Below are 112,474 nucleotides of genomic sequence, written 5' to 3'. Positions count from 1 at the left end.
GAAGTTCACATTTCCAACATCCACGCCCGCGAAGAATTCCGCCACAAATCGATGATAGCGCCCGCTGCAAAAGGCATGGTCTGCGGCTTCGGGCCATATGGCTACATCATGGCGCTCAACGCCTTGAAGAACATCACGGCATAAAAAGAAACAATCAGAATAGGGTTTGTCATGTCTGAAAAGAAAAACGGTATCGACAAGGAACTGATCCGCGACCTCGCGAACATTCTCAACGACACCGATCTTTCCGAGATCGAAGTCGAGCAGGACGACCTGCGTATCCGCGTTTCGCGCTCCGCACCGCCTGCAACCGTTTATGCCGCGGCTCCGCAGTATGCCCCCGCGCCAGCCGCAGCGCCTGCAGCACCCGCAGCAGCGCCTGCCGCTTCCGCTGCACCGGCTGCACCGGCTGCTCCGGCGCGCAACCCTGCAAATACCGTAACCTCCCCGATGGTCGGCACGGTCTATCTGTCTCCAGCACCGGGCGCGCGCGCGTTCGTCGAAGTCGGCGCCACCGTCAAGGAAGGCCAGACCATCCTTATCGTCGAAGCCATGAAGACCATGAACCAGATCCCGGCGCCCAAGTCCGGAAAGGTGACGGAAATCATCGTCAATGACGCGCAGCCCGTGGAGTATGGTGAAGCCCTCGTGGTCATCGAATAAGGCGGCTCCCATGGTATCCAAGATCCTCATTGCCAATCGCGGCGAAATCGCCCTTCGCGTGCTTCGCGCCGCCAAGGAACTCGGTATTCCGACGGTTGCCGTTCACTCCACGGCTGACGCGGATGCCATGCATGTGCGCCTCGCCGACGAGAGCGTGTGCATCGGCCCACCGCCGTCGCGTGACAGCTACCTCAACATTCATCAGATTGTTGCAGCCTGCGAAATCACCGGCGCGGACGCGGTTCACCCCGGCTACGGCTTTCTTTCGGAAAATGCCAAGTTTGCCGATATTCTCGACGCCCACGGAATCACCTTCATCGGACCGACTGCCGATCATATCCGCATCATGGGTGACAAAATCACCGCCAAGCAGACGGCGCAGGAACTCGGCATCCCCGTCGTTCCTGGCTCCGATGGCGAAGTAAAGCCTGAAAACGCGATGGAAATCGCGCGTTCAATCGGCTTTCCTGTCCTGATCAAGGCCACGGCAGGTGGTGGCGGCCGCGGTATGAAGGTTGCCAAGACCGAAGCCGATCTGGACGAAGCTGTTTCCACAGCCCGTTCCGAAGCGCTTGCCGCTTTCGGTAACGACGCCGTCTACATGGAAAAATATCTTGGAAAACCGCGCCATATCGAGGTTCAGGTTTTCGGTGATGGCGAAGGCAATGCCGTCCATCTTGGCGAGCGCGATTGCTCGCTGCAGCGTCGCCACCAGAAGGTTCTTGAAGAAGCCAACTCCCCTGCTCTCACCGTTGAGCAGCGCATGGAGATCGGCGAAATTTGTGCAAGCGCCATGCGCAAGCTCAAATATCGTGGTGCCGGCACCATCGAGTTCCTCTATGAAAACGGAGAGTTCTATTTCATCGAAATGAACACCCGTCTTCAGGTGGAGCATCCGGTCACGGAAGCGATCACGGGAATGGACCTCGTGCAGGAACAGATCAGAGTCGCCTCCGGCCGAGGTCTTTCGGTTACGCAGGCCGATATCGAATTCCATGGTCACGCCATCGAATGCCGCATCAATGCCGAAGATCCACGGACTTTCGTGCCTTCGCCCGGGACGCTCACTTACTTCCACACACCCGGCGGTCTGGGGGTGCGCGTGGATTCGGGTGCCTATCAAGGCTACAAGATCCCGCCTTACTACGACAGCATGATCGGCAAGCTGATCGTCCATGGTCGCGACCGTGACGAATGCATTCGCCGCCTGCGCCGTGCGCTCGACGAATTCGTCGTCGATGGCATCAAAACGACGCTTCCGCTGTTCCAGGACCTGCTTCAGAACGAAGATATCCTGAACGGTAATTATGACATCCACTGGCTGGAAAAATATCTGGCCGGCGACGCGCACTAAGGAATGGGTCGGCGCAGCAGAGATCGCGATATCACCGTCGATATGCTGCTGCGCGCCTATTCCATCGGCCTGTTCCCGATGGCCGAAGCGGCTGACGACCCGGAGTTATTCTGGGTCGAGCCGGACCTCAGGGGCATCATCCCGCTGAACGATTTTCACGTCTCAAAAAGTCTCGCAAAAGCCATTCGAAAGAAACCCTTCGATATTCGCTTCGACACTGCTTTCACCGCCGTCATGGCCGGATGTGCCGCAGAAGCGCCGGACCGCCCGAACACCTGGATCAACGAGACGATCCGCAAGCTCTATACCGAGTTGCATGAGATCGGCCACGCTCATAGCGTGGAGGCGTGGCAGGGTGATGAACTGGTCGGTGGTCTTTATGGCGTGTCGCTCGGCGCTGCCTTCTTCGGCGAGAGCATGTTCTCCCGTCGCACCAACGCTTCAAAAATCTGCCTGGTTCATCTGGTGGAGCGATTGCGCAACAGTGGCTTCATCCTGCTCGACACGCAGTTCACAACGGACCACCTCAAAACCTTCGGCGCGATCGACGTTCCAAAGGATGAATACTCAAAGATGCTGGACCGGGCAGTGAACCAGCCGGATTTGACATTTTAGGTTTTTGCGGATGAGTGACTTCTGACAAGTCTGTCGGTTACTTGCTCGCTGTCGATGGCGGCGGAACGTCCGAATCCTGTTTGCAACCGGTGAGCCAGACATCGTAGATCGGGTGTTCGACAGCGTTCAGGCCGGGGCTATCGGCAAACATCCAGCCGGTAAAGATGCGGCGGATTTTTCTGTCGAGGGTGATTTCATCCACTTCGACGAAAGAATCGATTTTCTGCGCTTCGGTATCGTCGCGCGAGTAGCAGACCTTCGGCGTGACCTGCAGCGCGCCGAACTGAACCGTTTCGTTGATGTAGACGTCGAAAGAGGTAATGCGACCGGTGATCTTGTCGATGCCGGAAAAGACCGCAACCTTATTTTCAAGGCGGGCGGCAGACACCGGTGACACGAGACCCACTGCCGGAAGAAGCGCCAGAAGCGAAACCGCCAGTGCACGCAAAGATAGATCCCGCGTGAATGTTCTCATATCAAACCGTCTCCAGAAAACTGCCCGCTCATCAAAGCGCCCATCACGCCTAAAGATCGAATGTGGCAAAAGCGGGTGGCGGCCATGATGAATGCCCGCCCTTTTTGCTCCTACATGCAAGGAGCACGAAGCGTAGTGAATCAGCCGCCAGGCGTCCAGGCGTCGTAGTCGCCGGTGACGCGGGGGCGCTCACCTGGAACGGCCAGCGAGCCTTGAGGACGGTACGCCTGGGCAGAACCCGTCAGGTTCGGCTGATGCTGCTTCTGCCAGTCGCGTGCGACATAGCTTTCCTTGCTCGGCGGCGTGTCAGTGCGATAATGCATCCAGCCGTGCCAGCCGGGCGGAATTGCAGACGCTTCAGCGTAACCGTTGTAAATCACCCAACGACGCGGCATGCCCCAGGAGGTGGTGCCACCTTCGTAGTAGGTGTTGCCAAACTCATCCTGCCCCACCTTCTTTCCGAAGCGCCACGTATGGAAGCGCGTTCCGATCGTCTGGCCGTTCCACCAGGTGAAGATTTGCAGCAGAAGAGTCTTCATTTTCCGTTCCTCGGGCTTTTCACATGCGTCGCTTTCGCACTCGCACGGCCACAAGCTTATGACGTTCTCACCAACGATTGTCCAGCTTTTCCAACGTGCGGGCGATTATTTAAGCTTCAGCCGGAAGCCGAAATGGCGCTTCTCGAAACCCAGCCTCTCGTAGAAGCGATGAGCATCGGTGCGCGCCATGTTGGAGGTGAGCTGGACCCCGGCGAGGCCACGCTTTTCAGCCTCAGCGATGCAGTACCGGATCATCGTCGCACCGATACCGCGGCCACGCATATCCTCCCTGGTCTGCACACCTTCGACGACCATCCATACGGCGCCGCGCCCGGCAAGCTTGGTGAGAATCACGGTCTGGAACGTACCGATCACTCGGCCTTCAAACTCAGCGACGTACAACGTCTCAAGCGGTGACCTGGCGATCGCCCTGAAAGCCCTGAGATATTCGGGCACGGCCACGTCATCGGTCGTATCACCGTGCCCACCCACATCGTCAGCGGCGAACATCGCAGCAATTGCTGCAACATCCTCTTCGCGCGCTTCACGAATGATCAGACCGTCCATTGTGTTTTACCGCCTCAGGCTCTTCTCCATTACAATTCCGGGCATCCCCTCGACGCCAGCCATGCGCTCGATTCGATCTACCTCGGAAAAGCCGACGCCTTCATAGAAGGCAATTGCGACAGTATTTTTAGGTTCGACCTCAAGGCGCATGATTTCCGCGTCGGGAAAACAGGTTTCCAGTTCGGCGAAGAGATCACGCCCCACCCCCTGACGCTGGAACTGCGGATCGACATAAAGCTGATAGAGCAACGCGGTTTTAGCCATGCTGGTGGACATGACGGCATAGGCCATGCCGCCTATACGCTTTCCATCGTCTGCCACCAAAAACTCGCCGCCCTTTTTCTCCACGCGCTCTTTCAAGGCCGCTGGCGTGTGCCACAGAGCAATCATGTCGTTGACCTTGTCCGTGCCGTAGATTGGATCGTAGGTCGCGTGCCAGGTCTTCATCAACAAAGACCGGACTGGCTCAATATCGCGCTCGCTTGCGGTGCGAATGAAGAACACCATTGTGACTCCCATCAAAAAAGAAAAGCCGGGAGCGATCCCGGCGTTGCTCATGTTATCTCGACGTCAACCTCGATTGAGATCGGAGTGACGGAGGAGACTGTCTTCCGCCTCTTTCATTGAAAAGCGATGACACTTTATTCCTCGATGCCGAGCTTGGCCTTGACCAATTCCTGTACGGCCTGCGGGTTGGCCTTGCCGCCGGTTGCCTTCATCACCTGGCCAACGAACCAGCCAGCAAGCGTTGGCTTTGCCTTGACCTTTTCCACCTGATCCGGGTTTGCAGCGATGATCTCGTCCACCGCCTTTTCGATGGCGCCCGTATCGGTCACCTGCTTCATACCGCGGCTTTCGACGATGTCTGCCGGGTTGCCGCCTTCGTTCCAGACGATTTCGAACAGATCCTTGGCAATCTTGCCAGAGATGGTGTTCGCCTTGATGAGGTCGATGATCCCGCCGAGCTGGTCCGGCGTAACGGGCGTTTCCTCGATGGACTTGCTGGACTTGTTTAGCGCACCAAGGAGATCGTTGATGACCCAGTTGGCGGCAGCCTTCGGGTCGCGGCCCGCCGCGACGGCCTCATAATAATCCGCAATGGCCTTCTCCGAAACGAGGATGGAGGCGTCGTAGACGGAGAGGCCGAGTTCAGCCACGAAACGTGCCTTCTTGTCGTCGGGCAGTTCCGGCAGACCGACCTTCAGGCTTTCCACGAAGGCATCGTCGAATTCCAGCGGCAGCAGATCGGGATCAGGGAAGTAGCGATAGTCGTGCGCATCTTCCTTGGAGCGCATGGAGCGCGTCTCGCCCTTGCCAGGATCGAAGAGACGGGTTTCCTGATCAATGGCGCCACCATCTTCCAGAATGGCGATCTGGCGGCGGGCTTCATATTCGATGGCTTGGCCGACGAAGCGGATGGAGTTGACGTTCTTGATTTCGCAACGCGTGCCGAAACCTTCGCCGGGGCGGCGCACCGACACGTTAACGTCAGCGCGCATGGAGCCTTCATCCATGTTGCCATCACAGGTACCGAGATAGCGAACGATGGAGCGCAGCTTGGTCAGATAGGCTTTCGCCTCATCGGAAGAGCGCATGTCCGGCTTCGAGACGATTTCCATCAGGGCAACGCCTGAACGGTTCAGATCGACGAAGGACATCGTCGGATGCTGGTCATGCATCGACTTGCCGGCGTCCTGTTCCAGATGCAGACGCTCAATGCCGATCTCGATATCCTCGAAATTGCCCTGACGGTCAGGCCCGAGCGAAATTGTAATCGTACCCTCGCCGACGATCGGATCCTTGAACTGCGAGATCTGATAACCCTGAGGCAGGTCGGGATAGAAGTAGTTCTTGCGATCGAAGATGGAGCGGTTGTTGATCTTGGCTTTCAGCCCGAGACCGGTACGTACCGCCTGCGCCACGCACTCTTCATTGATGACGGGCAACATGCCCGGCATGGCCGCGTCGACCAGAGACACGTTGGAATTGGGCGCATTGCCGAAGGTCGTGGAAGCTCCCGAGAACAACTTCGAATTGGACAGAACCTGTGCGTGAACCTCCATGCCGATGACGATTTCCCAGTCGCCAGTGGCGCCGGGGATAAAACGCTTCGGGTCGGGTGTGCGAACGTCTACAAGGGTCATATCAAGCTCATACGATACGGAATTTCTATTCGTGGTGAGGTAGAGCAAATGGCCCGGAGGTGCAAGACTTCTGAGGCGCTTCGTGTCTGTTTGGATCAGACAGGCGATCATGACATTCATCGTTATCGCGCTAATCGCCTATCTCGCGCTCAACCTCATTGTCTTCATCGGCTTCTGGCAGGACAAGCGAGCTGCCAGAAAAGGCGATCGGCGCATTCGTGAACGCACGTTGCTCCTACTGGCCTTGCTGGGTGGAAGTCTCGGAGCGGTGACAGCGCAACATCTCCTGCGGCACAAGACACGCAAAGAGCCGTTTCGCAGCCTGCTTTTAGGCATTGTCATCGCTCAAGTCGGACTCGTCGCTTCGCTTATGTTTCTGACGCAACGGTTCTGAGAGCGGCGCACCATTAGAATGAGGGGCCATATGTCATCAGCTTGACATCCTTCAGTTGCTTGCGAAGGCCGATGGTCTGCACTTCGCGATCGAGCTTGCGCGCATATTTCATCGACAGCCAGCTGACGCCGTAGGCATGCTTGCGAAAGAAGGAAATTGCTCTCTCATTATCAGCATGGCTTTCGAGCTTTATGGAGGGAAAGCCAGCCGCTAACACCTGCTCCTCGACCGCTTCGAGTAGAGCGCCGCCAATCCCTTGTCCATGAAGGCGCGGATCAACCCAAAAATCCGAGATCATGTCACCAGAATTTTCCCTTGCCGACCAGCCGACAGCAATACCGTGTTTCTCCGCCACCAGGATACGGTGCCAAGAGGACTCGGTAAAACCCGCAAAGGCTTCCTGGGCATTGGATTCCAGAACTGCTGTCAGACCCAGCGCAGAGCTTGCCACCCGCCATGCCTCCAGACCGATGGCTGCGAGATGGGAGGCCTCCTGCTCTTGCGCATTGCGAATGACGACCAAGTTCAATCTCCATAATGGCGAAAGTGGAAAGCTTTTGCCGGTCCTTCCGGCCAGTCCGTCCGCAGTAACAAGGCTCTGCCTCTTCTTGACCGTAACGCGTCCAGCTTTTAAGCAAAAGATGTGATCTTTGGAGTTTTTATGTTCTCTCAATCGGAGTCCCGGTAAAGGCCCTGCCCGCAAGTGTTTTGCGCGCCGGGCCATACTGAAACCGAACCGGATGCCACTGGCAACCGGATTGTTTTCACGCGTCCATCTGGATGCAAGCTGGATTCCAAATCATGGACATTTCCCGCGCGGAACAGCGCATTCTACATCTGCTCGCCCAGGGCGGCAGAATCGAACTTATCCGAGACCAAAACCGCAGAATCGAAACCCTCGTGCTGTATACGCGCGACGGCTGGGTGTTCAGCGGCCTCGACCTCATCACGTTTCGCAAGCTGAAGCGCAAAAGGGCTATCTCCTCGTCCAGAAGCCAGCCCTACCGCATCACCACACGCGGGCTGGAGCTGGTGAGAGGCGAACTCGACAATCGCTGACAATTAGATGCGGCGGTCAGACTTGGCCGCCGCACCTTATATCTCGGCTAGCAATGCAACCAACTGATCTGTCGCGGCGCCCCAGCCCTCGTGAAAGCCCATCGCTTCATGGGTCTTTTTGTCTTCCTCAGTCCAATGTCGTGCGATCGCCGTATATTTGGTCCGGCCGTCGCCCAATGGCTCCAGTACGACGATGCCCGTCATGAAGGGTTTTTCCGACGGTACCCAGGCCGTTGTGAAAGCGTCAGTAAAGACGAGCTTCTCATTTGACACGACTTCGAGATAAACGCCGCGGTTTTCAACCTCTTCGCCATTTGGTCCTTTCATGACGATGAAGCTTGAACCGCCTGTACGAACGTCAAGTTCAGCGTGACACACGCCCCAGGGCTTTGGACAGAACCATTGTTTCAACAATTCAGGATCAGTCCAGGCGCGGTAGATTTTCGTTGTTGGCGCATCGATTTCGCGCATCAGGAACAGTTCATGTCGTGCATTATCCGCTGCCATGTTTGCCTCCCCTTATCGAGCCGGGCTGCAGCATAGCAGAGCGTCACCGCTTTGCGAGAGATGCTTCAGATGGCTTTTTCCAGGCGGACCTTTTGAAGCTCAACCTTCATAGTTTCGGACCACTGCTTGCCCTGCCAAATCACGCGAAAACCGCAACGTTCATAGGCGCGAATAGCGTAGACGTTTCTAGCATGGGTCGAGATTTTGGCTGTCGAGATATGCGAGCGGCGCATCTCTCAAAGGAAATGCTCGACTAGAATTCGACCAATGCCTCTGCCCTGATAATCAGGATCAATCCAGATGTCGGAAATATAGTCAGGCTCTCCAGCGCGGGCGCCCCAGCCAACCGTCACGCCATCGACCTCAGCCACGACGACATCACAGGTGGTCTCTTTTGCGAAAACCTCAAATTCACCGCGCACCCGTTCGATCACGACCGGGTCGAGATAGGTATCTTCGAACGCGCTGCTCGATTGCCAGGCGCGAAAACCGATGAGGCCTACCGCATCGCGATCGGCCTCGGCCATGGCTCGAATGATAAGACCCGTTACCACCACTTGGCGGGCGTGAACTTGCCCGCTGCCTGTTCGATGGCGTGCGCCGTCTTGAACAGCGTTTCTTCCTCGAACGGCTTGCCGATCAGCTGAAGGCCGAGCGGCAGGCCCTTGCCGTCCAGACCGGCAGGAACGGAAAGACCCGGCAGACCCGCCATGTTGACCGTGATGGTGAACACGTCCTGCAGATACATCTTGACCGGATCTGAGGCCAGTTCTTTGTCACCAATTTCGAAGGCCGAAGATGGCGTGATAGGAGCGAGAACGGCATCGACGCCGTCATGAAAGACGTTTTCGAAGTCGCGCTTGATCAGCGTGCGAACCTTCTGCGCCTTCAGGTAATAGGCGTCGTAATAGCCGGCAGAAAGAACATAGGTGCCGACCATGATGCGGCGCTTCACTTCCGAGCCGAAACCGGCAGCGCGGCTCTTCTCGTACATGTCGGCAATGTCCTTGCCATCGACGCGGAGACCATAGCGAACGCCGTCATAGCGGGCGAGGTTTGACGAAGCCTCGGCAGGCGCCACAATGTAATAGGCCGGCAGCGCGTATTTGGTGTGCGGCAGAGTGATATCGACGACCTCGGCGCCGGCATCCCTCAGCCAGGCAATTCCCTGTGCCCAAAGCTTTTCGATTTCTTCCGGCATGCCCTCGACGCGATACTCTTTCGGAATACCAATCTTCAGGCCCTTCAACGACTGGCCGATGGCCTTTTCATAATCCGGCACAGGCAAATCGACGGAGGTGGTGTCCTTTGCATCGACGCTTGCCATGGACTTCAACAAGATCGCGGCATCGCGAACGTCGCGGGCAATCGGACCAGCCTGGTCGAGCGAGGAGGCGTAGGCAACGATGCCCCAGCGCGAGCAGCGTCCATAGGTAGGCTTAATACCGACCGTGCCGGTGAAGGCTGCTGGCTGGCGGATGGAGCCGCCGGTATCGGTTGCGGTAGCGCCAGCGCAGAGATGCGCCGCAACCGCGGCAGCAGAACCGCCGGAGGAACCGCCGGGAACGAGGCTCTTTTCGGAGCCTTCAGCGCGCCAGGGGTTCACGACGGGACCGTAATAGGAGCTCTCATTAGACGAGCCCATGGCGAATTCGTCCATGTTGAGCTTGCCAAGAAGCACCGCACCGTCATCCCACAGGTTCTGGGTCACGGTGGACTCGTATTTCGGCTTGAAACCGTCCAGCACATGCGAGCAGGCCTGGGTATGGATGTCGCGGGTCGCGAACAAGTCTTTCACGCCAAGCGGAATGCCTTCAAGCGCACCGCCATTACCGGCTGCCAGCTTCTGATCGGAGGCCTTCGCCATGTCACGCGCCTTGTCATGCGTCGTCACGACATAGGCGTTGAGCTTCTCGTTGGCGGCATCGATGGCAGTCAGATAGGCATCCGTCAATTCGACGGCGGAGAATTCCCTTGATTTCAGTCTGTCACGCGCTTCGGCAATGGTGAGGCTTGTCAGTTCGGTCATATCGGCAACGGCTTTCGAAACTTTTGAATTTTCAATGTGGGAGCAAACGGCGAGCGCTTACTCGACCACCTTCGGAACCATGAAGAAGTTGCGCTCGGTAGCTGGCGCATTGGCAACGATGTCATCGGCCTTGTTGCCGTCGTTCACCGCATCGGCGCGCTTTTTCATGGCAACCGGCGTTACCGATGTCATCGGCTCTACGCCATCCACATTCACTTCCGACAGTTGCTCCACGAAACCGAGAATGCCATTCAGTTGGCCAAGCATGGTGTTGGCCTCTTCTTCGCTGACGGCAATGCGGGAAAGGCGTGCGACGCGCTTCACGGTGGCAAGATCGACGGACATGGTTCTACTCCAGTCAAGAATTTTCTACCCGCTATAATGACCATGTACGCCCTTCGCAACGGTAGAAAGCGTGTCGCGGCCCTCTGCGGCGCAGTTTTGGGCCGTGACACGCTGATGCCGGGTCATCAGAACGACAGGACTTGTCCAACCTTGGGGACATCCACCCGCGTCTGCGAACCGTCCATGCCGGACACGAACTTGTCGGCAGTCTGGTCGACGATCGGGAACGAACCGTAGTGGCAGGGAATTGCATGGCGGAGCTTAAAGAAGCGCTGGCAGGCAAGAGCGGCCACCGCACCGCCCATAGTAAAGCGATCGCCGACGGGAACAAGGCCGACTTCCGGCTCGTGCAACTCGTTTATCAGGGCCATGTCGGAGAAGATATCCGTGTCGCCCATATGATAAACCGATGGGCCGTCTTCGAAATGCAGCATCAGGCCATTGGCGTTACCAAGCGAATGGGACACGCCATCTTCGGTAATTTGCGCGGAGGAGTGCAGCGCATTGGTGAAGGTGACGGAAAATCCTTCAAAACCCACCGTGCCGCCGGTATTGCCCATCTCAAGCTTCTGAACGCCCTTGGAGCCGAGCCATGCGGCAAGATCGGCATTGGCCAGCACTGTTGCGCCGGTCTCTGCCGCAAGTCGCACCGTGTCACCGACGTGGTCCCCGTGACCGTGTGTGAGGAGAATATGGGTGATGCCGCTTGCAGCATCCTTGGCGTCCTGTCCGGCAAAGCCCGGATTTCCGGTGAAGAAAGGATCGATCAGGATCTTTGCGTGGCCTGTTTCAAGACGGAAAGCGGAATGGCCTAGCCAGGTGATTTTCATCGAAGTTCTCCTTTGTGTTCCTGCGATCTTATGAGATAGGACCACCCATAAAACCCAAAACCTTACTTTGGAGTGATAGGATGGCCGCAGATAATGACGACTATGTGTATGACGAGGCAACCGGCGAATGGCGCCCTGCCTCGGAAGTCGCAGCTGCAGCAACCAAGGCCAATGAGGTTCGCGATGCCGCAGGCAACCTGCTTGCAGATGGCGATTCTGTCACGCTGATCAAGGACCTGAAGGTTAAGGGTACCAGTACTACGTTGAAGCAGGGCACCGTGATCAAGTCGATCCGGCTGACCGAAAACCCTGAAGAAATCGACTGCAAGAGCGATGCGGTCAAGGGCTTGGTGCTGCGCACGGAATTCGTCCGCAAAAGATAAAGGTCACCGAATGGCGACGTTGACGATAGAAGAACTCGCTGAGACCTTGAGGCCCGGACAGGCGATCGCCGGTCTCGATCTCGGGACCAAGACGATCGGTCTTGCCATGTCGGATCTGTCCCGGCGGTTTGCCACCCCTCGCCCGGTTCTCAAGCGCATCAAGTTTACCCAGGATGCTGCACTTCTCCTGGATTTCGCCGCGAAAGAAAAGGTTGCGGCGCTCGTCATTGGCCTGCCGATGAACATGGACGGCTCCGCCGGTCCACGTGTTCAGGCCACCCGCGCCTTCGTGCGCTCCATGAGCGAGAAGACAGATATTCCTTTTATCTTCTGGGACGAAAGGCTGTCCACGGTCGCTGCCGAGCGAGCTTTGTTGGAAATGGACGTCTCTCGAGCCAAGCGCGCCGAGCGGATCGATTCCGCCGCCGCGAGCTTCATCCTTCAGGGCGCCTTGGACCGGCTCTCCATGCTCGCAAGAGAGGCGTCTACGGACGGCTGACGCAACCGCCACCACGCTGCAATCACTTTTCTTTTACGAAACCCGATAAGCGCAAAGACGAGCAGGCTATCGACCATGATGGCGCGCGCGACAAGCGGCGGTATCGTTTCGGGCGGGATGCCGAGCACGTTGCCGTAAATCTGGAAAACCAGATCATGGCTCTGCCGCGTCAGCATGAAGAAGCCAAAGCTCATGTCGTAATAGGACAGACCATACCAGGTTCCGAGAAAAAGCACGGGACCCGCCCACAAGATCAGAAACCACTTCATGCCATCCGCTCCCCTGCCAGGTTGGCTCCGGCGAACTCGCCATCAGGAAGAACCGAAATGACACTCCACCGGACCAACGCCATGATGCAAAGGTTTAGCGTCGGGGCGTTCAGATCGAGTGGTAGCAGGGCGAAAAACGTCATCATGACGCTCAAAGGTATCCAGCGGCTCACAGCGCTTCCTTCTCATCCAGCTCGGAGTTCGTGGTTAACAAATCATTAACAGAATGATCCTGTCGTTAACGCCTTGCAAACGAAACCTGCATCTATGGTTAACGAGAGAGAAACGTTGTGGATAATGAAATGCCCACCACGCGCAGCGCACAGGTAAAGCCGGAACCGGTTTGATGCAGAAAATGGTTTCAGGAAACCTGGATCAGCCGTAAAGCGCTCGAACCACGCGCTTTACCGCAGTTGCGATCTTGTCCCAGTCCTTGTCACTCTTCAGCGACACACCGGAAAACTGGCCATTCGTGCCACCTGCTATTACGAGATGCTGGATCGCGGCGAAGAGCATGGCATTCATTACCGAAGCGTCGACGCCCTTCGGCGGCTGGAGCGAACCGCGCATGCGGTCTATCCATTTTGCAAGAGCCTTGGAACGCGCTTCTGCCAGTTGTTTGACCTGCGGCGTCTGCTCGGAGACTTCCCAGGCGATTATCTTGCAAACCAGCGGATCGGCGCGCAGCGCATCGAGATAGGAGAGCATCAGTCTCTCCATCAGATCGCCATAGGTCAGCAGGAACATGCCGCCCGTATCTTGCGGAATGCGCTCCTGCACCCAGGATGCCAAATCTTCGCCAATGGCCGAGACCAGCCCTTCGAGACCGCCGAAATACCGATAGATCAGTTGCTTGTCGCAACCTGCGCGACGCGCTACGGCATTGATACCGAAACCCTGAAAGCCTTCATCCGCCAGCAGGGACTTCGCCGCAGCAAAGATCGCCTTTTCCGTCGCTGCGCGATCCTTGATACGCTTTTCCGGCGCGGGCGACATAAGGGCGGCAGTGCCATCGATGGCGAGCATGGCTTTTCCGAATCTCCGATTGATGACTATCTTGCGCGGTTAGCAAAGAGTTAACAACGCGACAATCGAGATGAAACCTAGCAGCCGTGGCTTTCCTGTGGATGGCGGAAAAGACGGCTGTCTCTTGGGCTCATCCCCCCAGGGACATGCCAAACCATGAGGTGCCGGCTGGCATCCCGACAAGCGGTGCGAAGCCACGCGATTGCCAGAAAGCGATGCCAGTGTGATTTTCAGGATTGGCGCCGAGGTGAATGCCGGGAGTACCCCTGCCCCGCGCCATCTCTACCCACATCGACAAAAGACGAGAACCGCCACCGGTACCGCGAGCCCTCTCCAACAGGTTCATGTGGATATGAGCGGGATAATTCTGAAGCACCGCAGCCGGCATTTGCGACGGCTGGTGAATGAAGGCAACGCGCTTGCTGTGTTCTTCGGGCAAAAGATTACCTTCTTCTTCCGCGATTGGATAACGCTCGCGCAGCTTCGGCCACCAAGCCTGCTCCAGCAGTTTTTCGTAGGCTGCGGTGTCAGTAGCGCCGACGATGTAGCCGCAGACGCCCTCTCCGTCTTCGGCAACGAAAGCGCTGTCTGGACAAAGATGGAGATAGGGAACGGCATAGATATTACCGACGATCTTGTCGTCGGCGTAGAGATGCGTTGCATCCTTCCCCGAATCGCCCGTTGCAAGGCAGATGGCGTAAAGCGCATCTTCGTCTTGTGGAACGGCTTTGCGGAAGGTCAGCATCACGACACCGGCGGATAAAGCAGATCGATGATGTAAGTCGGGTCGAAGCGGCTGTCGAGCATGCCGTAGGTGTGTCGCCATCCGCCAGCCAGGCGCGTCTCGAGGAAGGCGTCTGCTATGCGCCCTGCCCCGATGCGGCAGAGTTCGGCGGCGGCAGCAGCAAGTGCAAACTGCTCCACCAGAAGGCGGGCGGCACCTTCGTCGCGCTCGCAAAGCGCAATCGCTGCACGCAGAACGTCGGTGGTCTTTTTGCCGGACGGTCCGAGGTCGCGCTCCAGCGTTTCGAAAACGAGATCGAAGAGATCCTTGCCGCGTTGAAGCACGCGCAGCACGTCGAGCGCCATCACATTGCCGGAGCCTTCCCAGATGGCGTTGACCGGAGCTTCGCGGTAGTGGCGCGCAATCGGACGCTCTTCGACGTACCCATTGCCGCCCAGGCTTTCCATCGCTTCGTAGATGAGTGCCGGCGCGATCTTGCAGCACCAGTACTTGACGATGGGTGTCATGACGCGGGCATAGGCCGCTTCCGCCGGATTGCTGCGGGCGCTGTCGAAGGCGCTGGCGAGGCGGAAGGACAATGCGGTTGCAGCAGCAACATCCAGCGCCATATCCGCCAGCACGCGGGTCATCACCGGCTGGTTGACGAGCGGCTTGCCGAAGACCGAGCGCCCTCGGGCAAAGTGAACCGCTTCGGCGAGCGAAGCGCGCATCATGCCGGAAGATGCCAGGGCGCAATCGAGCCGCGTCAATGTCACCATGTCGAGAATGGTGCGGACGCCGGCACCGGGATCACCCAGCAAATAGCCGAAGGCGTCGGTGAATTCGACCTCGGCAGACGCATTCGAGCGGTTGCCAAGCTTGTCCTTCAAGCGCTGGAAATGCAAACCGTTCGCCGAGCCGTCTTCAAGGAAGCGCGGCACGAGGAAGCAGCCCATGCCATCGCCCATCTGCGCCAGCATGACGAAGCCGTCGCTCATCGGGGCCGACAGGAACCACTTGTGGCCGGAGAGGCGATAGATACCTTCGCCCACCCGCTCTGCCGTGCTGCGGTTGGCGCGCACATCCGTGCCGCCCTGCTTCTCCGTCATGCCCATGCCGACCGTGACGGCCGTCTTCTGCATAGCGGGTTTCTGCGACGAATCATATTTGCGCGAGAGGATCTTCGGCGCCCATTCATTCTGCACGCGGGGTGATGCCATCAGTGCTGCGACCGACGCGTGGGTCATGGTCAGCGGGCAGAGATGACCGGCTTCCAGCTGCGCCGTAAGATAAAATTTCGTGGCGCGCGCCTTGTGTTCGTTGCCGCGCGTATCGGCGGAGTTTTCCCAGGCGGAACTGTGCAGGCCGGACGACATGGAACGGCGCATCAGCGCATGCCAGGCGGGATGAAACTCGACCTGATCGAGACGTTCGCCGCGAGGACCGTGGGTGTGAAGCTGCGGCGTGCTGCGATTTGCCATGCGAGCCAGTTCCTGGGCTTCCGCCGAGGTAACATAGCGACCGATCTGATCCAGTTCGTCGCGAAGCGGGCGCGAGAGATTTGAGGTCAGATCGACGATGAGCGGGTCGGACCGATAGGCGTTGATCCCGGACCAGAGGCTAGGCTGGTTTAATTCGGCAAGCTGTTCTTCAGTCCGGTTCATATCTGTCATCGTGTACTTTTGTCGGGATTTGCAATTAATTGCCTATATAGGCTCGTTCCCGGCTTATCCCATGCTTGCCGACAAAGCCACCTGTCTTTATAGACCGAGACTGACTATTCCGGCCCGGAGGACAGTTCCATGGTCTATTTTCCCCATCGCCATCTGCTTGGCATCAAGGGGCTTTCCCATCAGGATATCACGCTTCTTCTCGACAAGGCCGATGAGGCCGTAAAGATCAGCCGCCAGCGTGAAAAGAAGACGTCCACGCTTCGTGGGCTGACACAGATCAATCTGTTCTTCGAAGCCTCGACCCGCACGCAATCCTCCTTCGAACTGGCCGGAAAACGCCTGGGCGCGGACGTGATGAACATGTCCGTCGGTAACTCTTCGGTGAAGAAGGGCGAGACGCTGATCGACACGGCAATGACGCTGAATGCGATGCGCCCAGATGTTCTTATCGTGCGTCACTCGTCCGCCGGTGCGGCAGCGCTTCTGGCACAAAAGGTCGCCTGCTCGGTGGTCAATGCCGGCGACGGACAGCATGAGCACCCGACGCAGGCGCTGCTTGACGCGCTGACGATCCGCCGCGCCAAGGGCACCATTTCCGGAATGACCGTTGCTATTTGCGGCGATGTGCTGCATTCGCGCGTTGCTCGCTCCAACATTATTCTTCTGAACCAGATGGGGGCGCGTGTGCGTGTCGTCGCGCCACCAACGCTTCTACCCTCCGGCATCGCCGATATGAGCGTGGAAGTCTACCACGACATGAAGGAGGGCCTGAAAGGTGCCGATGTGGTGATGATGCTGCGCCTTCAGCGGGAGCGCATGGCAGGTTCTTTCGTGCCTTCGGTGCGCGAATATTTCCACTATTACGGTCTTGATGCGGAAAAGTTGAAGGCTGCCAAGGAGGACGCGCTTGTCATGCATCCCGGCCCGATGAATCGCGGCGTGGAAATCGCCTCAGAAGTGGCAGATGGTCCACAGAGCGTCATCGAAGCCCAAGTGGAAATGGGCGTCGCCGTGCGCATGGCGGTGATGGAAACCCTTCTTCTCTCGCAGAATATGGGAGAGCGCGTATGAGTGCCGCGACCGTCCTCAACAATGTCCGCATCATCGACCCGTCGCGCAATCTTGACGAGACCGGAACGATCATCATCGGTGCCGATGGCACCATTCTGGCTGCGGGCAAGAATGCGCAGAACCAGGGGACGCCGGATGGCGCAACGGTCCGTGACGCCAAAGGCCTCGTTGCCGTTCCCGGGCTGGTGGATGCCCGCGTCTTCGTCGGAGAACCCGGCGCCGAACACCGCGAAACGATCGAGTCGGCCTCGCGTGCCGCCGCCGCAGGTGGGGTGACCAGCTTCATCATGATGCCGGATACCGACCCAGTCATCGATGACATCGCGCTGGTGGAGTATGTCAAGAAGACTGCGCGCGATAAGGCAGTCGTCAACGTGCACCCGGCCGCGGCTCTGACGAAAGGTCTGCTCGGCGAAGAGATGACCGAGTTCGGCATGCTGAAGGAAGCGGGTGCGGTGGCCTTTACCAATGGCCGCAAGGCGCTGTCCGATACACTGGTGCTACGCCGCGCCATGACCTACGCCCGCGAACTTGGTGCGGTCATCTCGCTTGAAACCCGCGACAAATATATCGGCAATGGCGATATGAATGAAGGGCTGCTCGCAAGCTGGCTCGGCCTACCCGGCATCCCCAAGGAAGCCGAGGTCATTCCGCTGGAGCGAGACCTGCGCATCGCGGCGCTGACGCGCGCCAACTACCACGCCGCCAAGATTTCCGTGCCGGAATCGGCGGAAGCCATCAAGCTTGCCAAGGCCCGTGGCGCGAAGGCAACCTGCGGGATTTCGATCAATCATCTGACGCTCAACGAAAACGACATCGGCGAGTATCGCACTTTCTTCAAGCTTTCGCCGCCACTTCGCGCCGAAGACGATCGCGTCGCCATGGTCGAGGCGTTGAAAAACGGCACGATCGACATCATCGTCTCCTCGCATGATCCGCAGGACGTCGATACCAAGCGGCTGCCATTCTCGGATGCGGCGAGTGGCGCAATCGGACTGGAAACGATGCTGGCTGCAGCGCTTCGCCTGTATCACAGCGATCAGGTGCCGCTGATGCGGTTGATCGATGCGCTTTCGACGCGACCGGCGCAGATCTTCGGACTGGAGGCCGGAACGCTGAAGCCTGGCGCCAAAGCCGATATTACCCTGATCGATCTTGATGAGCCGTGGCTGGTTTCGGAAAAGGGTCTGGTCTCGCGTTCGAAGAACACGCCATTCGAGGATGCGCGTTTCAGCGGGCGAGCCGTTGCGACCTATGTTGCGGGCAAGCTCGTTCATTCACTGCAGTAGAAATGTTAGTGCGCAAAGACGCACATAGAGAGGGGACCTGAGACATGACTGCATTGACCGTTTGGGACACAGCGCCCGCATTTCTCGCTCTTGCGGCGATCATCGGCTACCTCCTCGGTTCCATTCCTTTCGGCCTGCTTCTGACGCGGGCCGCGGGGCTGGGCGACGTTCGCCAGATCGGCTCCGGCAATATCGGCGCAACCAACGTGCTTCGAACAGGCAACAAGAAGCTGGCCGCCGCCACGCTTCTCTGCGACGCGCTGAAAGGCACGGCTGCGGTGCTGATCGCCAATACACTCTGGGGATATGAAGCATCGCTGGTGGCAGGTTTCTTCGCCTTCCTCGGTCATCTTTTCCCGGTCTGGCTCGGCTTCAAGGGCGGCAAGGGTGTCGCGACCTATATCGGCGTGCTGCTCGGTGCAGCGCCTCTCATGATGCTGGCCTTCGCCGCCATCTGGCTCATCACTGCCTTCGTCACCAAATATTCCTCTCTCTCGGCACTGGTTGCGATGCTTGTCATCCCTATCGTCCTGTGGATCTTGGGACCGGAGAAGACCGCCCTTCTGGTCACGGTACTGAGCATCATTTCGTGGTACATGCACCGCGAAAACATCAAGCGGTTGTTGGCCGGCACGGAAAGCAAGATCGGCAAGAAGGGCTGAGACAGGATCGTCCGGCAAGTTTGGAGGAAGCGATGTCGCGTGATGAAGAAACGAAACGCGGCATTGTCCTGTCGGAGAAGCAAAAGCTTTCCTGGCTGCGGCTGATCCGCAGCGACAATATCGGCCCCGTTACCTTCCGCGACCTGATCAATCACTTCGGTAGTGCTGAAGCGGCACTGGAGGCCCTCCCCGACCTCTCCCGCCGCGGTGGAGCGGCGCGCAGTCCACGCATCACCACGCTCGATCAAGCCGAACGCGAGATGGAGATTGCGGCACGGTTTGGCGCACGCTTTGTCGGCATTGGAGAACCGGACTATCCGCCCGCCTTGAGAGAGATCGATGGTGCTCCGCCGCTGATCGCTATGAAAGGCAACAGTGCCACGGTTATCCGTCCTTCGCTCGGAGTAGTCGGCTCTCGCAATGCCTCGATCAACGGGACGAAATTCGCCGCGATGCTTTCACGCCAGTGCGGACAGGCTGGCTATACAATTGCCTCGGGTCTTGCTCGCGGCATCGACGCAGCCGCTCACGCCGCCAGTCTTTCGACCGGCACCGTTGCCATGCTGGCAGGTGGTCTGGATAAGCCTTACCCATCTGAGAATTTCCGCCTTCTCGATGACATCTATGCCAATGGCGGCGCGACCATCAGCGAGATGCCTTTTGGCTGGGAGCCGCGTGCGCGCGATTTTCCGAGGCGAAACCGGCTGATTGCCGGCGTCTCGCTTGGCGTGCTGATCGTGGAGGCTGCCGAGCGCTCCGGCTCTCTCATCACTGCCAGACTTGCAGGCGAGTTCGGTCGCATCGTATTTTCAGTCCCAGGTTCACCGCTCGATTCTCGCTGCCATGGCACCAACCGCCTCATCAAGGACGGCGCGACACTGGTTACTGAAGCCGCCGATATTCTGGATTCACTTTCACCGATGATTGAGCCGAGGCTCAATCTTCAGCAGGTGGCGAGAGAAGACAGTAGCGGTCCCCCCACCCACTCGATGTCCGGAGCCGGAGACAATGAGCGCGCCATCCTCGCACAAGCGCTTGGCCCCTCACCGGTAGAAACCGACGACATCATTCGCCACACCGGCCTGCCGGCGGCAACCGTCTATCTTCTGCTACTCGAACTCGATATCGCTGGTAAATTGAACCGGCATTCGGGCGGGCGCATTTCCATGATCATGGCAGAGTGACGCATCGAAGCACCGCTAAAGCGGAGGACTTGCGGAGCTGCAACCGACGGCATCATGCCTATCTGAAATTGTCTCATTTTGATGAAAATTGCAGAAGTTGCATGCATCTGCGAAGACAGAAAAAGGGGCTCTCCCCCTTGACCGGAGCGCATTACCTGTCCATGTCGAAATAAAAGGATGGCGTCGTTGCATGCGCAATAAGCGACGATGCCGGTTAACGGACATGTTCCCAGAGAAAAAAATATGAATGTCGTCGTCGTAGAGTCTCCGGCAAAAGCCAAGACGATCAACAAGTATCTTGGCCCCGGCTATCAGGTCCTTGCATCGTTCGGCCACGTGCGGGACCTTCCCGCCAAGGATGGTTCTGTTCTTCCAGACCAGGATTTTGAAATGTCCTGGGAAGTCGATCCTGCGTCGCAGAAACGCATGAAGGATATCGCCGATGCCGTGAAGGCATCCGATGGCCTGTTTCTGGCGACCGACCCTGATCGCGAGGGGGAAGCGATTTCCTGGCACGTTCTGGACCTTCTGAAAAAGAAGAAGGTTCTAGGCGACAAGCCGGTCAAGCGCGTGGTGTTCAACGCGATCACCAAGAAGGCCGTTCTGGATGCTATGGCAGAACCCCGCGATATCGATGTTCCGCTCGTCGATGCCTATCTCGCTCGCCGCGCTCTGGATTATCTCGTTGGCTTCAACCTGTCGCCGGTTCTCTGGCGCAAGCTGCCGGGCGCTCGTTCCGCCGGGCGCGTGCAGTCTGTGGCGCTCCGGCTGGTCTGCGACCGCGAATCGGAGATCGAGCGCTTCGTCTCGGAAGAATATTGGAACATCTCCGCACTCTTGAAGACACCACGCGGCGACGAGTTCGAAGCGAAGCTCGTTTCGGCCGATGGCAAGCGCCTTCAGGGCAAGTCGATCAAGACCGGTGACGATGCAACGCGGCTGAAGACATTGCTGGAAGGCGCAAGCTACGTCGTCGATACGGTCGAAGCAAAGCCAGTCAAGCGTAATCCGGGCCCTCCCTTCACGACATCGACGCTTCAGCAGGCAGCCTCTTCACGCCTTGGCTTTTCGGCATCGCGCACGATGCAGGTAGCGCAGAGACTTTATGAAGGTATCGACATCGGCGGTGAGACAGTCGGTCTCATTACCTATATGCGTACCGATGGCGTGCAGATGGCGCCCGAAGCGATCGACGCCGCACGGCGCGCGATCGGCGAGCAGTTCGGCGAGCGCTATGTGCCGGAAAAGGCGCGCTTCTATTCCACCAAGGCCAAAAACGCTCAGGAAGCCCACGAGGCTATCCGTCCGACGGACTTCAATCGCTCTCCGGACAAGGTAAAGCGTTATCTCGATTCAGATCAGCTTCGTCTCTACGATCTGGTCTGGAAACGTGGCATTGCGAGCCAGATGGCCTCCGCAGAGATCGAACGCACGACAGTTGAAATTCTTGCCGACAACAAGGGCGACAAGGCAGGTCTGCGCGCTGTCGGCTCCGTCATCCGTTTCGATGGCTTCATTGCCGCCTATACGGATCAGAAGGAAGATGGCGAGCAGAGCGACGATAGCGAAGACGGTGGACGCCTGCCGCAGATCAATGCCCGCGAAAATCTTGCCAGGCAGAAGATCAATGCAAGCCAGCATTTCACCGAGCCGCCACCGCGTTACTCGGAAGCATCGCTGATCAAGAAGATGGAAGAGCTCGGTATCGGCCGACCCTCCACCTATGCGGCGACGCTGAAGACACTGAGCGACCGCGAGTATATCGTCGTCGACAAGCGCAAACTGATCCCGCATTCGCGCGGCCGGCTGGTGACGGCCTTCCTGGAAAGCTTCTTCACCCGCTATGTGGAATATGATTTCACTGCCGATCTGGAAGAGAAGCTCGACCGGATCTCGGCAGGTGAACTCGATTGGAAAGAGGTTCTTCGAGACTTCTGGAAGGACTTCTTCGCCCAGATCGAAGACACCAAGGAACTGCGCGTCACCAACGTTCTGGACGCTCTGAACGAGGTGCTGGCACCGCTGGTCTTCCCCAAGCGCGAAGATGGTTCCGATCCGCGCATCTGCCAGGTGTGCGGCACCGGCAACCTATCGCTGAAGCTCGGAAAATACGGCGCTTTCGTCGGCTGCTCCAACTATCCGGACTGCAACTACACCCGTCAGTTGACCTCCGATGGCGCGGAAGCCGAAGCCGCAGCGCTGAATGAGCCGAAGGCGCTTGGCGCCGATCCAATGACCGGCGAAGAACTGACGCTTCGTTCTGGCCGTTTCGGACCCTATATTCAACGTGGCGATGGCAAGGAAGCCAAGCGCGCCTCCCTGCCAAAGGGTTGGAAGCCGGAAGAGATCGACCATGAGAAGGCATTGGCACTGATCAATTTGCCACGCGATATCGGCAAGCATCCAGAAACCGGCAAGATGATTTCTGCCGGCATCGGTCGCTATGGTCCGTTCCTGATGCATGATGGTGGTTATGCCAATCTGGAGAGCGTCGAAGACGTGTTTTCCATCGGCCTAAACCGCGCCGTGACCGTGATTGCCGAGAAGAAGGCAGCGCCCGGTCGTGGCCGCGCCGCGACGCCTGCCGCGCTGAAGTCGTTGGGGGATCACCCGGATGGTGGCGCGATTACCGTTCGCGATGGTCGCTTTGGTCCTTACGTGAACTGGGGCAAGGTCAATGCGACGATCCCCAAGGCACAGTCTCCGGATACGGTGACGCTGGATGAGGCGCTGGTACTGATTGCCGAGCGCATTGCCAAGACCGGCGGCAAGCCGGTCAAGGCCAAGAAGGCTCCGGCAAAAAAGAAGACCGAAGGCGAGGCAGACGCCAAGCCCGCAAAGGCGAAAGCGGCAAGCAAGACGAAGGCGGCCGCCAAGCCTAAGGCTGCGGCGAAGCCCAAGACAGCAGCGAAAACCAAAAAGGCAGAATCGTGAGCAAAGCACCGCGTCAGAAACAGAATTCCGCCAATGAAGGTTTCGGACGCACCGCCCGCTCAAAGCGCGTGAATGAAAGCGAAGGCATCGTCCATGGGGAAGTGCCTTCGCGCGAAGTGTTGCTGAAGTTCATTGCCGAACATCCGCAACAGGCGTCCAAGCGCGAAATCGCCAAGGCGTTCGGCCTGAAGGGCGACACCCGTGTGGTGCTGAAAGCTCTACTAAAGGAATTGGAAGTTGACGGCATGGTGCAGAAGAACCGCAAGTCGCTGATGCGACCCGGTGGCCTGCCTCCCGTGACCGTTCTGGATATTACAACCCGCGACAAGGATGGCGAACTGATCGGCCGTCCCGCCGAATGGCCGGAAGATCAAGGCGCAGCACCCGCCGTGCTGATCCGCCAGTCGTCGCAGGACCGTGGCAAAAAGGGACCGGCAGCTGGCTTGAATGACCGCGTGCTGGCCAAGATTTTTCCCTCCAAGGACCGTAGCGGCCCTGCTTATACCGCTCGCGTCATCAAGCTGATCGATCGCCGCCAGAGCGCGCTGATCGGCGTTTTCAAGGAGCAGCCCGGCGCTGGTGGCCGCTTGATGCCGGTCGATCGGCGCGGCGAAGAGCTGGTGATCGATCCCGATGGCGTTGGCGACGCCAAGGATGGCGATCTGATCGAGGTGGAAGTTTCGCGCAATAGTGGGCGCTACGGCCTCAAGCGTGCCAAGGTCCTTTCCGTCATTGGCTCGGTGGCGTCTGAAAAAGCCATATCCATGATCGCGATTTATGGACATGGTATTCCGCACATCTTCCCGCAGAATGTTCTGGCGGAAGCGGATGCAGCAAAGCCCGCTACTATGGCGCACCGTGAAGACTGGCGCGATCTGCCGCTGATCACAATCGACCCGGCGGATGCCAAGGACCATGACGATGCCGTCTATGCCGAGCCCGATACATCGCCTGACAATCCCGACGGCGTGATCGTCACCGTGGCGATTGCAGATGTGTCTTATTATGTCCGCTCCGGCGCGCCGCTCGACCGCGAAGCGCTGAAGCGCGGCAATTCCGTCTATTTTCCAGACCGCGTCGTGCCGATGCTGCCGGAGAGGATTTCCAATGATCTCTGCTCGCTCAAGGAGGGCGTCGACCGCCCTGCTCTTGCGGTGAGGATGGTGTTTTCCAAGGAAGGCCGCAAGGCGTCGCATACTTTCCATCGCATCATGATGAAGAGTGCGGCCAAGCTCTCCTACCAACAGGCGCAGGCGGCCATCGACGGCAAGCCCGATGACAAGACCGGCCCCATGCTGGAGCCGATCCTGAAGCCACTCTGGCATGCCTATGAGGTGATGAAGCGCGGGCGCGATCGTCGCCAGCCACTTGAACTCGACATGCCGGAGCGCAAGATCGTTCTGCGCGACGATGGCACTGTCGACAAGGTCATCATTCCAGAACGCCTCGATGCTCATAAGCTGATCGAGGAAATGATGATCCAGGCGAACGTTTCCGCGGCCGAGACGCTGGAAAAGAAGAAGCAGCCGCTTGTCTATCGCGTTCACGATGCCCCCACACTTGCAAAGCAGGAGACGTTGCGCGAATTCCTCGCAACGCTCGGCATCACTATGGCCAAGGGCGGTCAGGTGCGCGCCAACTCCTTCAACGGCATCCTGGCGCGGGCGGAAGATACGCCGCATCAGATCATGGTCAACGAGATGGTGTTGCGCTCGCAGAGCCAGGCGATCTACAGCCCAGAGAATATCGGCCATTTCGGTCTTAATCTCATGAAGTATGCACACTTCACCTCGCCCATTCGCCGCTATGCGGACCTGATCGTGCATCGTGCGCTGGTTGGCTCTTTGGGACTTGGTGAAGGTGGTATCACGCCACAGGAAGAAGCCACACTCGACGATATCGCCGCTGAGATTTCGACCTTCGAGCGCCGGGCGATGGCCGCCGAGCGCGATACCATCAACCGGCTGATAGCGCACCATCTTTCCGAGCGCGTCGGCGAGGAATTCGAAGGCCGGGTTGGCGGTGTCACCAAGGCGGGACTATTTGTCGCGCTTCCACAGTTTGGCGCAGACGGTTTCGTTCCTATATCTACGATCGGAACCGATTATTTCATCTATGACGAAGCGCATCAGGCACTAACGGGTGAGAAGACCGGTCTCGGCTTCCAGCTTGGCGATACCGTTCAGGTTCGTCTGGCCGAAGCCGTGCCGCTGGCGGGCGCGCTTCGCTTCGAGATGTTGAGCGAAGGGCGCAAGATGCCGGCAGGCACACGATCCTTCCACAAGACGGCGCGCCGGAGTGGAGGGCGTACGGCGGCACCGGGAACAAGGCCGCCGCGCAGGAAACGCTGAAGCATTTTCGAATAGCAATATCGGCAACGATATCGCGGTTGAATGGTTCGGTTAGAACGTCTTGGAGGGATTGGTATGAGCGATATACAGACAGTGCAATATGGCGGCGAAAAGCAGGAGCGTCCGCTGGGTCGCTCGATCATGCGCGGAATCTCCTGCCGATGCCCGGCCTGCGGCAGCGGTCGTCTGTTCAAAGCCTGGCTGAAGCCGGTGGACCAGTGCGCCGCCTGCGGCGAGGATCTGCATCATCAACGCTCGGACGACCTGCCACCCTATATTTCGATCATGATCCTCGGCCACGTCGCCGTCGGTGGCTTCATGATGACCGATCTCGTCTTGATGGTACCGATGTGGGTACATTTCGCCATATGGGTGCCGATCACCATCCTGGTAGCGCTTCTGACGATCCAGCCAATCAAGGGCGGCGTAATCGGGTTGCAATGGGCGCTCAGGATGCACGGGTTTGGTAGCGAGCCGGACAAGCCGCAGATCGACGGCTCGTCCCACTGACGGGCGGGTCGCTGCTCTCTTGTGTGCTCACGTGGACGCCGAAAAGATATCCTATCTGCGCCCGAACGATGCAGCGTGCCTGATCATCGTGGACCGCTCGAACAGCAGTCCGCGCGTTCTGATGGGCCAGCGCAGCAGCCAGCACGTCTTTATGCCGGATGTTTATGTCTTTCCCGGTGGACGTCGAGATCCTGGCGATTACGCATTGCCATTTGGTGACGATCTCAATCCGGTCGTCCTTGAAAAACTCAGACAATCGGCGTCACGCCCCATAACCAATACGAGAGCGCGCGCGCTGGCGCTGGCGGCAGTGCGCGAGCTGCGAGAAGAAACCGGCTTGACCTTCGGAACTGAAGGGCATCAGCGGCCGGACCTGGCTGCACTGCGCTATGTGGCACGGGCAATCACGCCGCCCGGGCGCGTGAGACGCTTCGATACGCGCTTCTTCTTCTGTTTCGCCGATGAAGTTGGCATAGATCCCGTGGCAGTCAAGGATTCCGAGGAGTTGCAAAATCTCCAATGGCTTGACATTCGCGACTATTCCGGTGTGAACATGGCTGCGATTACACGGATGGTTCTCGAAGATGTCACAAACTTCATGATAGGTGATCAGCCAATAAAATTTGAAAGCCCGGTGCGACTATATTTCGAGCGTCGCGGCACATTCATACGCGGCTTTCTTTAAAAGGTCTTCATGTCACATCCCAATTGCGACGCCGACAATATCCACTGGCCTTCACTTGTCGCTGCCATATCCGCCATCAGCGCCGTTGGTATCGCCATCGGTCTCGGATTGCCGCTGTTGAGCCTCATTCTGGAGCGACGCGGTATTTCGTCGAGCATGATCGGCCTCAACTCGGCCATGGCCGGCGTGGCTGCCATGATCGCAGCGCCCATCACCAGCAAGCTTGCGCATGATTTCGGTGTTGCTCGCACCATGATGACGGCGGTGCTCATCTCCTCGGTCAGCGCTATGGGTTTTTACTACGCAGCCGACTTCTGGATGTGGTTTCCGCTCAGAATCGTCTTTCACGGGGCAACCACCACGCTCTTCATCCTTTCGGAATTCTGGATCAATGCGGCGGCGCCACCGCGCAAGCGCGGGCTTGTACTCGGGGTTTACGCGACCGGCCTTGCGGTCGGCTTCGCCGTTGGGCCTCTCCTCTTCTCCACGGTTGGAAGCGAGGGAATTACACCCTTCCTTGTCGGCTGCGGCATTATCCTTCTTGCTGCCATTCCCATCTTTCTGGCGCGCAAGGAAAGTCCCGCGCTCGATGAAAAGCCGGCCCATCACTTCGTGCGCTACATCTGGCTTGTTCCTATGGCTTCTGCCGCAGCTTTCGTCTTCGGCTCCGTGCAGGCGGGCGGGCTCTCGCTCTTCCCAATCTATGCCACGCGTGAAGGCTTCAATGAATCGCAGGCGGCTCTCCTGCTGACAGTGATGGCGATCGGCAACATGGCGTTCCAGATCCCTATCGGACTGCTGTCGGACAGGATGACCAACAGACGCCTTCTTCTTGGGCTGATGGCGTTCGTTGGTCTGTGCGGCACGCTTGCGCTGCCGCTCCTCGTTAGCAACTGGATGCTGGTGGCGATTCTGCTGCTCCTCTGGGGCGGGCTCGTGTCAGGCATGTATACGGTAGGCTTGACCCATCTTGGCTCGCGACTCACCGGCTCCGACCTCGTTGCCGCCAATGCAGCCTTTATATTCTGCTACGCGACGGGTACGATCGCGGGGCCGCAGACGGTGGGTATCGCCATGGATATCTCAGGAAGCCATGGCTTTGCCTGGGCATTAGCGCTGTTTTTCGGCTTCTATGTCGTTCTTTCCATTGGGCGTTCGGTTTTCGGCTCAAAACATGCTTGACTTTTCGGGCGCGATCCGTAGTTTCGCGCCAGATTTAGCCGGGATCGAACAGGTCCGCGGCTCACTTACTTGTTAAAGGCAGGACGACCATGGCGAAAGCTACAACAATCAAGATCAAGCTGCTGTCGACGGCCGACACAGGTACTTTCTACGTCACCACGAAGAACAGCCGTACCTTCACGGACAAGATGACGAAGACCAAGTACGACCCGGTCGTTCGCAAGCACGTTGAATTCAAGGAAACCAAGATCAAGTAATCGGCTAGATCTTGACCTTAAAGAACGCGCCCTCGAGGCGCGTTTTTTTTGTTTTGAGCGGTACGCTGAATAGAGTTTGCCAAAGCGGTTCGGTGCGTCACATACCCACCTCAGCGTGCGCGCCAAAAGTGCTGCGCACCATGGCGCATCAGATCAAAACATATGAGACTAAAAGATCGGAAGGATGGGGTCGGCCGGGATTTCCACGACGGCACGAGGAACCGTCTATTGGTATCGCCGGCCGACCGACCCCAAGACCCAGGAGATGCGGCGGACCTGAGCATCAAGGGGTATCCATACACGGCCTACCGTAAGACTGACCGCGTCATGACTAATTTTCGCGCTCTGCATTCCCATTGAATGCATTGGCGTAAAATTATCTGTCTGAACAAATACTCGCTCAAGCGACCTAAAAGTTCAACACTTTATTAATGCGAGACAATTTCCGCTTTGAAATATGGTTAAATGTAGCGTGCTGATACAAACTGCGATTGGCGCAGTGCGAGGTACAGCGCGCCGCGCTTACTGTTGACGCACTACCAATGCTCTATCGGCTTTGATCTATACATCATGCCTTCCGCTCAGGCGGCGGCAGCAACGACGCGATTGCGACCGCTTCTTTTCGCTTCATAGAGCGCACGATCCGCCTGACGCATCAATTGCTCGGGACTGTCGACACCGGCAAGGTTTGAGGCAATGCCCATGGATGCGGTAATCTGCAAGTGCTGTCCCGAACGCAGAACGAAGGGGCGATCCTCAATAATCGAACGCAAACGCTCTGCGACCACGGCAGCGGTCTCCAGCGACGTATCCGGCATCACCACGACGAATTCCTCGCCGCCATAGCGGCAGGCAAGATCGGCACCGCGCACTGTTGAGCGCAATCGGCTGGCAAATTCCTTCAACACTTCGTCGCCTGCCTCGTGGCCGTAGAGATCGTTCACCTGCTTGAAGCAATCAATATCCGTCATGCAAACGGATATGTCTCGTCCACGAAGCGCTGCGCGGTTGAAAAGCGTCTTTAGATGAAGATCGAGATAGCGGCGATTGTTGAGACCCGTCAGTCCATCGATGACCGCAAGCTCCATGGTCTGTGCCAGATCTTCACGCAACCTGTCATTGAAGCGCTTTCGCTTGATCTGCGAGAGTGTGCGTGCGACGAGTTCGTTTGGATCGATGGGGCGAATGATATAGTCGTTGACACCGAGATCAAGCGCGCGGACCACCATGGCATCGTCGTTCTGTTCGGTGACGATCAGAAGCGGCAGAAAGCGCGTTCTGTCGAGCGAGCGCAGTTGAGAACAAAGCCTCAACGGGTCGAAGTCGTCGAAATTGGAGTTGATGATCACGAGATCGTAGGGATTTTCGGTCGCCTCGAAAATCGCGTTTGAAGGATCGCTCCAAGCGCAAACCTCGGCAACCGGCTTCAATGCCTTGACGATCCGCTCTTGCGAACTGGCTCGTTCATCGATCAACAAGATGCGGCCAGGCTTTTCTATGTGACCGTCTGCGCCGATGGATTCCTGAATATCGATCGATCCTGCTGTCTTCAACCTGTCACGCAACTCGTCGCTCATGGTCTTGAGACGTGCCAAGCTTTTGACGCGGGAAATCAGCTGCAGGTCATTGACGGGCTTCGTCAGAAAATCGTCTGCTCCCGCCTTCAGTCCTCGCACGCGGTCCGCTGGCTGATCCAGCGCTGTCACCATCACCACAGGGATATGCGCTGTCGCCGGATCGGCTTTCAGCCGCTCACATACCTCGAAGCCGTCCATTTCCGGCATCATGACGTCGAGAAGAATGACGTCGACTTGGCCGCCCGCGCAGATTGCCAAAGCATCGCGACCATTATCGGTGCAGACCACATCGAAATAGTCCGCCAGAAGGCGGGCCTCAAGAAACTTCAGATTAGCTTCTATGTCGTCGACGACCAGTATTCTAGCAGTCATTCGGTCGCCCCTGTTGCCTTATGCATCGCCGAGATAGGTCTTGATCGTCTCTATGAACTTCGGAACGGATATTGGCTTGGAAACATAGGCCTCGCAACCGCCCTGGCGAATGCGCTCCTCGTCTCCCTTCATGGCGAAAGCCGTGACGGCAATCACGGGAATCACATGCAGTTCGTCATCTTCCTTGAGCCATTTGGTGACTTCAAGTCCCGAGACTTCGGGCAATTGAATATCCATAAGAATGAGATCAGGACGGTGCTTGCGGGCAAGCTCGAGAGCTTCCATGCCGTTACGCGTCTGTATGGTCGTGTAACCGGATGCCTCGATCAGATCACGAAAGAGCTTCATATTGAGCTCGTTGTCTTCAACTATCATGACCTGCTTGGGCATGGCGGCAGTCCTTGTTACGCTTTGAAACCTTCCCCTGGGCATATAAGTTGCCACAGAACCGATTCCATTATCCCCTGCCGAGGGAGGCTAATGCGATTTGGTTGAAAAATAGGTAACTTCCGGAAAGAAATGCAGCGCTCGATGAAAAACGGAAAGTCACTGGTCAAGGACCCCGAGGAAACAGTCGCGGCCATACTGGGATGGCTGGCGAACGAACCGGATATTCTTGCCCGGTTTCTGGCATTGAGCGGCCTGCAGCCCAACATGCTGCGCGCCGCCATACAAGATCCAGGATTTCTGGCTGGCCTGACCGACTTCGTCATGAATCACGAGCCTGATCTGATGGCGTTCTGCGAAGCGTCCGGGTTCAACCCGGAAGATGTTCAGGCTGCCTGGCACAGATACTCCGGTCCCGGTCTCGATTCCGGCGTTTATTGACATCCAAAGCGACAGACCGCGCTCTTGAGATTCAAGAGATCCACGACTAAAGTCAGAGCCGTTCTCTTTTTGTTTCGTGGCCATGCCTTTGATTTCGAGCGACCATCCCGGTTTTTGTCGTGACTGCCTGGCTGGTCAGCCGGAGAGAATAAGGCGTTGCCTCGCATGTGGCAGCCCGAGGCTGCTCTATCATGACGAACTCTACGATCTCACAATAGCCCATATCGATTGCGACGCTTTTTATGCTTCTGTGGAAAAGCGCGATAATCCGGAGCTCATCGACAAGCCAGTGATTATCGGCGGCGGCAAACGCGGCGTTGTATCGACCGCATGCTATATTGCCCGTATCCATGGCGTGCGCTCCGCTATGCCTATGTTCAAGGCGCTGGAAGCCTGTCCTGACGCCGTGGTCGTCAAGCCGAACATGGAGAAGTACAGCCAGGTCGGTCGCCAGATCCGCGCCATGATGCAGGATCTGACGCCGCTGGTCCAACCGCTGTCGATCGATGAGGCCTTTCTCGATCTCTCCGGCACAGAGCGGCTCCATCACGATCCACCCGCACGCGTATTGGCGCATTTCGCTCGTAGGGTCGAAAAAGAAATCGGCATCACGGTTTCGGTCGGCCTTTCTTACTGCAAGTTCCTGGCGAAGGTGGCATCCGATCTTCAAAAGCCACGCGGCTTTTCTGTAGTGGGCGAGAAGGAAGCAACGCGCTTTCTCGCCACACGTCCAGTCACCACAATATGGGGCGTCGGCAAGGCCTTCGCCGCCACGCTGGAGGCAGATGGCATACGAATGATCTCCCAGCTGCAGGACATGGAAGAAACGGAGCTGATGCGCCGCTACGGCAGCATGGGGCAACGCCTGTACCGGCTTGCCCGCGGGATCGATGATCGTGACGTCCACACCAACGACCCGGCAAAGAGCGTTTCGGCAGAGACGACCTTCTTCAATGACATATCGCGGTACGACGATCTTGTGCCTATCTTGCGGGCGCTTTCGGAGAAAGTCGCCTGGCGATTGAAGAAGAACGCCACTGCCGGACAGACGGTCGTGCTGAAGATGAAGGCGGCGGACTTCAAGTCCCGCAGCCGCAACAAGCGGCTGGAAGATCCGACGCAACTGGCCGACAAAATTTTCAGAACAGGGCTTTCCCTTCTCGAAAAGGAAACTGACGGGACGAAATTTCGTCTCATCGGTATCGGCGTGACCGATCTTCGTGATCCGGCTCAGGCAGACCCTCCAGACCTCGTGGACAAATCGGCTGGCAGACGGGCAGCAGCGGAGGCGGCGATGGACAAGCTGAGAGAGAAGTTCGGAAAGGGCACGGTGGAAACCGGCTATACCTTCGGCGCCAAAAAATGACTCCGCTACACGGCTTCGTGATCGCAGTTAAAAGCTTCCTTAAATGAGCTGCCTTAAATGTAGCGATCTGACTGGCGCGGATCGTGCGCTTCAAGTCTCCCTTGCACGCTGTCAATCGGCGGCATGTTGTGTATCGCGTTGGAGCAAACATGATGTTGCGTAGCCTTGTAGGAGCCTGCCTCCTCTCCTCCTCCGTCCTCGTGCAAGCGGCGATTGCCGGTGATGCGCGTAGCTTACAGGTCGTCGTTTCGAAGAACGAGCAGACGCTGTCTCTTTACGAGGATGGCAACGTCATCGCTACATCGCGCGTGTCTACCGGCAAGTCCGGACACGAAACGCCGAGCGGCATCTTCTCTATCCTGGACAAGCGCAAGTATCACGAGTCCAATATTTACTCGGCAGCTCCCATGCCGTTCATGCAGCGGCTGACTTGGTCGGGAATTGCGTTGCATGAAGGCCACGTCCCCAACTACCCGGCCTCTCACGGCTGCATTCGCCTGCCGGCCAAATTCGCAAAGTCGCTCTATGGCATGACCGGCAGGGGCGTCCACGTGATTGTCTCCAGTAAGGATGTTGCCCTGCGTCGGATCGACCACCCTGCCCTTCTCCAGCCAAAGTCTGCCGATGAAGGGCGCCTACTCGCCGATGTCGAGATGCGCCCCGCCACTTTCGATACCTCGCTAAAGCTGGTCGAAGTTGCGGTGAATGAAAAAACCAGTTCTGTTCCTGCGTCGGTCACGCAACGAAAGTCAATCGGAGCGCCTTTGCGCGTCCTGATCACCCGTCGCGGTGACCGGGAGAAAACCATGGATGTGCAGCGCCTCTTGACGAGCCTGGGTTTTGACGCCGGTGCGGCAGACGGATACGCGGGACAGATGACCATCAATGCCGTCAATGGCTACAAGCGGTGGAAGGGGATGAAAACCACTGGCCCGCTTCTGACCGCCGAGTTTGTCGATGCTGTCTATGCATCGGCTGGCGCGGATACGCCAGCTGATGGACAATTGATGGTGCGGCAGAATTTCAAGCCGCTCTTCGAAGCCCCTATCCACATAAAAGATCCGCAGGTCGCGCTCGGCACGCATTTCTTCGAGGTCATCGATATCGACGGCGAGAAAGCAGAGTGGAACGGCCTGACACTCGAGAACCATCTTCCAAATGCCGCACGCAAGCGCCTTGGTATTAACGTTTCCGACGCACCGGGCGGATACGACCAGCTGACGGCAGCACTCGATCGCATCGATATTCCGGCAGATGTCCGCGAGAGATTGGAAGAGCAGCTTTCCGTCGGAAGCTCGATCACGGTATCCGATCTAAGCCACGGACTTGAGACGGGTCAGGGCACGGACTTCGTCACCGTTACGCGTGATTGACACGCCGGCTCCGAGTTCGGACAGCAGTACAGGCGGGCGTAACAATCTGAAGCGTGTCGTCCTCGCAAAACGGCTGCGCACCTTTGCGTGCGACCATGCTTAGGAACCACTTCTGCCCCGGCAACGTTTAGAAGCTCATCAATTCGCTTGGGAAGCCGTGACTATGAACATGAAATATCTTGCAGCAGCGATTGTTGCGCTGGCCTGCGTTTCCGCCGCGGAAGCGCCGAAAAATTATAGCGTCTATGGCGGACCGGCGGTTGAGAGCGATCCCATCATCCTGAACGTGTTCGACCATGCGCTCGCACGCTGCAGCGTCGAGGCAAGCGTACCGCAACGTGGCACCACGTTCACCAACTCATATTATTATAACGCAGCCTTGCGCGCATGCCTGTCGCGGCACGGATTTATCGATAACGGTGCCTATGCCTATCCGGCAAACAGCCTGTTTTGATCGGAAAGCGGGTGAACGGATCTCACCCGCTCCCTCATCACCTCACACGAGTTCGACATCGACGACACCGGGAGCGGAGCGCAAAGCAGCTGCTATCTCCGGGGAAATACGATATTTATCGGTTAGTTCGACTTCGATTTCACGTTGCCCTTCATCCTTTATCACGATGAAGTAGACCGACCCGTCACCTCTGGCATTCAGATGTCGCGCCACGGTTTTAAGCGGGCCGGAATCCCGAACATAGACGCGCAACGCCTTTTGCATCTGCACGGATTTTTCCTCGAGCGATTGCGCCGTCTGGATGCGCAGCCCGATACCTTCCGGTCGTTCTTCCGCCTGAACGGTAATGACCAGCGATTTTCCGACCTCTAGCAGATCGCGATATTGGCCAAGTCCTTCTGAAAACAGCACGGCCTCGTACTGGCCGGATGCATCGGAGAAGGTCACGATTCCCATCTTGTTGCCGGTGCGGGTCTTACGCTCCTGCTTGCCAGTGACTGTACCTGCAAGACGACCAACCGTTGCTCCCTGTTTCACCGCTGCGGAGAAATCAGCGATGTTCTGAACACGAAGTTTGTCGAGCACGGTCCGGTAGGTATCGAGCGGGTGGGCAGTGAGATAGAAGCCCAGCACCTGATATTCGCGCAGTAGCTTTTCGGAGGCCAGCCATGGCTGGTAGGCGGGCAGCACCAGCTTCTCCGGACCGGTTGCCGCGCCTGAGCCGAACATGTCGTGTTGGCCGGTAACACGGCTTTCCTGGGCGCGTTGGGAGTAGCCAATAATGCGATCGAGACCGCCGATCAGTTCGGCGCGGTCTTTGCCGAAGCAATCGAATGCGCCTGCGTTGATCAGGCTTTCCAGAACGCGGCGGTTGATCTGCTTGGGATCGATCCGGAGGCAGAAATCTTCGAGACTTGCGAAAGGCGTATCGCCGCGCACTTCGACGATATGATCGACCGCACCCTCGCCCACGCCCTTCAAGGCTGCCAGCGAATAATAGATGCGGTTCTCACCCGTTTCGAAACGACGGAAGGATGTCTGGACAGATGGTGCGACGATCTCGATTCCCAGACGCGCAGCATCCTGGCGGAAATCATTGACCTTTTCGGTATTCGCCATATCAAGCGTCATCGAAGCGGCAAGGAACTCCACCGGGTAGTGCGCCTTCATATAGGCGGTCTGATACGAAACGATGGCGTAAGCGGCGGCGTGAGACTTGTTGAAGCCATAATTCGCGAACTTGGCGAGGAGATCAAAGATCGTGTCGGCCTGGGCCTTGGAGACATTATTGCGGATCGCGCCTTCAACGAAGCGCTCCCGCTGTTTGTCCATTTCTTCCTTGATCTTCTTGCCCATGGCGCGACGCAGGAGGTCGGCTTCACCAAGAGAATATCCAGATAGAACCTGGGCGATCTGCATCACCTGTTCCTGATAGACGATAACACCCTGCGTTTCCTTCAAGAGATGGTCGATGGTTGGATGGATCGACTCGATTTCCTCTTCGCCATGTTTGCGGGCGTTGTAGACCGGAATATTTTCCATCGGGCCAGGACGATAGAGCGCGACCAGCGCGATAATGTCCTCAATGCAGTCCGGACGCATTCCGATGAGCGCCTTGCGCATGCCGGCACTTTCCACCTGGAAGACGCCGATCGTCTCGCCGCGCGACAGCATCTCATAGGTCTTCTGATCATCCAGCGGAATGGCAGCAAGGTCGACATGGATGCCGCGCTTGGCGACGAAGTCGACCGCAACCTTCAGGACCGTCAGCGTTTTCAGTCCGAGAAAGTCGAACTTCACCAGCCCGGCGCTTTCAACCCACTTCATGTTGAACTGGGTGACAGGCATGTCGGATCGCGGATCACGATACATCGGCACGAGCTTCGACAGAGGACGGTCGCCGATAACGATACCGGCGGCGTGGGTAGAGGCGTGGCGATAAAGACCCTCGATTTTCTGGGCGATATCCAGAAGCCTTGCGACGACCGGTTCCTTGTCCGCCTCCTCCTGTAGACGCGGCTCCTCTTCGATCGCCTTGGAGAGTGGAGTCGGGTTGGCCGGATTGTTCGGCACCAGCTTACAGATGCGGTCCACCTGACCGTAGGGCATTTCCAGCACGCGACCAACGTCGCGCAAGGCCGCACGGGCTTGCAGCGACCCGAAGGTGATGATCTGCGCCACTTGCTCGCGACCATATTTACGCTGCACATAGCGGATCACCTCTTCGCGGCGATCCTGGCAGAAGTCGATATCGAAGTCGGGCATCGAAACGCGTTCGGGATTAAGGAAACGTTCGAAAAGTAGCGAGAAGCGGAGCGGATCCACATCTGTAATTGTTAATGCATAGGCGACGAGTGATCCCGCACCCGAGCCACGACCGGGGCCGACCGGAATATCTTGCTGCTTTGCCCATTTGATGAAGTCGGCAACGATGAGGAAATAGCCAGGAAACTTCATGCGTTCGATGACGCTGAGTTCAAAATCCAGCCGATCCCGGTATTCCTGCTCCGTATAACCGGGCGCCATGCCGAGCGCTGCCAAACGCATGTCAAGACCTTCGACGGCCTGGCGGCGAAGTTCCAGCGATTCTGCGCGTTCGGCCTCTTCCGGATCGTCACTGGCGCCGGTAAAGCGCGGCAGAATGGGCCCACGCTTCTTGAGAACATAGGAACAACGCTGGGCGATCTCGACCGTGTTTTCGATGGCTTCGGGGATATCCTTGAAGAGTGCCACCATCTCATCGCGGCTCTTTAGATAATGATCGGGAGTCAGACGAAAACGGCTATCGTCCGAAACGATCGCATTATGAGCGACCGCCATAAGGGCGTCATGGGCCTCATAATCCGCCTTGGAAGGGAAGAAGGCCTCATTGGTGGCAACCAGAGGAATATCGTGCTCATAGGCAAGCGCTATCATGCGGCGCTCATGCGCACGATCGTAATTGCCCTGACGTTGAAGCTCTATATATAGCCGATCGCCAAAGATCTCCTTCAGCGCGAGAAGCCGGCTCTTTGCCTGAGCGGCATGCCCTTCTTTCATTGCCATGTCGATAGGACCGCCGGATGCGCCTGATAGTGCTATCAAGCCGGCATTGCTTGCTTCTTCCAGCCAGGACTTGGCGATATTGACCGCATGGCCGCTGCCTTCACCGTCGAGATAGGCGCGACTGATCAAATCAACCAATCGTTCATAACCGTCAGCATCGGCGGCCAGGAGAACAAGAGACGGCAACTTGACCAGATTGTTGCCACCTCGCCTCTCCTCTACGACGTCCTGCATATCTATGGAAAGCTGACACCCGATGATCGGCTGCAGTCCTTCGTCTCGCGCCTTCTCCGAGAATTCCAGCGCAACAAAAAGGTTGTTTGTATCAGTGATGGCAATAGCGGGCTGAGAATCGCCAACAGCTTTTGCCATGATCTTTTTAAGAGGAAGCGCGCCTTCAAGCAGCGAATAGGCAGAATGGACTCGAAGATGCACGAAGCCGGGAGATTCCAAGAGCACGCCCGAAAGGTTCTGCCCGTCAAGATTATCGTCCATTTTGCCCGCATTCCTGTCATTTCTGAATCGGGCTTATTTTGGTCCCTTCGGGCGGCAAAGTCCACCGCGAACGGGTGTCCGTACACTGCAATCGTCAAGATACCGAAGGGTCGAAACTCACATGGATGTGAGGATAACCGAGAAGCTGGCAACGAACACAGCGATGGACGTGAAGGCGGCAAGGTCACGGATGAAATCAGTCATTTGTCTCTCCTTACTTGTTATGTTCCAACTTTGTTCTCATTTTGTTTCCATGTCAACAGATTTCTTCGGACTGTCCTATTGCCAACGTGCGCAGACTCGTCCGGGTTCCGCCGATCGAATCATTGGCAAAACAAAACCCCGCCTGAAGGGTCAGACGGGGTTCCTGTCATGAATCAGCCTGTGCGGTTGACAGACACTCTGAGTGTTAGAATTCGACGATCTTGCCTTCGCTCAAGGTAACGCGGCGGTCCATGCGTGCGGCCAGATCGTGATTGTGCGTTGCAATCAGCGCGGCAAGACCGGACTGGCGCACAAGTGCTTCCAGAGCATCGAAGACATAGGATGCCGTTTCAGGATCGAGATTGCCTGTCGGCTCGTCTGCCAGCAGCAGAAGCGGGGCATTGGCAACCGCTCTCGCGATCGCCACACGCTGCTGTTCGCCGCCCGACAGTTCAGCCGGGCGATGTTCCGCCCTGTGGCCGATGCGCATATAATCCAACAGCGCCTTGGCACGAACCTGCGCTTCCTTCGGAGCGAGACCCGCGATCATTTGCGGCATCATGATGTTTTCAAGCGCCGAGAATTCCGGCAGCAAGTGGTGGAACTGATAGACGAAGCCGATGTCGCTGCGGCGGATCGACGTGCGCTCCTCATCAGACAGCGTGCCGCATGGCTTGCCATTGATGAACACCTCGCCCGCATCTGGGTGCTCGAGCAGACCGGCCAGATGCAGAAGCGTCGATTTCCCCGTTCCGGAGGGCGCGACAAGCGCGACGATCTCACCGCTTCTCAGCTCGAAATTTGCGTCTTTCAGAATGGAGAGACTCGTCTCCCCCTGACCGTAGGTCCGTTCCACGCCGGAGAGCTGTAAAGCCATTTTTTTTGCCATGGTGCGAGGCCGGTCCTTATTCATATCTCAGGGCCTGGACAGGATCTAGCTTCGACGCACGCCAAGCGGGGAAGATCGTTGCCAGGAAGGACAAAGTCAGCGCCATGACGATGACCGTGATCGTCTCGCTCAAAGCCATCTCAGCTGGAAGCTGGCTGAGGAAATAAAGCTGCGGATCGAACAGAACCGTGCCGCTGATCCATGAGAAGAACTGGCGGATCGATTCCACATTGAGACACACGACAACGCCAAGCGCCACGCCCGCAAATGTGCCGACGATACCGATAGCCGCACCTGTCATGAAAAAGATGCGCATGACAGCGCCCGAAGTCGCACCCATTGTGCGCAGGATGGCGATATCGCTGCCCTTGTCCTTCACCAGCATGATAAGGCCGGAAATGATGTTGAGCGCCGCGACCAGAACGATCAGTGTCAGGATCATGAACATGACGTTGCGCTCCACCTGCAGGGCGGAGAAGAAAGTCTGGTTCCGCTGTCGCCAGTCGGTGATATAGACTTGGCGACCGGCAGCAGCCTCCACCAGAGGTCGGATACCATCGACATCGTCCGGATGGCTGACGAAAAGCTCGATCGACTGGACGATGCCTTCCGAATTGAAATAGAGCTGCGCTTCCGAAAGCGGCATATAGATCATCGAGGCGTCATATTCCGACATGCCGATCTCGAAAACACCGGAGATCGGATAGGACTTCACGCGAGGATTGACACCCATGGGTGTCACGTCACCTTCCGGTGAAATGAGCGTAATCTGGTCCCCTACTGTCACGCCAAGCTGCGCGGCTAGCCTTGAACCAACCAGAACACCCTGCCCTGACATGAAGCCGACGAGATCGCCAGCTTTGACGTTGGTAGAAATTTCCTTGATCTTTTCGAGATCTTCGGGCCGCACGCCCCGGACTAGGGCGCCACTGCCCGCACCGTTGCGACCAGATGCCAGCGTCTGGCCTTCCACGAGCGGCAAGGCCATCGTCACGCCCGGCACTCCGGCAAACTTCTTCGCCAGTTCATCATAATTGTTGAAGGGCTGGTCGATCGGCTGAACGATCATGTGACCGTTGATTCCCAAAATACGGGAAATCAGCTCGGTGCGGAAACCATTCATGACGGCCATGACGATGATCAGCGTCGCAACGCCGAGCATAATGCCGACGAAGGAGAAGCCTGCAATGACAGATATGAATGCTTCCTTACGGCGCGAACGCAGGTAGCGCCAGGCCACCATGCGCTCGAAAGCCGAAAACGGCCGTGCCGCCCCATCCTTCACGGATGCCACAGCACCGTTGTCAGCCTCGGCTTTTGCCATGTCTACTCCTTGTCGGCCTTTCAGCCGAGAACTCTGTTCATTGCGGCTTCCACCGTCACGTTCTCACGTGCGCCGGTTTTGCGGTCCTTCACCTCGACCTCGCCGGCAGCAATGCTGCGTGGGCCGACGATGATCTGCATAGGCACGCCGATGAGATCGGCCGTCGCGAACTTCTGGCCCGCGCGGTCATCCGTATCGTCGTAAAGAACATCCTTACCGGCATTGGACAGCGCGTAATAAAGCTTTTCGCAAGCCCCGTCGCAGGCCGCATCACCAGCCTTCATATTGATGATGACGACATCGAAAGGCGCAACCGACGCCGGCCAGATGATTCCGTTCTCGTCATGCGAGGCTTCAATGATGGCGGGAACAAGGCGTGTCGGTCCGATGCCATAGGATCCCATGTGGACGGGATGTTCCTTGCCGTCAGGCCCCTGAACCTTGGCACCCATCGGCTCGGAATATTTGGTCCCGAAGTAGAAGATGTGGCCAACTTCGATGCCGCGAGCAGAAAGACGGTCGCTCTCGGGAATTGCGTTGAAGGCAGCTTCGTCGTGCATTTCGGACGTTGCGGCATAGTCTGCCGTCCATGTATCGAAAATGCTCTGCAGACCGGCAACGTCATCGAAATTGGTATCATCTCCGGGAATGCCCTGCTCCAGGAAGCTCTTGTGGCAGAAGACTTCCGATTCACCGGTGTCTGCCAGAATGATGAATTCGTGGCTGTGATTGCCGCCGATCGGGCCAGTATCGGCGCGCATCGGAATTGCGCGCAGGCCAAGGCGCGAGAAGGTGCGCAGATAGGCTGCAAACATCTTGTTATAGGAGTGGATCGCGGCTTCCTTCGTCAAATCGAAGGAGTAGGCATCCTTCATCAAGAACTCGCGCGAACGCATCGTGCCGAAACGAGGACGCACTTCGTCGCGGAATTTCAGCTGGATATGGTAGAGGTTCAGCGGCAGGTTCTTGTAGGACTTCACATAGGAGCGGAAGATGTCCGTGATCATCTCCTCGTTCGTGGGGCCATACAACATCTGACGATCCTGGCGGTCCTTGATGCGCAGCATTTCCTTGCCGTAATCGTCATATCGACCGCTCTCCTGCCAGAGCTCAGCCGATTGTAGCGTTGGCATCAACAGCTCTACTGCGCCGGACCTGTCCTGCTCCTCACGAATGATGCGGTTCACCTTGTCCATCACCCGCTTGCCCAGCGGCAGCCAGGAATAGATGCCCTGGCTCTGCTGACGGATCATCCCTGCACGCAGCATGAGGCGGTGAGAAACAATTTCAGCTTCCTTGGGATTTTCCTTCAGGATGGGCAAAAAATAACGGCTGAGACGCATGACTATTTCCTGGGTGCGGCGACCCGCCATCTACTGGGAATCGCCAGAATTAAAGGATATTTCCGCCGTACATAACCGTTTCTCCATCAGAAGGAAACCCGCTCGATCGGGGCGCTCTAAACAGCATTCACATGAACGTGAGAATAGGTCTTTCGTCACTGCACGGTTTCAGGCGAAATAATTTTGCGGGTGACCTGCGACATAATGTTCGTGGGGAAATTTTTTGCCCACTGTAACAAAATTGCAAAAAACGTGGTGACAAAGTGGAATCTTTGGGCTAGTTTCAGCTTACAAAAGAGGCAGGAAGTTTAAATTTCTGCCGTCTTCGCGGTCAGTCTTGGGAGGATGAGATCTTAGGCGCGCTTGTTCGCTGCCCCGGAAACGGAAACAGATCACGCGAAACTGAAAAACAAGGCCTAACCGCCTTGTTTTTTTTTGCTCTAAAATCCGTGTTATTTCAGCGAGTTGGTTGCCGAGACCTGATCAAACAGCTTTTGCTTTTGGCGGATGTGCGAATCTCGCCCACAGAAATGTAACATTCGTATGACGGACACTGACGCCTATACGGACACCAGCCCCCGCTCCATCTCATAAGATCAATCATAAACGGGAATGATACGTGGCAAATCATCAAGGCTGACACCAAAGTACAAGGTGACGCCATACCAGAGTGCGCAGAGCAATATCGAGATCAGGGTCGTGAGGATCAGGATTTTGGCGCCTTGGAAACGACTAGGCGCGCTCGCCACTGTGCCCAGCGTCACGTCGCCGTCATCCATCTGGGTTCTAAGGCCAATCGGCAGCACGACAAACAGAACCGTCCACCAGACGATGAAAAAAACAGCAACGACCGACAACCACGGCATTTGGAACCTCCCCCTTGAAGAACCGGCGTTCCTCGTCTCCTCATGGTGCTGGAAACACGCTGGAAGCAGACGGAGCAGCTAGTAAACGATTCCTACAACACAAGCCCCAGAATCGGAATCGATTTTCGGGGGCATCGTCAGATTGAAGAGGATAGAGCGTCCTCTGTGGATCTCATCATGCGCTTGGTACTCCCGGCGCAGACGTTAGTTTTCGAAACAAACCCTCGTTCAACTCTCTTCCAACTCCACCAGCGTACCGCAGAAATCCTTCGGGTGAAGGAAGAGCACAGGCCTTCCATGGGCGCCTATCTTCGGTTCTCCATTGCCGAGAACGCGTGCGCCGGCGGCCTTCAAACTGTCGCGGGCAGAGATGATATCTTCCACTTCGTAACAGATGTGGTGCATGCCGCCGGACGGATTCTTTTCCATAAATGCTGCGATGGGCGAGTTGCCGTCCAATGGCTCAAGCAGTTCGACCTTGCTGTTGGGCAGGTTGACGAACACGACGCGCACCCCATGTTCGGGCAAAGTCTGCACCTGCGAGACAGCAGCGCCCAGGACATCGCGATAGGTGGTGGTTGCCGCCGCAAGGTCGGGGACAGCGATCGCAATGTGATTGATCCGTCCGAGCATGGTCATCCTCCCAATTTCCTGGCCGAACATCATCTAAGACGCTGACATCGTCGGTGATGCGCGTTTATCCCAACGCGCATCACCGAACTTATCGTCAAATCTTCGTCACGAATACCGTGACGATCGGCTTTTTGCCCCATGTCTGATTGGCGGCGGCGCGCACGGCGCGACGGACCGCTTCGCGCAGCAGGTCCAGATCCTTGCGGCGAGCGCGCGGGATGCTTTCAATGGCACCGAGGACGGCATCGTAGAGCGTGTCTTCCATTGCCTCGCCTTCGTCGTCAAATTCAGGAAGACCGAAAGGAACCACGTCCGGATCGCCATGAAAATCGTAGCGGCTGTCCAGAACGACATTGACCGAGACGTGACCTGCGAAGGAAAGCTTGCGGCGATCACCGATACCCATTTCCTCGAAGTCGCCGACAAGACGACCATCCTTGAAAATGCGTCCGTGCGGCGCATCGTCGATCACCTCCGCCGGTCCAGGTGCCAAACGAAGAATATTGCCGTTGCGCACCTTTGGAACCTGCTTGATACCGGCCTGCTCCGCCAGTTCCTTCTGGGCCACGAGATGTGCTGCTTCGCCATGCACAGGCACGAGGATCTTCGGCTTGGTCCACTCATACATGCGCAAAAGCTCGTTGCGGCGCGGGTGGCCAGAGACGTGAACCAGAGCCTCGTTATCGGTGATGATGTGGATGCCCTGCTCTATCAGACCGTTCTTGATATCGAGAATGGCCTTTTCGTTGCCAGGTATAGCACGCGAGGAAAAGACGACCGTGTCGCCCTTGGCGAGCGCTACATTGCGCATTTCATCGCGGGACAACTTGGCAAGTGCTGCACGCGGCTCACCTTGCGAGCCGGTGAGGATGACCACAACCTTGTCCCGAGGAATATAGCCGTATTCATCTTCAGCCAGGAACGGCTTGATGCCTTCCATAATGCCGAGATCCTGCGAAACATTGACGACCCGCTTGAGTGACGAGCCGAGGAGCAGTACTTCCCGACCAGCGCGCTCCGCCGCCTGCGCAATGGATCGAATACGGCCGACATTGGAGGAGAAAGTCGTGATTGCGACGCGGCCCTCGGCATTCTCGATGATTTGACGAAGCCCTTCTGAAACCTGCTCTTCCGAGGGAGAAACACCGTCACGAACAGCATTGGTGCTGTCGCAGAGCAGCGCCAGCACCCCCTCCTCCCCGATGGCGCGGAAACGAGCTTCATCTGTCAGCGGCCCCAAAGACGGCGCATGATCGATCTTCCAGTCACCGGTATGGACCACATTGCCAAGCGGAGTGCGGATGACGAGTGACATGGGTTCAGGGATCGAGTGGTTGACGCCGATGGCCTCGATCTCGAACGGACCGAGATTGATGCGATCGCCCGCTTTGAATGGCGAAATCGGGATTTCCGCGCGCGTGCCCTCATAGTTGCGCTTGGCTTCCAGCATACCCGCGGTGAAGCCGGAGGCGTAAACAGGCACATTGAGACCCGGCCACAGATCGTTCAGCGCGCCGTAATGGTCCTCATGGGCGTGGGTGATAATGATACCTTTGAGGTTTTCCCGTTGCGCTTCGATGAAGCGGATATCGGGCAGCACGAGATCAACGCCAGGCAGATCGAGGCCTGCAAAGGTCACGCCGCAGTCCACCATGATCCATTGCCGTTTGGCAGCAGGACCATAACCATAAAGGGCGAGGTTCATGCCGATTTCGCCCACGCCGCCAAGCGGCAGGAAAACCAGTTCGTCTTGTTGAGACATGTCTTTATCCAATCTGCAATGTGCAATGGGCGCGGGTTCAAAACTGCGCTCCCGATTGCACTGACCGCGCCGGACTTATCGAAACGTCGAAATACCGGGCCGACGCGGACCGGATGAACGCCCTGATTTCACGAGCGACAGGGATGCTCCAAACTCGAAGACCAAAGTGGCACGCATCGAGCGCGCCGTACTTCAGCCGAAAAATACATCGCCAGCGGCGATCGCCCGTCTGGGGCCATCGTCCTCATCCAGCAACAGAAAACCTTGATCATCTATTCCTGCAAAACGCCCGCCGATGGAGTGGTCGGGAAAGTTGACGGTGATGTGTTCGCCAATTCCGCAAGCGGCTGCACGCCAATCCCGCATGACCTCGGTCACGCCACGGCCTTCGTTCCAGACGGCGAGAACCTCAGCCGTCTCACGATAGAGGTGGGCAAACAGTTCGTCCGGTCCGCAGGACGCGCCATGCTCGGAAAGCATGGTGACGGGATAAAGAGGGTTATCCGGTTTATGGGCAATGTTGATGCCGATGCCGATGACGATCGCGCGGCGACCATCTGACAACTGCTCAGCCTCCATGAGAATTCCGCAGGTCTTCATTCTGCCAATGAGAATATCATTCGGCCATTTGATTTCCAGTGAAGCGCCACCAAACGGCAAAACGACGCGGATCGCACGATGGACGGCGAGCGCAAAGGCAAGCGGCAATGAACCGAGCTGTTCCATCGGTGCGGGATCGATCAAAAGAAGAGACGCGTAGAGATTGCCAGCTTCAGAGACCCATGGCCTACCGCGGCGGCCCTTGCCGCCAGTCTGGCGAATAGCGGTTATCCAGAGATTGCCGCTGTCGCCCGAGCGCGCCCGGGCGAGGCATTCGACATTGGTGGAAGATGTTTCCACCAATGCCTCGTGCCGGAAGTCATCGAGCGACAACCGGCGCTGTTTCATAAGGTTTTCGCTCAAAAGAACGTCTTCGCCGCAGCTGTCACGGCGTTACCGAGCATGCCACCGAAGAAGATGAAGGCAACGACGAAGAGACCCGATAATGCGTAAACGATCCGTAGCTCGCCCGCAGCCTTTTCAAACCCACCCTTGGCCTCGTCGAACCACATGACCTTGACGATGCGCAGATAGTAATAGGCACCGACGACGGATGCGATCACGCCGATCACGGCCAGGGCATAGAGCTTGGCTTCGATGGCAGCCAGGAAGACGTAGTATTTGCCGAAGAAGCCTGCGAGCGGTGGGATACCTGCCAGTGAGAACATCAGAGCCGTCAGCACCAGAGCCATGAACGGGTTTGTCGAAGACAGACCAGCCAGATCATCGACATTCTCGACATTGCCGACTTCCTTGCGACGCATGGCCAGAATGCAGGCGAAGGTACCGAGCGTCATGCCCATGTAGACAGCCATGTAGATCAACACGCCTGCAACACCATCCTGCGTACCTGCGGCAAGACCGACAAGAGCATAGCCCATGTGACCGATCGACGAGTAGGCCATCAGGCGCTTGATGTTCTTCTGACCAATGGCAGCGAACGAGCCAAGCAGCATCGAGGCGATCGACACGAAGACGACGATCTGCTGCCAGTCGGTGAAGACAGGCTGGAACGCGTCAACGACGATGCGAACGAAGATCGCCATGGCGCCGATTTTTGGAGCGGCGGCAAGGAACGCAGTCACGGGGGTCGGCGCGCCTTCATAGACGTCCGGCGTCCACATGTGGAACGGCACGGCGGAAATCTTGAACGCCAGACCGGCCAGCACGAAGACCAGACCGAAGACGAGGCCGAGCGAACGGGTTTCGGAGGAAAGAACGGTTGCGATTTCCTGGAAGCCGGTGTTGCCGGTAAAGCCATAAACCAGCGACATGCCGTAAAGCAGCATGCCGGAAGACAGTGCGCCGAGAACGAAGTACTTCAGACCGGCCTCTGTCGAGCGCAGGCTTTCGCGGTTGATCGCGCAGATGACGTAGAGCGCCAGCGACTGAAGCTCGAGTGCCATATAAAGCGAAATCAGGTTGTTGGCGGAAATCATCAGCAGGATGCCGAGCGTCGCCAGAACCAGAAGCACCGGATATTCGAAGCGGCCGATCGGCTCCACGCGGCTGTGGCCGACCGAAAGGATCATGGCGACGATCGAGCCGATCAGCGCCAGGATCTTCATGAAGTTGCCGAAGGCATCGGCGACGTAAACGCCGCCGAAGGCCAGGCCGCTTGCAGGGGCGAAGATGATCCACAGGCCGACGACAACCAAAAGCGCGACGGCAAGACCCGTCACAGTGTTGGTCGACTTGTCGCCGGAGAAGACGCCGATCATGAGCAGCGCCAGCGCACCGATCGCAAGGATCAGTTCGGGCGTCGCGATGCGCAGACTGGCAAAAAGAAGTTCAGCGGTCATATCCCACGGGTCCTGTCGTCAGTTCAGAGAAAGCGCAACATTCTGCGCTGCCTGCAATGCGGCTGTATAATTATTGATCACGAGATCTACCGATGCCGCCGTCGCATCGAAGACCGGTGCCGGGTAGACGCCGAAGAAGATCGTCAGCACCACGAGCGGATAAAGGATTACCTTCTCACGGGTGTTGAGATCGAGCATCGCCTTCAGGCTTTCCTTCTCAAGCGCACCGAAGATGACGCGGCGGTAGAGCCACAGAGCATAGGATGCAGAGAGAATGACGCCGGTTGCGGCAAAGAGTGCCACCCAGGTGTTGGCGCGGAAGACACCGACGATCGTCAGGAATTCGCCGACGAAGCCAGAGGTGCCAGGCAGACCGACATTGGCCATCGTAAAGACCATGAAGGCCACAGCATATTTAGGCATGTTGTTGACGAGGCCGCCATAAGCCGCGATCTCGCGGGTGTGGAGACGGTCATAGACGACGCCGACGCAGAGGAAGAGCGCACCCGATACGATACCGTGCGACAACATCTGGAAGATCGCACCCTGCAGACCCTGCACATTGGCGGCGAAGATACCCATCGTCACGTAACCCATATGGGCGACCGAGGAGTAGGCGATCAGCTTCTTGATGTCTTCCTGCATCATTGCCACCAGAGAGGTGTAGATGATGGCAAGGACCGACAGCGTGAAGACGAAGGGTGCGAAGTGTTCGGATGCCAGCGGGAACATCGACAGCGAGAAGCGGATGAAACCGTAGCCACCGAGCTTCAGCATGACGCCAGCCAGGATGACAGAGCCTGCGGTCGGCGCCTGAACGTGCGCATCAGGAAGCCAGGTGTGGACGGGCCACATCGGCATCTTCACCGCGAAGGCTGCGAAGCAGGCCAGCCAGAGCCACGTCTGCATGCCAGCCGGGAAGCCGTGCTTCAGAAGCTCGGTCATATCTGTCGTGCCAGCCTGCCAGTACATCGCCATGATAGCGAGCATGGTCAGAACGGAACCCAGAAGCGTGTAGAGGAAGAACTTGTAGGACGCATAGACGCGATCCTTGCCGCCCCACACGCCGATGATGATGAACATCGGGATCAGCGTTGCTTCGAAGAACACGTAGAAGAGAACGGTATCAAGCGCCACGAACACGCCGATCATGACGACTTCCAAAAGAAGGAAGGCGATCATGTATTCCTTAAGGCGCTTCTCGATCGAATCCCAGCTTGCAAGAACGCAGAAGGGCATGAGGAACGTCGTCAGGATGACGAAGAGCATGGAGATGCCGTCAACGCCCAGATGGTAGGCAGCGATGCTGCCGAACCAGTTGTGCTTCTCGACCATCTGGAAGCCGGGGTTCGAATTGTCGAAGCCGACCCAGATCAAGAGCGAGACGATGAAGGTGAACACCGTCGTCAGAAGCGAGACGTTGAGAATGTTGCGGCGCCCGAACGGGCCGTTTTCATTCGTCAGAAGCAGGAGCACCACGCCGACGAGCGGCAGGAAGGTGACCGTTGAAAGAATGGGCCAATCGGTCATCAGAGGGCACTCCCGAGCATCATCCAGGTGACTAGTGCTGCGATGCCGATCAGCATCGCGAAAGCATAGTGATAAAGGTAACCGGACTGCAGACGGACGACACGGTTGGTCACGTCAACCACGCGCGCTGCAATACCGTTGGGGCCATAGGCATCAATGACAGCCACATCGCCCTTCTTCCACAGGAAGCGGCCAAGCGCCTTCGCGGAGCGAACAAAGAGGAAGTCATAGAGTTCGTCGAAGTACCACTTGTTCAGAAGGAACTGGTAGAGGCCACGATGGGTCTCTGCCAGACGCTTCGGCGTCTGTGGCGACTTGATGTAGAAGTACCAGGCGGTGACGAAACCGAGAAGCATGGCGATGAAGGGGCTCCACTTGACCCAGAGCGGCACGTGGTGGAACTCTTCGAGAATTTCGTTGGACGGAAGCGTAAATAGCGCGCCCTTCCAGAATTCCGCATATTCGGGGCCGAAGAAGTAGCCTTCAAACACGACACCGGCAAAGATAGCGCCCACTGTCAGGACAAAGAGCGGGATCAGCATTACCATCGGCGATTCATGGACGTGATGCATGACGTCCGCAGAAGCGCGCGGCTTGCCGAAGAATGTCATGAAGGCCAGACGCCAGGAGTAGAAGCTGGTGAAGAGCGCTGCGACGACCAGAAGCGTGAAGGCGAAACCAGCAAGCGGGCTATGCGACGCAAAGGAGGATTCGATAATCACGTCCTTGGAGAAGAAGCCGGCAAAGCCGATCATCGTTCCAGGAATACCAACGCCCGTCAGAGCAAGCGTGCCAACAGTCATCGTCCAGAAGGTGATCGGGATGTGCTTACGAAGACCACCCATGTAACGCATGTCCTGCTCTCCATCCACAGCGTGGATGACCGAACCGGCGCAAAGGAACAGCAGCGCCTTGAAGAAGGCGTGGGTGAAGAGGTGGAAGACGGCGGCGCCATATGCGCCAACGCCAAGCGCCACGAACATGTAGCCGAGCTGCGAGCAGGTCGAGTAGGCGATAACGCGCTTGATATCGTTCTGCACCAAACCGACGGTCGCGGCAAAGAAGGCGGTAATTGCGCCAATCAGCGTGACGAAGGTGAGCGCGGTCGGAGACAGTTCGAAGATCGGCGACATGCGCGCCACCAAAAAGACGCCCGCGGTCACCATGGTTGCAGCATGGATAAGAGCCGAAACGGGGGTCGGGCCTTCCATGGCGTCAGGGAGCCAGGTGTGCAGCAGGAACTGCGCAGACTTACCCATAGAGCCCATGAACAGCAGAAGGCAGACGGCGGTAACTGCGTGGGCCTTGTCCAACTGCATGCCGAAGAGGTTGATCACCGTTTCCGTGGCGGCCGCGCCATCGGCAGGCAGATAAGAACCGGCCGTTGCGAAGATCGTTTCGAAATTGATCGAACCGAACAGAACGAAGAGACCGGAGATGCCAAGGATGAAGCCAAAGTCACCGACGCGGTTGACGATGAAAGCCTTCATGGCAGCAGCCGATGCAGACGGCTTCTTGAACCAGAAACCGATCAGCAGATAGGACGCCAGACCAACTCCTTCCCAGCCGAAGAACATCTGCAGCAGGTTGTCGGAGGTCACCAGCATCAGCATGGCGAAGGTAAAGAGCGACAGATAGGCGAAGAAACGCGGACGATGCGGATCATGATGCATGTACCCGATGGAGTACAGATGCACGAGACAGGACACCGTGTTGACCACGACGAACATAACCGCGGTCAGCGTGTCGATGCGGAACGCCCATTCGACGTCGATGCCGCCGGACTGGATCCAGCGCAGTACCGGCACCTTGATGACCTCGCCGGTCTCATGGGTCAGAAGCGCGACGTCGAAGAAGACGATCCAGGAGAGAACCGCGACCACGATCATCAGACCGGTGGTGACATATTCCGAGGCCTTGGCGCCGATGGATCGGCCGAAAAGACCAGCGATCAGGAAGCCGATCAGCGGAAGAAAGACGATAGCCTTGTAGATCATAGCCTTATCAGCCCTTCATCATATTGACGTCTTCCACGGCGATCGATCCGCGGTTGCGGTAGAAGACTACGAGTATTGCAAGACCGATGGCCGCTTCAGCAGCCGCAACAGTCAGAATGAACAGGGCGAAGACCTGGCCGACGATATCGTTCAGCACCCAGGAAAAGGCAACCATGTTAAGATTGACAGCCAGAAGGATGAGTTCGATCGACATGAGGATGACGATAACGTTCTTGCGGTTGAGGAAGATACCGAAGATGCCGATCGTAAAGAGGATCGCGCTGACCGTCAGGTAATGGGAAAGACCGATTTCCATATTCTATATTCCTTGGATCCGTTCGCGCCTCAGAGGCCCTGACCCGGCTTGACCTTGACCGTCGTAACGGCGGTCTTAGGATCGCGGGCGACCTGGGTTGAAATGTCCTGACGCTTGATGTCGGTGCGGTGACGCAGCGTCAGCACGATGGCGCCGATCATGGCCACCAGCAGTACGAGACCTGCCAGCTGGAAGAAGTAGACGTAGTTCGTATAAAGCACGTCACCCAGGGCTGCGGTATTGGCGCGCTCAAGAGGATTGGGGATCGGCATGGTGATGGACTTGGCCGCCTGCGGGTTGAGCACGCTGCCCCCGATGACAATGATCAGTTCTGCCGCAAGAATCACACCGATAAGAGCGCCGATCGGAGCGTATTGCAGCACGCCGGAACGCAGCTCGGCGAAATCGACATCCAGCATCATGACGACGAAGAGGAACAGCACCGCCACAGCGCCGACATAAACGACCAGCAGGATCATGCCAAGGAACTCGGCACCCGTCAGCAGGAAGAGCGCGGCCGCGTTGAAGAAGGTCAGGATCAAGAAAAGAACCGAGTGAACCGGGTTCTTGGAAGCGATGACCAGAAATGCAGACGCCACGGCGACGAAAGCGAATATGTAGAAGAATACAGCGTGCAGACCCATGTTGGTGCCTTTTTGTCCTCACCGGGCAAAAGCGGCCTCCAGACCGCCCTGCCCGTTTCGTTCCCGCCAGCGATCGCCGACAGGCATTTCATCTTTTGCCATCCCCGGAGTGAAACTCCGAAGACATGGAGTAAGCCTTAGCGATAAGGCGCATCCAAAGCGAGGTTGCGCGCGATTTCGCGCTCCCAGCGATCACCATTGTCGAGAAGCTTCTGCTTGTCGAAATAGAGTTCTTCTCGGGTTTCCGTCGCAAACTCGAAATTAGGGCCTTCAACGATCGCGTCCACCGGGCAGGCTTCCTGGCAGAAGCCGCAATAGATGCACTTTACCATGTCGATGTCGTAACGAACCGTGCGGCGCGTGCCATCGTTGCGGCGCGGTCCGGCCTCGATGGTGATCGCCTGAGCGGGACAGATCGCTTCGCACAGCTTGCAGGCGATGCAGCGTTCTTCACCGTTCGGGTAGCGACGCAGCGCGTGCTCGCCGCGAAAACGCGGGCTGACGGGACCCTTTTCAAAAGGATAGTTCACCGTTGCCTTCTGTTTGAAGAAGTGGCGCATGGTCAAAAAGATCGCGCCAACGAATTCCTTAAGGAACAGCGAATTGACGGCTTGGGAAAGACTGGCCATCTCAACCTCCAAATCTGCAAGCGAGGAGTTCGGACATCATTATGCCCCTGCCGTCAGCTTGAGTACGAATGCAACAATCACGACCATGGCGAGCGACAGCGGAAGGAAGACCTTCCAGCCAAGACGCATCAACTGGTCATAGCGGTAACGCGGGACGAATGCCTTCACCAGACCGAACATGAAGAACACCATGACGCCCTTCAGTGCGAACCAGACAATGCCCGGGACCCAGTTCAGGAACCAAACATCAACGATCGGCAGCCAGCCGCCAAGGAAGAGAATGGTCGTTAGGCAGCACATCAGAACGATGGCGGCGTATTCGCCCAGCATGAACATCATGTACGGGGTGGAGCCATACTCCACCATGTGACCGGCTACAAGTTCCGATTCCGCTTCCGGCAGATCGAACGGTGGACGATTGGTTTCGGCCAACGACGAAATGAAGAAGACGATGAACATCGGGAAGAGCGGCAGCCAGTGCCAATCCAGGAACGACGCCGGCAAACCGAGCGACGTGCCGATACCGGAATGCTGCGCATTGACGATGTCCGTCAAATTCAGCGAACCGACGCAGAGCAGAACAGTGACGATCACGAGCCCGATCGAGACTTCGTAGGATACCATCTGCGCCGCGGAACGAAGCGCGCCGAGGAACGGATATTTGGAGTTAGACGCCCAGCCACCCATGATGATGCCATACACTTCAAGCGACGAAATCGCGAAGATATAAAGAATGCCGACATTGATGTTGGCGACAACCCAGCCCTGGTTGAACGGGATGACAGCGTAGGTGGCAAGTGCCAGCGTCACAGCGACAAGGGGTGCCAGCAGGAAGACGGCCTTGTTGGCGCCGGATGGAATAACCGGCTCCTTGAGGATGAACTTCAAAAGGTCGGCGAAGGACTGGAAGAGACCGAAAGGGCCCACGACGTTCGGGCCGCGGCGCAGCTGCACGGCAGCCCAGATCTTGCGGTCAGCCAGAAGCAGGAACGCGATCGCGACCAGAAGTATAACGAGAAGCAGCAGAGACTGGCCCACAATAATCAGCGCTGGCCAGACATAGCTCCAGAAAAACGAGTCCATAATCCCCTACCCTTACTCTGCCGCAGCCTTGAAGTTGTTGCGGGCCAATGCGGAACATTCGGCCATTACGGCGGACGCTCTCGCAATCGGGTTCGTCAAATAGAAATCCTTAACCGGCGTCGCGAAGGCCGCCTTGTTAAGAGTGCCGGTCTTGCCGGACAACCCCGTCAGGTCGTGAACATTGCCCGCAGCAATCTCATCGGTATCCGCAAAGTGCGGGTGCGCGATGTAAAGCTGCGCACGCAGGCCGGACAGGCTGTCGAATGGCAGCTTCTTGCCGAGAACATCGGAAAGGGCACGCAGGATCGCCCAGTCTTCACGCGCTTCGCCAGGAGCAAAGCCTGCGCGGTTGCCGAGCTGAACGCGGCCTTCTGTGTTGACCCAAATACCTGATTTTTCGGTATAGGCAGCACCCGGCAGGATGACGTCGGCATTCATCGCGCCACTGTCACCATGCGAACCGATGTAGACGGTGAGCTTTGCGGCCTTGGCCGAAAGATCGAGTTCATCCGCACCGAGCAGGAAGAGCACGTCGGAAGACGCAACGATGGAAGCTGCGTTTGCGGACGTATCCGCAGGCACGAAGCCGAGATCGAGACCGCCGACGCGCGAGGCTGCAGTATGCAGAACCGAGAAGCCGTTCCAGCCGTCGGAAACTGCACCGATGTTTCCGGCGAGCTTTGCAGCATCAGCCAGAATTGCTGCACCGTCTTCGCGTGTCAGAGCGCCTTGACCAACGATGATCATCGGGTTCTTGGCAGCCTTCAACTTCTCAACGAAGCTTCCTGAGCCATTAACCAGATCGGTCAGCGTATCGGTGCCGGCACCCAGGTACTCGTACTCGTAACGCAGCTCGCCTGCTTCACCGATCACGCCGATCGGGAAGCCGCCACGGCGCCAGCGCTTGCGGATGCGAGCGTTGAGAATAGCCGCTTCGAAGCGGGGGTTTGAGCCGATGATCAGCAGCGCATCTGCCTTTTCGATGCCCTGGATCGTCGTATTGAAGATGTAGCTGGCACGTCCGTGCGACGGATGAAGCGCTGTACCATCCTGGCGGCAATCGATATTCGTCGAGCCGAGCGATGCGAGAAGCGACTTTAGCGCGAACATTTCTTCGACGGATGCAAGATCGCCAGCAATGGCGCCGATCTTTTCACCGGTGGTGGCCGAAACGGCAGCCTTGATCGCACCGAAGGCTTCACCCCAGGTCGCAGCCTGCAAACGGCCATCTTTACGGACGTAAGGACGATCGAGACGCTGTGTCTTCAGGCCGTCCCAGATGAAGCGGCTCTTGTCAGAAATCCACTCTTCATTGATGGCTTCGTTGACGCGCGGCATAATGCGCATGACTTCACGGCCACGCGTGTCAACGCGGATTGCGGAGCCCAGAGCATCCATCACGTCGATGGTTTCGGTCTTGCCGAGCTCCCACGGACGGGCGGTGAAGGCGAAAGGCTTGGAGGTAAGAGCCCCAACCGGGCAGAGATCAACCACGTTGCCCTGCAGCTCGGAGGTCATTGCCTGCTCGAGATAGGTTGTGATTTCTGCATCCTCGCCACGACCGATCAGGCCGAGTTCGGAAATGCCGGCAACTTCCGTGGTGAAACGGACGCAGCGCGTGCAGTGGATGCAGCGGTTCATCACCGTCTTGACGAGCGGGCCGATATATTTGTCTTCAACCGCACGCTTGTTCTCAGAATAGCGCGAACCGGCAATGCCGAAGGCCATGGCCTGGTCCTGCAGGTCGCATTCGCCGCCCTGGTCGCAGATCGGGCAATCCAGCGGGTGGTTGATGAGCAGGAACTCCATCACACCTTCGCGGGCCTTCTTGACCATCGGCGTGTTGGTAAACACTTCCGGCAACTCGCCGTTCGGGCCACCGCGAATATCGCGCACACCCATGGCGCAGGAAGCCGCAGGCTTGGGCGGTCCGCCCTTCACCTCGATCAGACACATGCGGCAGTTACCGGCTACCGACAAACGCTCATGAAAACAAAAGCGCGGAACTTCGGCGCCAGCCTCCTCGCACGCCTGAAGCAGCGTGAAATGATCCGGAACCTCGATCTCTTTACCGTCAACCTTGAGCTTTGTCATGGTTCTACTTACGTCCTGTTGCCTGTCCGTCCCGCCAAACAAGCGGTCCACGACAAATCCCGATCGCATCCTGCCGTATCGGTGAGATTCGACCGGATGCTTAAATGATTTGCGGGATCGGTGAAACCCGGTCCCATGCCTTGTCACGCGCGTTAAGCGTTATTCGGCAGCTTCCATTACAGCGCCGTCATCCATGGCCCTGTAAGTGTATTGGTCGATGCGCTTTTCGATTTCCGGACGGAAATTGCGGATCAACGCCTGAACCGGCCACGCGGCAGCATCGCCAAGCGCACAGATGGTGTGGCCTTCGATCTGCTTGGTCACTTCGAACAGCATGTCGATTTCGCGCTTCTGCGCGTTGCCCTTAACCATACGCTCGAGAACGCGCCACATCCAGCCGGTGCCCTCGCGGCAAGGCGTGCATTGGCCACAGCTCTCATGCTTGAAGAAAGCCGCGATACGGGCAATCGCCTTGATGACGTCGGTGGACTTGTCCATGACGATCATGCCGCCGGTACCGAAGGACGACTTCACTTCGCGCATGCCGTCGAAGTCCATGATGGCGTCCTTCATGTCCTCACCGCGAACTATGGGGCAGGACGCGCCGCCAGGAATGACGCCCAGAAGATTGTCCCAACCGCCGCGAATGCCACCACAGTGACGCTCGATCAGCTCCTTGAAGGACAGACCCAGCGCATCTTCGAAGGTGCACGGACGCTCAACATGACCAGAGACCATGAAGAGCTTGGTGCCGACGTTGTTCGGGCGGCCGATCGAAGAGAACCAGGACGCGCCACGACGCAGGATCGTCGGTGCAACCGCAATCGATTCCACGTTGTTGACCGTGGTCGGGCAGCCATAGAGACCCATATTGGCCGGGAATGGCGGCTTCAGGCGCGGCTGGCCCTTCTTGCCTTCCAGGCTTTCGAGCAGAGCCGTTTCCTCGCCGCAGATATAGGCACCCGCGCCATGGTGAACGTAGATATCGAAGTCCCAGCCATTCTTGTTGTTAGCGCCGAGCAGACCAGCGTCATAGCACTCATCGATTGCAGCCTGAAGCGCTTCGCGCTCACGCATATATTCGCCGCGCACATAAATGTAAGCGGTATGAGCACCCATGGCGAAACCAGCAATCACGCAGCCTTCGATCAGCGTATGCGGATCGTGGCGCAGAATTTCGCGGTCCTTGCAGGTACCGGGCTCGGACTCATCGGCATTGACGACGAGGTAATGCGGGCGGCCATCGCTTTCCTTCGGCATGAAGGACCACTTCAGGCCGGTTGGGAAGCCTGCACCACCACGACCACGAAGACCGGACGCCTTCATCTCGTTGATGATCCAGTCACGGCCCTTTTCGATGATCTGCTTGGTGCCATCCCAGTGGCCACGTGCCATGTTGCCCTTGAGCGACTTGTCCTTGAGGCCGTAGAGATTGGTAAAGATACGATCTTGATCTTTCAGCATGGTTCAACCTCTCACTGCGACTTCTTGGCATCGCTGTTGGTATCGGCAGCCTTGGCATTTTCTGCTGCAGCCTTCGGCTCCGTCGCCGGCGTCTTCAGCTTCGGATCGGTTTCCGGTGTATCCGTCTTCGGCTTTGCAGCGTTGGAAGGCGGCGTCTGCGCAGCATCTGCTGCAGGCTCTTCTTTCTTGTCGAGATTGGAGCGATCCGGCTTTGTTTCTTCCGTCAACGTCGTCAGCGGACCGACAGGTGCAGACAGATGACGATCGATCTGAGGACCGGGCGTGATCGTATCACCCTTGTCTGCTTCGAAAGCATCAATGATCTCTTCCAGGCGCTCAGGCGTCAGATCCTCGTAAGCATCCTTGAAAATGATGACCATAGGCGCATTCACACATGCGCCCTGACATTCAACCTCTTCCCAAGAGAGCGTGCCGCTTTCGTTGGTATGCAGCGGATCGTGATGGATCTTGTGGCGGCAGACATCCATCAGCGCTTCAGAGCCACGCAGCATGCATGGCGTCGTGCCGCAGACCTGGATGTGAGCCTTGGTGCCCACTGGCTTGATCTGGAACTGCGTATAGAAAGTCGCAACTTCGAGAACGCGGATATAGGCCATATCCAGCATCTCGGCGATCTTCTCGATGGCGGCGCGGGTGACCCAGCCGTCTTGCTCCTGGGCGCGCATCAGCAGCGGGATGACCGCGGACTGCTGTCGTCCTTCCGGATATTTCTTGATCGTCTTTTCCGCCCACACCGTATTGTCCGCATTGAATGCGAAGCTTGCGGGCTGGAACTGATCTTCGGCTAGTCGACGAACGGACATACTTCCTCACGCCTCATCAATTTAACGATTCACACCGCGATCTCGCCACCGTGACGAACTCGCAAGCGTAAGCCGCTTTGTCTTTTTGCATAAACACAATGAATTTGCTGCCGTTTGGGAGCGAAGACTTGATCTCGTACCCCAAATCCAGCAGCTGCTTGATCGTCGAGCTGCCGCCGCTTCCACCCGACGACACGTCGCTTGTCGCCGTCTGGGCGAAGAGCGGTGTCGTGGCGGCAAGCAAAGCCGATATGGCCAGCGGCAGACGCATCAGCGGTCGACCTCCCCGAACACGATGTCGAGAGAGCCGAGCACAGCGGTCACGTCAGCGAGCTGATGACCCTTGCATAGGAAGTCCATCGCCTGCAGGTGGGCATAGCCCGGAGCGCGGATCTTGCAGCGGTAGGGCTTGTTGGTGCCATCTGCCACAACATAGACGCCGAACTCACCCTTCGGCGCTTCGACGGCCGCATACACTTCGCCAGCCGGCACGTGGTAGCCTTCGGTGTAGAGCTTGAAGTGGTGGATCAGCGCTTCCATCGAGCGCTTCATCTCACCGCGCTTCGGTGGAACAACCTTGCCATCCAGCGCCGAGACCGCACCGATGCGATGCTTGCCCGACAGAAGCTCGACGCACTGCTTCATGATCTTCACCGATTCGCGCATTTCCTGCATGCGGATCAGATATCGGTCGTAGCAGTCGCCATGCTTGCCGACCGGAATATCAAATTCGAGATCGGAATAGCATTCGTACGGCTGCGCGCGGCGCAGATCCCAGGCAGCGCCCGAACCGCGAACCATCACGCCTGTAAAGCCCCAGGCAAACGCATCTTCCAGCGACACAACGCCGATATCGACGTTACGCTGCTTGTAGATGCGGTTGTCGGTCAGAAGGCCTTCGATATTGTCGAGAACGGTGATGAACGGATCGCACCACTTGCCGATATCATCGACCAGTTCCGGTGGAATGTCCTGGTGGACACCGCCGGGACGGAAATAGGCGGCGTGCATGCGTGCGCCGCAGGCGCGCTCATAAAACACCATCAGCTTTTCGCGCTCTTCGAAGCCCCAGACCGGCGGCGTCATGGCGCCTACGTCCATGGCCTGCGTCGTGACGTTCATGATGTGCGACAGGATGCGGCCGATTTCCGAGTAGAGAACGCGGATCAACTGGCCGCGCATCGGGATTTCAAGCCCGAGCAGCCGTTCGACAGCAAGCGCAAAGGCGTGTTCCTGGTTCATCGGCGCGACATAGTCGAGACGGTCGAAGTATGGGACAGCCTGAAGATAGGTCTTGGCTTCGATCAGCTTTTCCGTGCCGCGATGAAGCAAGCCAATATGCGGATCGACGCGCTCGACGATTTCGCCATCGAGTTCCAGAACCAGACGCAGCACACCGTGCGCGGACGGATGTTCCGGACCGAAGTTGATCGTAAAATTGCGAACGTTATGTTCAGTCATCAGTGTTGCTCCGCCGACGTGATCATGGCGATGAATTCGGGGCCGGTCATGGTCTTAGTGGCCTCGGCGAACGAATAGCTTGTCGGCTTTTCGTCAATGAAAATCTGCGATGCCAGCGTGAAGCTGGACGGGTCGTTGAAGAGCTGAGCAGAAACGGCAAAATGCGCGCCATCCTTGGAGCGCCACATCACCGTGCTGCCGCACGTCTTGCAGAAGCAGCGCTCACCCCATTCGGAGGACGAATACACGCCGAGCGCGGCTGCGTTCTCAACCGATACAGACTGGCATTCAACAGCGAGGAAAACACCGCCGGACCAGCGACGGCACATGGAGCAATGGCACGCCCCCATTTCCCGGGCGCCGATCGTCGCTTCAACGCGAACGGCGCCGCAAAGACACTGTCCCTGCTCTGTGGAAATCGCTTCGCTCATTGCTTGGCCTTTTCATCGCCAGGAAGAACGTAATCCGTCCCTTCCCAAGGCGAGAGGAAGTCGAAGCTGCGGAATTCCTGCTTCAACTCCACGGGCTCGTAAAGAACGCGTTTCTGGACGTCATCGTAGCGCACTTCTACAAAACCGGTGAGCGGAAAATCCTTACGCAGCGGATGACCTTCGAAGCCGTAATCTGTGAGGATACGACGAAGATCGGAATGGCCTTCGAATGGAATGCCATACATGTCCCAGGCTTCGCGCTCGAACCACTCGGCGCCATAGAATACAGACGTCGCAGACGGAACGGCCTCGTCTTCCGCCGCTTGAAGCTTGATGCGAACACGCAGGTTCTGGCGAGGAGACAGCAGGTGATAGACAACATCGAAGCGCTTTTCGCGCTGCGGCCAGTCAACGCCGCAAATGTCGATGATGTTGACAAAACTGCACTGCACGTCGTCGCGCAGGAAGGTCAGAAGCGCGATGATGCTTTCCGGTGTCGTGTTCAGCGTCAACTCGCCATAAGCGATGGCATGCGACTCAATAAGAGAGCCGCGCGCTTCCTGCACATAGGCCGCGAAATCGTTAAGAGCTTCGCTCATTCTTCAGTCCTCTGCCCTTAACGCTCGATCGTGCCTGTGCGGCGGATTTTCTTCTGCAGCAGAAGCACGCCGTAAAGCAACGCTTCGGCCGTGGGGGGACAGCCTGGCACATAAATGTCGACTGGCACGACACGGTCGCAGCCGCGAACGACGGCGTAGGAATAGTGATAATACCCGCCGCCATTGGCACAGGAGCCCATGGAGATCACGTAACGCGGCTCCGGCATCTGGTCATAGACCTTGCGAAGTGCTGGCGCCATCTTGTTGGTGAGCGTGCCGGCAACGATCATCACGTCCGACTGCCGCGGTGAAGCGCGCGGGGCAACGCCGAAGCGCTCCATGTCGTAACGCGGACCGGACGCCTGCATGAGACCTTCGACGGCGCAGCAGGCAAGACCGAACTGCATCCACATCAGCGAGCCGGTGCGCGCCCAGGTGATGAGCTCGTCGGTCGAGGTGACGAGAAAGCCCTTGTCGGCCAGCTCGTCATTGATTTCGCTGAAATAGGCGTCGTCACTACCAACCGGTTTGCCGGTGGCTGGATCGATAATGCCCTTGGGCTTTTGCGCGATAAGCGTCGAGTCGTTTTGAACTACGCCCATTCCAGCGCTCCCTTCTTCCATTCATAGATGAAGCCGATGGTCAGAACGGCCAGAAACACCATCATGGACCAAAAGCCGAACCAGCCGAGTTCACCGAAGGACACAGCCCAAGGGAAGAGGAATGCGACTTCCAGGTCGAAGATGATGAAAAGGATCGAAACGAGATAGAATCGAATGTCGAACTTCATGCGCGCATCGTCGAACGCGTTGAAACCGCACTCGAATGCGGAAAGCTTCTCAGGATCGGGATTCTTGTAAGCAACCGCGAAAGGCGCGATCAACAGCGCCAGGCCGATGACGAGTGCGATACCGATAAAGATTGCGATTGGAATATAGGAACTGAGGAGTTCAGTCATTGTCTCTTCCTTGCCCGACCGAGTGTCGGGCACCCATTTGGAACCGACGTTCCGCAGGGCCGAATTGTGTTGCAACGCCGCAGTGGTTAGCGCAGCCGCGCCATCTCTGCAAGGGTTTAAGCACCTTTTCGCGCCAATCCCGCCACGGATTAGACACCGTCACGTCAAACAGCTGGTGCATCGATCATTCGAAGTATAGCTAAATACTTAAGAAACATCGACAAAAATCGTTTGAAAGACGCTTTTAAAAAGTCACGTAATTTTGCGCCCTCCGGTAACGTTTTATGACATCGACGAGGCACTGGAACTGGACTTTCAGGAGCAACAATGCGACGGCTCCACGGGAGCGAGATCCGATCGATCTCGCAGCGCAAACTGCCGTCTCCAAGATACAATTCAGGCTATTGGAGGTATATAAAAATGGCGCGAGTGACGGGGCTCGAACCCGCGACCTCCGGCGTGACAGGCCGGCACTCTAACCGACTGAGCTACACCCGCATCTCCTGACAGGGGGCTTTCACCCCGCTGCACGAACCGCCTCGGCTGTTCGTTGAGCGGCTAACTAAGGGGTTCGTGTGGGGGTGTCAAGCAGGTTTCACGACAAAAGAATAAGCTTATGCATTTTGCTGTAGGCGTGGACTCCCAAACGCCTGATTTTTGGGGCGATCCGCCAAAAGTGGGACGGATGCCTCAGCCACGTCTTTTCCACAGCCCGGCATTTTCTTTTGAAGGCTGCCATGATTCTTGTTCATAAGGCGCCGGCTACAGACGGGTAATGGCCTGCCCTGCCCTCTCGAACACGCAGGCATCCATTTCCCACCGATGACTCAGCATCACTGCAATTAAGAGACATCAACATTTTGGCACTGGCACCGACGTGTTCGTCCGAGCGATCTGGAGGACATTGCCTGCGCCATCTGTGGGAGGGTGACGCTTGAGGAATAACCCAACCTGGTCATAAGTCTCTGGAAAGGTTAGCCTATGATGCGGACCGATGACGTCCTTGAGTGCCGATGTGCAACGAAAATTCAGAAAAAAACAAAAAAACTTCACAAAGGCTCTTGCGGTTTCCGCTCGATCCGAATAGATCACGGCCACCGACGCGGCGGACACGATCCGCAGAACGCGAAGGGCGATTAGCTCAGTTGGTAGAGCGCCTCGTTTACACCGAGGATGTCGGGAGTTCGAGTCTCTCATCGCCCACCATCTATCTCTCCATTTGAATATATATTTTGGGCATGGTGCTCTGTTATCGGCTTCAAGCTTTTGACCGCCGCTAGTGAGTTTGAATGTCGCTATGCACTCAATTGCGGCAAGCCGCCGTATGGAAAGTGGTATTGATGCAAACTACTTCAATTGGCTTATACAATTGTCCCAGAATCGGTCGTTTCGCCTGTAGATCGATTCAAGAATTATAAAGATGTTTCAGCTCATAAGTATCTCGTCGTCCTCATGATGAGGACACGTAGTAATGGGATGAACCATGTCAGCACACACCCTCGTCACTTTGGCGCTTATTGCGCTTCCTATCTATTTCTTTTTTCGATGGGTTCAGTACGATTCGGAGAATCAGGACAAGCAGCGTTAGAGACTTAAGCTCTTCCTCTTCATTCAGAAAAGAACGCGTTGCCGAACCCAGTGCTCACCCGTCCGATAGCGAACATTCTGTCATTTTCGAAGTCGTTCGCTGTTTTGGGTTATCCAAAGTCCATCAACTGCGATTCTTAATCTTGTCTGGTGCCTCATACAGGCGACAAGAAAATGCCTTCGACGCCTGTGTGCCGTGACATGTGGGCGTTTGCTGAGGTTGCCGGACGCGTTGCGACCGGCTTCCGTTAATTTGCCATCAAGACGCCGCCGGTGTTTCCTTTCTTGCCTCGCGCAACATAAGGAAGAGCGAGGCGCAGAGAATAAGAAAAGCGCCCAGCCAGAGATAGCCGCTTGGTGCGTAGCCAAAGACAAACCAGCCCGCAAAGACGTTAAGTGGCAGCTTCAGGTCGTCGAATGGCTGGACGTAGGCAGCGTCGGCGGCGTTGTAAGCCAGCGTAAGCAAATATTGTCCTAAGGCAGTCAGCAAGCCAGCCGCAAGCAGCAGCCAGAGACTGAGCCCGTGTGGAAGCGCGAAGCCGGATGCCGCGGCGAGCCCTGCATTGATCGGCGTTAACAAAACGAGCAGCCAGACCGTCACGGTTTCAGGCGCTTCGTGATGGGTCAGGTTCTTCATGATAAGCGACGACCCGCCCCATAGCAGTGCCGAAAGAACCGGTAGCAGCGCGGACATGGTGAAGCTGTCAGACCAAGGCTGCAGAATAATCATCGCCCCGACAAAACCGGTGAGCGTCGCCAGCCATCGGTCGCGACCGACCGTTTCCCCGAGAAAGAGGCGCGCCCCAATGATGATGAAAAAAGGCGACGTCATAACCAGCGCGATCGCTTGCCATATTGGCACGGTAACAAGCCCCGTCACCCAGGCCTGAACGCCGAGGGCGGCAAGCAGCACCCGGATGATATGGCGAAAGGGATAAGCCGTCCTCATAGCACTCAGCCCCAACCGGATCAGTAAAGGCAGTGAGAGGACAAGAGCAAAGCCATATTGCCAAAAGGCTGTCGACGCCGGCGGGAAGCCGAGCGTCATCGCAAGCTCTTGGGTGATGATGTTGATAGCGGCAAAGGCGATACCCGCCAGAACCATGAAACCGGCGCCGAGAACGGCCCGGGAGCGCAAGAGCGAAACGGAACTCTGATTCATGCCATGCTTCCTTATCAAAAAGGACCAACATAAATCAGGACAGATGAGGACGACGAGAACCGCATCGCGAAAGATACGATAAAACGCACAACCGCTCCCGAATGTGCTTTCGCACTCCGGGGCAGTCACCTGACCTCATTCTCTTTCATCCGGACTATGACCGTCGGCTCCGGAATTGCACCGGATCTGCTGACCCTGCCATCTCAAGGAGAACAGGCGCTCGCGGGCTTGAGGCTTCCCCATTACCGCCGGTGGGGAATTTCACCCCGCCCTGAGAACGAATGCCGGAAAAACCGGCGAAAGAGGAGTATGACAGGACTGAACGCAACGCAAGCTGGCGCAAAAGAAAGCCCGGCGCTAAGGCCGGGCTTGCAAAACATCGAAATAAAAATCGCCTTCGTTGAATCACGAAGTCTGGACGGATCAGCTGTTGACCGCGTCCTTCAGGCCCTTGCCTGCGGAGAATTTGGGGACGTTGCGAGCAGGAATATCGACCTCTTCGCGGGTCGCCGGGTTGCGGCCCTTGGTTGCCTTGCGGTGGCTGACGCTGAAGCTACCAAAGCCAGCAAGACGAATGTCGCCACCAGCCTTCAGTTCGTTCTGTACAGTTTCAAATACGGCGTCAACGGCAGAAGCGGCGTCAGCCTTGGACAGGCCAGCCTTCTCGGCAACTGCGGAAACGAGCTCGTTCTTGTTCATGTTTCCATCCCTTTCAGTGGTATGAAACGACTCAAAATCAGGTCCGCGCAGAATAGAGTTCTATTCGCGCACCGCCACCCAAAAGCGACGGAATCGCCTGAAAAACAAGAGGTCTCGTAATCTTTTCACAAAAAAGGCCGGCATTTCTGCCGGCCTTCCAGAAGTTCTGTGCTAATTTAGCACCATAGATCGCTCGAAATCTTAATGAGCGATGGTCTGGCTGCCGTCATCGACACCTTCAACGGTCGCAATGACCGGCGTCTCAATGCTTCCATCCCACTCGATCGGCTCAGGTTTGCGGGTCAGAGCATGCTCCAGAACCTCACCCATGCGCGATACCGGAATGATCTCCATACCGTTCTTCACGTTGTCCGGAATGTCCGCCAGATCCTTGGCGTTCTCTTCCGGGATCAGCACCTTCTTGATGCCGCCGCGAAGCGCTGCGAGCAGCTTTTCCTTCAACCCACCAATCGGCAGCACACGGCCACGAAGCGTGATCTCACCGGTCATCGCCACATCCTTCGAGACGGGAATACCCGTCATGATGGAGACGATGGCCGTTGCCATGGCGACACCTGCGGACGGACCATCCTTCGGCGTCGCGCCTTCCGGCACGTGAACGTGGATGTCGCTCTTGTCGAAGCGTGGAGGCTCGATGCCGAAATCGACCGCACGCGAACGGACATAGGATGCCGCCGCCGAGATGGATTCCTTCATCACTTCCTTCAAGTTACCGGTCACGGTCATACGACCCTTGCCCGGCATCATCACGCCTTCGATGGTGAGCAACTCGCCACCCACCTCGGTCCAGGCCAGACCCGTTACCACGCCAACCTGATCCTCACGCTCTGCCTCGCCATGGCGGAAGCGCGGCACACCCAGATAGTCGTGGATGTTGTCTGCCGTGACCTCGACCGACTTGGTCTTGCCCTTGATGATCTCGGTGACGGCCTTGCGGGCAAGCTTCATCAGCTCACGCTCGAAGTTACGGACACCGGCTTCGCGGGTGTACTGCTGGATTACGGCCATCAGCGCGCCATCCGTCACGGAAAATTCTTCCGGACGCAGGGCATGTTCCTTGATAGCCTTGGGCAGCAGGTGCCGCTTGGCGATTTCGCGCTTTTCGTCTTCCGTGTAGCCGGCAATACGAATCACTTCCATACGGTCCATCAGGGGGCCAGGAATATTGAGCGTGTTGGCGGTCGTCACGAACATGACGTCTGACAGGTCGTATTCCACTTCCAGGTAGTGGTCCATGAACGTGGAGTTCTGTTCCGGATCCAGCACCTCGAGCAGCGCCGACGACGGATCGCCACGGAAATCCATGCCCATCTTGTCGATTTCGTCGAGCAGGAAGAGCGGGTTTGCCTTCTTGGCCTTCTTCATCGACTGGACGATCTTGCCCGGCATGGAGCCGATATAGGTCCTACGATGACCGCGGATCTCAGCTTCGTCACGAACGCCACCGAGCGCCATGCGAACATATTCGCGGCCGGTTGCCTTGGCGATGGACTTTGCAAGCGAGGTCTTACCAACGCCTGGAGGGCCAACAAGGCACAGGATCGGGCCGCGGATCTTCGTCGCGCGGGCCTGCACGGCCAGATATTCGACGATGCGTTCCTTGACCTTATCGAGACCGAAGTGATCGAGATCCAGAACCTGCTCGGCAGCGTTCAAATCGACCTTGACCTTGGACTTCTTACCCCATGGCAGACCAAGCAGCCAATCCAGATAGTTTCGCACGACGGTGGCTTCCGCCGACATCGGGCTCATCTGGCGCAGCTTTTTCATCTCCGCCTCAGCCTTTTCCTTGGCCTCCTTGGAGAGCTTGGTCTTGGCGATGCGCTCTTCCAGTTCAGCCATCTCGTCACGGCCGTCTTCGCCGTCGCCGAGCTCCTTCTGGATCGCCTTCATCTGCTCGTTGAGGTAATATTCGCGCTGGGTCTTTTCCATCTGGCGCTTGACGCGCGAGCGGATACGCTTCTCCACCTGCAGAACGGAAATCTCGCCTTCCATGAAGCCGAGAGCCTTTTCCAGACGCTGCTTCACGCTTACCGTCTCAAGCATTTCCTGCTTTTCGGTAATCTTGATGGAGAGATGCGATGCGACCGTATCTGCGAGTTTCGAGTAATCGTCAATTTGTCCGGCAGCACCAACGACTTCCGGGGAAATCTTCTTGTTGAGCTTTACGTAGCTCTCGAATTCGGACACCACAGAGCGCGACAGAGCTTCGATTTCGACAGGATCTTCATCCGGTTCGCTCAGGATTGATGCCGTCGCTTCGTAGAAGTCTTCTCGGCCAGTGTAATCGTCGATCTTGGCGCGGCCCTTGCCCTCGACCAGAACCTTGACGGTGCCGTCGGGCAGCTTCAGCAACTGCAGAACGTTCGCCACTGTGCCGACCTTATGAATGGCCGATGGATCGGGATCATCGTCGCTGGCGTTGATCTGGGTCACAAGCATGATCTGCCTGTCGGAGCCCATGACTTCCTCGAGCGCACGGATAGATTTTTCGCGTCCGACGAAGAGTGGAACGATCATATGCGGGAAAACGACAATGTCGCGCAGAGGGAGTACGGGATAGGTACCGCCAGATGCAGCAGACGTGATGTTCGTCATATCATTTCCTTTCCATGGTCCCGGTTAGGGACGCTTGCCGGACGTCTTGGGAAGTTTCCGGCATATTCTTATTCGTGACTGAAAGTGGCGTTTCGCACCGTCATTTTCAAGTCACGGGAACCAACAGCCCGCTTAGAATGTTTGGACAAGTTGCGCTTAACAAACGCGCGGGCTCCAAAACGCTTATACAGCCCGCATCTCACTGGCCCCTTGAGCGCGGGTTTGATGCACGATGTTCGCGAGAACATTCACCATCAGACAAAATGACTCGTAACATCTTATCAGCAAAGCGTAATTTTCTTCAAATTTAAAATCGGGAGATAGGTCGGTTATTTGCGCTTCATCAAGCACGAAGTGCCGAGCCCCTCCAGCATCCCTGCCCCACCTGCAATTCGCGTTGCGTCTTACAGACTGTGGAAAACCTGCCGATATTTTCACGGCAGACCTCAACGCAGAAAAAGGCCCGCCAATGGCGAGCCTTCTTAATTCCAAATGCGTCCGGCTTGACGATTAGGCCGAAACATTCGCCTTTTCGTCCTGACGATCGGCATAGATGTAGAGCGGGCGCGCAAGGCCGCTGACAACTTCATCCGAAATGACCACTTCTCGAACACCTTCCAACGTCGGAAGGTCGAACATTGTATCGAGCAAGATCTTTTCCATGATGGAACGCAGGCCGCGCGCACCAGTCTTGCGAGTGATCGCCTTACGAGCGATTTCGCGCAATGCGTCTTCATGGAAGGTCAGCTCGACATCTTCCATCTCGAACAGACGCTGATACTGCTTGACCAAGGCGTTCTTCGGCTCGGACAGGATCTGGATCAGCGCATCCTCGTCGAGATCTTCCAACGTTGCCAGCACCGGCAGACGACCGATGAATTCCGGAATGAGACCGAACTTCACCAGATCTTCCGGCTCAAGTTCACGCAGCACTTCGCCAACGCGGCGATCGTCTTCGGCTTTGACCGTTGCGCCGAAGCCGATCGAGGTCTTTTCGCCACGGGCAGAGATGATCTTGTCGAGACCGGCAAAGGCCCCGCCGCAGATGAAGAGAATGTTCGTCGTATCCACCTGCAGGAATTCTTGCTGCGGATGCTTGCGTCCGCCCTGCGGTGGAACGGATGCGACCGTGCCTTCCATGATCTTCAGAAGCGCTTGCTGCACGCCCTCGCCCGATACATCGCGAGTGATGGAAGGATTGTCCGACTTGCGGGAAATCTTGTCCACTTCGTCGATGTAGACGATACCGCGCTGGGCGCGCTCGACGTTGTAATCGGCAGCTTGGAGCAGCTTCAGAATGATGTTTTCGACGTCTTCACCGACATAACCGGCTTCGGTCAACGTCGTCGCGTCCGCCATGGTGAAGGGAACATCGATGATGCGCGCGAGCGTCTGGGCAAGATAGGTCTTGCCGCAACCCGTCGGGCCGACCAGCATGATGTTCGATTTCGCCAGTTCGACATCGCCGTTCTTGGAGGCGTGCGCGAGGCGCTTGTAGTGATTGTGAACGGCCACAGAGAGGATTTTTTTCGCCTGCTTCTGGCCGATGACGTATTCGTCGAGGATCTTGATGATGTCCTGCGGGGTGGGAACACCCTCACGCGACTTCACCATTGAGCTCTTGTTCTCCTCGCGGATGATGTCCATGCACAATTCGACGCATTCATCGCAGATGAACACGGTCGGCCCGGCAATCAGTTTCCGGACTTCGTGCTGGCTCTTGCCGCAGAATGAACAATAGAGTGTATTTTTCGAGTCGCCGCCGTTGCTGCCGCTGACTTTGCTCATATCTCTTTCCTTCCAGCACGCCGCAGGTCCGCAAAGCGGATCGCGGTCAACTTACCGCCTGCAAATGCGACGCCGTCTTCGGCCTTCGCATCCGCTTCGTTCCCGGGGTACTAGCCGTATCAGATACATGAGCTGACGAACGGCGGCAACGAATTCCCCTTAAAACCCCGGAACAGCCATGCTCCGGTATATCTTCGCTGCTCTCCCTCACAGCATTACGGCCTACGGAAGAGCTTGGTTCAGACTACGTCATAAAAATTCAACATAGCCTTAATATGTACTATTAGCGCTTTATTTGCCGGTTTAAAGCCCAGAATTCAATCCGCCACCATAAACCGGCAGACACTCACGCCAACATCAATTTGCGGTAACGCCTTCAATTTCCTGGCGAGAGGTGAGGATCTTGTCGATCACGCCCCAATCCTTCGCTTCTTCGGCATCCATGAAGTGGTCGCGGTCGAGCGTCTTTTCAACGTCTTCCAGCGTACGGCCCGTGTGCTTCACGTAAACTTCATTAAGGCGACGCTTCATCTTGATGATATCGCGAGCGTGGCGCTCGATATCGGATGCCTGACCTTGGAAGCCGCCGGACGGCTGGTGAACCATGATACGGGCGTTCGGTGTCGCGAAGCGCATGCCTTTTTCGCCAGCAGCCAAAAGCAACGAGCCCATGGAGGCCGCTTGGCCGACGCAGAGCGTGGAGACAGCAGGGCGAATGAACTGCATCGTATCGTAGATCGCCATGCCGGCGGTTACGACGCCGCCGGGGGAGTTGATATAAAGAGCGATTTCCTTCTTCGGGTTCTCGGCCTCGAGGAACAGAAGCTGAGCGCAAACGAGCGACGCCATGTGATCTTCGACGGGACCTGTCAGGAAGATGATGCGCTCTTTGAGAAGACGGGAGTAGATGTCATAGGAGCGCTCACCGCGATTGGTTTGCTCCACGACCATCGGCACCAGAGCCATGGCGGTATCAACTGGATTTGTCATGTCCGTCCTTTATCCAATTCTAGCCCGGAAGCTCCGCGCGCCCGGAATCACTTTTCTTCATTTCATTACATAGAGTGTCCTTGGTCAGCACTTCAAGACTGAGGCCGCGGATATCCTTAATAGGCTGGACAATTCTTCGAACGACTTAGAGATGAAACCGCACCGACGCCAGCCTGCCAACGGTCGTCAGATCATGTCATCAACGCTTGAGTCCGAGACTGGTCAACAAGCGGTTAAGGAGCTGCAGTGTGACAAATTCTTTACGTTACGTAAGGAATAAATGGCTGAACAGTATTTCGCGTTGAAATTCAGATATCTTCGGAATACACGTTGAAGTCGCATCACTTGCCCGGAGTCCGTTAGGAACGTCAATGAGCAGGTGGGATGATGCCCCTCGCGTTTCTAGTAAGAGTGTCTGGCGACATCACGCATCGAAATGCGGATAAACAAGACGTTGGGCAGCGCAGGTGAAGCCGTCTTTCACCCGAATGCTCGTGAAAATTCACATAGGATTGCCCAGTGTTTCAAGCCCAAACAGGCATGCTAATCTGGTCGCTGGAAACATCGACCCTTGCCGCACTTCTGGCCATGCTCTGGCTGCATGCGCCGTCGAAGAAGCACCATCTATTCTTCTCATGCGGCTTTGCGGCGGTGGGCCTGGGCTCTGCCCTGGTGGCCCAGAGGGGGCAACTTCCGGATTTCGTGACAATCGTGATCGGAAACCTGCTTGCGCTTTCGGCTTTCGGTTTTTGGCTGGCAGGCATGTTACGCCTGGAACGACGCAAGATTGAGGGGTGGATTGCGATCCCGGCGCTGCTCTGGCTCGCCGTCATGTTCCTGCCGGCAGTGCGTGAGAACATGCTGGCACGCGTGCTCGCCTATCACTTCTGCGCCGGGATCGGCTACATCACAATCGCCGGCGTCGTGATGACCTCCAAGCAGCCGATAACCATCACGCGAAAAGTCTTTGCTGTCGCTCTGGTATTGCATGCGCTTTCGGGCGGCCTGACCGCCGCGCTCATCATTCCTTTCAATGCGCTCAGCGGCCAGACTCTGCCTTTGACGGCCCCAGTTGCATATTCCGCAGCTTTCAGCTTCGTCGTGTTGATGATGATCGCCGTGAAGATGTTCATGGAAGACAACGAAAGACGATTGCATCGGCTGGCCGTCACGGACCATCTGACAGGTGTCCTCAATCGGCGCGGCCTGATGGAAGCATTTCCGGCGGTGAAAAAAGCACCGGAACATCGTTCTTCGCAACTCATGATCGCGCTATTCGATATAGATCATTTCAAGAAAATCAACGACCGCCACGGCCACCAGTGCGGCGACGAGGTGCTGGTGCAGTTCTGCGATCTCGTCAACCGTATCATTGGCGGCAAAGGGACATTTGTGCGTATGGGCGGAGAAGAGTTCGCTTATCTTTTGCCGCATGATGACATCACCGCAGCGTTGCGGATCGTTGATGGCGTTCGCATGTATTTCTCGCGTCTTTCCACCAACGGCAGCGAAGAGAGTTTTCATTCGACCGTCAGCATCGGTGTTCATTCAATGCCGGTGACTGAGGCAGATCTTGATTTGATGCTGAAGATGTCCGACCGCGCCCTTTATGCTGCAAAGTCCGCGGGCCGTAACAGGACCGTCTTTTATGATGGCCTGGCCAACGTCGTACTTCCGGCCGAGGACCGGGGCGAGAACCCGCATGACAACAATGCGGACCGGCAGGTGGCTGCGCTCAATCGTATTGCAGCAATCGGCAGTCATTGACCCGATTCCTGGCCTTCCAAGTCCCTTTCAACGAAGACAGGTTTCCGATAGATGTCGGGCATGAACACCATGCCCGATTTTCTCCGCATCGATCCTCAGGAACGCACCGTATCGCTCGACGCCCGCGACCCGGCGTTCTATGGCAATCCGAACGCGACTTACGCGCTCTTGCACGCACACTGTCCGACCTTCTACTGGGAGGAGCAGAAGCAGTGGTTCTTTACCGGCTATGATCACGTCAATGCGCTTTTGCGTGATCGCCGCTTCGGGCGTCAGATCCTGCACATCGCCACACGCGAAGAGCTGGGATTACCTGCACCGCTTGATCATACCCGCCACTTCGATGCCGCTGAGCGCCATTCGCTGCTCGAGATCGAGCCTCCAGAACACACCCGTCTTCGTACACTCGTCAATCGCGCCTTCGTGTCCCGCCATGTGGAGAAGATGAAGCCGGAAATTGAGGCTTTGGCGCATGGTTTGATCGACCGCTTTGCGACGGACGGGCAGACAGAATTGCTCTCCTCCTTCGCCGACATCATTCCCGTGACGATGATTGCCAGGATGATCGGCATTCCGGAAGAGATGGGGCCACAGTTGCTCAAATGGTCGCATGCCTATGTCGGGATGTATATGTTCAAGCGCAGCCTTGAAGACGAAGTGGCTGCCGACCACGCCGCCAAGGAGTTCGCTGATTACGTGCGCAGTGTCATTGCCGAACGCCGCGCCGAGCCGAAGGACGATCTGCTCAGCCATATGATCCATACGGAGCATAAGGGCCAGTTTCTGACCGACGAAGAGCTGGTTTCCACCACCATCGTGCTCCTGAACGCCGGGCATGAGGCGACAGTGCACCAGATCGGTAATTCGGTGCGCGTTATCCTCGAAAGCGGCCTCGACACTCATTCGCTGTTCAGCGACGAAAAGACGACGGAGCGGACCGTTGAAGAAACTCTTCGCATTGGCGCGCCGGTCCATATCTTCCAGCGTTGGGCTCTGGAGCCGGTGGAAATCGATGGCGTTCGGTTCGAGCGAGGCGACAAGGTTAGCCTGATCCTCGCTGCCGCCAATCTCGATCCGCAGAAATTCAGCGATCCCCTGACCTTCAAACCTGACCGAACCGAGGCTCCAAACCTCTCCTTCGGCGCAGGCATCCATTTCTGCATCGGCGCTCCACTGGCGCGGCTGGAACTGAATATCGTTCTGCCACTTCTCTTTCAACGCCTGCCGGATCTGAAGCTTGCGAGCCAGCCAACAGTGAAGGACGTCTATCACTTCCACGGGCTTGAAAGGCTTGATTTGGTTTGGTGATCAGGTCTGTTCCTTGCAGCTTCGGGCTATGCGCAGTTAAAGACGAAGAAAGTGTATCAAAACCTTCGTTTTGGTACACTTTGATTAAAAGCACCTGCGCTTCGCCTTCTGACTACTTGGCCGTTTACAGCCGGACTACGTAATCCTTGCGGGTTGTCTCCACCACTTCCCATGTTCCCTTGAAGCCTGGGCGGATGATTTGGCGGTCGCCAGTTCTGAGGTGGATGGCGTGTCCACCATCCTCGGTCAGAATGGAGTGGCCCTCCAAAATATTGAAGTACTCCCACTCGTCATATTCCACTCGCCACTTGCCGGGAGTGGATTGCCAGATGCCGGCGTAAATGCCGCCTTCGGCCTCCTCCATATTCCAACTGGTGAATTTGGGATTGCCCGCAATCAGACGGTCGGGCGCTGGGGCGCCCTCCTCCGGCTGGAGCTTGGAAAGATCGCCGTCCGGCTTGAAATCGAGTGTGAAGGCCATGAGCAATCTTGTCCTTTCAGATCGTTGCTATCGGGATTGATGGTCGTCAGATTTTGGCCAGCGACTGTTCCAGATCGGCGATGATGTCCTTCACATCCTCGATGCCGATAGAGACGCGCACGACATCTGGACCAGCGCCCGCTGCAACCTGTTGCTCCGGCGTCAGTTGAGCATGCGTGGTCGATGCGGGGTGGATGACCAGAGAGCGCGTGTCACCGATATTGGCAAGATGCGAAAAGAGCTGCAATCCCTCCACCAGGGATTTACCCGCCTGGTAGCCGCCCTTTACACCGAAAGTGAATACGGAGCCTGCGCCCTTCGGCGAATAGCGTTGTTGCAGAGCATGGTTGTCGCTATCGCCCAATCCCGCATAATGCACCCAGCCAATCTTTGGATGTGCTTTCAGCCATTGCGCCACGGCCAGAGCATTGTCCGAATGGCGCTGCACGCGCAGCGGCAGGGTTTCGATGCCGGTGAGAATTAGGAAGGCATTGAACGGCGAAATCGACGGGCCTAGATCGCGTAGGCCAAGAACGCGGGTGGCAATGGCAAAGGCAAAGTTACCGAAGGTCTGATGCAGAACGACTCCCGAATATTCTGGACGCGGCTGCGATAGGGCGGGAAACTTATCGGATGCGGACCAGTCGAACGTCCCGCCATCGACGATGATGCCGCCCATGGAGTTACCATGGCCGCCGAGAAATTTTGTCAGTGAATGAACGACGATATCGGCACCGTGTTCGATCGGCCGAATGAGATAGGGGCTCGCCATGGTATTGTCGACGATCAGCGGCAGGCCATGCCTGTGCGCCACCTCGGCAATAGCCGCGATATCGACGAATGTGCCGCCCGGATTGGCAAGACTTTCGATAAAGATTGCCTTTGTCCGCTCGTCGATCTGACTTTCAAAATTCACCGGATCGGCGGCATCCGCCCAGCGCACTTGCCAGCCGAAGTTCTGGAAGGAATGCCCGAACTGATTGATCGAGCCGCCATAGAGTTGGCGTGCGGCAATGAAATTGTCACCGGATTGTAAAAGCGTGTGAAAGACAAGCAATTGCGCCGCGTGGCCGGAGGCCACCGCAAGGGCAGCGGTACCGCCTTCGAGCGCGGCGACACGCTCTTCGAGTACCGCCTGGGTGGGGTTCATAATGCGGGTATAGATGTTTCCAAACTCCTTCAGCCCGAAAAGGGCTGCGGCGTGTTCGGAATCGCGAAACGCATAGGCAGTAGTCTGATAGATAGGAGTGGCGCGCGCGCCGGTGGTCGGGTCCGGCTGCGCCCCGGCATGAATGGCAAGGGTGGAAAAGCCTGGCGTATGATCTGACATGGTGTCCCTCCAGCTGTCTTTTTTAAACAAGCACGGGGGGATCATATCGCGTCAAGCACGAATGATAAGAGCCGCTTGTCCTAACTATCGCGCAATATTGAGACGAGGATACTCAATGGCAGGGCACCGATCCATAATCACTTCCAAGCCGTAATGCTCGCCCTTGGCTGCGGCGTCGTGGTCCTTCACGCCCAATTGCGCCCAAAGAACCTTGGGCCGGGGCGACATGTGGATCACCTCCTCCACAACGCCAGAGAGATACTCCGAAGCACGGAAGACGTCGACCATATCCACCGGCACTGGGATGTCGGCAAGCTTGGCGTATACTTTCTGCCCAAGGATTTCCTTGCCCTCCTGTCCCGGGTTGACCGGTAAGACCGTGTAGCCTTTTGACAGAAGGAACGACATGACCCCGTAACTAGGCCTCGCCGAATTGGGCGAAGCGCCGACAAGCGCGATCGTCTCGACGTCCATCAAAATCCGGCGAATGTCTTCGTCAGCGTAGTGTTCGTGATCCATCATGCTAGTCTCCTATCTTACACCATGAGGCCATACCCTCAGGAGGGTGGCTCACTTTATGGATTCTCTGCCAGCAAAAACGTTGCGCAAATTTGCATCACACGTTGCCTTTTAATTCGGCAGCCATCGGAATGCCCAATCGTACCACATTTGTTCCAATTTCGTTCACAGGCATTTTAGCAGCTACTTATAGTTACATTAGTAATTTATGTTTTTCCCATAACAAATCCCATTCTGAAACGTTTGAGATACGTAAAAATCTTAATTAGGCGAAAAAAGTTCCAAAGGCATCACCCGATTACGCCGCTTACACCTGTATAGGTTGTGTGTTGAGGTTGGATATTGGCCGCAGAGCCAGCCGATCAAAAACAATGCATGATCATCCGGCCTCGCAGCGTATGCACATAAAGATAGGCAGGCAGTCACCGTAAAAACGTCCAACACTTTTGTGCGTCATGCTCTAAAGTTCCACTTTCATTCAGACGCTCCGTGAGTCGCCCTTGTCGCTTGATGTCCTGCTGCTAGTCCTTCTTGGCGCGCTTCTGCATGCGTCATGGAACGCTCTCGTGAAATCGGGTTCCGACAAGGCGCTTGATGCATCTTTGATTGCGGCAGGCGCGGCGATCTGCTGCGTTCCCTTTCTGCCTTTTCTACCCCTGCCTGGATTTGTCGCCGTTCCGTTTCTGGTTGCCTCGGCATTTCTACAGTTCGCCTATTTTCGACTTGTGGCAGCCGCCTACACCGTTGGCGATATTGGTCTCGTCTATCCGGTCATGCGTGGCGTCGCGCCGCTGATCGTGGCCGCCAGTAGTAGTCTGTTTCTTGATGAGCGGCTTAGTACTCCAGCCTTTATAGGGATTGCCGTCATTTCCGCGGGAATTCTGACGCTCGCCTTCGAAGCGCGACGTGGAGGCCGAAAGGCGATCCTGCTGGCACTGGCAAATGCAGTGGTGATCGCTGGTTACACATTTGTCGATGGCGTGGGCGCGCGCCGATCCGGCAACGCCATATCCTACACGCTGTGGATGTCCCTGCTGCCGCCCCTCCTCCTGTTCTCATATGCCTTTTACCAACGTGGCTATCTGCCTGTCATGCAGCATGTGAGACGCAATTGGTGGCGCGGTCTTGCCGGAGGCGGCGGCTCTATTTTGTCCTACGGCCTTGCACTCTGGGCTATGACAAAGGCACCGGTGGCCGTGGTGGCAGCATTGCGCGAAACATCCATCCTTTTTGCCATCGTGATCTCGGTTTTCCTTCTGAAAGAAAAGGCCAGCGTCTGGCGCTATGTCGCAGGCGGCGTCATCGCATCTGGTGTTCTGATCATGAGGCTCGGCTGAAATTGCCACTATTTTGTGTGGTATCATAAAACCACACATACAACTAACTGATTTTTAATGACTATTTTTGAAGTCAGCTTTTTTGCACCTGTTGACGGTTATCAGCCGACCGCCTATAAGCGCGCCAGACTGAATTCTCATGGAATACATGTCTTCCGGCACGCGCAAATGCGGCCAAATCAAGCAACAAGAAACGCCCGCATCTCGCCTGGCAACAGCAGGATGACGGGTCCAAAAGAAAGTGAAAAAAATGTCTACTTTCGTTCAGAAGCCCGCTGAGGTGGAGAAGAAGTGGGTCATCATCGACGCCGAAGGCCTCGTTGTTGGTCGTCTCGCCACCCTCGTTGCTACCCGCCTGCGCGGCAAGCACAAGGCAACCTACACCCCCCACGTGGATGACGGCGACAATGTCATCATCATCAACGCGGAAAAGGTTGTCTTCACCGGCAAGAAGTATTCCGACAAGAAGTACTACTGGCACACCGGTTACCCGGGTGGCATCAAGGAGCGTACGGCTCGCCAGATCATCGAAGGTCGCTTCCCGGAGCGCGTCGTTGAAAAGGCTGTCGAGCGCATGATCCCGCGTGGTCCTCTCGGTCGTCGCCAGATGAAGAACCTCCGCGTTTACGCTGGTTCGAACCACCCGCACGAAGCACAGCAGCCAGTCGCTCTCGACGTTGCATCGCTGAACAAGAAGAACGTAAGGAGCGCCTGATAATGGCCGATCTTTCCTCCCTGAAAGACCTCGCCCCGGCATCGGAAGCTTCGGCTCCCGTACACGTCCGCAAGGTTGACACTCTCGGTCGCTCCTATGCGACCGGCAAGCGCAAGAACGCCGTTGCCCGCGTATGGGTCAAGGCTGGTTCCGGCAAGATCATCATCAACGGCCGTGATTTCACCGCCTACTTCGCACGTCCGGTTCTGCAGATGATCCTGCAGCAGCCGATCGTTGCAGCAGCGCGCACGGGTCAGTTCGACATCGTTGCGACCGTTGCAGGTGGTGGTCTCTCCGGTCAGGCCGGTGCGGTTCGCCACGGCTTGTCCAAGGCTCTCACCTACTTCGAACCGGGCCTGCGCTCTGTTCTGAAGAAGGGTGGCTTCCTGACCCGCGACAGCCGCGTTGTTGAACGTAAGAAGTACGGTAAGGCCAAGGCTCGCCGCAGCTTCCAGTTCTCCAAGCGCTAATCGCTTCTGGAATACACGAAAATCAAAAAGGCGGCGCTTCGGCTCCGCCTTTTTGTTTTGCAGGTCTTGCTGCATTTCGCGGTTGGATGACCTCTTACAGCATAGTCTGACAATCGGCACGATCTTCTAGATCACGTTTCGAAGCGTACAAGGCGCCATCCTGTGTGCGCCTACGGGGTTGCAGCGTTTTAGTTTAGCGGCAGCGGTATGGAGCCGGTTATTCCATCGGCGCCGAAAAGATCGTCCGCGACTGCAGCCGCAATCCGCTCCGCCCCTGCCCTTGTATAGTGGCCTCTGTCGGCGATGTAAGCGACGCCATCCATGCCAAAGGAGCAGCCAGCGATCGATGCCGGATCGCAGAATATCTGCTCGGGCAGTATCTTCGTCACCTCCGCAGGCAAGGCGGCATTCAAAACGCCGTAAGCGCGAGCGGTGTTTGCCTCGAAATCGGATTTCGAAATTATGAAGCTGGGGGCTGGATCTCCCCTCAGCATGCTTGAAGCCATCACATCTACCAGGGGCTTATCGAAGCGCGGACCCGGATAAACCACGAGAACCTGTTTTCCGGTCGCCTCGAGCCTCTGAACTGTCTCGCGGAAATTATCCGACACAGCGCTCAGGGGAACATCTGCGTCGGAATAGGTCTCTTTATCGACTTGCAGGTAGGGTGAATTGAGAAAGCTGACCCAGGATGCCGCTAGGATGACCGTTTCGACATTACTGGCTGCGAGATAATCCATGGCACGCCGATTGAACTCCTCGCAATTGGCAGCTCCTTTGTCTCTTGCCGTCCAGACCCCGAGGATCGGAGCGCAATACCCATGCGTCAATTGCACCGTGCCGATGTTCCGGTGCTTGAACTCCTCAACCAGAGCTGGGGAAATCGAAGAAGCAATGGAATCGCCCCAGACCGCGATCGTACGGCCGCTGCGGATATTGAACATGCACTCCATACTGGGCAGGGGTGGAAGCCCATCTTCCCGCTGAAAAAGACAGTTCTCGTTCCAAGTCGTGCGTTCGACGAACTGCGTGATATTTTTGGGAAGCCTGGACGGCAGTCCCTCCTTCAAATCTCCCCATGCGCCGAAACCCACAAGCCCTGCGGCAAGCATGGACGCTGTCCACCCCAACCGCGCGAACCGGACTCGCTGGCCACGAAAAGGCTGTTCGACGAGATACCAGCTCAAGGCCGAAAGCAGAAGAATCAGAGCGATCAGGGCGCACATAACCATTGTCGATGGCGGCTCCGGGCTCCTGATGCGCCAGAACGCGAAGACGGGTTGATGCCAGAGGTAGGCGCTGAAACTGATCCGACCGAGCCATACAAGTGGTGACATGGAGAGCAGACGGCCGACGATGCAAGTACGCGAGGAGAATATGAGGATGAGCGCAGTGCCGCCTGTAGGAAGCAAAGCGACGATCGACGGAACATCAACCGCTGAATCGAACAATAGGATCGACGCCAGTACGACCAGTAGTCCTGCCCCGGCGAAGACGTCGTTCGCTGCCCTCTCCTTTCCGAACACCCAGAACGCGCATAGCGAACCGAGGAGAATTTCCCAAACGCGGGTCGGCAACAGATAGTAATTGGCAAGCGGGAAGTAGCGCGCGCCGACTTCACTGAGCAACAGGCTGGCGACAGCAACGCCAAGCACGACGGAAAAGATCGTTTTGATTTTGAGGCGCAAAAGAAACAGCAGCGGAAAAAGCAAATAGAACTGCTCTTCCAAACCGAGACTCCATGTGTGGAGTAGCGGTATTTCCGTCGTCTCAGGAGAAAAGTAGCCCGTACTTTTCATGAAATAGACATTTGAGAGAGAAAGCGTCGATGCGATCAGGCTCTTGGAAAACCGCTCATAGGCATCGGGCAGCATCCATATCCATGCAAAAGGGATCGTGCATAGGAGGACGAAAAAAAGCGCTGGGAGAATGCGGCGTACACGTCGCGCATAAAAACGGCCTACCGAAAACCGCCCTTCAGCATATTCACGCAATATGACGCCGGTGATCAAGTAACCGCTGATGACCAGGAAGATATCGACACCGATATATCCGCCGTCAAATACTGCGAACCCCGCATGGGCAAAAATGACGGCCAGCAATCCCAAGGCACGCAGACCGTCAATTTCGGGTCGATAAGTCATAAAAACCACATGTAACGTTGCTTAAGCTGAGACCTTGAGAATGGACGACGCTGCTGCCAGTTTCGGCTGTAACGCAGCTTGGAGCACCACACCGTGTTCCGCCAAAAGCGTGGCTCTGCTGGAAATGCGTTCGATCAGACTGTTGCGAGCATGACGAAGAGGCTAACCACGATACACATGCTTTATTTACGACGTGTTTACCATGAGCGTATCTTATCGCGAACAGCTTAATGCGATATTGAAAAGCCGTAAAAGTTCGACTGAAGGAGTGAGCAATGTCCGCAAAAAGCATCGATCACGCTTTCACCTCGTCCTCTCTGACGTCGGCAGCCACCGATCCCACTCATGCGGGCGCGCTGTCCTTCATGCGACGCCGCTACAGCAAAAATCTCGACGGCGCTGCCACCGTGGTGTGGGGCATTCCTTTTGACGCTGCGACTTCCAATCGGCCGGGCGCACGTTTCGGGCCGCAAGCAATCCGTCGTGCATCGGCAATCTTCGACAATGATCCGCAATACCCGTTTGCCCGCGATCTTTTCGAAAACATGCCGACGGTCGACTATGGCGATTGCCTCCTGGATTACGGCCATCATTGGCAGACGCCTGAAACGATCGAACGCGAAGCGCGCAAGATTATTGCCAATAGCGATTATCTGCTGACGCTTGGAGGCGATCATTTCATTACATGGCCGCTCCTGAAAGCGCATGTCGCAAAACATGGTCCGCTGGCGCTCGTACAGTTCGACGCGCATCAGGATACATGGTTCGACGATGGCAAGCGCATCGATCATGGCTCTTTCGTCGTACGCGCCGTTCGCGATGGACTGATCGATCCGACTCGCTCCATTCAGATCGGCATCCGCACCCATGCGCCTGAAGATTGCGGCATTAAGATTCTCTTCGGCTACGAGGTTGAGGAGATGCGCGCCAGTGAAATTGCTTCACTGGTCGTTAAGCATGTGGGCGGGCTGCCGGCCTACCTCACATTCGATATCGACTGCCTGGACCCGGCCTTCGCGCCCGGCACCGGAACCCCAGTCGCAGGTGGACCATCGAGTGCAAAAATCCTCTCCATCCTGCGCGGTCTTGGACAACTCGACATTCGGGGGTCGGATGTCGTCGAAGTGGCGCCCGCCTACGACCATGCCGATGTGACTGCCATTGCCGGGGCAACGGTTGCGATGTATATGCTAGGGCTGCGTGCTGAGCGACTGGCGAAATCCGATTGAAGTCCCTTCACTCGCTTACAAATCGAGTCCGAAAAAGCACATAATATATTGAAAATACAAGGTTAAAGACATGGCAGCGAAGATCTTCATCGATGGCGAACACGGCACCACAGGCTTGCAAATACGCACGCGTCTGGCCGATCGTCGCGATATCGAACTGCTGTCCATTCCCGAGGCCGAGCGCCGCAATGCATCGATGCGCGAGGACATGCTGAACAGCGCCGACATCTCGATCCTCTGCCTGCCGGACGATGCATCCAGGGAGGCTGTTTCCATGGTTTCCGGAAACAACAAGGTCCGGATCATCGATACCTCGACGGCCTTCCGTATCCATCCTGACTGGGCGTATGGCTTTGCCGAAATGGACAAGCATCAGGCTGAGAAGGTGCGGTCTGCCCGCTTCGTTGCCAATCCTGGCTGCTATCCCACCGGCGCCATCGGCCTCATTCGTCCCTTGCGCGCAGCAGGCATCTTGCCGGATGGCTACCCTGTGAGTGTCAACGCCGTTTCCGGTTACACGGGCGGCGGCAAGCAGATGATCGCACAGATGGAAGATCAGAGCCGTGACGACGCGATCAGCGCCAACAATTTCGCCTACGGTCTGACGTTGAAGCACAAGCACGTACCGGAGATGAAGAACCACGGTCTTCTCGACCGCGCGCCGCTTTTCTCGCCATCCGTTGGTCGTTTTCCACAAGGCATGATCGTTCAGGTTCCGCTGTTTACGACCGATCTGAATGAAGGCTCGAGCGTCGAAACCGTGCACTCCGCGCTCACCGCGCACTATGCCGGTCAGCATATCGTGGAGGTCGTGCCACTTGAAGAAAGCCGGTTGATGACGCGCATCGACGCCGAAGAACTGGTCAATCAGGATACGATGAAGCTCTATGTCTTTGGCACGTCCGAACACATCAATCTCGTCGCGGTTCTGGATAATCTCGGCAAGGGTGCGTCGGGCGCGGCAGTGCAAAACATGGAACTGATGCTCTCGGCATGAGTGCGGAGTTCGTCTCCTTAGATATCCCGGAAGAGATCGCAGGGCGGTGGAGCATTTCCACCGCTTCTTTGATTGCGGATACCGAAAGCAGCATCGTTCACCGCGCCACCCTGGCGGATGGCTCGTCGGCCATATTGAAGCGCCTGAAGCCGCGTGGGCTTGGCGAACTCCCCGGCATGACATTTCTGAAATGGCGCAATGGACAAGGTGCCGTACGCCTTTTGCAACGAAGCGGAACAGCGTGCCTGCTCGAAGACGCAGGCGATCTGACGCTTCGCGCTCATCGCCTCCACTATGGCGAAGAAGCCGCGAACGTCGTCATCGTTAGCGTTCTGCAAACGCTCCACGGGTCAGGGCGGGCAGAAGTTGTGGGTTTGACACCGCTTGAGCGGCATTTCCGCTCTCTGCTCTCCCGCGCTGAAACAGAGACAGATGAGCGACTCCGTGAGCCCTTGAGGTACTGTGCGGAGATTGCCCGTCAACTTTTGGCGAGCCAAAAAGACGTAAAGCCCCTTCATGGCGATCTGCATCACGATAATATCGTGAGTGGCGGCACCCGCGGCTGGCTGGCCATCGATCCGCAAGGTTTGCTTGGCGACCCAGCCTATGATGTGGCAAATATCTTCGGAAACCCGCTCAACGCCCTGCCGGACATCATCGATCCATACCGGATAACGACACTCTGCACCATTTTCGCGGATACGCTGAACTGCACGAGAGAGAAGATCCTTCGCTACGCCATCGCACATGCAGGACTGTCCGTCTGCTGGTCTCTTGAGGACGGCGGCGCCTTAGACGATAGCGTTAATGCACGCGAGCGACTTGCCTTCCTGACGGTCGCCCGAGACCTTTTGCCGAACTTCAGCGCCTGACCTCTGCAGCAACGGCTGCAGGATATTCTCCGATAAAGCCGCGCCAATGCGCAATTGCAAAAGCGAGTACGATAAGCGCCATGCCCTGATGCGCCAGCGCAACATGAATATCCACATGGGTGAGTAGCGTGGTGATTCCGAGCGCCGCCTGAACGCAGACTAGCAGGAAAAACAGCACAGAGCGTCGCGCGTGCGGTGTGCCTGGCAAAGCGCGGCAGAGGCTCACCATGTGCCAGAGCGTTGCGGCGAACAGGGTGTATGCGCCGAGGCGATGAACGAACTGTACAGTCTTCGGGTTTTCGAACAGATTGATCCACCAGGGCTGCTGGATGAAAAGATCGCCTGGAACGATGGAGCCATCCATCAGCGGCCACGTATTGTAGGAAAGGCCGGCATTAAGACCTGCCACCAGCGCACCGAGATAGATCTGAAAGAGACAGAGGACCGTAAGCAGCGCTGCAAACCCCCTGCCCGTGCGCTCATTCGATGCATCCGCTGAATGGCGCGACAGCCCCCGCAATATCCACATGCAGCCCGCGAAAATCAGGCAGGCAATCGTCAAATGCGTTGCAAGACGGTATTGCGATACATCCGTGCGGTTGACGAGGCCTGAGGACACCATCCACCAGCCAACGAAACCCTGGAAGCCGCCAAGTGCCAGAAGTCCCAGCAATGGCAGGCGCAACCGCTTCTCGATCCGGCCCGTGAGCCAGAAATAGGCGAGCGGCAGGGCGAAGATCAGCCCGATGGTCCGCGCAAGAAGACGATGCGCCCACTCCCACCAGAAGATCGTCTTGAACTCATCCAGCGACATGCCACGATTGATTTCCTGATATTGCGGAATACGCTTGTAGAGCTGAAATTCTTCTTCCCACTCCGCGACCGATAGGGGTGGGATTGCGCCGTGGATAGGCTTCCATTCCGTGATCGACAAGCCAGACTCTGTCAGGCGGGTTGCGCCCCCCACCAGCACGAGACAGAATAGCGTGAACAGCACAACGCGCAGCCAAATTCGCAGAAGTCTGCGATTGTTCTCTTGCCGATGCAAAGCTGTTTCCACCCGTTGCTCGACAGAGGCATGACCCTTCGCCATCGTTTCGGATCGCATTCCTGAACTCCACAATTGCCTAGAGCGCCGTGCGTTCTCAATACGCAAAAAGGAAGCTCTAACTCTTCGAATCGACGCATCGCGCTTTCCGAAAAGCGATTCCGGTTCTCGGGCCGCAGCTTATCTGCTTGGTTTGCCTCAACCCGCAGGGCAAAACAAGGGGGGTGCCTTTGCGGCATCCGGTCGCGGCTGCTATAGAGGGACAGTACGAGTCAGCGACGGAATATGGCATGCATCCCCGCCTCAGATCATTCATCGGCACAATCGTTATCATTCTGCTGGTGGTGACTTATGCCATCGTCGCAACGGCTTTTGCCTCCGCCATGCTTGCCAACCATCCCTGGTGGGTTCACCTCGGCTATTTCGTTCTATCCGGCCTGCTGTGGATCTTGCCTGCGATGCTCATCATCAAATGGATGGCGGGGCCGAAGCGGCAGAAGTGAGTGCTACTCTCCCTCACGTCAATTAGGCGTTATACCAGAGTCTTGGGACTTTGCCTGTCGCGCGGTGAGGATATCATTGCGATGATCTGGCTATGACCACTTTTTTGAAAAGCGGAAGCGGCATCGCGAAGGACCGTAGGGTCGCCATCCGGCACGGAAACGACCACATCCGCCTCGACATATTTGAGTATGCGGGAAATTTCTCCAGGATCGGCCGCGCCGAACTCCAGCAAGACAGTATCGTAGCTTCCCGACAATGCGCCCAGGATCATTACCAGCCGTTCGAGAATTCCGCTTACGCGCTGGCCGGAACCAATACCCCTTGGTACGATATGCGCGGTGGAAAGTCGATCTCGATGGATCGTTTCTCCGAAGGCGGCGTCGCCAGTTAACAAATCCATGATGCCAGGCAGTTTCTCGTCCGAAGCCATCAACCGCGATGGAGCACCGGATGCCGTCATATCCACCACTACGACAGAGCGCGCCAGTTCCGCGATCGCCCTTGCCAGCATCACAGTTGCCGTAGACCCCTCTGCACCGCTTGGAGAGGCCACGACCGTCACAGGCTTTGCACCGGTCATAACGAGGAGATCGGCCACATAGGCGACAGGAAGACCGCTTGGCGCCGAGATAGCATCCAGATCGTCCTCAGCTTCGGTGGCGTTGTCATTGGCGTTCATGGCTCTTGCGTTCCGTATTTGCGGCGGCGTGACTCGATTGATCGCCGCCTCCTCACTCTAATTCTCATGCGGTAACGCAACGGTTAAGCGTCCTGCCTCTCTGGCTTATGATACCCTATTCAGTGAAATTATTCGCAGAACATATTTCTTTACCGGGCATTAACCATAACGAACGGATAAGTGAGGGCACGAAATGTTCCGGAGCCCGATTGCGAATGAGTTTCGCTATCCCACGTCTGATATCGGCTTTTGCCATCACCGCAGCGTCAACGCTGGCAGGCTGTGCTGCGTATCAACCGGCACCGGCCGCGATAAATGCAGTTGCCTTGCAGCCATACCGGCTGGATAGCGGAGACCGCCTGCGCGTTACGGTTTTCGATCAGGCTGGCCTGACCAACACTTACACTGTCGATCAGGCCGGCTACATTGCCTTCCCACTTGTGGGCCAAATTCCAGCCCGTGGCAGAACTGCCAAACAGGTCGAAGCAGCACTCGCCCAACAGCTTCGCAAGGGTTATCTACGCAATCCCGATGTCAGCATCGAAGTCGACCGTTACCGGCCTATCTTCGTGATGGGCGAAGTCGGCCGGCCGGGGCAGTATTCTTACGTGCCCGGCATGACCATCCAAAACGCCATTGCAATCGCAGGGGGATTCACTTCGCGTGCCAATCAGCGAGACGTCGATGTGACGCGTAAGCTCAATGCCGATGTCACGACCGGCCGCGTTATTATCACCGCGCCTGTTCTCGGGGGCGACACGATCTATGTTCGGGAACGTTTCTTTTGATGAAGCTTCCCATCACCAACACCCTGCTTGATCGCAGATAACCGGATTTTCAAGTTCAGCGACAGAAGCGATGAGCGTCAAACCAGCGACCTCAAGCTCTGTTCACAGTTGCGGGTAAACAGGTATTGCGTATCCCGCCCCCTCTATTGCGCCGAAGCGCGGCAATTCTTGTCGACCTGCCCCTGAAATGAGGGTAAAAAAGCAATTTCTAATGTGAACATCGTCAACGCTTCTTTTAGTATCGATGACTTATTCATACCACCAAAGAAAAGTGGGATAGGTCTATGGGCAACTCCGCAGGAGACGGTCGCAACTCCGAGCTCGATGCCTTGCATCGGCAACTTGCAGCAGTAGCCAAGAGCCAGGACGAGGCCCCAAGCCTTAATCCACTCGCCCGACAGGTCGCCAATCAGCTGCGCAGCACCAGCCACTCTCCAAACATGATCATAGGGCAGCTCCGCCTTTTCGAGTTCGCGAGCCTATCCGTTATTTCACTCGCTCTCAATGGCATTGATGTCGCTGGCGGCGCGCTCACTCATCTGGCCATTGCTGTTGCCTGCCTCTTCAATGCCGGCTTGTGCGCCCTCCTGCTTCAGGTCACAGATACCTATCAGCTTCCATCGCTTCGCCGCCCGCTGGCGATGATCGGACGCATATTAGGGTCGTTCCTTGCTTCTTGCGCCATTACCGGCATTGCCGTACGCCTTCTTCTGGATAACGGCGTATATACTTGGCAAGACTTAGCACTTTGGGCTGCTGCGGGCTCAGGCTTTCTTTTGCTGGAGCGAGTGATCGTTGGCATTGCCATCCGCCACTGGGGTCGTAACGGCGTGATGGAACGCCGTGCTGTCATCGTGGGAGGTGGACAGGCAGCGAAAGACCTTATCCGCTCCCTTGAACAGCATGACAACGACATCCGGATCTGCGGTATTTTCGACGACCGCAAGGGCGACCGCTCGCCCGATATTGTGGCAGGTTATCCAAAACTTGGAACCTTCGCCGAACTTGTGGAGTTCGCGCGGTTGACCAAGCTCGATATGCTGATCATCTCACTGCCGCTGAGCGCGGAAGCTCGTATCCTCGACCTCATCCGCAAGCTCTGGGTCTTGCCGGTGGATATTCGCGTCGCCGCCCACGCCCATAAACTCCGTTTTCGCCCCCGCTCCTATTCGCGCGATGGCGGCGTGCCTATGCTCGACGTGATGGATAAACCGCTTCGGGACTGGGATGGGGTGGCGAAACGAATCTTCGATATCTTCTTCAGCCTGATCGCGCTCTCGCTCCTCTGGCCGGTGATGATCGGCGCGGCCATCGCCGTCAAGAGCACGTCCAAGGGTCCGATTTTGTTCAAGCAGAAACGACATGGTTTCAATAACGAAACGATCAATGTCTGGAAATTCCGTTCCATGTATACGGAAATGAGCGACCCCAGCGCCGTGAAGGCCGTGACGAGAAACGACCCACGTGTCACGCCAGTTGGTCGTTTTCTTCGCAAATCATCGCTCGACGAGTTGCCACAGTTCTTCAATGTTTTAGCAGGCGATTTGTCTCTGGTGGGCCCGCGTCCGCACGCCGTTCACGCGCAGACGGGCGATCTGAAATATACCGAAGTCGTCGAACATTACTTTGCTCGCCATAAAGTCAAGCCGGGCGTGACCGGGTGGGCTCAAATCAATGGATGGCGGGGAGAGATCGACAATAGTGACAAGATAAAACAGCGGACCGCCTTCGATCTGTACTATATCGAAAACTGGTCCCTCCTGCTCGACCTCAAAATTCTGTTTCTAACGCCGATTCGCTTGTTGAAGTCTGATAACGCCTACTGAACGACCAATATTATGATACCGCTTACCCCTTGGAACTCTCAGGGATTTTGGGCGTTAAAGCGCTGTAAATCTTAACTTTCAGGGGAAATCCGAATGACGCGAACCAACAATCTTTATCTCATCATCGGCGCACTGTTTGTGGCAGTAGCAGCCTTGGGCATTTATGTCTGGCATGAAGAAAGCAAGCCGAAGGGTATCGAAATGAATATCGGTCCAAATGGCGTTTCAGTGCAGGAAAACTAATAAGCCAGATGTGGAAAGCGCAGCCCTTAGGGAGCTGCGCATTTTGCACTTTGCAGCATAGACTGCTTCACGCAAGTCCTACGAAGGACAGAATCATCCCAACCACAACGACCAGACCGACGATGTAAATAATACTGTTCATTTCTCTCTCCATTCGCAATTGCCAGGCATCGAAGCCGATGCGTCATCTCGTTACGATGGACTAACCCCTCTGCAAGGCATGGCGTTCCATTAGAAAAATCAAAAATGAAGCATGCACTGCACGAGTGAGATAGGTGCGTCGAATCAACATGGGCGCCAGATGTGAAGCACACCAAATACGCTTCCGATTGCCCGGTACGGACTGAAGAAATTCGCCGAAAGAAGAGGTTTGGGGAGAACCTCGTGAATGGTCGGAGCGACAGGACTTGAACCTGCGACCCCTTGACCCCCAGTCAAGTGCGCTACCGGGCTGCGCTACGCTCCGACACAAGAGAGGCGTTTATATAGAAGGCGCGCTCCGTGCAACCCTAAAAATAAACGGCTGCGGACAAAAAGGCTGAACTGTGCTTATTCTCGCGTGACGCGCCTTCCCGTCGAGGTGAACCGTAAAAATGTCCAAGCGCTTTCTTGGCGTCGTCCGCCCCTGATTAGCTTGCACCTACGGGCTCAATGGAGCTCGCCAGGGACCCGTCCACGCGTCACATTGTTGCCAGATGGGTCTCGATCGTCTCCCAACTCTGATCCATTGGATAGGCTTGCGAGATGATCGGGACCGCGAGGTGGCCATAGCGGATCGACAATTGCTTCTCGGCCGTTTCCGGATTGATGCCGGCGATCTTGCCGAGATAGATAGCGGAAGCGAGTCCCGTACGATCCGATCCAGATCTGCAATGGATAAGAATTGGTTTGGGCGAAGAGCGCATGATCTCCACAAGCGCTTCCGCCTTATCCATGGAGAGCGCCTCACGTGCGGACATTGCAAAGTCTACGTGACTGATGCCAAGCGCCTTGGATTCGGAAATCTCGTCTTTGTACCAGGTCGAACCGTCATTCTTTCCCCTAAGATTGATGACGGTTTTGATATGGTGCTCCTTGACGTAAGATGCCAATTGCTCGGCACTAGGCTGGTTAGAGCGATACAGCTCTCCAGCCAAGACCTCGTGAAAATTCCCTGACAGTTGGAGAAATCCCAGATAGCCAAAAAAGGCGAGCAGAAGGACCGTGAAAACGGTGAAAAATGCTCTGAATTTTTTTCGCATGATGCCCATCGCTCTACTGTCGTTGAGACGATGGATATTGGCTCAGCCTGACATCAAGATGAATGAAGCTTTCGGATATCTTGTGCTAAGCAGTCATGTCACCGGATGAAGATATAGACCGTGTAGAGTGCAATCAGAGCGCTGGCGACAAGGGCAGCGATCAAACCTAGGCGCTTTTCAATGAAGTGACGAATGCCTTCGCCATATCGCTGTAGCAACAGTGCCAAAATGAAAAAGCGCGCTCCGCGCGTCACAATTGCGGTGATAATGAATAATGCAAGGCTGATATTGGCCGCGCCAGACAGGATTGTCACCACCTTGATTGGAGGAAGGTGAGCCAGCCCGGACGTGATCAACAAAAGGACGATCGTCTCATAATCGACGGACGCCTTGAGATTTTCAAACGTGTCTGCCTTACCGTAAAATTCCAGGATCGGGCGGGCGATGCTTTCAAAAGCATAATGGCCAAGATACCAGCCAGCAATTCCGCCAAGGACGGAAGCGACCGTCGCTACCGTGGCATAAAAAATGGCTCGACGCGGTCTTGCCAGAACCATCGGTAAAAACAAAACGTCAGCAGGCAGAAAAAAAATCGAACTCTCGACGAACGCGATAATGGCAAGCCACCAGACCGCAGTTTTTCTCGCTGCGAGGTTCATCGCCCAGGCGTAGAGGCCCTTCAGCATTTTTCTCTCCATTCGGTCTGCTAGGATTTTCGGCAGGGGTGTGTGGCCAAAGCATTAGCTTCCACCGCGAGGCTTTGCAAATGATGCAGCGCAACATTGTGGCAAAGAGCACATAAGAATGCTGCGACGCGGAAAATACTTTTATTGAGTTTTAAGATAAATCAAAGGGCATCATGCTGCAACGCAGCAATAAAGTTGTTTGTCCTGGTATTCCTGTTCAATCGGCGTAGTATGGTAAGAGCGAGGACATACTGAGGAGGAGACAGTTATGGACTACGTTAATTTCTTTACTTCACTGAACCCGTTTATTCTCGGAATTCTCATGGCGGTCCTATTATTGGGCGCCTACAACAAGTGGGCTTCTCACTAACGCAGAGAGATGTCCGTGGAACGTCCGAGATCTTGATCGCAATCCGGCCGGCGGATTTGCGGATGGTCACCCTATGGCATGAGTGGTATCACTTCCGAAGTCGAAACGAATTCGGGAGACAGCATGACGCAGAACTTCGGCTTCAACGATACGTCAGAGAATCTCAGCACCGTTTTACAACGTCTGATCGATCAGTTGCGAGGAAACACGATCACTCTGCGAGAGTTGATGGAGGCTATCGGCGAGCAAGGGCTTCTTTTGATGTGCGCCATCGCGTCGTTGCCATTTTTGATTCCTGTCTCCATTCCCGGCGTCAGCACCGTCTTCGGTGCAGCCATCATCATGATCAGTCTTGCTGTTACCCTGAACCGCCTCCCATGGCTTCCAAAGCGCATTCTGGACAAGCAGATGGAGACTGCGCGTCTCGTGCCTGCCCTGCAAAAGGGCATCAACATCGTTTCCTGGCTCGATCGCTACATCCGCCCACGAATGCTTTCACTGACGACTGGACTCTTGATGAACAGGGTCAATGGCCTTGCCATCATGAGTGCCGGTCTCTTGCTGATGATGCCACTGGGCTTCATTCCGTTCTCGAATACCTTGCCGGGAGTTGCGATTCTTCTGTTCTCTGCAGGGATGATCCAGCGTGACGGCGCGACCGTTCTGGGCGGCTATCTGTTTCTATCGCTAACGGTGGTCTACTTCGCCGCCCTCGCCTACGCGGCGGTCTGGGCTGGACAGGGGCTCAGCAACTCGCTTTCTGGCGCTTAAGAGCGTGGCTCGTCCTTTGGGACGCTCTATCGTCTTGAACCTACGCTTCGTGCTTTCCTGACATCGATTCCGATCCACGGTCCGATGCTGTAGCGCGGTCTCGGCGCGCCTGACGGGCGCGTTTGCGATACTCCCACCAGATTGCGAGCTGTCTGCGCTTGCGGCGAACGAAACGCAAATCCTGCGACAAAACGAGAAGCCCTAGAGGCACCATCCAGAAGCCGAGGATCGGCAAGAAGCCCAGCAGACCGCCAACGACCAACAATGTGCCGATAACGATGCGCCCGACACGCGAGCGAGGCATCGCTACGCTCCATTTACCCATATGGAGTCGCCCGGTTTTGGGATGGAGACCGAAATTCACGCCAGAATACCTCGGTTGAAAAGTGTCATGAGATTTTTTTTAACATCGTCATGCCCGGAAAAGTGGGGCCTTCAGTGGATAAAACAAGGGGAATGCATTTTTTTTGAAAAAAGCGCTTGGCAAATCGTCAAAGCGTTTGTATTACCCCGCTCACGCCACGACAAGCGGCGCACGTTCCCTGGTAGCTCAGCGGTAGAGCATTCGACTGTTAATCGACAGGTCGCCGGTTCGAATCCGGCCCGGGGAGCCATTTTACAATACACCGCATTAAAAAAACCCCTTTCCTACTATCGCTGAAAAAACTGCTTAGTCTGCACATTGGTCGAAGCATGTCGCAGATGGTTTAAGCCTTGTTCATGTTTTTCGAGAATGCAGAATCAACGGCGTTCGTGAAGACCATACCCACGGTTTCCGAAAAGCGATTCCGGTTCCCACTCCAATGTTGTAGGACAAGACAAGACCGCAGCATCCGCTTCGGTCAAGTTGCAGCCATGGAGACTGCTGACATGTCTATCACCGCTTCACAATGCAGAGCCGCACGAGCGATGCTCGACTGGTCACAAGAGACGCTGGTCGAAGGTGCCGATATCGAGCTGGACATCCTTTGTGCCTTCGAGCACGGCCATAGCAAGTTGGACCTCGAACTACAGGATCGGCTTCGCGCAGCTCTGGAGAAGGCAGGCATTTCTTTTATAGACGACAATCAGACATCTGCGGCGGGCGGTCCAGGGGTGCGTATGTTGAGGTCGCCCGGCGAGTTCGATACCGACCAGAGCAAAACGGTGCAATACACGGAAAATCTGGCGCCGGACGCGCCAACAGGGGCAGGAGGCTGACATGTCGAAGAAGCAGAAAATGGAACACTCGGAGTTTTCCGGGGAATTCGAGGATGACGGCGTTACTGTTTTGGTGGATATTTTTCGGCCGGCGGGAACGCAACAGGACTGGCAACTGGAAGTCATCTCTGAAGAGGACGATGTCACCACTTGGGACGAGCCCTTTGCCACCGATAAGGATGCTTGGGAGGAGTTTCTGGCTACCTGCGAAAGAGACGGTATCCGAAGCTTTCTTGGCGACGAGGAGCCTGCTGTTCATTGATCGCGGTTACAGACACTTTGGGTTTGCGCTACGCACTCTGAAAGAGGTGGAAACCAAAAGACTAGAAGGCGGCCAGTGGTTTGGCCGCCTTGCATCTAAAAATAAGGAGCTTCGCGGCTACCCCGCGGGTGTTAGCGCTTGCCTGCGCGGCCCGATACGGCGGTCGATGTGGCTGACACCGGATCGCTTGCTGGAAATGTATCCTCCAGCCCCTCTTCGAACCCGGCCTCTGGATCACGCTCTTGCTGCGACTGTTCGCGGTTGAGCGATACGACAGCGGGTGACTGGTCAGCCGACGCCTCTGGCACTTCGCCGAGAACCGACGTGTTCCTGTCGGCGTTGATTTCCATTTCAGCTTCGCTCCAATGGCGGTCGTGGTCGCCATCGCGCCGACCTTCGCTCTCCCACTTCTCATAGGCCTTCTTGCGTATTTCGGATTCACGATCGACTTGCATGGTGCTTCTCCCGTTTTGGATATCGGGAAAACAAATTGCACTCTTATTGGTTCCTACTCGCCTGCTGCAGCGTCTATCAAGATGGGGTGAAGCATTGAGAGGAAGGAACGAAGCCACGCCCCGCCCGTTGTCGTACCGAACAGTCACTGAATAATTATGGAGCACACCATGACCGACGAAAGATCAACCACTGACCAGAACAATCATCTTGATATCAAGGAAGAAGACGTGGCTCGCTTCGAGACGGAGGGAGATCTCACGCAACATCAACAGGAAGTTGACCCAGATGAGCTGATTAGCCTGCGAGCGCGCAAACAAGCTGCACGCCAGCACGAGGACGCTTTCATCGTTGCAACTGACCTGGAAGACGATGACCAGCGTGATGCAGCGCCAGGTACTCGCGAGCAGCCATAAGGCTAAATCGCCTCGAGAGGACTTGAAGGAAAGTTTGTTCTTATTCCGAACTCCTCTCGGGTGGCGACGAGCTCCCAAGAACCCATTGCAGGCTAGGGGCGTTATCGGCCGGGTAGTCCCATCACCGACGGACCGAGACTATGGACTTCCTGCTGAAATTGGATACCTGAACGCGACCAGACTGGTTGCCGCCGAGGATTTGAGCAGTAGCACCGCTCATGCTTTTTAAAATTCCTGCGTGGTAGCGCTTGCCGCTTCTGACGACAACGACATCTCCGGGCTTGGCAGCGCCGACCGGAACGGCATAACCGAATGATTTCCAGGATTTGGCGAAACCTGATGATTTCGGAGGGGTTCGTCCAGATTGCTCCGCGACGACACTGAGGAAGTGACCGCACCATGGGGTTTTACGGGGGTTGACGCCCAAAATCGCTTTCAGCGTCTTATTGTTCTTGCCCTCATGGAGCCCGGCATACCGCTCGGCTTGGTTCAACATGCCCGCCGAGACGGGTGTTACGACTGCGGCGCAAAGCCCTACAGCCAAAAGAAACGCAGATACTCTCACACTTTTGCCCTTTAAAAGCACAGGACGTCCCGGCTCCAGCCCGCGCCGAAGTGTCCTTGCGCACATTCAAAGTAGGGCAGTCTTGGGAGCGATACTGCTCGCTCACTGCGACTGCTGTCGAGCCGTCTATGCTTCGAATTTAGCGAGAATTTGACGAGACATGGGCGTTTGTGGGTATGTTTGCCCGGAAATCGCCCATCGTGTTACCAAAACTGAGAAGCCTATTCCGGATTTTGCTCATTATTGAAAACGTCTTCTACTCCCCAACATTTGGGTTTTGTTCTCATCCCATTTTGTGATTAAAAGCCGCCCGGTCTCACTTGGGCGGCAACGAGCCGATGGCGTGAATTCATGAGCGGCATTAGTGTTCTTGCCATTGCCTCGCCGACGATCTCGGGAGCATGTGAAGCAGCATTCAGTCCACCGGCAGTGCCGCCATAGTCGGTAGACGGCCCCCAGGGGAAACAGCCGTCTTTACCTTATAAACCATTGAAAAAATTGGCTTCTACGACTACAAGCGAGATGCAAGCCGTCGTATCTGTGTCCAAAGTAGGCTCTCGCTTGTTCCTGTAAATGCCGCCATTTAGCGTAAGGGCTCGAAGCGTTCGGAAGTTGTCATAGCCGAGAATAGAAGAGCTTGGGCTCACCTGCCACATCCCGCGGCAGTTGAAACCGGTAGAGGTCACCGTCATACCATACGATTGCATAAAACCCGATTGTGATCCGAGCAACTGATCAGTCGATTTCGCACTACGGCGCCCTGCCCCATTTCAGTCTGATTCCCTCCAGGCGGCGCTGGCGTTAACGTTTCAGCAACCATTTTTTTCGCGATCAATTCGTGCTGGGAGAGAGTATTTTGAGGCAAAGATGTGTCGGCAACTCATGAGCCATCCTGACGTCGTGAGGGATTTGGCACATCAAAAAGCCACCCGGCGGGGACGCGACGGGTGGCTGAAAAGGTCATCTTCGAGAAAAGATTAAGCGGAGCGCTTAAGATGCGAGTTTGGGCATCTCCACAAGACGATTTGCATCGCGGCTTGCCTCTACAAAGGCGGTGCGTGCAATTTCGCCAGATACGCTGCCCAGAAGCGAGGCCCTGCAAAGGCGCAATGCCTGCTCATACGCCTTGCCATGGCGGCTGGGCCACTCGTGTTGGAGAAAGTCAAAGGCTTCATAAGCGCCGTTGAAGGTGCGAGGCGCGCCGTTCTCCAGGGAGATCACGACAGGCGCATCCCATTTAACTTCATTCAGCATCATCGGTGGGTCTTCCATACTCAATTCACGTGCCTCCAACGCTACCTCCGCCATATGGTTCCACTGGTTTTCATTTAAAACCAACAAAATTTACCCTTTAAAAACCATAGGTACCGCACCACCGTATTATGCTCGTTGCAACGGAGCAAAACATCTCCGCAGGCGTTAAAAGAGCAAAGCAGGAAACGCTCCATGACAAAGCAGGAAAGCCCTATAATCCTTTGGTTTCGCAAGGATTTGCGTCTGACCGACAACCGCGCTTTAGCGGCTGCTCGCGAGCATGGTGGAAGTGTGATACCCGTCTATATCCGTGAGGAAAACAACGGCACGAACGGGCCGCTGGGCGGCGCTCAGGAATGGTGGCTGCATCATTCGCTCAAGGCTCTAGCAGAGGAGTTGGAAAAGCTTGGAAGTCGCTTGATCCTTCGCAGCGGAAACTCTGCCGACACCCTGAAGTCACTTATCGAAGACACCGGGGCGAGCGCGGTCTTCTGGAATCGACGATATGACCCCGATGGCATGGAGATCGATCGCCAGCTGAAGAAGAAGCTTCGCGATGACAGGCACGAGGTTGAAAGCTTTCCAGGTCATCTTCTCCACGAACCGTCCAAGGTGACGACTAAGAGCGGTGGGCCCTACCGCGTTTATACGCCCTTCTGGCGCGCCATCGAAGGAGCGGACGAACCACCGGAGCCGATGGTCAAGCCGCGGAAGATACCGGCGCCCTCAGGCTGGCCGAAATCGGAAAAGTTGGAGGATTGGAAACTCCTGCCGACAAAGCCCGATTGGGCGAAAGACTTCGCGGAGGTTTGGGCGCCAGGCGAAGCGGGAGCAAAACAGCGGTTGGATGATTTCATCGATTCCGCGCTGAAGGGATACGAGAAGGGCCGCGACTTTCCGGCTCAGCCATCAACCTCAATGCTCTCGCCGCATCTGGCTCATGGAGAAATAACTCCAGCCCAGATCTGGCACGCCACTCGAGGCCTCTCGTCCCACATCGCCTCAAACGACATCAGCCGTTTCCGCAAGGAGATCGTCTGGCGAGAGTTCTGCTATCACCTCCTCTTTCACTTCCCCCAACTTGGCGAGAAGAACTGGAACGACAGTTTCGATGCATTCGACTGGAAAACGGATACAGCCAAATTAAACGCCTGGAAGAAGGGAATGACCGGCTATCCGATCGTAGATGCTGGCATGCGCCAATTATGGAAGCATGGCGTCATGCACAATCGCGTGCGGATGATCACGGCTTCTTTCATGATCAAGCATCTCCTGATCGATTGGCGCAAAGGCGAGACGTGGTTTCGTGACACGCTGGTGGATGCAGACCCGGCATCCAATGCAGGCAACTGGCAATGGGTGGCTGGTTCAGGCGCCGATGCCTCGCCCTTCTTTAGGATTTTCAATCCAATCATCCAGGGGGAGAAGTTTGACCCAGATGGCGAGTACGTCAAAACTTTCGTACCCGAGCTTGAAAAACTCGACGCCAAGTTCATTCACAAACCCTTTGACGCGCCAAAGCAGGTGTTGGCAAAGGCCGGGATAGAACTCGGCAAGACTTACCCAGAGCCAATCGTTAATCACAATGAGGCGCGCCAGCGCGCACTTGCCGCCTATTCCGATATCAAGAAGAGTGAATAAGGGGGTAATGGCAAGATTTTGCGCTGGAACCCTCTTCGCCAGAAGATAATTTCTTGTCACAAGGTCGATAGATAACGACATAACGGCTTTGAATCGCTGACTGGACAGAAGGCCTGATCATGACCATCCACTCTTCCGTGCTGACCGCAATTGGCAACACCCCGCTCATACGCCTCAAGGCAGCATCCGAAGCCACGGGCTGCGAAATTCTTGGCAAGGCTGAGTTCATGAATCCGGGCCAGTCGGTTAAGGACCGCGCCGCGCTCTTCATTATCCGCGATGCGGAACGCCGCGGCCTCTTGCGTCCTGGCGGCACTATCGTGGAGGGTACTGCTGGCAATACGGGCATTGGGCTGGCTCTGGTCGCGAACGCGCTTGGCTATAAGACCGTGATCGTCATTCCCGAGACGCAGAGCCAGGAAAAAAAGGACGCGCTGAAGCTCCTCGGCGCGCAGCTTGTCGAGGTCCCGGCCGCCCCCTACTCCAATCCCAACAACTATGTGAAGGTTTCCGGTCGTTTGGCAAAGCAGCTTGCCGAGACGGATCCCAACGGGGCTATCTGGGCAAACCAGTTCGACAACGTCGCCAATCGGCAAGCGCATATCGAAACGACAGCGCCTGAAATCTGGGATCAGACGGATGGCAAGGTGGATGGCTTCATCTGCGCCGTCGGCTCCGGTGGAACGTTGGCGGGCGTTGCGGACGGTCTTCGCGATTTCAATCCCGATATCAAGATCGGTCTTGCCGATCCAGAAGGTGCCGCTCTTTACGAATTCTACAAGAACGGCGTTCTGAAATCCCAAGGTTCGTCCATTACCGAGGGCATTGGCCAGGGACGCATCACGGCCAATCTCGAAGGCTTCACGCCGGACTTCGCTTATCAAATCCCCGACTCCGAAGCGCTGCCGATTATCTTCGAATTGATCACCAAGGACGGCCTATGCCTTGGGGGCTCGTCGGGCATCAACATTGCTGGCGCAATTCGGCTTGCCCGCGACCTCGGACCGGGGCATACAATCGTCACCATACTTTGTGACTACGGTAACCGTTACCAGTCCAAGCTCTTCAATCCTGACTTCCTGCGGTCAAAGGGCCTTCCCCTTCCCGCATGGCTGATTGAGAAGAAAGAGCTTTCGGTTCCGTACGAAACCGTCTGAGGTAAATGCAGCATGCCCGTGAATGCCCTGTTTCGTGATGATTTTTATCTTTCAACTTGCGAAGCGGTGGTTACGGCAGTGCATGATGATGGTGGCATAGAGCTGGATCAGACCTGCTTCTATGCCACATCCGGCGGCCAGCCCGGCGATACGGGTTTTCTCGAGCGCGCCGACGGCTCGAAGATCGAACTTGGTGTCACGCGACATGGCGACGACAAGAGCGTCATCATCCATGTTCCTCTGGAAGGCCAGCCAGCACCAGAGGTCGGCGAAAAGCTTACTCTCCATATCGACTGGCAGCGTCGCTACAAGCTGATGCGCATGCACACGGCATGTCATCTGCTGTCCGTTGTCTGCTCATGGCCGATCACTGGTGCGGCCGTTGGCGAGGACGAGTCGCGGGTCGATTTCGACATGTCCGAGACGATCGACAAAGATGCGATCACTGCCAAGCTGATGGAACTGGTCGCAGAGAACCACCCCATCTACCTTCAATGGATCACCGATGAGGAATTGGCGGCCAATCCCGGCATCGTCAAATCCAAGCATGTTCGCCCGCCGGTTGGCCTTGGCCGCGTCAGTCTTGTCTGCATCGGCGAAAACTCTTCGGTTGACAGCCAGCCCTGCGGCGGCACTCATGTATCGGAGACGCAGGAAGTTGGCGAAATTTACATCGCCAAGATCGAAAAGAAGGGCAAGGAAAACCGCCGTTTCCGCATTCGCTTCGGCAAACCCGCCGACGCTGCCTGATTTCTGGGAGAAACATCGTGAGCACCGATAAAAGCCGTTTCGTCGTTTCGGCGGACTGGGTCGAGCAGCAGCTTGGAACCCCAAATTTCCGTATTGTCGATGCCTCCTGGTATCTGCCGGCGCACAAGCGCGATGGGAAACAGGAATATGCCAGTGGCCACATTCCAGGCGCAGTCTTCTTCGATCAGGACGCAATTTCCGATCATGACACGGGGCTTCCCCATTCGCTGCCCTCCCCGGAATTTTTCGCCGAGGAGGTCGGTAAACTTGGAATTAGCGAATCCGACACGATCGTAGTCTATGATGGCCCCGGCTTTTTCTCCGCGCCGCGTGTCTGGTGGATGCTGCGCGTTATGGGCGCCGAAAAGGTTTACGTTCTGGATGGTGGTCTCGACGGCTGGAAGGCCGCGGGCAAAACACTTGAAGCGAAAGCCCCGCAGCTAGAGCCAGCAGAATTCAATGCCGAGTTCAAGGCGAGCCGCGTCACGTCTTTCTCCGATATGCGCGCCATTGTCGATACGGGTGAAAAGCAGGTGGCAGACGCCAGAGGTGCTGGCCGCTTCACCGGAGACGAGGCCGAGCCCCGCGCCGGTATGCGCTCTGGCCACATGCCGGGCGCTCGCAGCCTGCCAGCCACGGCCTTCTCAGAAAATGGCCATTTCAAGGACTTGCCGACCATCCGCAAAATGATTGAAGACGCCGGTATCGATATCTCCAAGCCTGTGGTCACAAGTTGCGGCTCGGGCGTAACCGCTGCCGTCGTGACCCTGGCGCTGGAATCGCTCGGCCACTCGGACAATTCGCTCTATGACGGCTCGTGGTCGGAATGGGGATCGAAGCAGGATACGCCTGTCGTCACGGGACCGGCAGAGCCGGTACCCCCGACGCCCTATGGTCCTTTGAAAGCCCATGTCACGCAGCTGGAAATGACATCCGCGCCTAAGGTCAGCCTGCCGGTGCCGGTCAATATCCAGACCGCGATTATGCGCACCCACAATATCCCGTTGCATTTCTATCGCTATCTTTACTGGCGTGTCGGTAAGCGCTGGCACTGGCAAAAGCGCATGCGAATGAGCGATGCCGAGCTTTCTGCCGTCTTGAACGACTCCAAGAACTGTGTGACCGTGCTTTATCTGAACGGTTCACCAGCCGGCTTTTTCGAGTTCAACAAGGGCGATGGAGAGGTCACTGAACTCTCCTATTTCGGTCTTATGGAAGAAGCGATCGGCGCCGGTGTCGGCAAATGGTTCCTGCTTCAGGCGCTCTATTCGATCTGGCAGGACAATCCGAAAAAGGTAACCGTCTCCACCAACACGCTCGATCATCCCCGCGCATTGCAGCTTTACCAGATGATGGGCTTTTCGCCGGTCAGCACCTACGAGGCCTGGGTAGAGCCATTGACCGACAGCGAGTATCTGGAAATTTCACGTCGCAGTTGAAGGCCCTCATCGCTCCGCGTGGATCAAGCCAAGCGGAGCGTTACAATTCCTGACCAAGATTGACGGCTGTCGGAATTTCCTTTGCCGGCGCATCGCCGCGATCGCCATTGCTTGCTAGAAGATGTGCGGCAATCAGCTCGCCGTGAAACCTGGCAAGCTCGTAGCAATAGGTGATTTCGCGGCGTTCTGCCGACCAGTAGGTATCCGGCCTCCCGCAGCTTCTGGCCGTCAGCTTCACCTCACCCTTGAGATCATAGGCACTAAAGCCGCGGGCAATCAGATCGAGAACCTTCGATTCCTTTACCATCGTTGCATAGATGTCGAGGAAGGGGTCGCGCGCAGGCTCGTATCGTATATCGAATTTCGTTGTTCCCGGCGTCTTGGCATGCGGCTTGAGCAGCTCAGTCCAGCGAGCAACTGTTTGCGGGTAAGCCGTTTCGCAGGCCTTCCACTCGTTTTTGGGCAGCCCCATCATCGTGGCCAGATCGCCATATCCAGCTTCATCCTTACCTACCATAAGGCAGGCCATCTGCTGATCACGCCCGACTTTTGGAACAAGCACCGTGTAGACAGGCGGATTGTGTTCTGGAAGTGTTTGCGCGCTCCGCGCCAGATACCAACTATCGGTGGCGTTGACGATTGCGGTATCCAACCATTCCTGGTTTGCCTCTAGCATGATCGTTGCCGCCAGCTCGTCCGCTGCATCCTTGCCTTCGCCCGGACTGGATAGGGCAAAATCCGAGATCAGCATCTTTGACGCTTCGTGATAGAGGCCGAAAACGGCATTACCGATGACGAAATTCACAGTCTGCTGCAATTGCTCGTCGGACAAATCGTCCAGCGCCGGCGCAACCTGCGCCTGTGCCACAGGCATGACGGAACATAGAAGAACAACCGAAAGAACGGTTCGAAACCTGCGCAGCATTGACGTCAACTTTCCAGAACGAGACGCAGCATAGATCGCTAAACAGAACGGCCCACGCAATGGGTTGGTTTCGCTTACCGACAAGAAACGGGTGGATAGCAGACCGTTTGGCGATCATAGCGGCAAAGAAGCAACTGATAGATCACCGTCAAGGAGCAGCCACGACCGCCATCTTCTTTCGCGCCATTCCTCCAGCCCATGCGCACGCCATCCGCAGTGGCGCGCCCGATTCGAACGGTCAGCCACCGGAACGGATAATCGCTATGGACAACTTTCCCTGTCGTGCTTGCCTTGGCCAGATACAGCGTGGTGAGCCGATGCTACTTCTCTCTTACCGTCCGTTTCGTCACCTACAGCCTTACGCCGAGACAGGACCGATCTTCATTCATGCCGAGCCCTGCGCTCCCCTTGAGGCGGCTCAAGTGCTGCCCACCATGCTCGACAGCACCGACTACATCGTCCGGGGCTATGATGCAGGCGATCGCATTGTCTATGGCACTGGCGCCGTGACGCCGACTGCCAAGATCGTCGTGCGTTCACAGGAACTGCTTGAAAGTCCAGACATTGCCTATTTGCATGTTCGCTCGGCGCGAAACAACTGCTTCCAGTGCCGCATCGACAGGGCGTGACGTCAAAAACGACGTCGTAGCATTGAATATTAATTTTTTCTTATGCGGCCTGCTGAGCGGGCCGTGTCACACACCTGTCATTTTGCTGATAGACTCCTCTGCAATTCGTTCTACCTTGTCCCGCGTCGAGACAGGTCAATCGTATTTCACATCAGGAGTTTCCATGTCTTCCCTTATCGGCCTTCACCCCATTACCCGCCGTTCGCTTCTCAGCGGTATTGCGGCGTCTTCGGCGCTTGTCATGCTGCATCCCTTCGCGGCGCGCGCTCAGGGCAATCAGGCGCATCTTCGCATCATGGAAACCACCGACATTCACGTCCACGTTTTTCCTTACGATTACTATGCCGACAAGCCGAACGACACGCTGGGCCTTGCCCGTACCGCATCGCTGATCGACGCCGTGCGTGCAGAGGCTGGCAACTCCATGCTGGTCGACAATGGCGACTTCCTCCAAGGCAATCCGCTTGGCGATTACATTGCCTATGAGCGCGGCATGAAGGCAGGCGACAAACATCCGGTCATCAATGCCATGAATGAGCTCGGTTACGATTGTGGCACGCTCGGCAACCACGAGTTCAATTACGGGCTCGATTTCATGTTCAACACCCTGGGCGGAGCAAATTTCCCTTATGTCTGCGCCAACCTGACAAAGGGTCAACTGGCATCGGACCCGAAGCAGGACGACCTTTTGTTCAAGCCCTATGTCATCCTCGAAAAACAGATCCGTGACGGCTCGGGCGCAACAAGCCCCATCAAGGTCGGCATCATTGGCTTTGTGCCGCCGCAGATCATGATGTGGGATGCCAAGAACCTGGAAGGCAAAGCGCAGACGCGCGACATCGTGGACGCTGCCAAAGCCTGGGTGCCGGTCATGAAGGAACAGGGCGCGGATATTGTGATAGCACTCTCCCACTCCGGCATCGACGGCAAGGGCCAGAGCGAACGCATGGAAAATGCTTCGCTTTACCTCGCTGGCGTACAGGGAATAGACGCGGTCTTTACCGGTCACCAGCATCTGGTCTTCCCTGGCCCGAAGACGTGGGATGGCATCGATGGTGCCGATCCGGTCAAGGGCACATTGATGGGCAAGCCTGCCGTAATGGCTGGTTTCTGGGGTTCGCATATGGGCCTCATCGATCTGCTGCTGGAAAAGGACGGCAAGAGCTGGAAGATCGTCGACTTCACCTCAGAAGCCCGACCGATCTATCACCGAGACGACAACCGCAAGATCGTTGCGGATGTGAAGGACAAGCCGGAGGTCATCGAAGCGGTCAAGAAGGACCATGAGGGAGCGCTTGCCTATGTGCGCCGTCCCGTCGGCAAGAGCTCCGCGCCGCTCTATTCCTACTTCGCGCTAGTGGCCGACGATCCGTCGGTGCAGATCGTTTCCAATGCCCAAACCTGGTACATCAAGGACATGCTGAAGGACGGGCAGTACAAGGACCTGCCGGTGCTTTCTGCGGCAGCACCGTTCAAGTCAGGCGGTCGTGGCGGTGCTGACTATTATACGGATGTCCCTGCCGGTGACATTGCGATCAAGAACGTCGCCGACCTCTATCTCTATCCAAACACAGTGCAGGCCGTGCTCATCAACGGCGCGCAGGTGAAAGACTGGCTGGAGATGTCGGCCGGCATGTTCAACACGGTCAAGGCAGGATCCAAGGATGCGCCGCTGCTGAACAATGATTTCCCGTCCTATAATTTCGACATCATCGATGGGGTCACCTATCAGATCGATGTCTCGAAACCTGCCAAGTTCGACAAGGATGGCAAGGCCGCCAACCCGGACAGCAGCCGCATCGTCAATCTTCAGTTCCAGGGCAAGCCGATCGATCCGGAGCAGAAGTTCGTTGTCGCTACCAACAATTATCGTGCCAGCGGTGGCGGCAAGTTCCCGGCCATCGGTAGCGACAAGATCATCTTCGTCGCGCCCGATACCAACCGCGATGTGATCGTGCGCTACATTATGGATCAGGGTACGATCAATCCATCTGCTGACGATAACTGGTCCTTCGCACCGGTCTCCGATACGACCGCCATTTTCGAAACCGGCCCGAAAGGCCGCCAATACGCGAAGGATGTGAAGGGCGCCAAGATCGAGCAAGCGGGCGATGGCGCCGAAGGCTTCGCGAAGTTCCGCCTGATGTTGGGGTAATGGCCGTGGCGGCGGCTTCAAGCCGCCGCCATCATACACATCGATAGATTTCCCTCGTTAGCTAATGGTCAGAGAGATCTTATTCCGCAGCGTCTTTGAGCGTTACGGGACGCACGGCATTCAAAAAGCTCTTATTGTCCGGGCATTTGGATAGTCGTTGCTGAAAATTGTCGATCAGCCATTGGCTCGCCGGCCCCGCAGGCGTGTCGGCTCTGCGCAGCGAATAAAGTGGATACTCGCCGAGTTCGTAGGCATCGAGATCAAGTACCTTGAGACTACCGTTCATGATGTCGCCTCGAACGAGCGATGCCGGCAATCCGCCCCAACCGAGACCACCTTTGATCAACTGATACTTGGTTGCTATGTCACTGACGCGCCATGTCTTATACGAGAGAACATTGAAATCGCGACCCTTGGTGAGGCCGGACATATCCATCACCACCATCTGCACCTCTTCGCGCACATCGGCGAGTGTCACCGGGCGGTTCAGTCTGGCCAAGGGGTGATCGCTTGCAGCGACCGGCACCATGAAAGAATGCCCAATTTTTTCGATGACCAGGCCGTCATCTTGCTGGGAGATAGCGCCACCAATGCCGATCAGTGCCTTGCGGCTCCTGACCATATCCATCACCATGCCGAGTTCGCCCACATTGAGCGTCAGCGACACGGTTGGAAATTCGCGTCTGAATTCACGCAGAACCTCGACCACCGCTTCTGCCGGGACGATCGTGCTGAGGACGAGTGGAACCTCGGCCTCCAGGCCCTGCTTCAGACCTTTTGCGCGCGAGCGCATCTCTTGCAGACCGGCTACTATCCTGCGCGCATCTTCCAGCATGGCGCGGCCTTCATCCGTCAGCCTGGACTGGCGACCGCTGCGCTCGAACAGACTGACCTCAAGCTGCGCCTCAAGATTGGCGATGGTGTAGCTGACGACTGATTGGGCACGGTTGAGAAGACGCGAAGCAGCTGAAAAGCTGCCGCTTTCGGCAACGGTCAGGAAGACCTGCAACTGGTCGAGCGTCGGATTCGCGTCCATGTCCCATCCATTTTTTCGATAACTTCATTTCAGATTATCACAGTTTTCTTGATGGCAAAACTGGCCGATACATCATCCAACCGAGCGGGTCTGTCCCGCTGCTATCTTCCCAAGACTGACAATGAGGCACTCAAATGTCGAAGATTCTTCTCGTCACCTCCAGCCCACGCGGCGACGAATCGCTTTCCAACAAGTTCGCGTCCGAGCTTGCTACCAAGATCCAGGCACAGTCGAATGGCTCGATCACCCATCTCGATCTCGGCCAGAACCCAATCCCGCATCTCGATTCAGTCACGACTTCCGCAATCCGCAAGCAAGCCGATCAGCGCACGCCGGAAGAGGCTTCCGCCGCAGACTATTCCGACAAGCGCGTCGCTGAACTGATGGACGCCGACACCGTCATCATCGGAACGGGCCTCATCAATTTCTCGATCTATTCCGGCCTGAAATCCTGGATCGACAATATCGCTCGAGCAGGCATGACCTTCAAATACACCGAATCCGGCCCGATCGGCCTGGCAACCGGAAAGAAAGTCTACATCGTTCTGTCCGCTGCTGGCGTGTACTCCGAAGGTCCCGCTGCTTCTCTTGAGCATGCGGTGCCTTACCTCAAGACCGTACTCGGCTTCATGGGCATGACCAACGTAGAAGTCATCCGCATCGAAGGCTTGGCGTTCGGTCCGGAAGCTGCTGAAAAGGCAATTGCTGCCGCAACTGCCAAGGTCGAGGAAATTGCAAAGGCCGCATGAAAAAAGCGGCCAGTCCGGCCGCTTCGTTTCAAAAATGCCGACGGTCGCGCTCGTCGCGGCCGTTATTTTTTGTCGACAAACAGATGCGGCCCGCCCTGGTCGATAATGAGCTTGGCTTTACGCACGGTGCATTCGACCGCGTCATCCATGCTGGTAAACACATCTGCGCGAACGAATTTGTGAACAAGCACCTCATCGCCGACCGTCTTTTCGATACGGCCTGCCAAGCGGTACTGCGCACCTTCCTTCATCGGCGTGGCATAGATGGTGTATTCGCCGTGCTGATGCGGTTCCGACGTTTCCGCCTTCTTCGGTGCATCCGACTGCGCAGCGCCGAAGCCGCCAAAGAGTTTCGAGAAGAACGAGGCCATGCTTTACACTTCCTGTTATCTTTTTGCAGCGTGCTCGCCGCCGTCCTGCTTCTTAAAGCGTAAGATCAGATGATGAGGTTCGCGAGGATATCGTTTTCGGTAATATCTTCGTAACCGAGCCCTGCCGCTTCGAAACGCTCGAACAGGCCGGTAAAATTTTCACGCGAGGTCGTCTCGATGCCGATCAGGATCGAACCGAAGTTGCGAGCCGACTTCTTCAGATATTCGAAGCGGGCGACATCATCGTCAGGACCAAGCAGATTAAGAAAGTCGCGAAGCGCGCCAGGGCGCTGTGGCAGGCGCAAGATGAAATACTTTTTCACCCCGGTGAAGCGCATGGCGCGCTCCTTCACGTCCGGCAGACGCTCGAAATCGAAGTTGCCACCAGAAACCACACAGATGACCCGCTTGCCTTCCAGCCTTTCACGCCCGAGTTTCTCAAGCGTTGCAATTGACAGCGCGCCGGCAGGTTCCAGCACCACGCCTTCAAGATTGAGCATATCGATAATCGTCACGCACAATGCGTTTTCCGGAACCAGTTCGACCTGCTCGGCGGAAAAATTCTTGAGCGCCTGAAAATTGAGATCGCCGATGCGAGCCACTGCGGCGCCATCGACGAAATTGTCGACCTTGTTCAGCGTGACTGACTCTCCCGCCTCAAGGCTCTTTTTCAGGCTCGGTGCGCCCTCCGGCTCGCAGAAGACAAAGTTTTCTTTCGCCACCGTTCCAGCGAAGTATCCCGTGAGACCGGCCGCGAGGCCGCCGCCGCCGACAGGCATGACCACGAGATCCGGCTTCGCGCCGTCAGGCAACTGGTCCATGATCTCCGCAGCAACCGTTGCCTGGCCTTCGATAATGTCATGATGGTCGAAGGGCGGTACCATATAGGCGCCGTTTTCTTCCACATAGGCACGCGCAGCCGCGTAGCACTGGTCGAAGATGTCGCCTACCAGTTTGATGGAAATGAATTCCGCACCGAAAATGCGGGTCTTATCGATCTTCTGCTGCGGCGCTGTGACTGGCATGAAAACCACGCCCTTCACGCCGAAATGGCGGCAGGCGAAAGCGAAGCCCTGAGCATGGTTGCCAGCGGATGCACAGACGAAAATATTGTCCTTGCCAGCGGTTGAGACAGCCTTGCGAAGAAAGTTGAATGCGCCTCTAATCTTGTAGGAACGAACAGGCGTGAGGTCTTCACGCTTCAGCCAAATCTCGGCTCCATACCGGCGGCTGAGATGTTCATTCAACTGCAACGGCGTTTCGGGAAAGATTTCCCGAACTTCGCGCCGTGCGGCTTCTACAAGCAGTTTGTCCACGATTTTCAATCCATTGAAATTCACGATGGCACCCGCTATGCCATAGGAACAGGCTCGACACAAAGACTCTTTGCGCCACTTCGGTACGCGTTACTCGATCAAGGTTTGATTTTTTTGAACGCCAATCTCCTGCGCGCAGTCATCTATATTACGTCGATCTTCGGCCTTTACATGGCTACGTCAATGTTCGTGCCAGCCATGACGGACCTCTATTACGGCAATAATGACTGGATCGTTTTCGCCGCTTCCGGTTTCATGTGCGGGGGATTTGCGCTGGCCTGCGCGCTCGCAACCCGTGGACCGATGCCGACCTTCAACAAGCGCTTCGGCTTCCTGCTGGTCAATCTGCTGTGGGTGGTCTTCTCTCTCGTCGGCGCCGTACCGCTCTATCTATCGGAACTGGAGCTGACATTCGCTCAGGCCCTGTTCGAATCCGTATCGGCAATCACCACCACGGGCGCTACAGCCATCTCCGGTCTCGACCATGCCCCGCAAGGACTGTTGATCTGGCGCTCCTTGCTGTGCTGGCTCGGAGGTATCGGTATCGTGGCGCTTGGTCTCTTCATCCTGCCGTTGCTGCGCGTCGGCGGCATGACCTTCTTTCGCATGGAATCCTCCGACACCGCTAGCGACAGGCCTTTCGCTCGGCTGGCAAGCTTCACCCGTGCCTTTGTCGGCATCTACTTGGTCATGACGATTGCCTGCACCATCGCCTTCGACTTTGCCGGCATGACCCATTTTGATGCGGTGAACCACGCCATGTCGGCGATCGCGACAGGAGGCTTCTCCACCCATGACGCCTCGTTCGGTTATTTCGGGGATAATGTCGCGCTGTTGTGGATCGCAACTTTCTTTCTGATTCTCGGCAGCCTGCCCTTCTCGGTCATGATCCTGCTCGCCGTGCGCCGACGCATGGATATTCTCTACGATCCTCAAATCCGGGTGTTCATAGGCTATCTCTGCGCCATCTCGCTCGCCGTCGGCATCTATCACCACATCAACAATGGCGTAGCGCTTCATATTGCACTCAGCCATTCCTTCTTCAACATGACCTCGATTCTTTCGACTGGCGGCTTTGCCAGCGACGACTACACCCTTTGGGGACCGTTCGTCGTGGTGGCGGCATTCTTCGCCACTTTCATGGGCGGCTGCTCCGGCTCGACGGCTGGCGGCATCAAGGCCTACCGTTTTGTCATCGTCTATAATGTGGTGAAAACCGGCTTGCGGAAGCTGATCTATCCCGATGCCGTCTATCCTGTGCGTTACGGCGCGCAGGTCGTCGATGCCGAAACCATTCGCAACGTCTTCTTGTTCATCAGTTGCTTCATTGCTCTGTGGATCGGCGGCAGCCTGTTGATGAGCGCCATGGGCTACGACTTTCTCACTGCGGCATCCGGTGTTGCCACATCGCTTGCCAATGTTGGTCCCGGCGTCGGCCCGATCATCGGGCCTGCGGGCAATTTCTCTACCATCAGCGATCCAGCGCTCTATCTGCTGTCGATGATGATGCTGCTCGGCCGTCTGGAAATCCTGACCGTGCTCGTGCTGCTAATGCCACTGTTCTGGAGAGGTTGAAGATTTGGTACGGGCGGCGGGACTCGAACCCGCACGCTTTCGCTCCGGATTTTAAGTCCGGTATGTCTACCATTCCATCACGCCCGCATGCATTTCCCATCTACACAGCGTGACCGCTTCCGGTCAACTGCAAGAGTTTCTTCAAGCGTATTACCCACACCAGGATGGGCTTGCGGAACCAGCACGGCGTGCAAGCCCCTCTCGGATCAACTGATCGGCAAAAGAAACTCCTGACCTGGAAAGGGCCTTTACTTCAGCGCCCTGCCCTCCGGCTGCAATCTGGAAGCCGCCGGAGTTCAGCATGTCGCGCAGACGCACCTTGGCGGTGAAGCCGCGGGCACGTTCTTCCATGCAGCGGGCCTGATCCGTTTGCGGGACCTCGATGCCAGCAAGCTTCATCCTTACGCCCTTCATCCAGAAGGTGTTGCCGTCCATCACGCAATTGTTCAGGCCGGAGCGCCCACAAAAGGCAAATGTGCCGGGCTTGGCGCCGAGCGAAACATTTTCCACCTGTGGCCTTTGCGATGGCAAAGTCGCTGGCGGCAGTTGACCTGTGCTCAACGCAGATCCTGCAGAAGCGATAGAGCGTGGCGGAATAGGCGCGCCGATCGTTGGCAGGCCGACTGTCTGGGAGGGCTTTAGAGCTGCGACCTGCTTGGGCACACTCGCCTCACGCATCGCGCGTGCTGACGGTTTGGACGCGGATGCAACAACGCTCCTCATCTTCGGCAACAAGGTGTCGCGGTGTTCATAGACCTGAATGCCGCCTATTGCGACACCAAACAGGATCAACCAGGACCAGACGCTGCCACCCTTGGACTTGGACGACGCACGGCGGCTTGAAGGCTTTCTCTTGCTCACAGTACAACTCCTTTTCAGGCCGGCATTATCCGCTGAAGGAGTTTCCGAAAGGTTGGCATTTGAGATAAATTCGACGGGCGCTGGCGAAGCGCCGCGTTATCCACAACTCTCTCGTCGGCAGAAGAGCGAGATGTTTGCGAGGCCACCCGTCGGTTAACGCACCTGATCGAGCAGGCGTTTGCATTCCAGAAGGTCGAACAACGCCTCCTGCAGCAGGGCACGATCGTCTTTGCTGATACTGGATTTGCCGATCGAAATTTCCGGTGTGTCGTCGGAACTTCCTCCGCCAAAGCCAAAGAAACGACCGCTGGGCCTGGCCTTTGGGCGTCCGACAACTTCATCGTCGTCCGATGGCGTCACCCGTGGTTCGGCAGTCTGCTTTTCACCGCTAGCAGCCATGATGGCTTCCATCGTGGCCATGTCGCCCGAAGCGATGGCCGCAACGAAACGGTTGCCGTTGGTCTTAAGGAGCTTCTGAACGCCCTTGATCGTATAACCGTGATCGTAAAGCAGGTGGCGGATGCCTTTCAGCAAATCGACATCGTCCGGACGATAATAACGACGTCCGCCCCCACGCTTCATCGGCTTGATCTGGGGAAAGCGGGTTTCCCAGAAACGCAGCACATGCTGCGGGAGATCGAGCTCGTCCGCAACTTCGCTGATCGTTCTAAAGGCGTCCGGACTCTTATCCACGCTTAACTCCCACCCGGCGAAATGACAGGTTTGCAAAATACACGACAAGGTACGATGCGAATCGTCTTTATTTCAACGGCTTGAAGGTTGAAATTCAAGTGTGTTCACAGGAAGAAGAGGAGTGAGGTATCGAAATGGAGCTATTGCTACCGAAAGAAGCCGCTTCAGGAGCCGGGCTTTGGGGTCTTCTGCTTCGCCTTGCGTGACGCATGGGCTTTGAGGATGCGCTGTTTCAGAACGTTCGAGGCCTTGAAGGTCATGACGCGGCGCGGCGAAATCGGAACTTCTTCACCGGTCTTGGGGTTGCGACCGATACGCTCGTTTTTTTCACGAATTTGGAAGGTTGCAAAGGAGGAAAGCTTTACAACCTCACCGCGGGTGATGGCGTTGCAGATTTCGTCGATGACGGTTTCGACCAGCTCGGCGGATTCGGTTCGGGACAAACCCACTTTGCGGAACACAGACTCGGCCAAATCCGCACGTGTCACAGTTTTACCGGCCATTTTTCCCCGCGCTTATCTCTGTTGTGTTCTGGAAACTGCCCGAGACTATTGCCGTTGATGGCAACGGTCAAGAAATGTTTCCAGAATCGTTTAGGGATTTACGGCAATGATGGCAAGGGGTTACGTGAGTACCGTAACCTACAGTTTACCAGCGCAGAAGCACTGCGCCCCAGGTGAAGCCACCGCCCATTGCTTCCAACATGACTAGATCGCCCTGCTTGATACGCCCGTCTGCCGCAGCGGTTGCGAGAGCGAGCGGAATGGAGGCAGCAGATGTGTTTCCGTGCAGATCGACCGTAACGACTACCTTGTCCAAGGGAATGCCGAGCTTCTTCGCGGAGCCGTCAATAATGCGGCGGTTCGCCTGGTGTGGAACAAGCCAGTCCAGATCGTCCGCGGTCGTGCCGGTTGCCTCGAACGCTGCCTCGATCACATCGGTGATCATGCCGACAGCATGCTTGAAGACTTCGCGACCTTCCATGCGCAGATGGCCGACCGTCCCTGTCGTCGATGGTCCGCCATCGACATAGAGCTTTTCCTTGTGCGAACCGTCTGAGCGCAGATTGGAGGTCAGCACGCCACGGTCAGAGGTTTTACCTTCGCCCTCACCCGCTTCCAGAATGACAGCGCCCGCACCATCGCCGAAAAGAACGCAAGTGGTGCGATCCTTCCAGTCGAGAATTCGCGAGAAGGTTTCCGCGCCGATGACCAACACGCGCTTTGCCATGCCGCCACGAATGTAGAGGTCGGCCGTCGCCATCGCATAAACGAAACCAGAGCAAACGGCCTGAACGTCGAAAGCAAAACCGCCCGTTATACCGAGACGGTTCTGGATGTTCACCGCAGTTGCCGGAAAAGTGTTGTCGGGCGTAGATGTTGCAACGATGATGAGATCGATGTCTTCCGGCTTCAGACCGCCATTTTCCAAGGCTGCGCGGGCCGCAGCCTCACCCAGCGATGCCGATGTCTCACCTTCGCCGGCGATGTAGCGCTGTTTGATGCCGGTGCGCTGAACGATCCATTCGTCCGAGGTTTCGACGATGCCCTCGATTTCCTGGTTGGTCACAACCCTCTTCGGGAGCGCCGCTCCGAAGCCACGTACAATAGAGCGGATCATTGATTATTCCTCATCGACCACGAGAGCTTCAGGCGCGGGAGGCGGAAGTCTTCT

113 protein-coding genes, 5 tRNA genes, 1 pseudogene and 1 riboswitch (2 of these 120 only partly in view) are annotated in these 112,474 nt (G+C 56.6%); of the genes and pseudogenes, 48 read left to right on the top strand and 71 right to left on the bottom strand.

From position 1 onward, the window contains the following. The 4 genes in view from aroQ to aat are tightly spaced (at most 27 nt apart) and all read left to right on the top strand, a layout consistent with a single transcriptional unit that may run on beyond the window. A protein-coding gene (gene aroQ, locus QZ869_RS09630) for a type II 3-dehydroquinate dehydratase (protein ID WP_296037971.1) crosses the window boundary here: on the top strand, positions 1-144 show its 3' portion. Its footprint begins 294 nt before the window's first position; only the last 144 of its 438 coding nucleotides appear in the window; its start codon lies beyond the left edge, outside the window; the stop codon is at positions 142-144. A gap of 27 nt (positions 145-171) precedes the next feature. Further along, positions 172-663, top strand: coding sequence for an acetyl-CoA carboxylase biotin carboxyl carrier protein (accB, locus tag QZ869_RS09625; protein WP_296018930.1), 492 nt, complete (start codon positions 172-174; stop codon positions 661-663). Between the two features lie 10 nt (positions 664-673). Continuing rightward, the gene (gene accC, locus QZ869_RS09620; protein ID WP_296018928.1) at positions 674-2,017 is read left to right on the top strand and encodes an acetyl-CoA carboxylase biotin carboxylase subunit; all 1,344 of its coding nucleotides are present in this window, start codon (positions 674-676) and stop codon (positions 2,015-2,017) included. 3 nt (positions 2,018-2,020) lie between these two features. Then, on the top strand, positions 2,021-2,632 hold the full coding sequence (aat, locus tag QZ869_RS09615) for a leucyl/phenylalanyl-tRNA--protein transferase (protein WP_296084311.1): 612 nt from the start codon (positions 2,021-2,023) through the stop codon (positions 2,630-2,632). Between the two features lie 37 nt (positions 2,633-2,669). Here aat and QZ869_RS09610 read toward each other — a convergent pair whose 3' ends face one another. The 5 genes from QZ869_RS09610 to gatB form a co-directional block, all read right to left on the bottom strand. Continuing rightward, complete coding sequence (locus tag QZ869_RS09610) at positions 2,670-3,107, bottom strand: DUF2155 domain-containing protein (RefSeq protein WP_296020872.1); 438 nt, start codon at positions 3,105-3,107, stop codon at positions 2,670-2,672. 140 nt (positions 3,108-3,247) lie between these two features. After that, positions 3,248-3,646, bottom strand: coding sequence for an NADH:ubiquinone oxidoreductase subunit NDUFA12 (locus tag QZ869_RS09605; protein ID WP_296020873.1), 399 nt, complete (start codon positions 3,644-3,646; stop codon positions 3,248-3,250). Between the two features lie 105 nt (positions 3,647-3,751). Next, positions 3,752-4,213, bottom strand: coding sequence for a GNAT family N-acetyltransferase (locus QZ869_RS09600; protein WP_296020876.1), 462 nt, complete (start codon positions 4,211-4,213; stop codon positions 3,752-3,754). A 6-nt stretch (positions 4,214-4,219) separates the two neighbouring features. Continuing rightward, positions 4,220-4,717 (bottom strand): GNAT family N-acetyltransferase, encoded by a 498-nt coding sequence (locus tag QZ869_RS09595; RefSeq protein WP_296100673.1) that lies wholly within the window; start codon positions 4,715-4,717, stop codon positions 4,220-4,222. A gap of 137 nt (positions 4,718-4,854) precedes the next feature. Then, positions 4,855-6,357 (bottom strand): Asp-tRNA(Asn)/Glu-tRNA(Gln) amidotransferase subunit GatB, encoded by a 1,503-nt coding sequence (gene gatB / locus QZ869_RS09590; protein WP_296020877.1) that lies wholly within the window; start codon positions 6,355-6,357, stop codon positions 4,855-4,857. Between the two features lie 109 nt (positions 6,358-6,466). Between gatB and QZ869_RS09585 the strand changes: the two genes are divergently transcribed. Next, a complete protein-coding gene (locus QZ869_RS09585) occupies positions 6,467-6,751 on the top strand; it encodes a DUF1294 domain-containing protein (RefSeq protein ID WP_296104239.1) in 285 nt (94 codons plus the stop codon). A gap of 13 nt (positions 6,752-6,764) precedes the next feature. Here QZ869_RS09585 and QZ869_RS09580 read toward each other — a convergent pair whose 3' ends face one another. Further along, positions 6,765-7,274: a GNAT family N-acetyltransferase gene (locus tag QZ869_RS09580; RefSeq protein WP_296104237.1), complete on the bottom strand. Its 510-nt coding sequence runs from the start codon at positions 7,272-7,274 to the stop codon at positions 6,765-6,767. Between the two features lie 278 nt (positions 7,275-7,552). Between QZ869_RS09580 and QZ869_RS09575 the strand changes: the two genes are divergently transcribed. Further along, entirely contained in the window at positions 7,553-7,810 is a 258-nt protein-coding gene (locus QZ869_RS09575) for a YjhX family toxin (RefSeq protein WP_296074828.1), read from the top strand. Between the two features lie 36 nt (positions 7,811-7,846). Here the strand turns inward: QZ869_RS09575 and QZ869_RS09570 are convergent, their stop codons facing one another. From QZ869_RS09570 to QZ869_RS09550, 5 genes are all read right to left on the bottom strand, one after another. Continuing rightward, entirely contained in the window at positions 7,847-8,317 is a 471-nt protein-coding gene (locus QZ869_RS09570; RefSeq protein WP_296104235.1) for an SRPBCC family protein, read from the bottom strand. Positions 8,318-8,553: 236 nt separating this feature from the next. Continuing rightward, the gene (locus QZ869_RS21770) at positions 8,554-8,844 is read right to left on the bottom strand and encodes a GNAT family N-acetyltransferase (protein ID WP_367115325.1); all 291 of its coding nucleotides are present in this window, start codon (positions 8,842-8,844) and stop codon (positions 8,554-8,556) included. Positions 8,845-8,864: 20 nt separating this feature from the next. Continuing rightward, the gene (gatA, locus tag QZ869_RS09560; protein WP_296104233.1) at positions 8,865-10,346 is read right to left on the bottom strand and encodes an Asp-tRNA(Asn)/Glu-tRNA(Gln) amidotransferase subunit GatA; all 1,482 of its coding nucleotides are present in this window, start codon (positions 10,344-10,346) and stop codon (positions 8,865-8,867) included. A 57-nt stretch (positions 10,347-10,403) separates the two neighbouring features. After that, entirely contained in the window at positions 10,404-10,691 is a 288-nt protein-coding gene (gene gatC, locus QZ869_RS09555; protein ID WP_296037942.1) for an Asp-tRNA(Asn)/Glu-tRNA(Gln) amidotransferase subunit GatC, read from the bottom strand. Between the two features lie 125 nt (positions 10,692-10,816). Then, positions 10,817-11,521 carry a metal-dependent hydrolase gene (locus QZ869_RS09550; protein WP_296020894.1) on the bottom strand — a complete coding sequence of 235 codons (705 nt, stop codon included), beginning with the start codon at positions 11,519-11,521 and terminating at the stop codon, positions 10,817-10,819. 80 nt (positions 11,522-11,601) lie between these two features. Here QZ869_RS09550 and QZ869_RS09545 point away from each other — a divergent pair, with 80 nt between their 5' ends. Continuing rightward, positions 11,602-11,904 carry a zinc ribbon domain-containing protein YjdM gene (locus tag QZ869_RS09545; protein WP_296020895.1) on the top strand — a complete coding sequence of 101 codons (303 nt, stop codon included), beginning with the start codon at positions 11,602-11,604 and terminating at the stop codon, positions 11,902-11,904. A 10-nt stretch (positions 11,905-11,914) separates the two neighbouring features. Then, positions 11,915-12,403, top strand: a complete 489-nt coding sequence (gene ruvX, locus QZ869_RS09540; RefSeq protein ID WP_296104230.1) for a Holliday junction resolvase RuvX — start codon at positions 11,915-11,917, stop codon at positions 12,401-12,403. Here the strand turns inward: ruvX and QZ869_RS09535 are convergent. The 5 genes from QZ869_RS09535 to QZ869_RS09515 form a co-directional block, all read right to left on the bottom strand. Then, complete coding sequence (locus QZ869_RS09535; protein ID WP_296020899.1) at positions 12,346-12,672, bottom strand: DUF6105 family protein; 327 nt, start codon at positions 12,670-12,672, stop codon at positions 12,346-12,348. The two genes, ruvX and QZ869_RS09535, sit on opposite strands and share 58 nt — an antisense overlap. Next, a complete protein-coding gene (locus QZ869_RS09530; protein WP_296020901.1) occupies positions 12,669-12,845 on the bottom strand; it encodes a hypothetical protein in 177 nt (58 codons plus the stop codon). Before QZ869_RS09530 ends, QZ869_RS09535 begins: the two co-directional genes overlap by 4 nt. 202 nt (positions 12,846-13,047) lie before the next feature. Beyond that, complete coding sequence (locus QZ869_RS09525) at positions 13,048-13,698, bottom strand: TetR/AcrR family transcriptional regulator (protein WP_296037930.1); 651 nt, start codon at positions 13,696-13,698, stop codon at positions 13,048-13,050. 130 nt (positions 13,699-13,828) lie between these two features. Next, the gene (locus QZ869_RS09520; RefSeq protein WP_296104228.1) at positions 13,829-14,443 is read right to left on the bottom strand and encodes a GNAT family N-acetyltransferase; all 615 of its coding nucleotides are present in this window, start codon (positions 14,441-14,443) and stop codon (positions 13,829-13,831) included. Next, positions 14,443-16,095: an acyl-CoA dehydrogenase family protein gene (locus QZ869_RS09515; protein ID WP_296104226.1), complete on the bottom strand. Its 1,653-nt coding sequence runs from the start codon at positions 16,093-16,095 to the stop codon at positions 14,443-14,445. Before QZ869_RS09515 ends, QZ869_RS09520 begins: the two co-directional genes overlap by 1 nt. A gap of 129 nt (positions 16,096-16,224) precedes the next feature. On the opposite strand from QZ869_RS09515, the gene QZ869_RS09510 reads away from it, so the two are divergent. The 10 genes from QZ869_RS09510 (at position 16,225) to rpmG (ending at position 28,220) form a co-directional block, all read left to right on the top strand. Next, entirely contained in the window at positions 16,225-17,166 is a 942-nt protein-coding gene (locus QZ869_RS09510) for an aspartate carbamoyltransferase catalytic subunit (protein WP_296020910.1), read from the top strand. Next, positions 17,163-18,455: a dihydroorotase gene (locus QZ869_RS09505; protein ID WP_296100645.1), complete on the top strand. Its 1,293-nt coding sequence runs from the start codon at positions 17,163-17,165 to the stop codon at positions 18,453-18,455. Before QZ869_RS09510 ends, QZ869_RS09505 begins: the two co-directional genes overlap by 4 nt. Positions 18,456-18,499: 44 nt before the next feature. Then, the gene (plsY, locus tag QZ869_RS09500) at positions 18,500-19,117 is read left to right on the top strand and encodes a glycerol-3-phosphate 1-O-acyltransferase PlsY (RefSeq protein ID WP_296104222.1); all 618 of its coding nucleotides are present in this window, start codon (positions 18,500-18,502) and stop codon (positions 19,115-19,117) included. A gap of 32 nt (positions 19,118-19,149) precedes the next feature. Further along, positions 19,150-20,301 carry a DNA-processing protein DprA gene (gene dprA, locus QZ869_RS09495; RefSeq protein WP_296100648.1) on the top strand — a complete coding sequence of 384 codons (1,152 nt, stop codon included), beginning with the start codon at positions 19,150-19,152 and terminating at the stop codon, positions 20,299-20,301. A 243-nt stretch (positions 20,302-20,544) separates the two neighbouring features. Next, positions 20,545-23,235, top strand: coding sequence for a type I DNA topoisomerase (topA, locus tag QZ869_RS09490; RefSeq protein ID WP_296104219.1), 2,691 nt, complete (start codon positions 20,545-20,547; stop codon positions 23,233-23,235). Beyond that, positions 23,232-25,586, top strand: coding sequence for a ribonuclease R (gene rnr / locus QZ869_RS09485; protein WP_296104216.1), 2,355 nt, complete (start codon positions 23,232-23,234; stop codon positions 25,584-25,586). Before topA ends, rnr begins: the two co-directional genes overlap by 4 nt. Before the next feature lie 75 nt (positions 25,587-25,661). Beyond that, the gene (locus QZ869_RS09480; protein WP_296020923.1) at positions 25,662-26,096 is read left to right on the top strand and encodes a DUF983 domain-containing protein; all 435 of its coding nucleotides are present in this window, start codon (positions 25,662-25,664) and stop codon (positions 26,094-26,096) included. A gap of 55 nt (positions 26,097-26,151) precedes the next feature. Continuing rightward, entirely contained in the window at positions 26,152-26,781 is a 630-nt protein-coding gene (locus tag QZ869_RS09475; RefSeq protein ID WP_296074903.1) for an NUDIX hydrolase, read from the top strand. Positions 26,782-26,790: 9 nt separating this feature from the next. Beyond that, positions 26,791-27,963, top strand: a complete 1,173-nt coding sequence (locus QZ869_RS09470) for an MFS transporter (RefSeq protein WP_296082889.1) — start codon at positions 26,791-26,793, stop codon at positions 27,961-27,963. An 89-nt stretch (positions 27,964-28,052) separates the two neighbouring features. Further along, positions 28,053-28,220: a 50S ribosomal protein L33 gene (gene rpmG, locus QZ869_RS09465; protein WP_003496403.1), complete on the top strand. Its 168-nt coding sequence runs from the start codon at positions 28,053-28,055 to the stop codon at positions 28,218-28,220. A gap of 581 nt (positions 28,221-28,801) precedes the next feature. Here rpmG and QZ869_RS09460 read toward each other — a convergent pair. Together QZ869_RS09460 and QZ869_RS09455 are read right to left on the bottom strand one after the other, a co-directional pair. Further along, positions 28,802-30,169 carry a PleD family two-component system response regulator gene (locus QZ869_RS09460; protein WP_296104213.1) on the bottom strand — a complete coding sequence of 456 codons (1,368 nt, stop codon included), beginning with the start codon at positions 30,167-30,169 and terminating at the stop codon, positions 28,802-28,804. A gap of 18 nt (positions 30,170-30,187) precedes the next feature. Continuing rightward, the gene (locus QZ869_RS09455) at positions 30,188-30,559 is read right to left on the bottom strand and encodes a response regulator (protein WP_034854043.1); all 372 of its coding nucleotides are present in this window, start codon (positions 30,557-30,559) and stop codon (positions 30,188-30,190) included. Positions 30,560-30,700: 141 nt separating this feature from the next. On the opposite strand from QZ869_RS09455, the gene QZ869_RS09450 reads away from it, so the two are divergent. The 4 genes from QZ869_RS09450 to QZ869_RS09435 all read left to right on the top strand — a co-directional run bounded on the left by QZ869_RS09450 (position 30,701) and on the right by QZ869_RS09435 (position 34,190). Then, a complete protein-coding gene (locus QZ869_RS09450; protein WP_296037897.1) occupies positions 30,701-30,997 on the top strand; it encodes a DUF3572 domain-containing protein in 297 nt (98 codons plus the stop codon). A gap of 82 nt (positions 30,998-31,079) precedes the next feature. After that, the gene (locus QZ869_RS09445) at positions 31,080-32,363 is read left to right on the top strand and encodes a DNA polymerase IV (RefSeq protein WP_296100654.1); all 1,284 of its coding nucleotides are present in this window, start codon (positions 31,080-31,082) and stop codon (positions 32,361-32,363) included. A gap of 149 nt (positions 32,364-32,512) precedes the next feature. After that, positions 32,513-33,736 carry a L,D-transpeptidase family protein gene (locus QZ869_RS09440; RefSeq protein WP_296104210.1) on the top strand — a complete coding sequence of 408 codons (1,224 nt, stop codon included), beginning with the start codon at positions 32,513-32,515 and terminating at the stop codon, positions 33,734-33,736. A 163-nt stretch (positions 33,737-33,899) separates the two neighbouring features. Beyond that, the gene (locus tag QZ869_RS09435; protein ID WP_363315123.1) at positions 33,900-34,190 is read left to right on the top strand and encodes a hypothetical protein; all 291 of its coding nucleotides are present in this window, start codon (positions 33,900-33,902) and stop codon (positions 34,188-34,190) included. A gap of 42 nt (positions 34,191-34,232) precedes the next feature. Here the strand turns inward: QZ869_RS09435 and dnaE are convergent, their stop codons facing one another. From dnaE to QZ869_RS09310, 25 genes and pseudogenes are all read right to left on the bottom strand, one after another. Next, positions 34,233-37,730 carry a DNA polymerase III subunit alpha gene (dnaE, locus tag QZ869_RS09430; protein ID WP_296104207.1) on the bottom strand — a complete coding sequence of 1,166 codons (3,498 nt, stop codon included), beginning with the start codon at positions 37,728-37,730 and terminating at the stop codon, positions 34,233-34,235. 409 nt (positions 37,731-38,139) lie between these two features. Continuing rightward, positions 38,140-38,823 carry an ABC transporter ATP-binding protein gene (locus tag QZ869_RS09425; RefSeq protein WP_296020941.1) on the bottom strand — a complete coding sequence of 228 codons (684 nt, stop codon included), beginning with the start codon at positions 38,821-38,823 and terminating at the stop codon, positions 38,140-38,142. Between the two features lie 16 nt (positions 38,824-38,839). After that, positions 38,840-40,147 (bottom strand): lipoprotein-releasing ABC transporter permease subunit, encoded by a 1,308-nt coding sequence (locus QZ869_RS09420; protein ID WP_296020942.1) that lies wholly within the window; start codon positions 40,145-40,147, stop codon positions 38,840-38,842. 20 nt (positions 40,148-40,167) lie between these two features. Then, positions 40,168-41,490: a proline--tRNA ligase gene (gene proS / locus QZ869_RS09415; protein ID WP_296104205.1), complete on the bottom strand. Its 1,323-nt coding sequence runs from the start codon at positions 41,488-41,490 to the stop codon at positions 40,168-40,170. A 596-nt stretch (positions 41,491-42,086) separates the two neighbouring features. After that, positions 42,087-42,356 carry a DUF1467 family protein gene (locus QZ869_RS09410; RefSeq protein ID WP_296082869.1) on the bottom strand — a complete coding sequence of 90 codons (270 nt, stop codon included), beginning with the start codon at positions 42,354-42,356 and terminating at the stop codon, positions 42,087-42,089. A 228-nt stretch (positions 42,357-42,584) separates the two neighbouring features. Then, positions 42,585-42,989, bottom strand: a complete 405-nt coding sequence (gene mce / locus QZ869_RS09405) for a methylmalonyl-CoA epimerase (protein WP_296082900.1) — start codon at positions 42,987-42,989, stop codon at positions 42,585-42,587. A 94-nt stretch (positions 42,990-43,083) separates the two neighbouring features. After that, entirely contained in the window at positions 43,084-44,751 is a 1,668-nt protein-coding gene (locus tag QZ869_RS09400; protein WP_296074887.1) for a ribonuclease J, read from the bottom strand. Positions 44,752-44,943: 192 nt separating this feature from the next. Then, positions 44,944-45,699, bottom strand: a complete 756-nt coding sequence (locus QZ869_RS09395) for a biotin--[acetyl-CoA-carboxylase] ligase (protein ID WP_296074908.1) — start codon at positions 45,697-45,699, stop codon at positions 44,944-44,946. Positions 45,700-45,710: 11 nt separating this feature from the next. Next, on the bottom strand, positions 45,711-47,153 hold the full coding sequence (gene nuoN / locus QZ869_RS09390; protein WP_296020953.1) for an NADH-quinone oxidoreductase subunit NuoN: 1,443 nt from the start codon (positions 47,151-47,153) through the stop codon (positions 45,711-45,713). Positions 47,154-47,171: 18 nt separating this feature from the next. Beyond that, positions 47,172-48,683: an NADH-quinone oxidoreductase subunit M gene (locus QZ869_RS09385; protein ID WP_296020955.1), complete on the bottom strand. Its 1,512-nt coding sequence runs from the start codon at positions 48,681-48,683 to the stop codon at positions 47,172-47,174. After that, positions 48,683-50,680 carry an NADH-quinone oxidoreductase subunit L gene (gene nuoL, locus QZ869_RS09380; protein ID WP_296104202.1) on the bottom strand — a complete coding sequence of 666 codons (1,998 nt, stop codon included), beginning with the start codon at positions 50,678-50,680 and terminating at the stop codon, positions 48,683-48,685. The genes QZ869_RS09385 and nuoL overlap by 1 nt, the downstream gene beginning before the upstream one ends. Before the next feature lie 7 nt (positions 50,681-50,687). Further along, the gene (nuoK, locus tag QZ869_RS09375; RefSeq protein WP_296020959.1) at positions 50,688-50,996 is read right to left on the bottom strand and encodes an NADH-quinone oxidoreductase subunit NuoK; all 309 of its coding nucleotides are present in this window, start codon (positions 50,994-50,996) and stop codon (positions 50,688-50,690) included. 29 nt (positions 50,997-51,025) lie between these two features. After that, positions 51,026-51,640, bottom strand: a complete 615-nt coding sequence (locus QZ869_RS09370; protein WP_296020960.1) for an NADH-quinone oxidoreductase subunit J — start codon at positions 51,638-51,640, stop codon at positions 51,026-51,028. A 137-nt stretch (positions 51,641-51,777) separates the two neighbouring features. Next, positions 51,778-52,269 carry an NADH-quinone oxidoreductase subunit NuoI gene (gene nuoI / locus QZ869_RS09365; protein ID WP_003502385.1) on the bottom strand — a complete coding sequence of 164 codons (492 nt, stop codon included), beginning with the start codon at positions 52,267-52,269 and terminating at the stop codon, positions 51,778-51,780. Positions 52,270-52,308: 39 nt separating this feature from the next. Continuing rightward, positions 52,309-53,352, bottom strand: coding sequence for an NADH-quinone oxidoreductase subunit NuoH (gene nuoH, locus QZ869_RS09360; protein ID WP_296038172.1), 1,044 nt, complete (start codon positions 53,350-53,352; stop codon positions 52,309-52,311). Positions 53,353-53,364: 12 nt separating this feature from the next. Continuing rightward, positions 53,365-55,446 carry an NADH-quinone oxidoreductase subunit NuoG gene (gene nuoG / locus QZ869_RS09355; RefSeq protein WP_296104199.1) on the bottom strand — a complete coding sequence of 694 codons (2,082 nt, stop codon included), beginning with the start codon at positions 55,444-55,446 and terminating at the stop codon, positions 53,365-53,367. Between the two features lie 159 nt (positions 55,447-55,605). Then, the gene (gene nuoF / locus QZ869_RS09350) at positions 55,606-56,910 is read right to left on the bottom strand and encodes an NADH-quinone oxidoreductase subunit NuoF (protein ID WP_296020964.1); all 1,305 of its coding nucleotides are present in this window, start codon (positions 56,908-56,910) and stop codon (positions 55,606-55,608) included. 41 nt (positions 56,911-56,951) lie between these two features. After that, positions 56,952-57,734, bottom strand: a pseudogene (gene nuoE / locus QZ869_RS09345) (NADH-quinone oxidoreductase subunit NuoE); the annotation flags it as partial. 16 nt (positions 57,735-57,750) lie between these two features. Beyond that, entirely contained in the window at positions 57,751-58,005 is a 255-nt protein-coding gene (locus QZ869_RS09340) for a hypothetical protein (protein ID WP_296020966.1), read from the bottom strand. Beyond that, a complete protein-coding gene (locus tag QZ869_RS09335; RefSeq protein ID WP_296020967.1) occupies positions 58,005-59,195 on the bottom strand; it encodes an NADH-quinone oxidoreductase subunit D in 1,191 nt (396 codons plus the stop codon). The genes QZ869_RS09340 and QZ869_RS09335 overlap by 1 nt, the downstream gene beginning before the upstream one ends. Further along, a complete protein-coding gene (locus QZ869_RS09330) occupies positions 59,195-59,626 on the bottom strand; it encodes a GFA family protein (protein WP_296038177.1) in 432 nt (143 codons plus the stop codon). The genes QZ869_RS09335 and QZ869_RS09330 overlap by 1 nt, the downstream gene beginning before the upstream one ends. Further along, positions 59,623-60,225, bottom strand: coding sequence for an NADH-quinone oxidoreductase subunit C (locus tag QZ869_RS09325; RefSeq protein ID WP_296020970.1), 603 nt, complete (start codon positions 60,223-60,225; stop codon positions 59,623-59,625). The genes QZ869_RS09330 and QZ869_RS09325 overlap by 4 nt, the downstream gene beginning before the upstream one ends. Positions 60,226-60,242: 17 nt before the next feature. Continuing rightward, a complete protein-coding gene (locus tag QZ869_RS09320) occupies positions 60,243-60,827 on the bottom strand; it encodes an NADH-quinone oxidoreductase subunit B family protein (protein WP_296020971.1) in 585 nt (194 codons plus the stop codon). Continuing rightward, positions 60,818-61,183, bottom strand: coding sequence for an NADH-quinone oxidoreductase subunit A (locus tag QZ869_RS09315; protein WP_027672972.1), 366 nt, complete (start codon positions 61,181-61,183; stop codon positions 60,818-60,820). Before QZ869_RS09315 ends, QZ869_RS09320 begins: the two co-directional genes overlap by 10 nt. Before the next feature lie 421 nt (positions 61,184-61,604). After that, positions 61,605-61,681, bottom strand: a tRNA-Asp gene (locus QZ869_RS09310). A gap of 632 nt (positions 61,682-62,313) precedes the next feature. Here QZ869_RS09310 and QZ869_RS09305 point away from each other — a divergent pair. Continuing rightward, a tRNA-Val gene (locus QZ869_RS09305) sits at positions 62,314-62,389 on the top strand. 640 nt (positions 62,390-63,029) lie between these two features. On the opposite strand, the gene QZ869_RS09300 is transcribed toward QZ869_RS09305, so the two are convergent. The 5 genes from QZ869_RS09300 to clpP all read right to left on the bottom strand — a co-directional run bounded on the left by QZ869_RS09300 (position 63,030) and on the right by clpP (position 70,028). Next, positions 63,030-63,932, bottom strand: a complete 903-nt coding sequence (locus QZ869_RS09300; RefSeq protein WP_296104195.1) for a DMT family transporter — start codon at positions 63,930-63,932, stop codon at positions 63,030-63,032. 133 nt (positions 63,933-64,065) lie between these two features. Beyond that, positions 64,066-64,215, bottom strand: a riboswitch (FMN riboswitch). 140 nt (positions 64,216-64,355) lie between these two features. Beyond that, positions 64,356-64,631 (bottom strand): DNA-binding protein HupB, encoded by a 276-nt coding sequence (gene hupB / locus QZ869_RS09295; RefSeq protein WP_062425544.1) that lies wholly within the window; start codon positions 64,629-64,631, stop codon positions 64,356-64,358. Between the two features lie 201 nt (positions 64,632-64,832). Beyond that, complete coding sequence (gene lon / locus QZ869_RS09290) at positions 64,833-67,250, bottom strand: endopeptidase La (protein WP_296038180.1); 2,418 nt, start codon at positions 67,248-67,250, stop codon at positions 64,833-64,835. A gap of 510 nt (positions 67,251-67,760) precedes the next feature. Further along, positions 67,761-69,038, bottom strand: coding sequence for an ATP-dependent Clp protease ATP-binding subunit ClpX (clpX, locus tag QZ869_RS09285; RefSeq protein WP_296038183.1), 1,278 nt, complete (start codon positions 69,036-69,038; stop codon positions 67,761-67,763). Between the two features lie 357 nt (positions 69,039-69,395). Next, entirely contained in the window at positions 69,396-70,028 is a 633-nt protein-coding gene (gene clpP / locus QZ869_RS09280; protein ID WP_296038185.1) for an ATP-dependent Clp endopeptidase proteolytic subunit ClpP, read from the bottom strand. Positions 70,029-70,547: 519 nt separating this feature from the next. On the opposite strand from clpP, the gene QZ869_RS09275 reads away from it, so the two are divergent. Continuing rightward, entirely contained in the window at positions 70,548-71,795 is a 1,248-nt protein-coding gene (locus QZ869_RS09275; protein ID WP_296104192.1) for a GGDEF domain-containing protein, read from the top strand. A gap of 60 nt (positions 71,796-71,855) precedes the next feature. Continuing rightward, positions 71,856-73,103, top strand: a complete 1,248-nt coding sequence (locus QZ869_RS09270) for a cytochrome P450 (protein WP_296104189.1) — start codon at positions 71,856-71,858, stop codon at positions 73,101-73,103. A 124-nt stretch (positions 73,104-73,227) separates the two neighbouring features. Here QZ869_RS09270 and QZ869_RS09265 read toward each other — a convergent pair whose 3' ends face one another. The 3 genes from QZ869_RS09265 to QZ869_RS09255 form a co-directional block, all read right to left on the bottom strand. Further along, positions 73,228-73,584, bottom strand: coding sequence for a cupin domain-containing protein (locus tag QZ869_RS09265; protein ID WP_296038193.1), 357 nt, complete (start codon positions 73,582-73,584; stop codon positions 73,228-73,230). Between the two features lie 46 nt (positions 73,585-73,630). Further along, positions 73,631-74,914 carry an O-acetylhomoserine aminocarboxypropyltransferase gene (locus QZ869_RS09260; RefSeq protein WP_296104187.1) on the bottom strand — a complete coding sequence of 428 codons (1,284 nt, stop codon included), beginning with the start codon at positions 74,912-74,914 and terminating at the stop codon, positions 73,631-73,633. A gap of 84 nt (positions 74,915-74,998) precedes the next feature. After that, positions 74,999-75,433, bottom strand: a complete 435-nt coding sequence (locus tag QZ869_RS09255; RefSeq protein ID WP_296082897.1) for a CoA-binding protein — start codon at positions 75,431-75,433, stop codon at positions 74,999-75,001. A gap of 500 nt (positions 75,434-75,933) precedes the next feature. Here QZ869_RS09255 and QZ869_RS09250 point away from each other — a divergent pair, with 500 nt between their 5' ends. From QZ869_RS09250 to rpsI, 3 genes are all read left to right on the top strand, one after another. Next, a complete protein-coding gene (locus QZ869_RS09250; RefSeq protein WP_296038198.1) occupies positions 75,934-76,770 on the top strand; it encodes a DMT family transporter in 837 nt (278 codons plus the stop codon). A gap of 250 nt (positions 76,771-77,020) precedes the next feature. Beyond that, a complete protein-coding gene (gene rplM, locus QZ869_RS09245) occupies positions 77,021-77,485 on the top strand; it encodes a 50S ribosomal protein L13 (protein WP_062425555.1) in 465 nt (154 codons plus the stop codon). Positions 77,486-77,487: 2 nt separating this feature from the next. Beyond that, on the top strand, positions 77,488-77,955 hold the full coding sequence (gene rpsI / locus QZ869_RS09240) for a 30S ribosomal protein S9 (protein ID WP_296020842.1): 468 nt from the start codon (positions 77,488-77,490) through the stop codon (positions 77,953-77,955). Between the two features lie 188 nt (positions 77,956-78,143). On the opposite strand, the gene QZ869_RS09235 is transcribed toward rpsI, so the two are convergent. Beyond that, positions 78,144-80,099 carry an acyltransferase family protein gene (locus QZ869_RS09235; RefSeq protein ID WP_296104185.1) on the bottom strand — a complete coding sequence of 652 codons (1,956 nt, stop codon included), beginning with the start codon at positions 80,097-80,099 and terminating at the stop codon, positions 78,144-78,146. 275 nt (positions 80,100-80,374) lie between these two features. Between QZ869_RS09235 and speB the strand changes: the two genes are divergently transcribed. The 3 genes from speB to QZ869_RS09220 all read left to right on the top strand — a co-directional run bounded on the left by speB (position 80,375) and on the right by QZ869_RS09220 (position 83,197). Continuing rightward, the gene (gene speB / locus QZ869_RS09230) at positions 80,375-81,328 is read left to right on the top strand and encodes an agmatinase (protein ID WP_296104182.1); all 954 of its coding nucleotides are present in this window, start codon (positions 80,375-80,377) and stop codon (positions 81,326-81,328) included. A 70-nt stretch (positions 81,329-81,398) separates the two neighbouring features. Then, positions 81,399-82,325, top strand: coding sequence for an N-acetyl-gamma-glutamyl-phosphate reductase (argC, locus tag QZ869_RS09225; protein WP_296104179.1), 927 nt, complete (start codon positions 81,399-81,401; stop codon positions 82,323-82,325). Further along, positions 82,322-83,197, top strand: a complete 876-nt coding sequence (locus QZ869_RS09220) for an aminoglycoside phosphotransferase family protein (RefSeq protein WP_296104176.1) — start codon at positions 82,322-82,324, stop codon at positions 83,195-83,197. The genes argC and QZ869_RS09220 overlap by 4 nt, the downstream gene beginning before the upstream one ends. On the opposite strand, the gene QZ869_RS09215 is transcribed toward QZ869_RS09220, so the two are convergent. Then, positions 83,187-84,305 (bottom strand): COX15/CtaA family protein, encoded by a 1,119-nt coding sequence (locus QZ869_RS09215; RefSeq protein ID WP_296104174.1) that lies wholly within the window; start codon positions 84,303-84,305, stop codon positions 83,187-83,189. The genes QZ869_RS09220 and QZ869_RS09215 overlap by 11 nt on opposite strands. 230 nt (positions 84,306-84,535) lie before the next feature. Between QZ869_RS09215 and QZ869_RS09210 the strand changes: the two genes are divergently transcribed. Then, positions 84,536-84,748: a DUF2842 domain-containing protein gene (locus tag QZ869_RS09210; RefSeq protein ID WP_296020829.1), complete on the top strand. Its 213-nt coding sequence runs from the start codon at positions 84,536-84,538 to the stop codon at positions 84,746-84,748. A 29-nt stretch (positions 84,749-84,777) separates the two neighbouring features. On the opposite strand, the gene QZ869_RS09205 is transcribed toward QZ869_RS09210, so the two are convergent. Further along, positions 84,778-85,428 (bottom strand): hypothetical protein, encoded by a 651-nt coding sequence (locus tag QZ869_RS09205; protein WP_296104172.1) that lies wholly within the window; start codon positions 85,426-85,428, stop codon positions 84,778-84,780. A 215-nt stretch (positions 85,429-85,643) separates the two neighbouring features. Between QZ869_RS09205 and QZ869_RS09200 the strand changes: the two genes are divergently transcribed. From QZ869_RS09200 to QZ869_RS09190, 3 genes are all read left to right on the top strand, one after another. Then, entirely contained in the window at positions 85,644-86,216 is a 573-nt protein-coding gene (locus QZ869_RS09200) for a polysaccharide biosynthesis/export family protein (protein ID WP_296104169.1), read from the top strand. A gap of 284 nt (positions 86,217-86,500) precedes the next feature. Continuing rightward, positions 86,501-88,042 carry an undecaprenyl-phosphate glucose phosphotransferase gene (locus QZ869_RS09195; RefSeq protein ID WP_296082806.1) on the top strand — a complete coding sequence of 514 codons (1,542 nt, stop codon included), beginning with the start codon at positions 86,501-86,503 and terminating at the stop codon, positions 88,040-88,042. Positions 88,043-88,135: 93 nt separating this feature from the next. Beyond that, complete coding sequence (locus QZ869_RS09190; protein ID WP_296082804.1) at positions 88,136-88,285, top strand: hypothetical protein; 150 nt, start codon at positions 88,136-88,138, stop codon at positions 88,283-88,285. Positions 88,286-88,674: 389 nt separating this feature from the next. Here the strand turns inward: QZ869_RS09190 and QZ869_RS09185 are convergent. The 3 genes from QZ869_RS09185 to QZ869_RS09175 all read right to left on the bottom strand — a co-directional run bounded on the left by QZ869_RS09185 (position 88,675) and on the right by QZ869_RS09175 (position 90,212). Then, positions 88,675-88,751: transfer RNA gene (locus QZ869_RS09185), tRNA-Pro, on the bottom strand. A gap of 214 nt (positions 88,752-88,965) precedes the next feature. Further along, positions 88,966-89,526 (bottom strand): dual specificity protein phosphatase family protein, encoded by a 561-nt coding sequence (locus QZ869_RS09180; RefSeq protein ID WP_296082801.1) that lies wholly within the window; start codon positions 89,524-89,526, stop codon positions 88,966-88,968. Positions 89,527-89,624: 98 nt separating this feature from the next. Beyond that, complete coding sequence (locus tag QZ869_RS09175; RefSeq protein ID WP_296104167.1) at positions 89,625-90,212, bottom strand: YqaA family protein; 588 nt, start codon at positions 90,210-90,212, stop codon at positions 89,625-89,627. Between the two features lie 493 nt (positions 90,213-90,705). Here QZ869_RS09175 and QZ869_RS09170 point away from each other — a divergent pair, with 493 nt between their 5' ends. Continuing rightward, positions 90,706-91,353: an exopolysaccharide biosynthesis protein gene (locus QZ869_RS09170; protein ID WP_296082896.1), complete on the top strand. Its 648-nt coding sequence runs from the start codon at positions 90,706-90,708 to the stop codon at positions 91,351-91,353. 40 nt (positions 91,354-91,393) lie between these two features. Here the strand turns inward: QZ869_RS09170 and QZ869_RS09165 are convergent, their stop codons facing one another. Continuing rightward, positions 91,394-91,717: a hypothetical protein gene (locus QZ869_RS09165; protein WP_296038223.1), complete on the bottom strand. Its 324-nt coding sequence runs from the start codon at positions 91,715-91,717 to the stop codon at positions 91,394-91,396. Between the two features lie 175 nt (positions 91,718-91,892). Here QZ869_RS09165 and QZ869_RS09160 point away from each other — a divergent pair. The 3 genes from QZ869_RS09160 to QZ869_RS09150 all read left to right on the top strand — a co-directional run bounded on the left by QZ869_RS09160 (position 91,893) and on the right by QZ869_RS09150 (position 92,815). Further along, positions 91,893-91,967, top strand: a tRNA-Asn gene (locus tag QZ869_RS09160). A 256-nt stretch (positions 91,968-92,223) separates the two neighbouring features. Continuing rightward, on the top strand, positions 92,224-92,553 hold the full coding sequence (locus QZ869_RS09155; RefSeq protein WP_296038258.1) for an XRE family transcriptional regulator: 330 nt from the start codon (positions 92,224-92,226) through the stop codon (positions 92,551-92,553). A 1-nt stretch (position 92,554) separates the two neighbouring features. Continuing rightward, positions 92,555-92,815: a hypothetical protein gene (locus QZ869_RS09150; protein WP_296022199.1), complete on the top strand. Its 261-nt coding sequence runs from the start codon at positions 92,555-92,557 to the stop codon at positions 92,813-92,815. A gap of 131 nt (positions 92,816-92,946) precedes the next feature. Here the strand turns inward: QZ869_RS09150 and QZ869_RS09145 are convergent, their stop codons facing one another. Next, positions 92,947-93,270, bottom strand: coding sequence for a DUF2934 domain-containing protein (locus tag QZ869_RS09145; protein WP_296104163.1), 324 nt, complete (start codon positions 93,268-93,270; stop codon positions 92,947-92,949). A gap of 168 nt (positions 93,271-93,438) precedes the next feature. Between QZ869_RS09145 and QZ869_RS09140 the strand changes: the two genes are divergently transcribed. Further along, positions 93,439-93,684 carry a hypothetical protein gene (locus QZ869_RS09140; protein ID WP_296022202.1) on the top strand — a complete coding sequence of 82 codons (246 nt, stop codon included), beginning with the start codon at positions 93,439-93,441 and terminating at the stop codon, positions 93,682-93,684. A gap of 121 nt (positions 93,685-93,805) precedes the next feature. Here QZ869_RS09140 and QZ869_RS09135 read toward each other — a convergent pair whose 3' ends face one another. Beyond that, entirely contained in the window at positions 93,806-94,180 is a 375-nt protein-coding gene (locus QZ869_RS09135; RefSeq protein ID WP_296022256.1) for a TIGR02594 family protein, read from the bottom strand. 1,059 nt (positions 94,181-95,239) lie between these two features. Continuing rightward, complete coding sequence (locus QZ869_RS09130; RefSeq protein ID WP_296022258.1) at positions 95,240-95,506, bottom strand: DUF982 domain-containing protein; 267 nt, start codon at positions 95,504-95,506, stop codon at positions 95,240-95,242. Between the two features lie 189 nt (positions 95,507-95,695). Between QZ869_RS09130 and QZ869_RS09125 the strand changes: the two genes are divergently transcribed. The 4 genes from QZ869_RS09125 to sseA all read left to right on the top strand — a co-directional run bounded on the left by QZ869_RS09125 (position 95,696) and on the right by sseA (position 100,490). Beyond that, positions 95,696-97,144, top strand: coding sequence for a deoxyribodipyrimidine photo-lyase (locus tag QZ869_RS09125; protein WP_296104161.1), 1,449 nt, complete (start codon positions 95,696-95,698; stop codon positions 97,142-97,144). 119 nt (positions 97,145-97,263) lie between these two features. Next, positions 97,264-98,301, top strand: a complete 1,038-nt coding sequence (locus QZ869_RS09120) for a cysteine synthase A (protein ID WP_296022207.1) — start codon at positions 97,264-97,266, stop codon at positions 98,299-98,301. A gap of 12 nt (positions 98,302-98,313) precedes the next feature. Further along, on the top strand, positions 98,314-99,051 hold the full coding sequence (locus QZ869_RS09115; protein ID WP_296100985.1) for an alanyl-tRNA editing protein: 738 nt from the start codon (positions 98,314-98,316) through the stop codon (positions 99,049-99,051). Positions 99,052-99,068: 17 nt separating this feature from the next. Further along, positions 99,069-100,490: a 3-mercaptopyruvate sulfurtransferase gene (gene sseA, locus QZ869_RS09110; protein WP_296104158.1), complete on the top strand. Its 1,422-nt coding sequence runs from the start codon at positions 99,069-99,071 to the stop codon at positions 100,488-100,490. Between the two features lie 40 nt (positions 100,491-100,530). Here sseA and QZ869_RS09105 read toward each other — a convergent pair whose 3' ends face one another. Beyond that, the gene (locus tag QZ869_RS09105) at positions 100,531-101,415 is read right to left on the bottom strand and encodes a DUF4344 domain-containing metallopeptidase (protein ID WP_296100984.1); all 885 of its coding nucleotides are present in this window, start codon (positions 101,413-101,415) and stop codon (positions 100,531-100,533) included. A gap of 113 nt (positions 101,416-101,528) precedes the next feature. Between QZ869_RS09105 and QZ869_RS09100 the strand changes: the two genes are divergently transcribed. Further along, on the top strand, positions 101,529-102,044 hold the full coding sequence (locus tag QZ869_RS09100) for a DUF1203 domain-containing protein (protein ID WP_296104628.1): 516 nt from the start codon (positions 101,529-101,531) through the stop codon (positions 102,042-102,044). Positions 102,045-102,207: 163 nt separating this feature from the next. Continuing rightward, positions 102,208-104,199 carry a bifunctional 2',3'-cyclic-nucleotide 2'-phosphodiesterase/3'-nucleotidase gene (locus QZ869_RS09095; protein ID WP_296104155.1) on the top strand — a complete coding sequence of 664 codons (1,992 nt, stop codon included), beginning with the start codon at positions 102,208-102,210 and terminating at the stop codon, positions 104,197-104,199. A 79-nt stretch (positions 104,200-104,278) separates the two neighbouring features. Here the strand turns inward: QZ869_RS09095 and QZ869_RS09090 are convergent, their stop codons facing one another. Then, positions 104,279-105,235, bottom strand: a complete 957-nt coding sequence (locus tag QZ869_RS09090) for a LysR family transcriptional regulator (RefSeq protein ID WP_296073794.1) — start codon at positions 105,233-105,235, stop codon at positions 104,279-104,281. 134 nt (positions 105,236-105,369) lie between these two features. Here QZ869_RS09090 and QZ869_RS09085 point away from each other — a divergent pair, with 134 nt between their 5' ends. Further along, on the top strand, positions 105,370-105,984 hold the full coding sequence (locus QZ869_RS09085) for an FMN-dependent NADH-azoreductase (RefSeq protein ID WP_296104151.1): 615 nt from the start codon (positions 105,370-105,372) through the stop codon (positions 105,982-105,984). Positions 105,985-106,046: 62 nt separating this feature from the next. Here QZ869_RS09085 and QZ869_RS09080 read toward each other — a convergent pair whose 3' ends face one another. Next, positions 106,047-106,355 (bottom strand): HlyU family transcriptional regulator, encoded by a 309-nt coding sequence (locus QZ869_RS09080; protein WP_296104148.1) that lies wholly within the window; start codon positions 106,353-106,355, stop codon positions 106,047-106,049. A 65-nt stretch (positions 106,356-106,420) separates the two neighbouring features. Continuing rightward, positions 106,421-107,671: a threonine ammonia-lyase gene (gene ilvA, locus QZ869_RS09075; RefSeq protein WP_296104146.1), complete on the bottom strand. Its 1,251-nt coding sequence runs from the start codon at positions 107,669-107,671 to the stop codon at positions 106,421-106,423. A 114-nt stretch (positions 107,672-107,785) separates the two neighbouring features. Between ilvA and QZ869_RS09070 the strand changes: the two genes are divergently transcribed. After that, the gene (locus tag QZ869_RS09070; protein ID WP_296104142.1) at positions 107,786-109,246 is read left to right on the top strand and encodes a TrkH family potassium uptake protein; all 1,461 of its coding nucleotides are present in this window, start codon (positions 107,786-107,788) and stop codon (positions 109,244-109,246) included. Between the two features lie 5 nt (positions 109,247-109,251). Here the strand turns inward: QZ869_RS09070 and QZ869_RS09065 are convergent. From QZ869_RS09065 to plsX, 6 genes are all read right to left on the bottom strand, one after another. After that, a tRNA-Leu gene (locus QZ869_RS09065) sits at positions 109,252-109,333 on the bottom strand. A gap of 63 nt (positions 109,334-109,396) precedes the next feature. Next, positions 109,397-110,107, bottom strand: coding sequence for a nuclease (locus QZ869_RS09060; protein WP_296104139.1), 711 nt, complete (start codon positions 110,105-110,107; stop codon positions 109,397-109,399). Between the two features lie 153 nt (positions 110,108-110,260). Continuing rightward, complete coding sequence (locus tag QZ869_RS09055) at positions 110,261-110,800, bottom strand: MerR family transcriptional regulator (RefSeq protein WP_296022236.1); 540 nt, start codon at positions 110,798-110,800, stop codon at positions 110,261-110,263. A gap of 164 nt (positions 110,801-110,964) precedes the next feature. After that, on the bottom strand, positions 110,965-111,303 hold the full coding sequence (locus QZ869_RS09050) for an integration host factor subunit alpha (RefSeq protein WP_296022238.1): 339 nt from the start codon (positions 111,301-111,303) through the stop codon (positions 110,965-110,967). Between the two features lie 145 nt (positions 111,304-111,448). Further along, positions 111,449-112,420: a beta-ketoacyl-ACP synthase III gene (locus tag QZ869_RS09045; RefSeq protein WP_296104136.1), complete on the bottom strand. Its 972-nt coding sequence runs from the start codon at positions 112,418-112,420 to the stop codon at positions 111,449-111,451. Positions 112,421-112,423: 3 nt separating this feature from the next. After that, positions 112,424-112,474, bottom strand: partial view of a phosphate acyltransferase PlsX gene (gene plsX, locus QZ869_RS09040; RefSeq protein ID WP_296022243.1) — the end only. 1,011 nt of this gene lie beyond the right edge of the window; only the last 51 of its 1,062 coding nucleotides appear in the window; the start codon falls outside the window, past its right edge — the gene reads right to left on this strand; it ends in the stop codon at positions 112,424-112,426.

Source organism: uncultured Agrobacterium sp. (genome assembly GCF_913777885.1).
Lineage (GTDB): Bacteria > Pseudomonadota > Alphaproteobacteria > Rhizobiales > Rhizobiaceae > Agrobacterium.
The sequence above is the reverse complement of the archived record's forward strand: the minus strand, read 5'-3'. Positions and strand labels throughout refer to the sequence as shown.

Excerpts from the sequence above, each read along its gene's own strand:
- accB (WP_296018930.1), top strand. The coding sequence starts at position 172 with ATGTCTGAAAAGAAAAACGGTATCGACAAGGAACTGATCCGCGACCTC.
- accC (WP_296018928.1), top strand. The coding sequence starts at position 674 with ATGGTATCCAAGATCCTCATTGCCAATCGCGGCGAAATCGCCCTTCGC.
- aat (WP_296084311.1), top strand. The coding sequence starts at position 2,021 with ATGGGTCGGCGCAGCAGAGATCGCGATATCACCGTCGATATGCTGCTG.
- QZ869_RS09610 (WP_296020872.1), bottom strand. The coding sequence starts at position 3,107 with ATGAGAACATTCACGCGGGATCTATCTTTGCGTGCACTGGCGGTTTCG.
- QZ869_RS09605 (WP_296020873.1), bottom strand. The coding sequence starts at position 3,646 with ATGAAGACTCTTCTGCTGCAAATCTTCACCTGGTGGAACGGCCAGACG.
- QZ869_RS09600 (WP_296020876.1), bottom strand. The coding sequence starts at position 4,213 with ATGGACGGTCTGATCATTCGTGAAGCGCGCGAAGAGGATGTTGCAGCA.
- gatB (WP_296020877.1), bottom strand. The coding sequence starts at position 6,357 with ATGACCCTTGTAGACGTTCGCACACCCGACCCGAAGCGTTTTATCCCC.
- QZ869_RS09585 (WP_296104239.1), top strand. The coding sequence starts at position 6,467 with ATGACATTCATCGTTATCGCGCTAATCGCCTATCTCGCGCTCAACCTC.
- QZ869_RS09575 (WP_296074828.1), top strand. The coding sequence starts at position 7,553 with ATGGACATTTCCCGCGCGGAACAGCGCATTCTACATCTGCTCGCCCAG.
- QZ869_RS09570 (WP_296104235.1), bottom strand. The coding sequence starts at position 8,317 with ATGGCAGCGGATAATGCACGACATGAACTGTTCCTGATGCGCGAAATC.
- QZ869_RS21770 (WP_367115325.1), bottom strand. The coding sequence starts at position 8,844 with ATGGCCGAGGCCGATCGCGATGCGGTAGGCCTCATCGGTTTTCGCGCC.
- gatA (WP_296104233.1), bottom strand. The coding sequence starts at position 10,346 with ATGACCGAACTGACAAGCCTCACCATTGCCGAAGCGCGTGACAGACTG.
- gatC (WP_296037942.1), bottom strand. The coding sequence starts at position 10,691 with ATGTCCGTCGATCTTGCCACCGTGAAGCGCGTCGCACGCCTTTCCCGC.
- QZ869_RS09550 (WP_296020894.1), bottom strand. The coding sequence starts at position 11,521 with ATGAAAATCACCTGGCTAGGCCATTCCGCTTTCCGTCTTGAAACAGGC.
- QZ869_RS09545 (WP_296020895.1), top strand. The coding sequence starts at position 11,602 with ATGGCCGCAGATAATGACGACTATGTGTATGACGAGGCAACCGGCGAA.
- ruvX (WP_296104230.1), top strand. The coding sequence starts at position 11,915 with ATGGCGACGTTGACGATAGAAGAACTCGCTGAGACCTTGAGGCCCGGA.
- QZ869_RS09535 (WP_296020899.1), bottom strand. The coding sequence starts at position 12,672 with ATGAAGTGGTTTCTGATCTTGTGGGCGGGTCCCGTGCTTTTTCTCGGA.
- QZ869_RS09525 (WP_296037930.1), bottom strand. The coding sequence starts at position 13,698 with ATGCTCGCCATCGATGGCACTGCCGCCCTTATGTCGCCCGCGCCGGAA.
- QZ869_RS09520 (WP_296104228.1), bottom strand. The coding sequence starts at position 14,443 with ATGCTGACCTTCCGCAAAGCCGTTCCACAAGACGAAGATGCGCTTTAC.
- QZ869_RS09515 (WP_296104226.1), bottom strand. The coding sequence starts at position 16,095 with ATGACAGATATGAACCGGACTGAAGAACAGCTTGCCGAATTAAACCAG.
- QZ869_RS09510 (WP_296020910.1), top strand. The coding sequence starts at position 16,225 with ATGGTCTATTTTCCCCATCGCCATCTGCTTGGCATCAAGGGGCTTTCC.
- QZ869_RS09505 (WP_296100645.1), top strand. The coding sequence starts at position 17,163 with ATGAGTGCCGCGACCGTCCTCAACAATGTCCGCATCATCGACCCGTCG.
- plsY (WP_296104222.1), top strand. The coding sequence starts at position 18,500 with ATGACTGCATTGACCGTTTGGGACACAGCGCCCGCATTTCTCGCTCTT.
- dprA (WP_296100648.1), top strand. The coding sequence starts at position 19,150 with ATGTCGCGTGATGAAGAAACGAAACGCGGCATTGTCCTGTCGGAGAAG.
- topA (WP_296104219.1), top strand. The coding sequence starts at position 20,545 with ATGAATGTCGTCGTCGTAGAGTCTCCGGCAAAAGCCAAGACGATCAAC.
- QZ869_RS09480 (WP_296020923.1), top strand. The coding sequence starts at position 25,662 with ATGAGCGATATACAGACAGTGCAATATGGCGGCGAAAAGCAGGAGCGT.
- QZ869_RS09470 (WP_296082889.1), top strand. The coding sequence starts at position 26,791 with ATGTCACATCCCAATTGCGACGCCGACAATATCCACTGGCCTTCACTT.
- rpmG (WP_003496403.1), top strand. The coding sequence starts at position 28,053 with ATGGCGAAAGCTACAACAATCAAGATCAAGCTGCTGTCGACGGCCGAC.
- QZ869_RS09460 (WP_296104213.1), bottom strand. The coding sequence starts at position 30,169 with ATGACTGCTAGAATACTGGTCGTCGACGACATAGAAGCTAATCTGAAG.
- QZ869_RS09455 (WP_034854043.1), bottom strand. The coding sequence starts at position 30,559 with ATGCCCAAGCAGGTCATGATAGTTGAAGACAACGAGCTCAATATGAAG.
- QZ869_RS09450 (WP_296037897.1), top strand. The coding sequence starts at position 30,701 with ATGAAAAACGGAAAGTCACTGGTCAAGGACCCCGAGGAAACAGTCGCG.
- QZ869_RS09445 (WP_296100654.1), top strand. The coding sequence starts at position 31,080 with ATGCCTTTGATTTCGAGCGACCATCCCGGTTTTTGTCGTGACTGCCTG.
- QZ869_RS09440 (WP_296104210.1), top strand. The coding sequence starts at position 32,513 with ATGATGTTGCGTAGCCTTGTAGGAGCCTGCCTCCTCTCCTCCTCCGTC.
- QZ869_RS09435 (WP_363315123.1), top strand. The coding sequence starts at position 33,900 with ATGAACATGAAATATCTTGCAGCAGCGATTGTTGCGCTGGCCTGCGTT.
- dnaE (WP_296104207.1), bottom strand. The coding sequence starts at position 37,730 with ATGGACGATAATCTTGACGGGCAGAACCTTTCGGGCGTGCTCTTGGAA.
- QZ869_RS09425 (WP_296020941.1), bottom strand. The coding sequence starts at position 38,823 with ATGGCAAAAAAAATGGCTTTACAGCTCTCCGGCGTGGAACGGACCTAC.
- QZ869_RS09420 (WP_296020942.1), bottom strand. The coding sequence starts at position 40,147 with ATGGCAAAAGCCGAGGCTGACAACGGTGCTGTGGCATCCGTGAAGGAT.
- proS (WP_296104205.1), bottom strand. The coding sequence starts at position 41,490 with ATGCGTCTCAGCCGTTATTTTTTGCCCATCCTGAAGGAAAATCCCAAG.
- QZ869_RS09410 (WP_296082869.1), bottom strand. The coding sequence starts at position 42,356 with ATGCCGTGGTTGTCGGTCGTTGCTGTTTTTTTCATCGTCTGGTGGACG.
- mce (WP_296082900.1), bottom strand. The coding sequence starts at position 42,989 with ATGCTCGGACGGATCAATCACATTGCGATCGCTGTCCCCGACCTTGCG.
- QZ869_RS09400 (WP_296074887.1), bottom strand. The coding sequence starts at position 44,751 with ATGTCTCAACAAGACGAACTGGTTTTCCTGCCGCTTGGCGGCGTGGGC.
- QZ869_RS09395 (WP_296074908.1), bottom strand. The coding sequence starts at position 45,699 with ATGAAACAGCGCCGGTTGTCGCTCGATGACTTCCGGCACGAGGCATTG.
- nuoN (WP_296020953.1), bottom strand. The coding sequence starts at position 47,153 with ATGACCGCTGAACTTCTTTTTGCCAGTCTGCGCATCGCGACGCCCGAA.
- QZ869_RS09385 (WP_296020955.1), bottom strand. The coding sequence starts at position 48,683 with ATGACCGATTGGCCCATTCTTTCAACGGTCACCTTCCTGCCGCTCGTC.
- nuoL (WP_296104202.1), bottom strand. The coding sequence starts at position 50,680 with ATGATCTACAAGGCTATCGTCTTTCTTCCGCTGATCGGCTTCCTGATC.
- nuoK (WP_296020959.1), bottom strand. The coding sequence starts at position 50,996 with ATGGAAATCGGTCTTTCCCATTACCTGACGGTCAGCGCGATCCTCTTT.
- QZ869_RS09370 (WP_296020960.1), bottom strand. The coding sequence starts at position 51,640 with ATGGGTCTGCACGCTGTATTCTTCTACATATTCGCTTTCGTCGCCGTG.
- nuoI (WP_003502385.1), bottom strand. The coding sequence starts at position 52,269 with ATGGCCAGTCTTTCCCAAGCCGTCAATTCGCTGTTCCTTAAGGAATTC.
- nuoH (WP_296038172.1), bottom strand. The coding sequence starts at position 53,352 with ATGGACTCGTTTTTCTGGAGCTATGTCTGGCCAGCGCTGATTATTGTG.
- nuoG (WP_296104199.1), bottom strand. The coding sequence starts at position 55,446 with ATGACAAAGCTCAAGGTTGACGGTAAAGAGATCGAGGTTCCGGATCAT.
- nuoF (WP_296020964.1), bottom strand. The coding sequence starts at position 56,910 with ATGCTGAAAGATCAAGATCGTATCTTTACCAATCTCTACGGCCTCAAG.
- QZ869_RS09340 (WP_296020966.1), bottom strand. The coding sequence starts at position 58,005 with ATGCGTCTGCCGCTGGCCATATCGGCTTTGCTTGCCGCCACGACACCG.
- QZ869_RS09335 (WP_296020967.1), bottom strand. The coding sequence starts at position 59,195 with ATGACTGAACATAACGTTCGCAATTTTACGATCAACTTCGGTCCGGAA.
- QZ869_RS09330 (WP_296038177.1), bottom strand. The coding sequence starts at position 59,626 with ATGAGCGAAGCGATTTCCACAGAGCAGGGACAGTGTCTTTGCGGCGCC.
- QZ869_RS09325 (WP_296020970.1), bottom strand. The coding sequence starts at position 60,225 with ATGAGCGAAGCTCTTAACGATTTCGCGGCCTATGTGCAGGAAGCGCGC.
- QZ869_RS09320 (WP_296020971.1), bottom strand. The coding sequence starts at position 60,827 with ATGGGCGTAGTTCAAAACGACTCGACGCTTATCGCGCAAAAGCCCAAG.
- QZ869_RS09315 (WP_027672972.1), bottom strand. The coding sequence starts at position 61,183 with ATGACTGAACTCCTCAGTTCCTATATTCCAATCGCAATCTTTATCGGT.
- QZ869_RS09300 (WP_296104195.1), bottom strand. The coding sequence starts at position 63,932 with ATGAATCAGAGTTCCGTTTCGCTCTTGCGCTCCCGGGCCGTTCTCGGC.
- hupB (WP_062425544.1), bottom strand. The coding sequence starts at position 64,631 with ATGAACAAGAACGAGCTCGTTTCCGCAGTTGCCGAGAAGGCTGGCCTG.
- lon (WP_296038180.1), bottom strand. The coding sequence starts at position 67,250 with ATGACGAACATCACGTCTGCTGCATCTGGCGGTACCTATCCCGTACTC.
- clpX (WP_296038183.1), bottom strand. The coding sequence starts at position 69,038 with ATGAGCAAAGTCAGCGGCAGCAACGGCGGCGACTCGAAAAATACACTC.
- clpP (WP_296038185.1), bottom strand. The coding sequence starts at position 70,028 with ATGACAAATCCAGTTGATACCGCCATGGCTCTGGTGCCGATGGTCGTG.
- QZ869_RS09270 (WP_296104189.1), top strand. The coding sequence starts at position 71,856 with ATGAACACCATGCCCGATTTTCTCCGCATCGATCCTCAGGAACGCACC.
- QZ869_RS09265 (WP_296038193.1), bottom strand. The coding sequence starts at position 73,584 with ATGGCCTTCACACTCGATTTCAAGCCGGACGGCGATCTTTCCAAGCTC.
- QZ869_RS09260 (WP_296104187.1), bottom strand. The coding sequence starts at position 74,914 with ATGTCAGATCATACGCCAGGCTTTTCCACCCTTGCCATTCATGCCGGG.
- QZ869_RS09255 (WP_296082897.1), bottom strand. The coding sequence starts at position 75,433 with ATGGATCACGAACACTACGCTGACGAAGACATTCGCCGGATTTTGATG.
- rplM (WP_062425555.1), top strand. The coding sequence starts at position 77,021 with ATGTCTACTTTCGTTCAGAAGCCCGCTGAGGTGGAGAAGAAGTGGGTC.
- rpsI (WP_296020842.1), top strand. The coding sequence starts at position 77,488 with ATGGCCGATCTTTCCTCCCTGAAAGACCTCGCCCCGGCATCGGAAGCT.
- QZ869_RS09235 (WP_296104185.1), bottom strand. The coding sequence starts at position 80,099 with ATGACTTATCGACCCGAAATTGACGGTCTGCGTGCCTTGGGATTGCTG.
- speB (WP_296104182.1), top strand. The coding sequence starts at position 80,375 with ATGTCCGCAAAAAGCATCGATCACGCTTTCACCTCGTCCTCTCTGACG.
- argC (WP_296104179.1), top strand. The coding sequence starts at position 81,399 with ATGGCAGCGAAGATCTTCATCGATGGCGAACACGGCACCACAGGCTTG.
- QZ869_RS09220 (WP_296104176.1), top strand. The coding sequence starts at position 82,322 with ATGAGTGCGGAGTTCGTCTCCTTAGATATCCCGGAAGAGATCGCAGGG.
- QZ869_RS09215 (WP_296104174.1), bottom strand. The coding sequence starts at position 84,305 with ATGCGATCCGAAACGATGGCGAAGGGTCATGCCTCTGTCGAGCAACGG.
- QZ869_RS09210 (WP_296020829.1), top strand. The coding sequence starts at position 84,536 with ATGCATCCCCGCCTCAGATCATTCATCGGCACAATCGTTATCATTCTG.
- QZ869_RS09205 (WP_296104172.1), bottom strand. The coding sequence starts at position 85,428 with ATGAACGCCAATGACAACGCCACCGAAGCTGAGGACGATCTGGATGCT.
- QZ869_RS09200 (WP_296104169.1), top strand. The coding sequence starts at position 85,644 with ATGAGTTTCGCTATCCCACGTCTGATATCGGCTTTTGCCATCACCGCA.
- QZ869_RS09195 (WP_296082806.1), top strand. The coding sequence starts at position 86,501 with ATGGGCAACTCCGCAGGAGACGGTCGCAACTCCGAGCTCGATGCCTTG.
- QZ869_RS09190 (WP_296082804.1), top strand. The coding sequence starts at position 88,136 with ATGACGCGAACCAACAATCTTTATCTCATCATCGGCGCACTGTTTGTG.
- QZ869_RS09180 (WP_296082801.1), bottom strand. The coding sequence starts at position 89,526 with ATGCGAAAAAAATTCAGAGCATTTTTCACCGTTTTCACGGTCCTTCTG.
- QZ869_RS09175 (WP_296104167.1), bottom strand. The coding sequence starts at position 90,212 with ATGCTGAAGGGCCTCTACGCCTGGGCGATGAACCTCGCAGCGAGAAAA.
- QZ869_RS09170 (WP_296082896.1), top strand. The coding sequence starts at position 90,706 with ATGACGCAGAACTTCGGCTTCAACGATACGTCAGAGAATCTCAGCACC.
- QZ869_RS09155 (WP_296038258.1), top strand. The coding sequence starts at position 92,224 with ATGTCTATCACCGCTTCACAATGCAGAGCCGCACGAGCGATGCTCGAC.
- QZ869_RS09150 (WP_296022199.1), top strand. The coding sequence starts at position 92,555 with ATGTCGAAGAAGCAGAAAATGGAACACTCGGAGTTTTCCGGGGAATTC.
- QZ869_RS09145 (WP_296104163.1), bottom strand. The coding sequence starts at position 93,270 with ATGCAAGTCGATCGTGAATCCGAAATACGCAAGAAGGCCTATGAGAAG.
- QZ869_RS09140 (WP_296022202.1), top strand. The coding sequence starts at position 93,439 with ATGACCGACGAAAGATCAACCACTGACCAGAACAATCATCTTGATATC.
- QZ869_RS09135 (WP_296022256.1), bottom strand. The coding sequence starts at position 94,180 with ATGTTGAACCAAGCCGAGCGGTATGCCGGGCTCCATGAGGGCAAGAAC.
- QZ869_RS09130 (WP_296022258.1), bottom strand. The coding sequence starts at position 95,506 with ATGATGCTGAATGAAGTTAAATGGGATGCGCCTGTCGTGATCTCCCTG.
- QZ869_RS09125 (WP_296104161.1), top strand. The coding sequence starts at position 95,696 with ATGACAAAGCAGGAAAGCCCTATAATCCTTTGGTTTCGCAAGGATTTG.
- QZ869_RS09120 (WP_296022207.1), top strand. The coding sequence starts at position 97,264 with ATGACCATCCACTCTTCCGTGCTGACCGCAATTGGCAACACCCCGCTC.
- QZ869_RS09115 (WP_296100985.1), top strand. The coding sequence starts at position 98,314 with ATGCCCGTGAATGCCCTGTTTCGTGATGATTTTTATCTTTCAACTTGC.
- QZ869_RS09105 (WP_296100984.1), bottom strand. The coding sequence starts at position 101,415 with ATGCTGCGCAGGTTTCGAACCGTTCTTTCGGTTGTTCTTCTATGTTCC.
- QZ869_RS09095 (WP_296104155.1), top strand. The coding sequence starts at position 102,208 with ATGTCTTCCCTTATCGGCCTTCACCCCATTACCCGCCGTTCGCTTCTC.
- QZ869_RS09090 (WP_296073794.1), bottom strand. The coding sequence starts at position 105,235 with ATGGACGCGAATCCGACGCTCGACCAGTTGCAGGTCTTCCTGACCGTT.
- QZ869_RS09085 (WP_296104151.1), top strand. The coding sequence starts at position 105,370 with ATGTCGAAGATTCTTCTCGTCACCTCCAGCCCACGCGGCGACGAATCG.
- QZ869_RS09080 (WP_296104148.1), bottom strand. The coding sequence starts at position 106,355 with ATGGCCTCGTTCTTCTCGAAACTCTTTGGCGGCTTCGGCGCTGCGCAG.
- QZ869_RS09050 (WP_296022238.1), bottom strand. The coding sequence starts at position 111,303 with ATGGCCGGTAAAACTGTGACACGTGCGGATTTGGCCGAGTCTGTGTTC.
- QZ869_RS09045 (WP_296104136.1), bottom strand. The coding sequence starts at position 112,420 with ATGATCCGCTCTATTGTACGTGGCTTCGGAGCGGCGCTCCCGAAGAGG.